Origin of the sequence: Enterococcus sp. C65, from assembly GCF_040887165.1 — a bacterium.
GTDB lineage: Bacteria > Bacillota > Bacilli > Lactobacillales > Enterococcaceae > Enterococcus_B > Enterococcus_B hirae.
Genome location: NZ_JBFOFG010000008.1, coordinates 1 through 115,343, shown reverse-complemented (window position 1 = coordinate 115,343; position 115,343 = coordinate 1). Strand labels below are relative to the sequence as shown.

90 protein-coding genes, 2 tRNA genes, 2 pseudogenes and 1 other annotated feature (1 of these 95 running past the window's edge) are annotated in these 115,343 nt (G+C 36.8%); of the genes and pseudogenes, 22 read left to right on the top strand and 72 right to left on the bottom strand.

Annotated features, from left to right (window positions below):
* From AB3I12_RS10260 to AB3I12_RS10250, 3 genes are all read right to left on the bottom strand, one after another.
* On the bottom strand, positions 1–208 hold the start of the coding sequence (locus AB3I12_RS10260; protein ID WP_010720624.1) for a RodZ domain-containing protein. It extends 683 nt beyond the left edge of the window; the window shows 208 of its 891 coding nt (coding positions 1–208); its start codon is at positions 206–208; the stop codon falls past the left edge of the window.
* 230 nt (positions 209–438) lie between these two features.
* Entirely contained in the window at positions 439–1,728 is a 1,290-nt protein-coding gene (locus tag AB3I12_RS10255; RefSeq protein WP_010720625.1) for a pitrilysin family protein, read from the bottom strand.
* Entirely contained in the window at positions 1,721–2,989 is a 1,269-nt protein-coding gene (locus AB3I12_RS10250; protein WP_010737266.1) for a pitrilysin family protein, read from the bottom strand. Before AB3I12_RS10250 ends, AB3I12_RS10255 begins: the two co-directional genes overlap by 8 nt.
* 235 nt (positions 2,990–3,224) lie before the next feature.
* On the opposite strand from AB3I12_RS10250, the gene mscL reads away from it, so the two are divergent.
* Positions 3,225–3,689 carry a large conductance mechanosensitive channel protein MscL gene (mscL, locus tag AB3I12_RS10245; RefSeq protein ID WP_010720627.1) on the top strand — a complete coding sequence of 155 codons (465 nt, stop codon included), beginning with the start codon at positions 3,225–3,227 and terminating at the stop codon, positions 3,687–3,689.
* A gap of 92 nt (positions 3,690–3,781) precedes the next feature.
* On the opposite strand, the gene AB3I12_RS10240 is transcribed toward mscL, so the two are convergent.
* The 12 genes from AB3I12_RS10240 to AB3I12_RS10185 all read right to left on the bottom strand — a co-directional run bounded on the left by AB3I12_RS10240 (position 3,782) and on the right by AB3I12_RS10185 (position 14,215).
* Complete coding sequence (locus tag AB3I12_RS10240; RefSeq protein ID WP_010720628.1) at positions 3,782–4,219, bottom strand: GNAT family N-acetyltransferase; 438 nt, start codon at positions 4,217–4,219, stop codon at positions 3,782–3,784.
* 92 nt (positions 4,220–4,311) lie between these two features.
* Positions 4,312–4,557, bottom strand: coding sequence for a Veg family protein (locus AB3I12_RS10235; RefSeq protein ID WP_005875105.1), 246 nt, complete (start codon positions 4,555–4,557; stop codon positions 4,312–4,314).
* 113 nt (positions 4,558–4,670) lie between these two features.
* Positions 4,671–5,249, bottom strand: a complete 579-nt coding sequence (locus AB3I12_RS10230; RefSeq protein ID WP_034700053.1) for a sigma-70 family RNA polymerase sigma factor — start codon at positions 5,247–5,249, stop codon at positions 4,671–4,673.
* Between the two features lie 77 nt (positions 5,250–5,326).
* The gene (locus tag AB3I12_RS10225) at positions 5,327–5,857 is read right to left on the bottom strand and encodes an NYN domain-containing protein (protein ID WP_034700055.1); all 531 of its coding nucleotides are present in this window, start codon (positions 5,855–5,857) and stop codon (positions 5,327–5,329) included.
* A gap of 4 nt (positions 5,858–5,861) precedes the next feature.
* Positions 5,862–6,749 carry a 23S rRNA (guanosine(2251)-2'-O)-methyltransferase RlmB gene (gene rlmB, locus AB3I12_RS10220; RefSeq protein ID WP_063627647.1) on the bottom strand — a complete coding sequence of 296 codons (888 nt, stop codon included), beginning with the start codon at positions 6,747–6,749 and terminating at the stop codon, positions 5,862–5,864.
* Positions 6,742–7,137 carry a Mini-ribonuclease 3 gene (locus AB3I12_RS10215; protein ID WP_010720633.1) on the bottom strand — a complete coding sequence of 132 codons (396 nt, stop codon included), beginning with the start codon at positions 7,135–7,137 and terminating at the stop codon, positions 6,742–6,744. The genes rlmB and AB3I12_RS10215 overlap by 8 nt, the downstream gene beginning before the upstream one ends.
* Positions 7,134–8,546 (bottom strand): cysteine--tRNA ligase, encoded by a 1,413-nt coding sequence (gene cysS, locus AB3I12_RS10210; RefSeq protein WP_053765951.1) that lies wholly within the window; start codon positions 8,544–8,546, stop codon positions 7,134–7,136. Before cysS ends, AB3I12_RS10215 begins: the two co-directional genes overlap by 4 nt.
* Positions 8,543–9,079, bottom strand: a complete 537-nt coding sequence (gene epsC / locus AB3I12_RS10205; protein WP_010720635.1) for a serine O-acetyltransferase EpsC — start codon at positions 9,077–9,079, stop codon at positions 8,543–8,545. Before epsC ends, cysS begins: the two co-directional genes overlap by 4 nt.
* Positions 9,080–9,154: 75 nt before the next feature.
* Positions 9,155–9,395 (bottom strand) — a binding site (T-box leader).
* Positions 9,392–10,852 carry a glutamate--tRNA ligase gene (gene gltX, locus AB3I12_RS10200; RefSeq protein ID WP_010720636.1) on the bottom strand — a complete coding sequence of 487 codons (1,461 nt, stop codon included), beginning with the start codon at positions 10,850–10,852 and terminating at the stop codon, positions 9,392–9,394. It overlaps the preceding feature by 4 nt.
* A gap of 216 nt (positions 10,853–11,068) precedes the next feature.
* A complete protein-coding gene (locus tag AB3I12_RS10195; RefSeq protein WP_010720637.1) occupies positions 11,069–12,229 on the bottom strand; it encodes a PIN/TRAM domain-containing protein in 1,161 nt (386 codons plus the stop codon).
* Between the two features lie 33 nt (positions 12,230–12,262).
* Positions 12,263–13,633 (bottom strand): DNA repair protein RadA, encoded by a 1,371-nt coding sequence (gene radA / locus AB3I12_RS10190; protein ID WP_010720638.1) that lies wholly within the window; start codon positions 13,631–13,633, stop codon positions 12,263–12,265.
* 51 nt (positions 13,634–13,684) lie between these two features.
* A complete protein-coding gene (locus tag AB3I12_RS10185) occupies positions 13,685–14,215 on the bottom strand; it encodes a dUTP diphosphatase (RefSeq protein ID WP_063627648.1) in 531 nt (176 codons plus the stop codon).
* A 201-nt stretch (positions 14,216–14,416) separates the two neighbouring features.
* Here AB3I12_RS10185 and proB point away from each other — a divergent pair, with 201 nt between their 5' ends.
* The 3 genes from proB to AB3I12_RS10170 all read left to right on the top strand — a co-directional run bounded on the left by proB (position 14,417) and on the right by AB3I12_RS10170 (position 16,912).
* Positions 14,417–15,223 (top strand): glutamate 5-kinase, encoded by an 807-nt coding sequence (gene proB / locus AB3I12_RS10180; protein ID WP_010720640.1) that lies wholly within the window; start codon positions 14,417–14,419, stop codon positions 15,221–15,223.
* A complete protein-coding gene (locus AB3I12_RS10175) occupies positions 15,220–16,464 on the top strand; it encodes a glutamate-5-semialdehyde dehydrogenase (RefSeq protein WP_034700060.1) in 1,245 nt (414 codons plus the stop codon). Before proB ends, AB3I12_RS10175 begins: the two co-directional genes overlap by 4 nt.
* 103 nt (positions 16,465–16,567) lie before the next feature.
* Positions 16,568–16,912 (top strand): hypothetical protein, encoded by a 345-nt coding sequence (locus AB3I12_RS10170; protein WP_010720642.1) that lies wholly within the window; start codon positions 16,568–16,570, stop codon positions 16,910–16,912.
* Between the two features lie 88 nt (positions 16,913–17,000).
* On the opposite strand, the gene AB3I12_RS10165 is transcribed toward AB3I12_RS10170, so the two are convergent.
* Positions 17,001–17,318, bottom strand: a complete 318-nt coding sequence (locus AB3I12_RS10165) for a hypothetical protein (protein WP_010737260.1) — start codon at positions 17,316–17,318, stop codon at positions 17,001–17,003.
* A gap of 261 nt (positions 17,319–17,579) precedes the next feature.
* Positions 17,580–18,794 carry an MFS transporter gene (locus AB3I12_RS10160; protein ID WP_368015655.1) on the bottom strand — a complete coding sequence of 405 codons (1,215 nt, stop codon included), beginning with the start codon at positions 18,792–18,794 and terminating at the stop codon, positions 17,580–17,582.
* Between the two features lie 112 nt (positions 18,795–18,906).
* Here AB3I12_RS10160 and AB3I12_RS10155 point away from each other — a divergent pair, with 112 nt between their 5' ends.
* A complete protein-coding gene (locus AB3I12_RS10155) occupies positions 18,907–19,422 on the top strand; it encodes a PadR family transcriptional regulator (RefSeq protein WP_063627649.1) in 516 nt (171 codons plus the stop codon).
* Between the two features lie 153 nt (positions 19,423–19,575).
* Here the strand turns inward: AB3I12_RS10155 and AB3I12_RS10150 are convergent, their stop codons facing one another.
* Both AB3I12_RS10150 and AB3I12_RS10145 read right to left on the bottom strand, forming a co-directional pair.
* On the bottom strand, positions 19,576–20,016 hold the full coding sequence (locus tag AB3I12_RS10150) for a DUF2798 domain-containing protein (protein WP_063627650.1): 441 nt from the start codon (positions 20,014–20,016) through the stop codon (positions 19,576–19,578).
* Positions 20,017–20,460: 444 nt separating this feature from the next.
* On the bottom strand, positions 20,461–21,309 hold the full coding sequence (locus AB3I12_RS10145) for an SDR family oxidoreductase (protein WP_063627651.1): 849 nt from the start codon (positions 21,307–21,309) through the stop codon (positions 20,461–20,463).
* Between the two features lie 127 nt (positions 21,310–21,436).
* Between AB3I12_RS10145 and AB3I12_RS10140 the strand changes: the two genes are divergently transcribed.
* Together AB3I12_RS10140 and AB3I12_RS10135 are read left to right on the top strand one after the other, a co-directional pair.
* On the top strand, positions 21,437–21,904 hold the full coding sequence (locus AB3I12_RS10140; RefSeq protein ID WP_010737255.1) for an Rrf2 family transcriptional regulator: 468 nt from the start codon (positions 21,437–21,439) through the stop codon (positions 21,902–21,904).
* A gap of 156 nt (positions 21,905–22,060) precedes the next feature.
* Positions 22,061–23,293 carry an SWIM zinc finger domain-containing protein gene (locus tag AB3I12_RS10135; RefSeq protein WP_034700067.1) on the top strand — a complete coding sequence of 411 codons (1,233 nt, stop codon included), beginning with the start codon at positions 22,061–22,063 and terminating at the stop codon, positions 23,291–23,293.
* A 347-nt stretch (positions 23,294–23,640) separates the two neighbouring features.
* Here the strand turns inward: AB3I12_RS10135 and essC are convergent, their stop codons facing one another.
* The 11 genes from essC to AB3I12_RS10080 all read right to left on the bottom strand — a co-directional run bounded on the left by essC (position 23,641) and on the right by AB3I12_RS10080 (position 38,892).
* The gene (gene essC / locus AB3I12_RS10130; RefSeq protein WP_331245438.1) at positions 23,641–27,810 is read right to left on the bottom strand and encodes a type VII secretion protein EssC; all 4,170 of its coding nucleotides are present in this window, start codon (positions 27,808–27,810) and stop codon (positions 23,641–23,643) included.
* 214 nt (positions 27,811–28,024) lie between these two features.
* The gene (gene essB, locus AB3I12_RS10125) at positions 28,025–29,197 is read right to left on the bottom strand and encodes a type VII secretion protein EssB (protein ID WP_063627653.1); all 1,173 of its coding nucleotides are present in this window, start codon (positions 29,195–29,197) and stop codon (positions 28,025–28,027) included.
* A complete protein-coding gene (locus tag AB3I12_RS10120) occupies positions 29,198–29,473 on the bottom strand; it encodes an EsaB/YukD family protein (protein WP_010720653.1) in 276 nt (91 codons plus the stop codon). It lies immediately after the preceding gene.
* Between the two features lie 151 nt (positions 29,474–29,624).
* Positions 29,625–29,918 (bottom strand): WXG100 family type VII secretion target, encoded by a 294-nt coding sequence (locus AB3I12_RS10115; RefSeq protein ID WP_010720654.1) that lies wholly within the window; start codon positions 29,916–29,918, stop codon positions 29,625–29,627.
* A gap of 260 nt (positions 29,919–30,178) precedes the next feature.
* Positions 30,179–31,048: a phytoene/squalene synthase family protein gene (locus AB3I12_RS10110; RefSeq protein ID WP_053765960.1), complete on the bottom strand. Its 870-nt coding sequence runs from the start codon at positions 31,046–31,048 to the stop codon at positions 30,179–30,181.
* A complete protein-coding gene (locus tag AB3I12_RS10105) occupies positions 31,035–32,525 on the bottom strand; it encodes an NAD(P)/FAD-dependent oxidoreductase (RefSeq protein WP_063627654.1) in 1,491 nt (496 codons plus the stop codon). Before AB3I12_RS10105 ends, AB3I12_RS10110 begins: the two co-directional genes overlap by 14 nt.
* Positions 32,526–33,385: 860 nt before the next feature.
* Positions 33,386–34,348 (bottom strand): tRNA-dihydrouridine synthase, encoded by a 963-nt coding sequence (locus tag AB3I12_RS10100; protein WP_010720657.1) that lies wholly within the window; start codon positions 34,346–34,348, stop codon positions 33,386–33,388.
* A 116-nt stretch (positions 34,349–34,464) separates the two neighbouring features.
* Complete coding sequence (locus AB3I12_RS10095) at positions 34,465–34,983, bottom strand: GNAT family N-acetyltransferase (protein ID WP_053765962.1); 519 nt, start codon at positions 34,981–34,983, stop codon at positions 34,465–34,467.
* Positions 34,984–35,243: 260 nt separating this feature from the next.
* Complete coding sequence (locus tag AB3I12_RS10090; protein ID WP_010720659.1) at positions 35,244–36,014, bottom strand: ABC transporter permease; 771 nt, start codon at positions 36,012–36,014, stop codon at positions 35,244–35,246.
* Positions 36,007–36,942 (bottom strand): ABC transporter ATP-binding protein, encoded by a 936-nt coding sequence (locus AB3I12_RS10085; RefSeq protein WP_010720660.1) that lies wholly within the window; start codon positions 36,940–36,942, stop codon positions 36,007–36,009. Before AB3I12_RS10085 ends, AB3I12_RS10090 begins: the two co-directional genes overlap by 8 nt.
* A gap of 300 nt (positions 36,943–37,242) precedes the next feature.
* Positions 37,243–38,892: a DNA mismatch repair protein MutS gene (locus AB3I12_RS10080; RefSeq protein ID WP_063627655.1), complete on the bottom strand. Its 1,650-nt coding sequence runs from the start codon at positions 38,890–38,892 to the stop codon at positions 37,243–37,245.
* Positions 38,893–39,134: 242 nt separating this feature from the next.
* On the opposite strand from AB3I12_RS10080, the gene AB3I12_RS10075 reads away from it, so the two are divergent.
* Positions 39,135–39,503 (top strand): hypothetical protein, encoded by a 369-nt coding sequence (locus tag AB3I12_RS10075; protein ID WP_063627656.1) that lies wholly within the window; start codon positions 39,135–39,137, stop codon positions 39,501–39,503.
* Positions 39,504–39,625: 122 nt separating this feature from the next.
* Here AB3I12_RS10075 and AB3I12_RS10070 read toward each other — a convergent pair whose 3' ends face one another.
* Positions 39,626–41,059: a 6-phospho-beta-glucosidase gene (locus AB3I12_RS10070; protein WP_063627657.1), complete on the bottom strand. Its 1,434-nt coding sequence runs from the start codon at positions 41,057–41,059 to the stop codon at positions 39,626–39,628.
* Between the two features lie 585 nt (positions 41,060–41,644).
* Here AB3I12_RS10070 and AB3I12_RS10065 point away from each other — a divergent pair.
* The 4 genes and pseudogenes from AB3I12_RS10065 to AB3I12_RS10050 all read left to right on the top strand — a co-directional run bounded on the left by AB3I12_RS10065 (position 41,645) and on the right by AB3I12_RS10050 (position 44,902).
* Positions 41,645–42,529 (top strand): ABC transporter ATP-binding protein, encoded by an 885-nt coding sequence (locus tag AB3I12_RS10065; protein WP_063627658.1) that lies wholly within the window; start codon positions 41,645–41,647, stop codon positions 42,527–42,529.
* Complete coding sequence (locus tag AB3I12_RS10060; RefSeq protein WP_063627659.1) at positions 42,526–43,278, top strand: ABC transporter permease; 753 nt, start codon at positions 42,526–42,528, stop codon at positions 43,276–43,278. Before AB3I12_RS10065 ends, AB3I12_RS10060 begins: the two co-directional genes overlap by 4 nt.
* Complete coding sequence (locus AB3I12_RS10055) at positions 43,275–44,390, top strand: sensor histidine kinase (protein WP_063627660.1); 1,116 nt, start codon at positions 43,275–43,277, stop codon at positions 44,388–44,390. The genes AB3I12_RS10060 and AB3I12_RS10055 overlap by 4 nt, the downstream gene beginning before the upstream one ends.
* Positions 44,383–44,902, top strand: a pseudogene (locus AB3I12_RS10050) (response regulator). Before AB3I12_RS10055 ends, AB3I12_RS10050 begins: the two are co-directional and overlap by 8 nt.
* Before the next feature lie 250 nt (positions 44,903–45,152).
* Here AB3I12_RS10050 and AB3I12_RS10045 read toward each other — a convergent pair.
* From AB3I12_RS10045 to AB3I12_RS10000, 10 genes are all read right to left on the bottom strand, one after another.
* Positions 45,153–45,668, bottom strand: a complete 516-nt coding sequence (locus tag AB3I12_RS10045; RefSeq protein ID WP_034700170.1) for a YjbQ family protein — start codon at positions 45,666–45,668, stop codon at positions 45,153–45,155.
* Positions 45,665–46,360: a triose-phosphate isomerase gene (locus AB3I12_RS10040; protein ID WP_034700111.1), complete on the bottom strand. Its 696-nt coding sequence runs from the start codon at positions 46,358–46,360 to the stop codon at positions 45,665–45,667. Before AB3I12_RS10040 ends, AB3I12_RS10045 begins: the two co-directional genes overlap by 4 nt.
* A 12-nt stretch (positions 46,361–46,372) precedes the next feature.
* A complete protein-coding gene (locus AB3I12_RS10035) occupies positions 46,373–47,200 on the bottom strand; it encodes a class II fructose-bisphosphate aldolase (RefSeq protein WP_063627661.1) in 828 nt (275 codons plus the stop codon).
* 26 nt (positions 47,201–47,226) lie between these two features.
* The gene (locus tag AB3I12_RS10030; protein WP_010720673.1) at positions 47,227–47,511 is read right to left on the bottom strand and encodes a PTS sugar transporter subunit IIB; all 285 of its coding nucleotides are present in this window, start codon (positions 47,509–47,511) and stop codon (positions 47,227–47,229) included.
* A gap of 34 nt (positions 47,512–47,545) precedes the next feature.
* A complete protein-coding gene (locus tag AB3I12_RS10025; RefSeq protein ID WP_063627662.1) occupies positions 47,546–48,880 on the bottom strand; it encodes a PTS galactitol transporter subunit IIC in 1,335 nt (444 codons plus the stop codon).
* Positions 48,881–48,903: 23 nt separating this feature from the next.
* Positions 48,904–49,365 carry a PTS sugar transporter subunit IIA gene (locus AB3I12_RS10020; protein ID WP_063627663.1) on the bottom strand — a complete coding sequence of 154 codons (462 nt, stop codon included), beginning with the start codon at positions 49,363–49,365 and terminating at the stop codon, positions 48,904–48,906.
* A gap of 1 nt (position 49,366) precedes the next feature.
* Entirely contained in the window at positions 49,367–51,310 is a 1,944-nt protein-coding gene (locus AB3I12_RS10015; protein ID WP_063627664.1) for a transcription antiterminator, read from the bottom strand.
* 629 nt (positions 51,311–51,939) lie between these two features.
* The gene (locus AB3I12_RS10010; protein ID WP_063627665.1) at positions 51,940–55,428 is read right to left on the bottom strand and encodes a helicase-related protein; all 3,489 of its coding nucleotides are present in this window, start codon (positions 55,426–55,428) and stop codon (positions 51,940–51,942) included.
* On the bottom strand, positions 55,428–58,904 hold the full coding sequence (locus AB3I12_RS10005) for a hypothetical protein (protein WP_063627666.1): 3,477 nt from the start codon (positions 58,902–58,904) through the stop codon (positions 55,428–55,430). The genes AB3I12_RS10010 and AB3I12_RS10005 overlap by 1 nt, the downstream gene beginning before the upstream one ends.
* A gap of 234 nt (positions 58,905–59,138) precedes the next feature.
* Positions 59,139–59,570, bottom strand: coding sequence for a hypothetical protein (locus AB3I12_RS10000; RefSeq protein WP_063627667.1), 432 nt, complete (start codon positions 59,568–59,570; stop codon positions 59,139–59,141).
* 1,353 nt (positions 59,571–60,923) lie between these two features.
* Between AB3I12_RS10000 and AB3I12_RS09995 the strand changes: the two are divergent.
* Positions 60,924–61,157: pseudogene (locus tag AB3I12_RS09995) on the top strand (site-specific integrase); the annotation flags it as partial.
* A gap of 30 nt (positions 61,158–61,187) precedes the next feature.
* On the opposite strand, the gene rpsI reads toward AB3I12_RS09995, so the two are convergent.
* From rpsI to AB3I12_RS09975, 4 genes are all read right to left on the bottom strand, one after another.
* The gene (rpsI, locus tag AB3I12_RS09990; protein ID WP_002287505.1) at positions 61,188–61,580 is read right to left on the bottom strand and encodes a 30S ribosomal protein S9; all 393 of its coding nucleotides are present in this window, start codon (positions 61,578–61,580) and stop codon (positions 61,188–61,190) included.
* Positions 61,581–61,595: 15 nt separating this feature from the next.
* Positions 61,596–62,024 carry a 50S ribosomal protein L13 gene (gene rplM / locus AB3I12_RS09985; protein WP_034686358.1) on the bottom strand — a complete coding sequence of 143 codons (429 nt, stop codon included), beginning with the start codon at positions 62,022–62,024 and terminating at the stop codon, positions 61,596–61,598.
* 304 nt (positions 62,025–62,328) lie between these two features.
* Complete coding sequence (locus AB3I12_RS09980; RefSeq protein ID WP_010720679.1) at positions 62,329–62,796, bottom strand: DNA starvation/stationary phase protection protein; 468 nt, start codon at positions 62,794–62,796, stop codon at positions 62,329–62,331.
* 172 nt (positions 62,797–62,968) lie between these two features.
* Positions 62,969–64,528: a gluconokinase gene (locus tag AB3I12_RS09975; RefSeq protein WP_063627669.1), complete on the bottom strand. Its 1,560-nt coding sequence runs from the start codon at positions 64,526–64,528 to the stop codon at positions 62,969–62,971.
* A gap of 72 nt (positions 64,529–64,600) precedes the next feature.
* Between AB3I12_RS09975 and AB3I12_RS09970 the strand changes: the two genes are divergently transcribed.
* Positions 64,601–65,278, top strand: coding sequence for an A24 family peptidase (locus AB3I12_RS09970; RefSeq protein WP_063627670.1), 678 nt, complete (start codon positions 64,601–64,603; stop codon positions 65,276–65,278).
* Between the two features lie 311 nt (positions 65,279–65,589).
* Here AB3I12_RS09970 and msrA read toward each other — a convergent pair whose 3' ends face one another.
* The 4 genes from msrA to AB3I12_RS09950 form a co-directional block, all read right to left on the bottom strand.
* Entirely contained in the window at positions 65,590–66,114 is a 525-nt protein-coding gene (gene msrA / locus AB3I12_RS09965) for a peptide-methionine (S)-S-oxide reductase MsrA (protein WP_080704615.1), read from the bottom strand.
* A 988-nt stretch (positions 66,115–67,102) separates the two neighbouring features.
* On the bottom strand, positions 67,103–70,756 hold the full coding sequence (gene rpoC / locus AB3I12_RS09960; protein ID WP_010720683.1) for a DNA-directed RNA polymerase subunit beta': 3,654 nt from the start codon (positions 70,754–70,756) through the stop codon (positions 67,103–67,105).
* Positions 70,757–70,835: 79 nt separating this feature from the next.
* Complete coding sequence (gene rpoB / locus AB3I12_RS09955) at positions 70,836–74,453, bottom strand: DNA-directed RNA polymerase subunit beta (protein ID WP_010720684.1); 3,618 nt, start codon at positions 74,451–74,453, stop codon at positions 70,836–70,838.
* Positions 74,454–74,458: 5 nt separating this feature from the next.
* Positions 74,459–74,701, bottom strand: coding sequence for a hypothetical protein (locus tag AB3I12_RS09950; protein WP_010720685.1), 243 nt, complete (start codon positions 74,699–74,701; stop codon positions 74,459–74,461).
* Positions 74,702–75,198: 497 nt separating this feature from the next.
* Between AB3I12_RS09950 and AB3I12_RS09945 the strand changes: the two genes are divergently transcribed.
* The 4 genes from AB3I12_RS09945 to birA all read left to right on the top strand — a co-directional run bounded on the left by AB3I12_RS09945 (position 75,199) and on the right by birA (position 78,955).
* Positions 75,199–76,167 (top strand): ABC transporter substrate-binding protein, encoded by a 969-nt coding sequence (locus AB3I12_RS09945; RefSeq protein ID WP_010737230.1) that lies wholly within the window; start codon positions 75,199–75,201, stop codon positions 76,165–76,167.
* Between the two features lie 18 nt (positions 76,168–76,185).
* Positions 76,186–77,100 carry an ABC transporter permease gene (locus AB3I12_RS09940; RefSeq protein ID WP_063627672.1) on the top strand — a complete coding sequence of 305 codons (915 nt, stop codon included), beginning with the start codon at positions 76,186–76,188 and terminating at the stop codon, positions 77,098–77,100.
* Positions 77,093–77,896, top strand: coding sequence for an ABC transporter ATP-binding protein (locus AB3I12_RS09935; protein WP_010720688.1), 804 nt, complete (start codon positions 77,093–77,095; stop codon positions 77,894–77,896). Before AB3I12_RS09940 ends, AB3I12_RS09935 begins: the two co-directional genes overlap by 8 nt.
* Positions 77,897–77,992: 96 nt before the next feature.
* Positions 77,993–78,955 carry a bifunctional biotin--[acetyl-CoA-carboxylase] ligase/biotin operon repressor BirA gene (birA, locus tag AB3I12_RS09930; protein WP_010720689.1) on the top strand — a complete coding sequence of 321 codons (963 nt, stop codon included), beginning with the start codon at positions 77,993–77,995 and terminating at the stop codon, positions 78,953–78,955.
* 537 nt (positions 78,956–79,492) lie between these two features.
* Here the strand turns inward: birA and AB3I12_RS09925 are convergent.
* The 5 genes from AB3I12_RS09925 to AB3I12_RS09905 all read right to left on the bottom strand — a co-directional run bounded on the left by AB3I12_RS09925 (position 79,493) and on the right by AB3I12_RS09905 (position 84,591).
* Positions 79,493–79,735, bottom strand: coding sequence for a hypothetical protein (locus AB3I12_RS09925; protein ID WP_010737226.1), 243 nt, complete (start codon positions 79,733–79,735; stop codon positions 79,493–79,495).
* 781 nt (positions 79,736–80,516) lie between these two features.
* A complete protein-coding gene (locus AB3I12_RS09920) occupies positions 80,517–81,506 on the bottom strand; it encodes a polyprenyl synthetase family protein (RefSeq protein WP_010737225.1) in 990 nt (329 codons plus the stop codon).
* Between the two features lie 22 nt (positions 81,507–81,528).
* On the bottom strand, positions 81,529–82,095 hold the full coding sequence (locus AB3I12_RS09915) for a Gx transporter family protein (RefSeq protein WP_010720692.1): 567 nt from the start codon (positions 82,093–82,095) through the stop codon (positions 81,529–81,531).
* A gap of 12 nt (positions 82,096–82,107) precedes the next feature.
* The gene (locus AB3I12_RS09910) at positions 82,108–82,518 is read right to left on the bottom strand and encodes a NusG domain II-containing protein (protein ID WP_010737224.1); all 411 of its coding nucleotides are present in this window, start codon (positions 82,516–82,518) and stop codon (positions 82,108–82,110) included.
* A 135-nt stretch (positions 82,519–82,653) separates the two neighbouring features.
* Positions 82,654–84,591, bottom strand: coding sequence for an NAD(P)/FAD-dependent oxidoreductase (locus tag AB3I12_RS09905; protein ID WP_053765979.1), 1,938 nt, complete (start codon positions 84,589–84,591; stop codon positions 82,654–82,656).
* 300 nt (positions 84,592–84,891) lie between these two features.
* Here AB3I12_RS09905 and pplA point away from each other — a divergent pair, with 300 nt between their 5' ends.
* The 3 genes from pplA to menA all read left to right on the top strand — a co-directional run bounded on the left by pplA (position 84,892) and on the right by menA (position 88,063).
* Positions 84,892–85,821 (top strand): extracellular electron transfer flavoprotein PplA, encoded by a 930-nt coding sequence (gene pplA / locus AB3I12_RS09900; protein ID WP_010720695.1) that lies wholly within the window; start codon positions 84,892–84,894, stop codon positions 85,819–85,821.
* A 175-nt stretch (positions 85,822–85,996) separates the two neighbouring features.
* Complete coding sequence (locus AB3I12_RS09895) at positions 85,997–87,097, top strand: FAD:protein FMN transferase (protein ID WP_010720696.1); 1,101 nt, start codon at positions 85,997–85,999, stop codon at positions 87,095–87,097.
* Positions 87,098–87,109: 12 nt separating this feature from the next.
* A complete protein-coding gene (menA, locus tag AB3I12_RS09890; RefSeq protein WP_010737221.1) occupies positions 87,110–88,063 on the top strand; it encodes a 1,4-dihydroxy-2-naphthoate polyprenyltransferase in 954 nt (317 codons plus the stop codon).
* Between the two features lie 98 nt (positions 88,064–88,161).
* On the opposite strand, the gene AB3I12_RS09885 is transcribed toward menA, so the two are convergent.
* The 11 genes from AB3I12_RS09885 to AB3I12_RS09835 all read right to left on the bottom strand — a co-directional run bounded on the left by AB3I12_RS09885 (position 88,162) and on the right by AB3I12_RS09835 (position 106,224).
* Positions 88,162–89,211, bottom strand: a complete 1,050-nt coding sequence (locus AB3I12_RS09885; RefSeq protein ID WP_231105521.1) for a hypothetical protein — start codon at positions 89,209–89,211, stop codon at positions 88,162–88,164.
* 33 nt (positions 89,212–89,244) lie between these two features.
* Positions 89,245–90,129 carry a hypothetical protein gene (locus AB3I12_RS09880; protein WP_063627673.1) on the bottom strand — a complete coding sequence of 295 codons (885 nt, stop codon included), beginning with the start codon at positions 90,127–90,129 and terminating at the stop codon, positions 89,245–89,247.
* Between the two features lie 102 nt (positions 90,130–90,231).
* A complete protein-coding gene (locus tag AB3I12_RS09875) occupies positions 90,232–93,291 on the bottom strand; it encodes a lysozyme family protein (protein WP_231105522.1) in 3,060 nt (1,019 codons plus the stop codon).
* Between the two features lie 32 nt (positions 93,292–93,323).
* On the bottom strand, positions 93,324–95,660 hold the full coding sequence (locus AB3I12_RS09870; protein ID WP_063627674.1) for a VirB4-like conjugal transfer ATPase, CD1110 family: 2,337 nt from the start codon (positions 95,658–95,660) through the stop codon (positions 93,324–93,326).
* Positions 95,657–96,019: a PrgI family protein gene (locus AB3I12_RS09865; protein WP_010737216.1), complete on the bottom strand. Its 363-nt coding sequence runs from the start codon at positions 96,017–96,019 to the stop codon at positions 95,657–95,659. Before AB3I12_RS09865 ends, AB3I12_RS09870 begins: the two co-directional genes overlap by 4 nt.
* 11 nt (positions 96,020–96,030) lie before the next feature.
* Positions 96,031–96,855, bottom strand: a complete 825-nt coding sequence (locus AB3I12_RS09860) for a hypothetical protein (protein ID WP_010737215.1) — start codon at positions 96,853–96,855, stop codon at positions 96,031–96,033.
* A 24-nt stretch (positions 96,856–96,879) separates the two neighbouring features.
* Positions 96,880–97,110, bottom strand: a complete 231-nt coding sequence (locus tag AB3I12_RS09855) for a hypothetical protein (protein ID WP_010720705.1) — start codon at positions 97,108–97,110, stop codon at positions 96,880–96,882.
* Between the two features lie 473 nt (positions 97,111–97,583).
* Positions 97,584–99,317, bottom strand: coding sequence for a VirD4-like conjugal transfer protein, CD1115 family (locus AB3I12_RS09850; RefSeq protein WP_053765983.1), 1,734 nt, complete (start codon positions 99,315–99,317; stop codon positions 97,584–97,586).
* A gap of 54 nt (positions 99,318–99,371) precedes the next feature.
* On the bottom strand, positions 99,372–104,081 hold the full coding sequence (locus AB3I12_RS09845; protein WP_155727583.1) for a hypothetical protein: 4,710 nt from the start codon (positions 104,079–104,081) through the stop codon (positions 99,372–99,374).
* A 65-nt stretch (positions 104,082–104,146) separates the two neighbouring features.
* A complete protein-coding gene (locus tag AB3I12_RS09840) occupies positions 104,147–104,680 on the bottom strand; it encodes a hypothetical protein (RefSeq protein ID WP_063627676.1) in 534 nt (177 codons plus the stop codon).
* A gap of 122 nt (positions 104,681–104,802) precedes the next feature.
* On the bottom strand, positions 104,803–106,224 hold the full coding sequence (locus AB3I12_RS09835) for a helix-turn-helix domain-containing protein (protein ID WP_063627677.1): 1,422 nt from the start codon (positions 106,222–106,224) through the stop codon (positions 104,803–104,805).
* 356 nt (positions 106,225–106,580) lie between these two features.
* Here AB3I12_RS09835 and AB3I12_RS09830 point away from each other — a divergent pair, with 356 nt between their 5' ends.
* On the top strand, positions 106,581–108,029 hold the full coding sequence (locus tag AB3I12_RS09830) for a helix-turn-helix domain-containing protein (protein WP_228011925.1): 1,449 nt from the start codon (positions 106,581–106,583) through the stop codon (positions 108,027–108,029).
* A 108-nt stretch (positions 108,030–108,137) separates the two neighbouring features.
* Here the strand turns inward: AB3I12_RS09830 and gor are convergent, their stop codons facing one another.
* From gor to AB3I12_RS09795, 7 genes are all read right to left on the bottom strand, one after another.
* Entirely contained in the window at positions 108,138–109,484 is a 1,347-nt protein-coding gene (gene gor, locus AB3I12_RS09825) for a glutathione-disulfide reductase (RefSeq protein WP_063627678.1), read from the bottom strand.
* A gap of 171 nt (positions 109,485–109,655) precedes the next feature.
* Positions 109,656–110,897 carry a U32 family peptidase gene (locus tag AB3I12_RS09820; protein WP_010720714.1) on the bottom strand — a complete coding sequence of 414 codons (1,242 nt, stop codon included), beginning with the start codon at positions 110,895–110,897 and terminating at the stop codon, positions 109,656–109,658.
* Positions 110,898–110,915: 18 nt separating this feature from the next.
* On the bottom strand, positions 110,916–111,839 hold the full coding sequence (locus tag AB3I12_RS09815) for a peptidase U32 family protein (RefSeq protein WP_014834383.1): 924 nt from the start codon (positions 111,837–111,839) through the stop codon (positions 110,916–110,918).
* A gap of 192 nt (positions 111,840–112,031) precedes the next feature.
* A complete protein-coding gene (locus tag AB3I12_RS09810; RefSeq protein ID WP_010720716.1) occupies positions 112,032–114,512 on the bottom strand; it encodes an ATP-dependent Clp protease ATP-binding subunit in 2,481 nt (826 codons plus the stop codon).
* Between the two features lie 6 nt (positions 114,513–114,518).
* The gene (locus AB3I12_RS09805) at positions 114,519–114,989 is read right to left on the bottom strand and encodes a CtsR family transcriptional regulator (protein ID WP_034700167.1); all 471 of its coding nucleotides are present in this window, start codon (positions 114,987–114,989) and stop codon (positions 114,519–114,521) included.
* Between the two features lie 130 nt (positions 114,990–115,119).
* Positions 115,120–115,193 (bottom strand) — tRNA-Arg (locus tag AB3I12_RS09800).
* A 59-nt stretch (positions 115,194–115,252) separates the two neighbouring features.
* Positions 115,253–115,326, bottom strand: a tRNA-Pro gene (locus AB3I12_RS09795).
* Between the last annotated feature and the right edge of the window lie 17 nt (positions 115,327–115,343).

Genomic DNA, 115,343 nt, shown 5'->3' with positions numbered 1-115,343 from the left:
AATGATCGCCATCTTCACCGACAGCTTCTGCATATTGACGAATAAATGCCCGAACATAAAATTTTCCAGGTAGTTGATCAAAATCATCATTATCGATTGCTTCTAGATAACGTTTTTGAATTTTCGTAATCTGCTGTAATTCATCTAAAGATATTTTCTTATTTAGGCGAGCTTGCCTTAATGTTTCTCCGATGGTTTCAAAAGCCACTCGTTCATCTTCTCCAGTCTTTTTATTCTAACCAGCAATTGTATAAACGCTAGTCGTCTAATTGTTCCTTTTCGTTAAGAATGTAACACGCCATACACCAACGCCCATTTTTTATTCTTTATCTTCTTAAGAATACCATAAACGAAGTTATCTTAGGGTAACATTGAATGCACTCTATAACGAAATTTAAGAGTTTAACTACTTTCCCATTCGTCATCTCTACTTCTATATCAGACATTTGGCTGCATATAAAACTCACTGAACGCTTCTTCTTTGATAAAAGAACGACCTACTTTTAATACATCTGCTAATTGAATGGATTCAATAATTTCTGGTAAATCAAATAATGTTTGATCCCCAAATAGGCTTTGCGTGAATTGGTTTGCAATGTATTCCAGTGAATTTAATGTTTGGAAATATTGTCCTAACATCTTTTTCTTCAACAATGTTAGATTTTCTTCAGACAGTTCTTGATCCTCTTCAAAATGCAGAAGAATTTCTTTCACTTTTTCAGCTGCTTTTTCTGGCTGATCCGTGTCTCCGCTAAAGTCAGCAAAATGAAATTCTCGATCTAAACTAAATTCAAAACCGAAGCTGTCATCAATTAAACCATCATTGTACATTTTCAAATAATTTTGAGAAGTATTCCCTAATAACAATTGGAATAAAAGATTGAGAGCGGTCTTGTATCTCAATAATTCCTTCCCTTCTGCTGGTAAAACATCTAGCCCTTTGATCCCCAAGACAAACTTATCTCTAGTGATTGCTGAGCGCATTGAGCTTTTCGCAATAATATCACCATTATTGTCAGGGAAATAACGTTTGATTTTTTGAGCTGGTGGAAAATCCTTAGCATTTTGATTGGTTCGAATCAATTCCATCAACTTTTCCGGCTCTAATTTTCCTACTACGAACAAGACCATATTACTTGGCTGATAAAATGTCCGATAGCAGGTGTATAAATCATCAGCAGTGATTGCTTCAATACTTTCAACTGTGCCAGCTATATCGATATGCAAAGGATGTTCAGGGTATAAATTATTCAAAATGCCAAAAAACATCCGCCAATTTGGATCATCTTCATACATTTGTATTTCTTGTCCAATGATCCCTTTTTCTTTATTAACAGTTTCTTCCGTAAAATAAGGTGCTTGGACAAAATCAAGTAAAGTCGTCAAATTTTTTTCAACTTGATCTGTCGTTGAAAATAAATAACTTGTTTTGGTAAAACTGGTAAACGCGTTAGCTGAGGCCCCTTGTTGTCCAAATAATTGAAAGACATCGCCATCCTCTTTTTCAAACAATTTATGTTCCAAGAAATGGGCAATACCATCTGGAACTTTTATCTTTTTATCTGAACCATATGGAATAAATTCATTATCGATCGAACCGTAATTTGTACTAAATAAACCATATGTCTTATGGTAATCATTTTTAGGTAATAAATAAACAGTCAAACCATTTGGTAATACTTCATGGTACAGTGTTTCGTTGATTTGATCATATTCTGTTTTATTCATTTGTTGTACCTCCGTCTAAAAAGAAAATTGCCTGCAACTCGATTTGTCGAGCTATTTTTTGGATGTCTTCGACCGTTACTTTTTCCATCCGTTTTAACCATTCGTCAGCTGTTAATTTCGTTTCTGGCAACCAATTCTCTAAATAGGCAGTCTCGACAGCTACTTGTGGGGCATCTAATGATAATAGATATTGGTTTCGTAACATGGCCTTAGTTTGTGTCAATTCAAGTTCTGTGACTTCCCCATTTCGTAGACTTTCTAATTGTTCATGGATCAGATGCAATACTTGGTTACGTTTACGTCCATCAATTCCTGTTTGTACACTTAGGAACCCACGAAAAGTATCAATGCTGCTGGAAGCATAGTAAGCTAGGCTCTCTTTTTCACGAACATTCATAAATAATTTAGAGTGTGGGAAACCGCCAAATAATCCATTGAAGACCATCAATGAAAAACGATCCGGTTGGTCATAATAGACATTGGTTTGATAAGCCAAATTTAATTTCGCCTGAGTCACTGGTTCTTCGATCTGTCGTTCTTTGATGATATTTTCTTGCGGTTGGCTATAAAAAATTTCCGGGTGTAATCTTTCTCGCTCTGGAAATGCCCATTCACTAAAAGCTGCTTGGACTTCTGCAGGAGAGACATCTCCCACTACGAAGATATCGATCTGATCTTCTGTGATCATCTGATGATAATAGTCAGCTAACACTTCAGCTGTGAGTTCATCTAGATCTTCGATTGTTCCAAAACTTGGTATTTTCTGCGCCTCCGACTGATCAAAATACAACTCTTGAAGCGCCAGTGAAGCCATCGTTTGCTTGTCTTCATTTAAGCTCTCTAAATAAAGTTTCAAATTGTTTTTTTCTAAAGCAAAAGTGGCTGGATCAAATTTTTCCCCCGTAATGTTTGGATAAAAGAGAACTTCTTTCAAAAAAGCAACAGCTTGGTTTAAAATGCTGGTATCGTTGATATACTTGCCATTGACAAAGTTGATGCTAGCATCCAACCAGTGAAGATTGCCTTTTTTTCTCACGGACGTTCCAAAACTAGCACCATAAAGATCCGCCAATTTTGCACTTAACTGAGTCTGGTCAGGATAATTTAAACTGTTCGTTTCTAACAAGCTACTTAAAAGGGAACGTTTCGTGATGACTTCTTTTTTTAAACGCGTAGTAAAGCGAACAAAGATACGAACCGTTTTATATTGTTTTGTTTGCAAGACGTGGAGGTTTACACCCTCTGCCAGTTGATATGTCATAGTACATGCTCCTTTATTAGCAGTTCGTTCTCCGACATGGTTGATTTTATCTTGGAGGATAAAAGAATATGTGGCTACTATTTTTTACTGCTTTAATTCTCTCTTGCATCACTTAAGAGTCACCTTCTAGTATAGCATATAAGTACTTGAACGACAGACCTTAGCCATAAATGCATGTCGTTTTTATATTTTTTTATTCTTCGTTATACTAAGGATAAGTGAGAGGAGGAGAAAAATGATTAAAGAATTTAAAGAGTTTATTATGCGTGGCGACGTATTAGATTTAGCCGTTGGGGTTGTTATCGGGAGTGCATTTACTAGTATTGTCAATCAGATCGTTCAAGGTTTGATCACACCTCTTGTAGGCTGGGTTGTAGCGATGATTACTGGCACGTCTGATTTGGAAGGCGCCCTTTCTATCTTGGACTGGTCACCTACTAAAGGAGTTACGTTTGCTTTCGGCAATGTTATTAGTGCAATCATAACATTTATTATTACAGGGTTTGTCTTATTCTTAGTGGTGAAAGCAGCCAACCACGCTAAAAGATTACGTCCTGAAAAAGAAACAGAAGAAGCACCTGCCAAACCAACTGCTGAAGATTATTTGAGCGACATTCGTGATCTACTTGCACAACAAACAGCAGAAAACAACGGACGACCAACTACACAAGCAACCGTTGATCAGACAACTGAAAAATAAAGAAAACTAAATGATACAAAAAAGAACAGCTATCAGTTTTCACTGTAACTGTTCTTTTTTTGTATTGAGCTACCTGATCATCATAGATCACTTTAGCTCGATTTTTTCATATCGATATGGGGAATGTCATCTTCTAAATAAACATCTGAAATGGCCTCGAATCCAAATGACTCATAAAAAGATTGAAGATAGACTTGCGCCCCAATGACGATCGGTCGTTGCGGGTAATTGGCTTCAATTACTTCCATCGTACGTTGCACGATCTTACGTCCCAACCCTTCTTTACGATGCTCACTATTGACCAACACTCGACCAAAATGAATGGTTCCATCTTCTTCAAAAATACGTGTATAAGCAGAAATTTTCCCTGCTTCATCTTTGAAATACGTATGCCAAGCTTGGCTATCAATTTCATCCACTTCTTGGTAGGGACAATTTTGTTCTACGACAAAAACAGCAATGCGTTCTTTGACAATCTCATAAAATTCTTGAGTGGTCAAATCTGCAAATTTTTTTACATAATGTTCCATTTGAAAGTGCCTCCAATTCTCTTTTTTTCAGCATACCTATTTCCAAACAAAAAAGCAAACGAACCTTATAAAAAACTAGGCTCGCTTGCTTTTTAAACTGCTTCAGTTAAAAATTCAATCTCGACTGTTCGAGTAAGTACATCTGAATAGCTATACGATACTCGTTCAAAAGAATTTTCTTCAGGATCCAAATCAACAACGAATACTGAAGGATAGGTTTCTGTTAAAACGCCTCGGCGTTCTGTTTGACGCTTTCTTCCTGTCTGAGCAACCAGCATGATTGGGCTGCCGATACGACCTTCTAAATCTTTTTTGATTGTAGCTAAAGTTGTTGGCATACAGTTCACCTCATTACCCAATATACCACACTTTCTAAAAATTTTCAAGTTTACCATATAAAAAAAAGAAATGCAATAAAAACAAATAAGAAAAACATTAATAATTTTATAAATTATTCCTCATGATAATTTTTGAGATGTTGTTTTATTTTAAATTTCACACGGCTATACGCACTCTTGACTTGTTTGACATCCATTGAAAGTTCCTCTGCCATCCTCTTGAAATCGGTTCCTTGCATATAATAATAAAATATTTTTGCTTCCTTTTTTGAAAATTTGATTTCACAATCTTCAATGGCTTCATTTAACAGTAATCGTTGCATCGCAAGTGGTTCTTGAGTAGTGATTTCTGCTAAAAAGTCCGGACCTTCTGTTTCAACCTTCTGATCAATCGATAATTCATCTTTTTGGTCTCTACGTTTCAAGGCATTTTGTTTTCTTAATAATGAATAAATTTGATTACTGATAATGCTTTTATAATAGCTGCCAAAGCTAACGCCTTTGTTATTTTCATAAGTCTTTAAAGCTTGGTATAAGGCGATCCTTGCTTCTTGTTCCCAATCTTCATACACATAATTTCTTAGGTAGTACATATTTTTTAAACGTAACAAAAGTGGAAAATATTTTTGATATAGGATAGCGAATGCTTCTTCATCACCGTCACGTGCGGCGCGCAATAACTCCTCAGACATAAAATAATTCCTCCATCTCTTTCGATTATGGAGGAATCTTACCATCAATCATCCGATTGACTAATCATATAACTATGTTATCTATCTTTTCGCATTAAATCGTCTAACTTTTGGGACAATTTTTCTAATTGTTCTTTACTCCAAGGCGAATTACGACGAAAATTATCAAATTGCATATTTATATTATCTTGTGCAATGTTTTTCTCTGTTTTCTGGATCGTTTTATATAATTCATAGGCAGAAGTCCGCAAAGCCCCTTGTGAAAAGATCATCCATTGCTCGGCTAAGTCACTCGTGGCAACAGTTACTTGCGTTAAACGATCATTCAATTGGCCAGCAATACGTTCAATATAACTATCTGCCGTTTCATCTTCTTTTGTAAAGACGACTTCTAATTGGTATTTCTTGTAGTTTTGCTGAATACCTGGAACCAATTGTGCATCAAAAACGACAATAACTTCGATTCCTTCGTATTTGGCATAATTTGACAAACGATGCAACAAAGCTTCTCTAGCATCCGCCATCTTTTCTTGTTTTTTCAACAAAACGAGTTCTGGCCAAGAACCGATCATGTTATAACCATCAACAATTAGGAGCTGCTTTTTCATCTGATCACTCTCCTTGACGTTGAGAAAAAGCTTGATACATCAACAATCCAGCAGCAACACTCGCATTCAAACTTTGAACGTGACCGACCATTGGAATGGTCAAAAGTTCGTCCATTTCTTTTTTCAATCCAGGACTCATTCCTCGTCCTTCGTTTCCAATCACTAAAGCAATAGCGCCTTTTGCATTCCATTTTTGGAAATTTGTACCATCCATATCTGTCCCAAAAACCCAAAAACCGGCCTCTTTTAGTTGTTGGACCGCTTGAACAAGATTAGTCACTCGTGCTACAGGTACATGTTCGACTGCTCCAGTAGAGGTTTTTGTGACGATTGGCGTAATGCCTACTGCCCGATGCTTAGGAATGATTACGCCGTCTACCCCACTTGCATCCGCTGTTCGTAGGATCGAACCAAAATTGTGAGGATCTTCAATACTATCTAAAATGACAAAGAAAGGTGTTTCTGTTTTTTCTTTGGTTTGCTGAAGAAGCTGGTCTAAGGATAAATATTCATACGGGGTAATCGCTAAGACTACTCCTTGGTGTACACCATGATCACTTAAGGTATCTAATTTTTGTTTTGGTACCCATTTAACTGGTACAGCTTGATCTCTAGCAATGTTCTTTAACTCTTCGGTTTTTTCTCCCCGTGAGTCCTCTTGTAAAAATAATTTATTCCCTCTGCCTTGTTGCAAGGCTTCTACTGCTGCATGATGACCAAAGACAAAATTATCTTCGATTGCTTCCCCTTTTTTCTCCCCAACTACAGGTTCATAGGAAGTGTCATAATGGTTTCGCTTTTTTTGCGATTTTTTCTGTGATGAAGCGTTCATTGGCTGTTTCGTTGCTTTTTTACGTTTGTTATAATGACGTTCTTTTTGTTCTCTACCCATTTTTTTCACCGACTTTCTGGATACACCATTCAATTAATTCTTCTAACCGTTCTGTTTGTTTCGTCAAATGCAGATACCCCATCAAAGCTTCAAAACCTGTGGCAATTCGATAAGTTGTGACATCTGCATTTTTTGCACTTGTATGACTTTTGGCATTTCTACCACGACGATAAAAAGTTTCTTCTTCTGGTGTCATCAATTTTTCTTCTAGCATCTCTTTAATCAGATAAGCTTGTGCTTTTGCTGAAACATAATTCGTGGCTGCTTTATGAAGTTTATTCGGTTTAGTCGCCCCTTGTTCGATCAAATAGTCACGAATATAGATCTCATAGATGGCATCCCCTACATAAGCTAAAGCTAGTCCGTTTAATTGTGTATAGTCTTTCATGCTTCTCTTCTCCAACGAGTTCCTTGCGGTGTGTCATCAAGCAAGATCCCTTTTTCTTTTAATTGGTCACGGATTTCGTCACTACGGGCAAAATCACGATTTTTTCTTGCTTGCGTACGTTCTTCGATCAACTGCTCGATCTCTTCATCAAGTAATTCCTCAGATGTAAATAAAATACCAAAAATAGCCAACCATTGGGTAAATAATGCTTCCCCTTTTGCTAGAACATCCGCTGAAACAGTTGTTTTCTCCAAATACGTGTTTAACCATTTTGCCAATTCATAAACGACGGTAATTCCATTCGCAGCATTAAAATCGTCGTCCATTTCTTCAATAAACCGTTGTTCAATTTGTTCAAGCTCAGCTAAATACTTTGTGTCATCCGCCAGAGATTTTTCTGCTGTTGCTAGGCGGAATTTAAGATTATCAAATGTATTTCTTAAGCGTTGCAAGTTTGTCGCTGCTTCCTTCATCGTTGCCTCACTATAACGAATCGGTCGGCGATATTGAGTTGTTGCCATGAAGAAGCGTAACACTTGTGGATCTACCGTTTGGATCATTTCATGGACAGTAATAAAGTTACCTAATGATTTACTCATTTTCTGATCATCATCGCCAATCGTGACGTAACCATTGTGCATCCAATAATTGGCAAATTTCTTTCCCGTTTTTGCTTCGCTTTGGGCAATCTCATTTTCATGGTGTGGAAACTCTAAATCTTGCCCGCCACCATGGATATCAATTGTTTCCCCTAAATGTTTCGTTGCCATAACGGAACATTCGATGTGCCATCCTGGACGTCCGGGTCCCCATGGAGAATCCCAAGAGATCTCATTAGGTTTTGCTTTTTTCCATAGTGCAAAATCAAGCGGATCTTCTTTCTGACTTTGTTCTGCTCCCGTCCGTTGACTCGCGCCCACTTCTAACTCATCAATCGATTGATCACTAAGTTGTCCATAGGTTGGAAATTTTCTTGTACGGTAGTAGACATCGCCATTTGATTCATATCCATAACCTTTTTCGATCAATACTTGGATGAAAGAAATAATATCTGACATATGTTCCATCACACGAGGATGCGCAGTAGCTGGCTCCACATTCAACGCCTTGGTATCTTCTTCAAATGCTTGGATAAAACGGTTGGCTACTTCTGGCGCCGTGATCCCTAATTCATTAGCAGCACGAATGATTTTATCATCTACATCAGTGAAATTGGAAACATAATCGACTTGATATCCCCGATATTCAAAGTAGCGTCGAATCGTGTCAAAAGCAATCGTGCTGCGGGCATTTCCAATATGAATATAGTTATAAACAGTCGGACCACACACGTACATACCGACTTTTCCTGCTTGAATCGGTACAAATTCCTCTTTTTGTCTAGTCAATGTATTGTAAATTTTTATCATTCTGATCTCCTCACTTTTTCTCCATTAATCCGTACTACTTTTGCAGGAACCCCCACGGCTGTAGCATAATCTGGAATGTCTTTTAAAACGACTGCACCGGCACCAATCTTCGTATGTTTCCCAATCGTGACCGGTCCTAATATTTGAGCATTGGCAGAAAGCATTGCCCCTTGTTTCACTGTGGGATGCCTTTTGCCCGTTTCTTTACCTGTACCACCTAACGTAACTCCATGAAAAAGAACTACATCATCAGCGACCTCTGCGGTTTCTCCAATCACGATCCCCATCCCATGATCGATAAAAACACCTTGTCCGATCTGGGCGCCAGGATGTATCTCGATTCCTGTTATAAATCGCCAAAATTGTGCATTGATTTTTGCCAGCAAGTAAAGTTTATGCTGATATAAGTAATGTGACACCCGATGCCAAAATAAGGCATGAAACCCTGGATATGTCAAAACGATTTCTAATGTTGAACGAGCAGCCGGGTCATTTTTTTTAGCTGCCTCTACCGCTCGGGCAAACCACCCCATCGTCATCGCTCCTTCCTCTCAATAATTTATGTAGTTCTCTGACAAATAAAGAAGCGCCTTTAACAAGTTTCCTTATTAAAAGACGCTAATTGGCGTGGTTCCACTTTTATTTATAATCAGATATGATTACCTCTAGCTGTTAACGTAAGCTTATACGTTCTCGACTACCTGAAATTCGTCACAAAGAGATGTGTCTATTTCACTCGCCGAAACCACTCCCAGAGGCATTTCAGTAAACATCGATCAGTGACTTCCACCGCCCGTCACCTCTCTTGAGATCAATGATTACTTACTTCTTTCTGTTCATCGTGTTTAGTTGATGACTTGATTTAAATGTGCTAATGATTTTTCACGACCAAGCAATTCGATCGTATCTGGTAATTCTGGTCCGTGCATTTGTCCTGAAACAGCTACTCGGATTGGCATGAAAAGATTTTTACCTTTAACACCAGTTTCTTTTTGGACAGCTTTGATTGCTGCTTTTACGGTTGGGGCATCCACGACTTCCATTTGTTCTAGTTGTGCTTTAAACGCATTAAGAACAAGTGGAACAGTTTCGCCTGCTAATACTTCTTTAGCCGCATCGTTCAATACAGGATGTTCATTGAAGAATAAGGAAGAAGCTTCTACGATTTCAGCTGCGTAACTCATTTGTGGTTGATACAGACTAACGATTCTTTTGACCCATTCGATCGTTTTTTCATCAGGATTTTCTTGTACTCGACCGTCAGCGATCAAGTAAGGCAAGCACATGTCTGTTAACTTATCTAAATCCATTTCTTTCATGTAATGGTTATTCACCCATTGTAATTTCTTCGCATCGAAGGCTGCAGGTGATTTACTCAAACGATTTGGATCAAACATGTTGATCAATTCTTCTTGGTTGAAAATTTCGTCTTCGCCTACTGGTGACCAACCTAATAATGCAATAAAGTTGAACATTGCTTCTGGTAAGTAACCTAATTCACGATACTGTTCGATAAATTGTAAAATCGATTCATCACGTTTACTTAGTTTTTTCCCAGTTTCTGTATTGATGATCAATGTCATGTGACCGAATGTTGGTGGTGTCCAACCAAAAGCTTCATAGATCATCAATTGTTTAGGTGTATTTGCAATATGGTCATCCCCACGTAAGACATGAGTAATCTTCATCATATGATCATCTACAGCTACAGCAAAGTTATATGTTGGCATACCATCACGTTTTTGAATGACATAGTCGCCACCGATATTATCTGATTCAAAGGTGATATCCCCTTTGACCATATCTTTGAACGCATATTCCGTATTACGTGGTACACGGAATCGGATCACTGGTTCAATCCCTTGCGCTTCTTTTTCTGCTTGTTCTTCTGGTGTTAGATTTGCACAAGTACCCGCATAATGAGGCATTTCTCCACGTGCACGTTGTTCTTCACGAGTTGCTTCTAACTCTTCTTCTGTACAGTAACATTTGTATGCCCGATTACTTGCAAGAAGTTGATCAATCAAAGGCTGATAAATTTCTTTTCTTTCAGATTGACGATAAGGACCATATTCTCCAGGATTTTCAGGAGATTCATCCCAATCGATACCTAACCAAGCCAAATTTTCCAATTGGCTCTTTTCACCATCTTCAATGTTTCGTTTTTGGTCTGTGTCCTCAATACGAATAATAAAGTCTCCATCGTTGTGGCGAGCAAATAGATAATTGAACAATGCTGTTCGAGCATTCCCAATATGTAAGTGCCCAGTTGGACTTGGTGCATAGCGTACGCGTACTTTCGTCATTTTCTTCCTCTTCTTTCAAACTAGACTTTAAAATATGAGACAAAACACGAAAAACATGTTCTGTTTTACATCCTCATATTTCTTAAAGGCTTTTTCATTAAAATGAAAGCCACTCAGCACAAATTTTACCTTTAATATGGGAAATAGTAAAGCCAACTGGTTGAATTTCCTTACCAGTTGGCTACTTTTTATACTCATATTCCGATTTTTCTTTCGTTAAGCATGTTTACTTTTTTCAGTTTCTTTTTTATTGTCTTTATTATCGATCCCACGACCTGCATGGGCTGGTTTTGCAAAAATCATCCGCCCGGCAGCTGTTTGTAAGGCACTTGTAACAACCACTTCGATATGTTCGTTCATATAATGCTGTCCATCTTCCACGACCACCATGGTGCCATCATCGAGATAAGCAACCCCTTGTTGACGTTCTGTTCCTGCTTTTACGACTAAAACATTCATGTTTTCACCTGGAATAACTACCGGTTTTACTGCATTCGCTAAAGCATTGATATTCAACACTGGTACATTTTGAAACTCTGAGACTTTATTTAAGTTATAATCATTTGTCACGATGACACCATCTAAAAGTTTCGCTAATTTGATCAATTTGCTGTCCACTTCAGTGATATCTTCAAAATCACCGTCATACATTTCAACAGAGATTCCTTCTTCTTTTTGCAAAGCATTGAGGATATCCAGCCCGCGGCGTCCGCGAACACGTTTTAGGCTATCGCCAGAATCAGCAATATACTGTAATTCATAAAGCACAAAATTCGGAATCATCAGTGTGCCTTCTAAAAAACCAGTTTTGGTGATGTCATAGATTCGTCCATCAATGATCACGCTAGTATCTAAGATCTTGTATTTATGAAAGTTCTCGCCTAATTTCCGTTCCAGTATTTGGCTCTCCACTTGACTAGGTGTTTCTTGTTCCACTTTCTTGTTTCTTGAACCAAAGATTTTTTTCCATTCATCGATTCGAGTGGTTCCCATCCTGAATCCTAAATAGCCTAAAATAACCATTAATAAGATGGGAAGAACACTATTTACAAACGGAATTTTCAAATTATATAGTGGTGTTGAAATAATTACACCTAAAGTTAGCCCGATAATCCCACCAATTGCACCAAACAATAGGTAAGTTAAACTAACCTCACTTAATTTTTCCTCAATTTGCTTGATAACAGCTGAGATATGTTTTGCCAATAGCAAAGACAATAAAAAGAAAATAAGTGCACCTAACAGGCTATTGGTAAATGTATTATTCAGCCATCCATTTGTTTGCTGACCAATTGTCTGCCAAGCCATTGGTAAAAAAGAAATACCTAAGCTGGCACCGACAATAATCATCAGCAAGGTGATGACACGTTTTTGCATACTCTTTCCTCCATTTCTTTAATTTTACTATTTTTAACGAAAGACACGTTTTAACGTTTCCGCCAAGGTAGCGACACCTACGACTTCAATGCCAGTCGGAGGATTCCACCCTCCTAGATTGTTCTTTGGCAAATAAACTTTTGTGAAACCCAGCTTTTGTACTTCTTTGACACGCTGTTCAATATGACTGACACGGCGAATTTCGCCCGTCAACCCGATTTCGCCAATAAAACATTCTGTCGGTTGTGTCCCTTTTTCTTTGTAACTGGAAGCAATACTCACAGCAATCGCTAAATCAATGGCTGGTTCATTTAATTTTACCCCACCTGCTGCTTTTAAGTAAGCATCTTGATTCTGCAACAGTAAGCCTGCTCGTTTTTCGAGAACTGCCATGATCAATGATACTCGGTTAAAATCTAAGCCAGTAGTGGTTCGTTTAGCATTTCCATACATTGTTGGTGTTACCAGTGCTTGGATTTCCACTAAAATTGGGCGGGTACCTTCCATCGCCACAACAATCGCTGAGCCTGTTGCTCCTTCTAATCGTTCTTCCAAAAAGATTTGGGAAGGATTCGCAACTTCTTCTAATCCATGTTCATGCATTTCAAATATACCAATTTCATTTGTTGAACCAAATCGATTCTTTACTGCTCTCAAAATTCGAAAACTATGATGCTGTTCACCTTCAAAATACAAAACAGTATCAACCATATGTTCAAGCATACGTGGACCCGCAATCGATCCTTCTTTCGTTACATGTCCTACGATAAAAATCGCAATCCCATTTGTTTTCGCTATTTTCAACAACTCAGCAGTCGTTTCTCTCACTTGACTGACACTCCCTGCTACACTCGTAATATCAGGTTGTGTCATCGTTTGAATCGAATCAATGATCACATAATCTGGTGAAATCTGTTCGATGGCACGGCTAATTTCATTCATATCAGTTTCAGCATATAAGTAAAATTCTGTATTGATTGAGCCCAAACGCTCGGCACGTAATTTAATTTGTTCTGCACTTTCTTCTCCAGAAACATATAATACTTTCCCGCCGATATCAGCTAATTGTTGGGATACTTGTAAAAGTAATGTGGATTTACCGATGCCTGGATCGCCACCAATCAAAATCATTGACCCCGGAACGACGCCCCCGCCCAAAACTCGATTCAATTCATCTAATTTTGTTTTGACTCGTGGTTCCTTTTTAGGAATCACTTCTGCAATTTTCGTTGGTTTGGCTTTTTCTCCAGTCAAACTTGTTCGTGTTCTACGGTCAGTCGTATCTTGCTCGATTTCCTCGACCATCGTGTTCCATTTCCCGCAATTTGGGCAACGCCCTAAGAATTTAGGCGAAACATAACCACAATTTTGGCAAACAAACTGGACTTTCGCTTTTTTTGCCATTGTCCCGCCTCCTTTAAATAATTATTTTTGAATTAAATAAACCTTGAATGGTTATACATCTGATGAACCAAAACCACCATTACGGACCTGTTCTGTTTGGTCTTGATCTGCTTTTAAGAATGGCAAGAAAATTCCTTGTCCAATTCGCTCACCTTTTTTGATGACAACATCCTTCAAACCAAAATTAGTAAATTGGAACATGATATGCCCTTCATTTGCATCATTATTATAGTAATCACTATCAATGACACCTACTCCATTACTTAAAACTAAAAAACGCTTCAACGGATTACTTGAACGATTGGCTAATTGTAAAAATTCATCTTCTCCCATATAGGCTTTGATCCCAGTAGGAACAAGAACTGGTTTTAATGTTTTCTCGTCGACTGTTGTTTCTTCATTTTTCAATACCTCTGAAAGAGCTGTTATCCCTTGTTTTAATCCAGCTTTCCAAATACTTGGAATAACAATATCTTCTGCCGCTTCAAAATCATATCCAGCAGCATGATGAGTTGCTCGTTGAGGTAATTGTATCTTTTGTTGTGCATATGTTGAAATAACTTCAAATCCTCTTTTTCTCACCGAATTTCCTCCCAAAATAGACTATATTTATTTTACCATATTCATGATACCAAAAGGACGACTTAAAAAATTCTTCATTAATTTATGTTAAGATGAATAAAATACTGCTGTCATAAAAAAATAAATTTTATACATGACTTTATGGTGTAAAACAAGTAGAATAGAACGAAATCAAAACGTGTATTTAGTTAGAGGTGTCACATGCGAAAAGAAGTTACAAAAGCCAAACGAATTGTTATTAAAGTGGGAACGAGTACTTTAATCTATCCCAATGGAAACATCAACCTCGCTGCGATTGATCAGCTTGCCTTTGTCTTGTCTGATCTTCGGAATCAAGGGAAAGAAGTCGTATTAGTTTCATCCGGCGCTGTTGGTGTCGGGATGCACAAAATGAATCAAGCTACACGCCCCACAACGATCCCGGAACAACAAGCAATTGCTGCGATCGGACAGGCAGAATTGATGAACATTTATAATCAACGTTTCAGTGTTTACAATCAGCAAACAGCTCAAATCCTCGTTACTCGGGATGTGATCGATTTTCCTCAAAGTCGAGTCAATGTGATCAACACACTTGAACAGTTATTAGCAATGGGAACCATCCCGATCGTTAATGAAAATGATACTGTAGCAGTCGATGAACTTGAACATACAACGAAATTTGGTGATAATGATCAACTATCTGCGATCGTTACAAAATTGATCACAGCAGATTTATTAATTGTTTTATCTGATATTGACGGATTTTATTCCGCCGATCCTTCAAAAAATCCAGATGCAAAGATGTATCAAACTGTTTCGGTCATTGACGAGTGTTTAATGGCACAAGCGGGTGGTGCTGGCAGCACCTTTGGAACAGGAGGAATGTCTAGTAAGTTACAAGCAGCATTACGTATTTTTGAAGCCAACAGTACAATGATCCTGGCAAACGGAAAAAATCCTACCATTATCTTCGATCTTTTAGCCGGTAAAGAACTTGGAACCTTATTTAAGGAGGAACACGTATGACTGATTTAAATCAACTTGGAAAAAATGCAAAACAAAGCGCCCAAACTCTTGCTTTGATGAGTACAGAACAGAAAAATGACCTTCTCAAACAGATGGCATTGATGCTCAAAAAAAATCAAGGAGCGATACTTGAAGCAAATCAGAAAGATTTAGAGCAAGCAACCGAAAATCAGATGAGCGAAACGATGCTTGACCGCTTACGCTTAACGCCTGAGCGTATCCATGATATGGCTGAAGAAATCAGTAAAATCGCTTCATTAGAGGATCCAATTGGAAAAGTAGAACAAATGTGGAAGAATGCTGATGGGTTACTGATTGGAAAAAAACGTGTCCCACTTGGTGTCATCGGAATCATTTATGAATCTAGACCGAATGTGACGACTGATGCAGCCAGTTTGGCTTTTAAATCAGGAAATGCCGTTATTCTTAGAGGCGGAAAGGAAGCTTTCTTTTCCAATCAATTATTAGTGAAGCTTCTGCAACAAACGTTAACTGATGCTGGCTTGTCTCCTTATGCTGTTCAATTTGTGGACGATACATCTCATGAAACGGCTGCTGAATTAATGAAATTAACAGAGTACTTAGATGTGTTGATTCCTCGAGGCGGCGCAAATTTGATCAGAAGAGTGAAGGAACAAGCCACAGTCCCAATCATTGAGACTGGCACTGGTAACAATCATATTTATATCGATAAAGATGCTCAGTTGACCATGGCAACGAATATCATCGTCAATGCAAAAGCTTCTCGTCCATCTGTTTGTAATGCTGCAGAAACATTGTTGATCCATTCAGAGATCGCCCCTTTCTTTTTACCTGTTATTGAAAAAGCATTAGTAGAACATGGGGTTTCTCTACGTGCAGATACGCGTGCCATGGAATATTTAGAAACTGCAACCCTTGCAGAAAAAGCTGATTGGGATACGGAATATCTAGACTATATTCTGGCTGTGAAAGTCGTTGATTCTTTAGATGAAGCGATCGACCATATCAATCGCCATAATACAAAACATTCTGAAGCCATCGTTACGGATAGTTACCAAGCAAGCCAACGTTTCTTGAACGAAGTGGACGCCGCTGCGGTTTATGTGAATGCCTCAACTCGTTTTACTGACGGAGCTGTTTTTGGTTTTGGTGCTGAAATCGGTATTTCTACTCAGAAATTACATGCTCGAGGTCCGATGGGATTGAATGAACTGACCTCTACGAAATATATCATTTACGGCGAAGGTCAAATCCGCTAAAATGTTTCACACGAAACATTTTAGTCTTCACAATAAAAATATGACAAAATTTTTCTTTATTTTTTGATTCTTGAAAAGTTTTTTAGTTAGAAAGGTTACTTTTATGTTCGAAATTTTCACGATATTTTTAGTATACTTGATTTCTTTAAACATCGCTGCCTTTATAGGAGTGATGATTTTAGCCACTTTTTTCCAAATAAAAAAAAGAAATTTTAATCCCACTCAGGAAAAATGGCAAGTTTATCTTCAAAAAATTGGTCCTAAAGGCATTGTTCAAAGGCTACATGTTAGTTATATGCTCGCTTTAGGCATTTTAGCTGTAATCAATTACAATCTAGCGTTCCACCATTCGATTGCTTATACGATCACTTTATTGATTGCCGGGATTTTCCATTTGTCTTTCAAATATCAATTAAACAAAAATAACTTACCCAAGCGCTTTAACTAGAATGCCTCATAACTACAATGATTGAAATAAGCTATTATCGACTAAAAGAAACGCATTTAGCGTAACTTTAAGTCGATAATAGCTTATTTTAGCCAAGATGATCTTCATTATCGTTAGAAAAAATAGCAAACCCATCGAATGTCTCACCATCATAATATCTTAACAATTCTTCTGTCGACAGATTCATTGTTTTTTCTTTTTCTATTTCCATATCTGTAAGTAGTTGTTCACGATAGGCTTGATACATACTCGCTAGTTTCTGGTGCATGATTTTTCGAGATTCTCCTGTCGCATTGATTACAGGCAGCTCTTTTAGATAACCACCATAAACGGGTCGATCATCCACCAACTCGATGGGAAGTTCAACCAACGTGATACCTACTTCTTTGAAATATTCTTCAATCATCGCTTTTCCTCACTTTTTACTGGCTGTGTCTTATTCTCATCATAACATGATTTATGACAAAAACAGTGTATTCATTGACCTTTTTCGTTGAAACACATGTTAAAAATAAACCCTCTCACGATACCAGTTACCAGAACTGTAGATCGAACGTCACAAATAACAGAAAAAAACCTTGAAACACAGTATGTGAAATTCAAGGTTTTTTTGATTCATCATTAACTATTTTTTTCGGTTTTTATTCTTTCTTTCAAAACCTCATTTTTATTGATCTTCATCTGTTACAAAATAATTTTGATGATGAATAATACAAAAGACACTAATTACGACAATGATCGCAGCAAAATAAAAAGCATAACTTTCACCTAGTTTTTCGCCAATGATCCCTGCAATAAATGGCGCTAATGCCCCACCAAAGAAACGAACAAAGCTATAACTTGAAGAAGCCACATTTCTTGGTAAACCTGGTATCTCCATAGCAATCGTTGTCAATAATGTATTGATGATCCCTTGGAAAAAACCTGAAAGTACAATGCTGATTGGCACTAAAATTTGGATAGTGGAACCGGCACCTAGTAACGCCAAACAAATAATAAAGAAAACAAACGCTGCTAAAATCGTTCGGTAAGTAGTGAATTTTTGTTCTAGTACTGGTGCGACAAAAATCGAAGCAATTGCTAATAAAACGCCCCAACCAAAGAAAACAAAACCGACCTCTAACTCACTATACCCCACTAATAAGAATGGTGCATAGGCAAGTAACGTAAAGAAACCAAAATTATATAATAAGGCAATCAGACCAACGGAACGCAATTTGTGATTACTTAACGCCTTGACCCCTTCCCAAAAACCAACCTTTCTTTGTGGTTTTCCTGCCTCTGGAAGAAGAATCGCCAATGCTAAAAAGCCAATAAACATCAACGTAGCTACCCCATAAAAAGGATAACGCCACGAGCCACTTCCTAGTATGCCGCCAACTAATGGTCCAACAGCCATCCCACAGCCTAGTGCTGCTTCATACATCATAATAGCTTTTTCAGTGTTCCCCACTAAAATACTTACAATAGTCGCAAGTGCTGTTGAAACAAATAAAGCATTCCCTACACCCCAACCAGCACGCAATCCGATCAATGTACCAATATCATTGGATAATCCACCTAAGCCAGCAAATACAACAATAATGACCAAACCTGCCATCAATGTTTTTTTCAAACCAATTCGACTCGATAAAAAACCTGTAAACAACATCACTACTCCCGTTACCAACATGTAGCTCGTAAATAATAATGTCGTTTGGGCAGGTGTTGCATCTAATTGAGCAGCAATCGTTTTTAAAATGGGATCTACTAAGCCGACTCCCATAAATGCAAACATACAAGTCGCAGCGACTACTAACGCTGAATTCTTTCCTTTACTTTGTTCCTGTCCATTCTCTGTTAGTTCTTCTTTGATTTCTATTTGATTCTCCAAATTCCCCATTCCTTTCTCTATCTAGCATCATACATGATTTATTTTACATGTCAATATGCACATGTAAAAACAAAAATAAAAAATATGCTATAATAAGAGAAAATCAGCCAGGAGGTATCGTATGAATACTTTAGCCTATATCTTATTATGCGTTCTTTTGTCTAAACCTCGTTCCGGTTATGAACTAAAACAATTAATCACCATTTTCTGGGAAGCTCACCACAGTCAGATTTACACGACACTGGCTAAATTAGACCAGAAAGGTTATATTTCTGTCCTGGAAATCGAAGAACATTCGCAGAAAAAAATTTATACCCTCACCAATGAAGGAAAAGCGATCGTAGAAGAATGGATCAAAGAAGAGACCCCTTCTCCTACTCAAAAAGATGAATTTTTAGCCAAACTGTACGCTTTTTCTACCTTAGATAAAACAACAGCGACGGGTCTTTTATTTACAAGAGAACAACAATTAAACAAAATCATGCAAAAAAACCAAGCAAAACTAGCAGATCTTTCAGTAAATAAAAAAGAAGAATTTGGACGTTATGTCGTTATTCAACGAAGAATTTTACTTTGTCAGCAAGAACTACAATGGTGTACACAGGTTCGTGAAATGATGCAAACATTTTTTGATTAATTGTTCTTAAAAAAAAGAGCATGTGACTGAAGTAGCTCATTCAAAAAATAAACGAAACTTCCTAATAAGCGTATACGCAATTTTAGGCAAGTTCTTTTATCTCTTGATGCTATACAAGTCGCATCCTCTTTTTTTATAATCTAAAAGATCTTTTTAGTTTTGGATCGTGCTTAATACCAATCGAGAGATGGGACCTACGATTAGTAATTGCAAAGGCAATGCAACAATCACATTCATTTTCCATGCAGTAAGGTACGCTGAAAGTAATTGGTCAGGTATTCCCTGCTCAATCACAACACCAAACAACGACATGCAGGTAACCATTCCTAAGACCATCAGACAAGAAATCGTTACGATCATTTGAAATTTACTTTCTGTATTTACTGGCAACTTGAAAGCTATTTTTTTCGCAATCACACCAACAATAAAGACATCTAGAATAAAAGCCACGATGAATCCTGGAACTAAACCAATCAATAGATTTGAAAAATATAAATCCCCATGAAGCCAGAGATTATACACACTCATTCCTAAGACCATGAGAAAACACATTAGTGATGTAAAAATAATTCCTTCTTTTTTGTTTGTAGGCAACTATACCACTCCTTTAAATTTGTCACGAAAAGTATCGTAGCATATTTCTTATTTTCTCGTAAGTGTTTTTTTTATTACATTCAAAAAAGTCAATCTTCTACTTATCACTTAAATGCAAAAAAAGAGCCTGATTCCAGACTCTTTAAATAGGTGTGAAAACGAATAAACAGTGTTCAACCAGCTACTCTTTGAAATAAGTCCGAATTTTTCAAAACCAAAAAACTGGTTCCAAAAAATCTTTCTTAAGGTTATCAGAGCTAAACGATGCTTCACGACCTTTTGTTCACGGTTTTCACTGACTAAACTTTCAGCAATAAACTCAATAAGAAACAGTAAGCAGGTAAGTGTCAACCGTAAAAACCTTATTTTTATGCTTCTTGTCACTTGTGAGAATTTACCCTTGTTTTATAAAATTAAAAACGTTGTCTCAACCGCTTTTTACAACTATTGGTTCAACAATTCTTCTAGTCCATCTTTTAAAGAGACAAGTGGATGTCCCAAAGCTTGTTCAAAATCTTTTGAGGAAACATCGAGTTGATTATTCTTGATATCTTTTTGAATAGCTGCAAACATTTGTGCAGCAGATTCAGGATAACCAGCCTCCTCTAAATTTTTGATGAACTCATGGTCATTGGTAGCTACAATATCAATAGGTTTGCCTGTCACTTCTTTTAATTCTTTAGCTAGTTCTTCATACGTAATCGGTTTACCCGATAATTCAAGAACTTCTGGAAAGTTCAAGTTCGCTAGTGCCTTTGCTGCAACTTCGGCATATTCTCGTTTTAATGCCCAGCCAGTTTTACCTTCACCTGCTGAATAAATAAAGCGCCCATTCTTTAAGGCAAGTTCAATGAGTGGCCATTCATTTTCTAAGTACCAATTATTACGTAAAAAAGTATGTGCGATTCCAGAATCAGCAATTACTTTCTCTGTAAACTGATGATCTGGCGCTAGAATACTGGTCGAGTGATCGGCATCAGCAAAACTAGTATAAGCAATGTAAGAAACACCAGTTGCTTTTGCGGCCTTCACAACATTTTCATGCTCAGCTTGCCGATTACCAGGTGCACCAGACACAAACAACAAGCGATCAATTCCCTGTAAGGCATTTTTCATAGAAGAATAATCAGCATAATCTCCGAAACGGACATTCCAACCCTTTTCTTCAAGTGTTTTCCCCTTTTCTTCATTCCGCGCCAACACATAGATATTTTCCTGAGGAACGAGCTGTTTTAAGTACTCCATAGCATAGTTACCAAAACCACCAGTTGCTCCAGTAATGAGATAATTCATTCTAACCACTCCTTTTTTCACATTGATAAATTTTTTAAATAAAACCTGTACATTTTTAAGTTACACCATTATCTTAAAGAGTATGTTAAAATAAGTCAAGAATAAACGTCGAAAGGAATGGGATAGTATGAAATATTCTTTACAATTGAGCGATGCGATCCACATCTTAGCCTACATAGCAATTTTTCAAGATAGCGATATGTTATCTAGTGAGATGATTGCGAAAAGTATTGAAACCAGTGCAGCTAATGTCCGTAAAATCATGAGCCGACTAAAAAAAGCGAATTTGATTATTACGCAAGTCGGAAAAGCTGCACCTTCTTTAGCTCGTTCTCCTGAAAAAATTTCACTTTTAGATATTTATAAAAGTATTGAAGGAAATACTAATCTCATTCAAGTGGATCCGAAAACAAACCCAAATTGTATCGTTGGTGCGAATATTCAAGAAACATTGACGGCAAGCTATACCCAACTCCAAGCAAAAGTAGAGGAAGAAATGTCACATATCACGTTAGACTCTTTGCTACACAAAATTGCTGTATTAGAAATTGAAAAACGCCCTCACAATCACGAAAGAATAAAAAAATTTCTTTAAACAACAATTGGTAATTATTTTACTATAAAAAATATACCTAAAAATAGCCATTTATATTAAAATTAAATAACTTACGTATCAACAAAAAAATACTGTTTTTCATCCATTTATCCGTTAAACTTATTAAGTAAGAATTAATATAAAGGAGGAGATTAGGTGAACAACTGGAAAGAATATTTTTTAGAAACTACAATAGATTTAGGATACTCCTATTTTATTGGGGAACAGGTAAAAAACTTTAAGGTTAAGCAAAAACAGATTACTGCCAACATTACTAGTAATGAAAACTATCATGCAATCATTGACCTCGTTGACCACTTTTATTTAGAAAAAATGGTTTGTAGCTGCCCCTGCTTATCGAACGATCATTGTCCCCATTTAGTAGCCGTTTTATTCGAATACAATAAATACTTACAAAAGAAAGATGCAAATAACAGCGCATATTTGGTTTCCTACGCGGAAGATTCACAAATCCGTCCTTTTTTAAAGATGATTTTAAAGGAAAATGACCACTTAGCAAAACGTTTTCAACAATATATTTATTCAGATGCTTCTTTTGATATCAATAAATATCAAGCATACTATGAGAAACAATCTGCTTCCTCGTTGAAGAAAGAACCCGCAGACAAAAAAAGAGGATTGAAAAAAAAGAAACAAATTTTATCTGTTAAACAAATGGAGTACTTAAACTATTCCAAGCAAAAAATTCAACATACTATCCAAGAAAACTGGCACTCCCCTACTATCAGGACACAATATGTTAATTACTTACTTAAAAACAGAATATACAAAGAAGCAGAAAAAGTATTACAGGAGAGTCTGCTTTTGGATCGTCAATCTCCTGATCTCGTTCAACTTCATCGTTATTCTCTAAAAAAACTCTATTATAAATTAGGAAAAAAAGAAGCATACATAAATCAAGTTTTTAAGTTATTGATTGAGAATGATGCATTAGATATGAATCTAGTTCACCAATTGAAAAAAACTTGTTCAAAAGACGAATGGATATCGTTGCGAAACCGTTTGTTCCAAGAATTACATAATCATCAAGACATTGGCTTACTTTATTCACAGGAAAAATGCTATGATCTATTATTGAATCGTGTGTTAGAGACCTCTGGAATCAAAGAAGCTAATCGTTATTTCAATATTTTAAAAAAACAGACTCCCGAAGCACTATTACAGAAATATGAATATGAATTGCGGAAAATAGCCCACACTATGACTACTCGGAATCATTATCATAAACTGGTGAGATATATTGAAGAAATGGCTACTTTACCAAACAGCATGATCTCGGTTCAATTGTTGATCAAAGAATTAAAAGAAAAATACCCGCGAAAAAAAGCAATGATCCAAGAATTAAAATTACTCGAAAAAAAAATGTAACTATTTATTATGCCAACGTTATTTACGAGTGATCCTGAGTTTTTTGCCAAAGACAGAAAAAAATGCTTTAAACTTCAATAATAAGAAGAAGTTTTCAAAAAAATTACCGTTAAGAGTCTGGGACAAAAAAGGACTTCCCAGACTCTTTTAGGTGTAAAAATGAATAAATGGTGAGCATACCTTCTTGCCAAATAGACATTCCAGAATTAATTCCTCGAAATCGCATGAATTTTCGAACACTTGAGAAGCTATTACAAAAAATTCTTCCTTCTGTTGTTGGAGCTAACCCATGCACCCGTGCCCTCTTGTTCGGGTACATTATTTTTAGTGCGGTATCATTTTTACCCTCACTCTTCTTCGACAGGAACTACTATGATTTCCAACTTTCCATCCTTTAAACTGTAAAAACTATTTTTATTATTTGGGTTATTTTCTCTTGTAAATGTAAAATCATCAACAAATCCTTGAGTTTGGAGACTCCCACCAAAAAGGATCTGAGAAACATTTTCTTTTACTATTTGAGTCATTCCACCATAAAAGTTGCCAGTTTTCGCTAACAGATCAATAAAAATGAATTGAAAACACGAATTTCCTCTATTTAATAACTTGCTTACTTCTCCCGAGAGTAACCCCATTTCTTCCACGAAATCAGCCAGTCCATTAAGAACTACGATTTTTCTCGTTTTTGGCGTGAACCACAGTTCATCCCAGAAATGAGTAAATTTCTCACTTCGTTTTGCGACATCATGCAAGCTAAAATACGAAGTCACTTCATTTTTTATTTGCTCCAATGTTCCAGAAACATCGATTAAAATAACATTTTCTTCCACATCCTTCATTTGTGATAGCCACCATGAAAACATCCTCTGCAATTGTACATTGGAAGTAAAAAATAAACCTAGCTGCTTTCCAAGAAAAAATGCAAATGATTCCACCTCAACTGTTTGCTTATTCAAACCTAGATACACCAAGTCTTTTTCTTTATTGCGCACAAACTGACTGAAAATTTTTGGCGTTAACCGTTCGGGCACCATCAGGATTTTTTCAGGACGTTTTCCTACCCAGTCTTGATCTATATTTGTTATTTCTTCTTCCATTTTTTCGAATATTTCTGATTCATTTTGACCATTAGTGGGTAAATAAAATTGTAATATCGTTGGTCGGTCAAGCATCACTTGCCCTCTTCCTTTAATAGGCAACGCAACAATCGCTTCTCTTCCCAGCACTTGTTTGATTTCACTTTCATCATGTAAATACATAAACAGCTTTGTTGCAAATTGACTCATCATATTTAGGCGAATACTCCCCACACGATTTGCAGATAGAATAAGATAAATCCCTAAACTTGCACCATCTCTTAGTAAATGCACGATTGTTTCATCGATGGAATCTTTTCGTTTATCCTCTATCCCCAAACTCTCGTAGCTATCTAATATAATAAAAATGATCGGTAATTGGATGCTCGTTTTTTCTTGGTATTGGTAGAGATTTGTGGCACCCTTTTCTTTAAACAGTTGTTTTCTCTCCGCCAATGATCGATTGATTCTCACAAACATTTTTTGTCTTTTTTCTTCTTCTTCTAAAGTGACGATGTCAACGACATGTGGCAACTTCTTCAACGGTAAAAGGCCATTAGTACCAAAATCAACTAGATGAAACCATACTTGATTTGGAGTATTTTGTCTTGCAAGACTTAAAACAATTGTTTGTAGTAACGTAGATTTTCCATATCCAGAACTAGCGAATACAACGGTATGACTACTTTTCTCGCAATCATAGTAATAATGACTTTGCTTTTGCTCGTGAGGTACATCTAACAAGCCTATGGGAACCTTTAATGTATTCCGTTCATTTCCTTTAAAGACAAGTATTACTAACCACGTTGGTAATTCTGGTAACCAAGGTTGTGATGGTTGGCTGAATGTTGATTGTTGAAAAGTTTGTACAATCAACCTTCTGACTGCCTCATATTGCGTAACTATACTGCCCGCTGCTTTCCTCGAATCTTTTTCTGTAGGAGCAAAGAGGACCTCCTTTTGACCAAATTCATTCACAACAACGATCCGTTCATCTTCAAGAGATTGGTTTGGTGCGTAGGGTGCTTTTGTATAACCACTTTGGAACAATTCATAGACGTCATTTTCTCCTACCTTAAGATAACCCCTCCCTGGTCTTGACACATAAGCTGCATCTGTTGTTTGTAAAAGTTCCTTTGAGTCTTGAACACTTGCCATTTTCAATGCCACTTTACTTTTACTATTCGCCTCGATTTGGTCGTTGACTACTCCGGCTGGTTTTTGAGTAGCTAAAATTAAATGGACGCCAAGTGAACGACCAATCCGCGCTACTGAAGTCAGCTCCTCCAAAAATTCTGGCACATTGACTTTTAATTCGGCAAACTCATCGGATACTAGAAAAAGATGAGGCAGCGGCTGATCAGGGTATTCAGAAACGTTCCTTTGTTTTCGTTGTTTGTATAACTGCATATACTCATTGATGTTGTTTACTTCATAGGTCGCAAGTAACCTTTGTCGCTTTTCCAGCTCCGCTTTGATACTGATCAATGCACGGGACGTACCAACTCGGTCTAAATTAGTGATCGCACCCATAAAATGTGGCAACTTACTTACTGTTTGTGCGAGGCCGCCACCTTTCCAATCAATCACTAGAATCCCTACATCTTCAGGAGAAAAATTGATGGCTAATCCCACTAAATAAGTAATCAGAAATTCTGACTTCCCTGAACCAGTCGTGCCACCAATTAAAGCATGAGGTCCATGTGCCTGTTCATGGAGATCCCAGTAGATCCCCTGATTTTTTCTCTGCCAGCCGATCAATGAACGCAATGTCTTACTTGGCTCTGCGTTCAACCAGCGCTTAGAAATCATTAACTCCTCAACAGTCTGAACTTGATATTGCTCTAATAAATTGATTTTTTCTGGCAGATTTTGATTTTCAATTTCTTCATGGAATAAGTTAGCTAAGCGAAAAATTGCTTGTTCAAGTGGATAACTAGTTGGTAAACGATTAGGTATAAATGGTTGATTAATGTGTTGTTCTTTATGATTGATCAGCATAGCAATATCTTGACTTTGATACGCTATTAACGTCGTTACAGTTTCAGGCAACTGATCGATAGATTCCTTCGCCCAAATAACTACGACACCATACCGATTTAATTCTTCCGTTAAAAACTCACTGATTTCATGCTCCCGCAAGCCTTCTTCTGTGATAATTGAAAAAACATAAGTTGGTTTAAAAGCTATCTTCTGATAATCAGCATGTTGTAGTTGCTGCTTCCTTTTAGAAAGGATCTTATAAAATGCACTCAAAACCAACTCTCGATTTTTTAAATTGAAGAGGAGCCCTCTTTGTTTAAGTGGAAAGGATCGCAACGTATGATGTGGTAACCAACGCCAATTTTTCCATGTTTTTTCATATTCTTTTTCTTGAAGAAGAGTGATAAACTCAACCTCTTGGTAAGAGTGCAAGACAGAAATTTGAAATAGTAAAGATTGAAGAGCTTCCTGCAAAACATTCGATGGACCGACAAGCCCCACTGACTGAGTTGCTAACGAAATCGCAATAGGTGCGTTCTTTAATTTTTGATAAGGACGAATAAAATCGGATAGAATTTCATCGTTCCATTGATCCTCATCCAAATAAGAACTAACAATTTTAAAACTGGATGGACGTTCGCCTATTCCTAAGCAAACAGTTAAAAAATCTTTATCCTTTGGTCGACGTTCATAGATTCTTGGATGACATTCCTTTGTCATTCGTGCTAATTGATCATTAGAAGGATACATGTACTGTAAAACTTCTTTTTGTCTTTGCTGTAACCTGTTTAATTCAAAAGCTTTTTTGATTCTATATTGTTGGATAGTTATTTTTTGTTCACTTTTTTTTCGTTTTATTTTCTTTTTATTTAATAAATAATTGATAGTAGAGATACTGGACGTCAATAAATTAAGTCCATACATACCTAGTATCAGAAGAAGGTTTCGATTGCTAAAAAACAGAAACATTCCGCTTAAGATAAATATGCCTAAAGACGGGAGAACCAATTTAAAAAAGGATTGTTTCTCCTGAGCTGCTTCGTGTCTCGGTAATCGAACCTCCACTTGTACTTTTGGCTCTTCCAGATAGATTCTAGGGCTTCTTCTAAAAAAGGGGAAGTGCTTAGGATATTCAGGTATATAAGGGACTTCAGAAAGTACCCATGGATTTAATTGGATCGCTTGACCTAAACCGATGATCTGCCACTGCTTTTCCCGCCTTTCGATAATCCACTGATCCACTACGATCTGATCACCTACTTGGAAAGTAAATACACCTTTTGTTACAAGTTGCTGGTTATAATAAACGGGTGCTTTACTAGGATATATACTCAATTGATAGTTATTATCCTGATAATCTATCGCAATTATTGCATCTGATTCAATCATCAAGGCAGAGGTTGTTGCACATGAAATATCAATCAATTGCTTCGGTGGATCGATCCACTTTCTCTGCAATGTTTCATGCTTTAATATCAGAAACCTCGGATCATCTTTGATCGAAGAGTCTGAAAAATTTATATGCTGTTTGATATAACATATTTTTTTGCCGGCGATCACCAGCTCTTTATCATTTTGAGTAAATACTTCATGAATAAACATCTCCCCAAAATAAAAGAGATCAAAAAGGATGGAAAGACTGATATTCATCTGATTCTCGGTACATAGTGTCTTATTTTGTGGGATTTTCAGATTTATTCTCTCCTGGCTTTTTGCTATATTGACTAATTTTTTCTTGATAGTTTTTTAGTAATTTTTGCTTTTTTTCACCACTCATTTGATCGTTCATTTTTACTGTCAGATATAACTTAGTATAGACATGCAAAAGATACTGCTCATCTCCAATGTTTTGAGCGATATCCAATGCCTGTTGGAGATTATTTCTGTCAATGTAAATCCAATAAAGCAAACGATTCTCACTTGACTCTTGAGATAATTGATTTAAAATAGCTGTTTTTTCTAATGAAGTTAAATGATCTAATTGAATGACACTAACAGCCACTATATATTTGATACTTTGAGAAAACAAACTGGGGGATACATCTGCTAAAGCCGTTAAAACACCTGCATAATCCTTGGCTATATATTTTGCTTGTGCATCCACGCTCCGTTCTATTTGTGGTAATTGATAAAACGCATAATTTCCTGTTAATAAAGCAAAAAGGATGGTTGACAAGCTGAATAAAAGGCTACCCCATTTAAAAATAAAGTAATTTTTCCTACTGACCACACGTAATTCTGTCGTTCGAATCTCCTTTTGTGTTTCGATTTGGTCGCTAATAATCTGATTGATTTCTGTTACATTTTTTGCTCCATGGAGCAATTTCGACAAGTCATCTGTTAATCCTTCACTTCCTCCATTTAAACTCTCATAACTCAAATTAGGATATAAGATAGCCAACACCAGTGCCCGATATTGCTTCAGAAAATCATTTTCAGTGACCGTATATGGAGCGATAACTTGCATAAACCCTCGATGTGCAAGAAAAATCTCTTCTCCAAACAGAAACAAATTATCGGGATGAAACAATGGTTGGATCGGTCCATTCATAAAATCACACAATTGATTGACTTTTTGGGCAAGCAATAATCGTTGGTAAAAATCTAATTTAATCAAAACCTGTGAGAAACACTTCATTTGATTTGTTTTTTTGTATTGAATGATTAATTTTTCTGTAGATAAATGGCTAACGTCACCTGCCAGTAAATTTCTTTTAGGTTTTAAAAAAAATGTATATTGTTCGATCTGATCCAGCGCATATTGATTCGCTTGTAGCTGAATTTCCACTTGTTCATCGGTTATTTTAATACCTTCTTTTTTAAATACATCCTTTTCGCTCTTCAATTACTTGTTGTCACCACCATTAAGGATACGTGGCTTGATTAACAGTTGGTCACCATGACTAATTGGATAATCTGATAAAAGAAATTCTTCATTCAATCGTATTGATTTATTTGTCACTTCTAAATCGAACGCAGCCGGTAGCACGATCGAAGAAACCTGAAGTGCGTTCACAAATAATTCCTTTAAGCGCCTAATGGTTATTTCCCTAGGTATTTGCAAGTCGATCGTTTGCTGTTCGATTTGTAAACAAATATCAATGACTATTCCCTGTTTCATTGAGTTACCCCTTTTTTCATGTATGGCTTATTTTTTACATTCAAAGTCAAGGAATCAAAACAAAAACCAAATGAAAATAGCTAAAAAACAACTGACATTTGCTGCTTTAATGAGTACAAGTCAAACGAAGATTGGTTTTTACTGATAAACGCTATAGCAACCCAAAATTCCGAGCATCTTGACGATCCCGTTCTGAGACGGTATTCGCATAGTTGTTGAGTTGCTCATAAATACTTTCAAATAATTGTGTCATTTGTTTAACGCTACCTTCTAACTGGTGATACTGATCAAGATATGCTTGAAAAGCTTGTCCTTTCCAATTATGTGCAATTTGCTGGTTCATCGTATTTACTTTTCGGATAGCCTCTTGTATTTGGAGCGCTGATTGCTGATAGATCTTCGCTTGTGATTTTAATTGATCAGGCGTAACTGCAATTGGTCCCATTCTTCCATCCTCCTAGCATTTAGTTGGTAAAACTATTACCTTGGTCATGAATAATATACGACAAGTTCTAAAATATTCCGCTAAATCTTTATTTTTATCTGAAAATTTTTCTCGCATAGAAAGACCTATGTAACAAAACAGTGATAAAAAGCCCGACAACCTTTTTGGTCTCGGGCTCATTGCTTTCAATTTTTTCAACTAATGATCGTTTGAAAACAACAATATTGAATTTATATTCGGTTCTTTAATAATCAGACGGTTCAATAGCTTTTGAGATAACTTTTGACCTCTTTTAAAAGCTGTACTTTTCGATAATGACTAACTTTATTCTTATTATCAAATAAAGAATAATGCTGTTTTCTCACGATATTTAATTGCTCACGATAAATAAACGCAGCACTGGCAAGTGCTTGACGACAATCTTCTGTAATAAGAGGAAACATTTCAAATGATTCTTCATATAAGTTTTCAGCCTGCTGAGCCAGTGATTCCCATAAAGCGACTAATTGTGTTTGGGCTTGCTTTTCTTTTAACATGGTAGTTGCCACCCCAAATCTAGTCATGTCTTCTTTTGTCAGGTAGATTCGCCCCATTTGATAATCTTCTCCAACATCTCGTAAAATATTCGTTAACTGCATCGCTTCACCTAATTTTTTAGCTGGTACAACGATGTCAGCTGGGCGCTCAGTTAAAAGCGGAAGCAACATCAAACCTACACTACCTGCAACGTAATAACAATATTCTTCAAGATCTTTTCTTGTTTCTGGTTGCTTAAAATCAGCATCTTTTCGTTGACCAGTCAGCATATCAAAAAAAGGAGCGGTTACCATGGGAAAATTGTCAAAGACCACTGATAGCGCACGCCAGACTGGATCGTTGGGAACCTTTCCCTCATTAAAATCTAGCAATTGCCGTTCTAACTGTCTCAATCCCGCTTGATTGTTGTCGCGATCAATCAAATCATCTGCACGTCGGCAAAACGCATACACGGCATAGACACTTTGAGCTTTTCGTTTAGGCAACTGTGAGAAAGCCAGGTAAAACGATTTTGAATTTTTCTTGATGATTGATTCACAATAGGCAAAATCTTTTTGGTATTCTTGAAAAGGATCATTGTTAATGGTTATCATCTCTCAACAGCTCCTCTACCGCTAATTTTGCGCTTTGCATAACAATTGGTACCCCTGCGCCAGGATGGGTACTACTCCCACAAAAATATAAATTTTCTGCTGCAGAAAATTTGTTATGCGGGCGGTAATAATTACTTTGTTTCAGTGTCGGTTTTAAGCCAAAAGTCGCTCCATTATAAGCATTGAAACGTTCAGAAAAATCTTTGGGCGTGATCAATGTTTCGGATACGATATGCTCATCGATATCCTTAAAAATCGTCTTTTCTTTGAGCAATCGGATGATTTTTTGGCGATAGGCTTGCATCGTTTGTTCCGTCCACTTCTCATATTTTGACAATTCTGGCACTGGTACTAAGACATATAAGCCTTCCTGACCCTCAGGTGCAAGCGAATCATCCATCAATGACGGTCGGTACAAATAAAAAGATGGATCATCTGGTAACTTTCCTCGTTCAAATAGATCATCAACATTTTGTTTAAAGTCTTCTGCAAAATAAATACTATGCAAGTGTTCCTCTGGGTATTTCTTGTCTAAGCCAAGATACATCAAAAAGCAAGAACATGAATATTCAAATTTAGCGATTTTTTTATTTGTATACTTTCCCCGTTTTCTTTCATCAGGAATTAATTCCTTCATCGCATAAGGAAAATCAGCGCCACATACAATAGCATCAGCCATCACTTGTTCTTTCCCGATTCGGATCCCTTTAGCAATCTTATTGTCAATTAGGATTTCATCTACTGATGTTTCGTAAACGATCTTTCCACCTAATTCTTCAAACAATCGAGCCAATGAAGTCGCTAACGTATACATTCCACCTTCAATAAAATAAACACCATAAAATAATTCGATCATTGGAATAATCGTATATAAAGAGGGTCCTTGATAAGGCGATACCCCGATATAAAGTGTTTGAAAAGCCAACGATTTACGCAAACGGTCATCCTTCACAAATTTAGAAATAGACGTATACGCATCGCTGAATGTCCGCAAGCGGATCCCTGCCCATAATGATTTAGGATTATAAAAATCCCAAAAACCACGAAATGATTTCGTGATAAAGGCTTCTTTTGCGATCGTATATCGCTGATAGATATCTGCTAAAAATGCGAAATAACCTTGTGTATCTTCTGGCGAAATGTTTTCCAACGTCTTTGTCAATTCAATTAAATCATTGGAAAACTCGATTGGTTCCTCTTTGTTGAAATACAGTTTTAACATTGGATCAACTTTTTTCATTGGAATGTAGTCATCGGGGTCTTTCCCACAAAATTCAAATACTTCCCGATAAATTTCTGGCATCATCACAATCGTTGGTCCTAAATCAAAGGTAAATCCTGCCGTTTTGATTTGATTCATTTTCCCGCCAACTTGACGATCTTTTTCGTACAGTGTGACTTCATATCCTAGCTTTTGCAACCGAACTGCGGCACTTAATCCAGCTACTCCCGCCCCAATGACAATAATTTTTTTCATGGGATCACCTACTTACCTTTTTTATCACTTGATAAATTTAATGATAACGCAAAATTTATCAAGTGATAAACTAATATGCTCAAAGAGGTTGAGACAAAAGTGTTTAGCATCAAGAAATAAGAAGGAATTTCCGAAAATTGACAAGAAACACAAAAACTAGTTTTTGATGTTGATTGTTACCTACTTGGTGCTTCTCAAATTTTTGGTAAATTTCAGCTTATTTCCGAAGATGCTACTTTTGTCTCACCGTGAACAAGAGGTCGTGAAAAGAGTGTTTTGACCTGAGCGCTCACCAAGTAAAAACTGCGACGAGTAATCGCAGGGGCATTAAGGATGGAAATCTCGAAACAGCTCCCCATGTTTTGAGATTTTTTGACTTATCGCCGAAGGTCAGCTCTTTGAACACCGTGAATCAGAGGTCGTGAAAACATCGGGTAGCTCTGATGACAATAAGAAAGAATTTTTTGAAACAGCTCCTCATGTTTTGAAAAATTCAGGCTTATTTCAAGGAGCTGATGTTTGAACACCGTTTAGCAAGAGGCTGTGAAAGAAGCGTTTAGCCCCGAGCGAATAAGAGAGGATTTTTTTAAATAGCTCCTCATATTTTAGAAAATCATCGCTTATTCTTGAGGAGTTGCTTCTTGAACGCCGTTTATTCGTTTTTAGAGATACTAGAAGAGACTGTGACAAGTTTTGTCTCATTTGCCATTCAATTTTCTCATTAAATAACTACTTTTACAAAAAAAAGCCCAATGATCACGAAAATTCATTCGGATCATTCGGCGTTTTATCTACCTCTGATTTCTTTTATAAGATTCAAAAATACAAACAGAATACAGTATTCTTGAAATTTTCATCGGTTACTCTTGATTAGAAAAAGCATTTAAAAGCGCTCTGACTTCGTCGGTCGATTTAGTATTCATTAATTGAACACGTAAGTCACTTGCGCCCGGAAATCCTTTGACATAGATTTTAAAGAAACGATGTAGCCCAGTCATTGAACGGGGGATTTCTTTGGCATATTGGTCTTGGAGATCTAATTGCAGACGTAAAAGATCAATCAATTCAGTTGCTGAATGTTCCCTTGGTTCTTTTTCAAAAGCAAAAGGATTTTTAAAGATCCCACGACCGATCATAATCCCGTCTACACCATATTTTTCAACTAATTCCAAGCCCGTTTGCCGATCAGGAATGTCGCCATTGATCGTAAGCAACGTTTGTGGCGCAAGTTGATCTCTTAATGCTACGATTTGAGGGATCAACTCCCAATGAGCATCTACTTTACTCATTTCTTTTCTCGTACGTAAATGAACAGAAAGATTGGCGATATCTTGTTTCAATAAATGACTCAACCAACCTTCCAACTCTTCTTGTTCTGTATAGCCGATTCTTGTCTTGACGCTTACAGGTAATCCTCCTGCTTTCGCTGCTTCGATCAGTTCCGCTGCAACTTCCGGACGAAGAATCAAGCCACTCCCTTTCCCACGTTCAGCAACGTTAGGAACCGGACATCCCATATTCAAATCGATCCCTTTAAAACCCATTTCTGCTAGTTCGATACTCATTTGTCTAAAAAATTCTGGTTTATCACCCCAGATATGAGCAACCATCGGCTGTTCATCTTCGGTAAATGTCAAGCGACCTCTGACACTTTCTTTACCATCAGGATGGCAGAAACTATCGGAATTTGTAAATTCTGTAAAAAACACATCGGGCGCTCCTGCCGCCTGCACAACATGTCGAAACACCACATCTGTGACATCCTCCATTGGTGCTAATATAAAAAAGGGCTTCGGTAATTCTGCCCAAAAATTTTCTTTCACTGATAACTCTCCATTTCATTGTAGTTTCGCCATGTAATACTCTTCGTTCACTATTCTAAAAAACAGAGTCATTATACTAGGAATCAACAAAAGAAGCAAAACCACTGCTTCCTTTACTAAAGCAATTTTTGATACGCCAATCGTTCATTGTCTATCTCATCGTCGACATAGACGATACCACGTAACTCAAACCCACAATGAGCCATGATACGTTGCATACTAGTATTCTTTTTGTGCGTATCAACTCTTACTTGTGCCATTCCTAAGGCCTTTGTTTCTGCTTCTGCATACTCAACGAGTCGGTAAGCCAGCTTTTGTCCGCGAAATGCATCAGCTAGTGCAATGCGATGGATTGTTGTATAGGGCGCATCAGCTTTTTCCCAACTTCCTTCAAAGATTTCTTGATAATTTTTATCAGGTGTTTTTTGTAAGGCTAATGTTCCAGCAATGATTCCATCGACTACCAAAACATAAGACCATGTTTTTTCGATATCTTGCCTGATCGTTTCTTCATTTGGATAACCATTTTGCCATTGCGGACTATCAGCGGAAGCTAATAACCGTTTTGCTTCATTAATGATTTTCATGACGGCTGGCACATCAGTTAACGTCGTTTCGCGAAATTCAATTGTCATTCCATATCCCCTTTTTATTTTTCTATACTAGATAAAACACTAAAAACTAAAGTTTAGTTATCATTTTAACATATTATATTTAGTTAATTTAAGAGTAGATCGTCTAAATTTGTATGAGGAAGTCCTTTAATCGAACAAAAAAAGTCTAGGATAAGCATCTATCCTAGACTCAACTATTTCTTGTCTATTACCAAAAATTTGATCAAATCAATCCGTTTCTGTAGAAAATAGAATAAGTTTTTTTGATCATTCCACAAACTCTAGCTTCTTAACCCTCTACCTTTATTGATTAAATACCAGCATAGTGAATAAAGCACTAAACTAAATAACACAAGAATCGTGATCGAAACCATGATGGGTACATCTGTCGTTCCAAGGAACCCATAACGAAATCCTGAAATCATGTAAACGATCGGATTAACTTTAGAAATTGCCTGCCAGATTGGTGGCAACATAGAGATCGAATAAAAGACACCACCGAGGTATGTCAATGGCTGAAGGACAAAGGTCGGCACGATCGACACATCATCATACGACTGTGCGAAAATCCCATTGATCAAACCCGCTAGTGAAAATAAAATCGATGTCATCAGCAAAGTAACAATCACGATGCCCCAAGAGAAGACATTTAGCGGAACGAAGAAGAGCGAAATCATCGTTACCAACGCCCCGACCAAGATACTACGTCCCAGTCCACCAATCACAAATCCCCAAATAATCACATGTGTGGGAACGGGCGCAACTAAAATTTCTTCAATATTTTTCTGGAATTTTTGAGAAAAAAATGAGGACGAAACATTGGAATAAGAACTAGTGATAACGGACATCATGATCAACCCTGGAACAATAAATTCCATGTAGGAAAATCCACCCATATCACCAATACGTCCGCCAATCATTTTCCCAAAGATCACAAAATAAAGTGAGGTGGTAATCACTGGTGGAACCAGTGTTTGGACCCAAATCCGCAAGTAGCGATTGGTTTCCTTGATGGCTAAACTTTTTAAAGCTGTAAAATAAAGACTAAACATTTTTTTCCTCCACATGACCATTTTCTTCCGTGATTTTCAAGAATAATTCTTCTAAGCGATTCGATTTATTTCTCATCGAAAGCACTTTTATCCCTTGTTCACTTAATTGATCAAAGATTCCGTTGACCCCTTGATCCCGTTCTACTTCAACAGCAAGGGTCCGCTCATCTTCAAACGTACTAGTGTACCCTTGTAGAACTGGCGCTTGTTCATACGGTGCTAAGTCAAAAATAAACGTTTCAAATTGTAATTTAGAAAGTAATGATTTCATACTTGTATTTTCAATCAATTCACCTGATTGGATAATCCCGATATTCCGACACAACATTTCGGCTTCTTCCAAATAATGAGTCGTTAGAATAATCGTGGTACCTTGTTCATTTAATTCTCGCAAGAACTCCCACATTTCACGTCTTAGTTCAATATCTACACCTGCAGTAGGTTCATCTAAAATCAATAGTTTCGGTTCATGCATCAATGCTCTAGCAATCATCAGTCGCCGTTTCATCCCACCAGAAAGCATGCGTGCACGAACATTTCTTTTTTCCCATAGATTGGATTGCTTAAGGTATTTTTCACTACGCTTGATTGCTTCTTGTCGTGAAACACCATAATATCCTGCTTGATTCACTACGATTTGTTGAACTGTTTCAAAAGGATTAAAATTGAATTCTTGCGGTACTAATCCGATTTGTTGTTTGGCACGAACCAAATCAGTATCCAAGTCATAACCAAACACTTTTACTTCGCCAGAAGTTTTATTCACAAGTGAAGTGATGATCCCAATTGTCGTAGATTTCCCCGCACCATTAGGACCAAGCAAGGCATAAAAATCGCCCTCTTCCACCGTTAAATCAATCCCTCGCAACGCTTCAACTCCCGTTGCGTATACTTTTTTTAAATTCTTTATTTCAAGAGCCTGTGTCATTTTTTTAACGATCTCCTTTTTTCCATCTGATTCTCTATTGTAACATGGAATGATTGAAAGAAAATGAATAAAGTTTTCAAAATAAAATAGAATTTTATGTATTCGAGCATCCAATATAAAATCAATCATTCATCTTCTTTCGATCAGTTGTTCTACTAAAATAAATCGAATCCTTTTATCCATGTCCAAAAAGGAAGAAAGCATGATTTCTCCATCAGGAAAAGGCACGCTTTCTTCCTTTTTTGATATAAATGAGTTTGCGACAAACCATTCAAGCCTGACATATTAAGTCCGTACGTTTTAGTCAAAAATCTCCCATTTTCGATGTTGATCAAAAAATGTTGCTGCTTCTTTTGCATCCGCAACTAGTTTTTCCGGATAATTTAAGACTTTCAATAATGCAATCGCATTTCTGGTTTTTGCTGGACCTTGCTTTAATTTAAAATCAAAACTGATTCCTTTTTCTGCTGTGACCTGTTCCTCAAAATGGACATTCTCACATTCATTTTTCAAGATCTCAGTCAATTCAATATCGTGAGTTGCCACAAAAGCTAGTGAAGGGTAATCTGCCAACCATCTTACTACTGCTGCAGAAGAAGCAATCCGTTCGATCGTATTGGTTCCCTTTAAAATCTCATCCACAAAACAATAACATCTTTCCCCTTTTTCCACTTGATCTAGTAGACGTTTAATCGATTTGATTTCTGAAACAAAATAACTATCTCCTGCAAACAAGTCATCTTCGATCGCCATAGAAGTCAGTACGTGACCGTGCTGCAAGGTAAATTTTTCTGCGAGGGCTGTTTGGATCGTCTGTGCTAAGATACAATTGATCGCAATACTTTTCACATAAGTAGATTTACCTGAAGCATTCGAGCCCGTCACTAAAATGTTCTGGTTCCAATCTACTGGGTTCACTACCGCTTCCTTCAAGAGAGGATGATAGAGATCTTCTGCCTCTACGCCATTGTCCGTAAATTCTGGCTGACAGGTAATGGGCATGTAAGTACGATAGTTGAGAACCGCAGCCGCTACTTCCATTTCTCCCAATAATTCCCAAACCTTCATTGCTTCTTTCGTTTTTTTCTCTAACCTGCTAATAACAAAGTGATAAGAAATAAACGGCAACATGAACATCATATTGACATAATCAAATAAAATTTCTGCTTCCGACCCACTCTTAACTCGAAAAGAAAAACCAAATTTAGGAATATCTTTTAACGGTTTAACATTTTGCCGTAATTCATCTTGAACCGGTGTAGCAATCTTTGCTACTTGATTCGCTGTTGAGATCGTTGAGACTAGGTAACCCATACTATTAATCTCAGTTTCTAATGTCTGTTTCTTGACTTGATAATAAAGTGTGTTAAAAATCAAACTACCAATCGCTAGATAGATACCTAAGACTTGTCCAAATAATAATAAAATTAAACCAATGATCGGTAAGAGACCTAAAAAAGTATAAAAGCCGACATGTCCGATCTGTTTACTTTGGCCATCCGCTAAATATTGCTTCGTAAAATTACCATCTTTTTTCCCTAGTCGTGCAAATTGATATTGGATTTTTTCTCTTGTTTGAGGGTTTTCTTGGTAAAAAGCAATTAACTTTTCTAATCGTTGATCTTCCCCAAAGTTAAAGCTCCTCAGCCGTTGATATAAAGCTTCCGAACCAATACTAGAGTATGTCAGGTTGATGCCTTCAAAAACTTCAAACATATCCAAATCGTACCACGTCAAGTCATCCACTTCACTTGACCATGAACGAAATTCTTTTTCTGTGAGCCACGCTTCCTTTAAACTTTTTTCTTTATCAAATCGAGGTTGATAAGGCACTCTTCCCCATTTCTGATGGACACTTTCTTTTAATTTTCGACGCGCATTGAAATCTAGAGCAATGAGCAAAACGATCACGCCACAAATCAATAGCACAATAAATGTTTTTTGATCCATACATTTTTCTCCTATTCTGTTTTCCATTGGATAAAGTATAGCATTGTTTGACCCCTTTTATGAGCTGAATAATGAAAGTTCAACATAAAATAGCTGTTTATTCATATTTATTCACTATGTAGCTATGTGAAATGAAATTAAAAGAAAAAGCACACTTATTTCCACCAACTTAAAATAGCGCTTACAAAACAATTGTCGTATACTAGAGATAACAAATAGGTGAAACGAAAGGAAGAAAACAAATGGCTACTACTTCGATGAACAATCCTCAAAAACATGCGGAACAAAAAATGAAAACTATTGTCATTTTTGATCTGTCTTTTAATTTTATTTCTACCAATGGTAGTTTGCAAACCCAGTTCTTAGAAATGAAATTAGCGAAGTTTTTAAGAGAAAAAAATCAACCTTGGGCTCTTAAAATATATGAAGCAAGTCAGATAGACGAACACGCCTCGGAAGCAGATATTATTTTACTAACCCCAACGTTTGCCTATGCCAAAGAAGAAATTGAAAAGAAATTCCCTCAGATACCAGTGATAGCTATTTCTAAAGCAGAGTACGGAACAATGGATCTGGATCACTTATGGGAAAAAATAAAAACGGTTCTATAAATAAGGTTGGTCAACTTGCATAAACTTTTTACTCTCTTTCAATTTAATACAAATAAATAGTAAATCAGCTGATTTGAAAACAACCAGCTGATTTTTTGTGGTCTATTTAAATGTTTGCTCGTCTAAAGCTCTGTTCCATTAGAGGTTGTTACCCGCTTATACCAATCATAGGAGTCTTTTTTATACCTTTCTAGCGTACCAGAACCATCATTGTTCCGATCAACATAGATAAAACCGTAACGCTTTTTCATCTCCCCTGTTGTAAATGACACGCAATCAATACAACCCCACGGCGTGTAACCCAAAAGCACGACACCATCTTCATTGATCGCCTTTTCCATCTCTTGGATATGACTACGTAAATATTCGATACGGTAAGGATCATGAATCGTGTGATCCGCCTCCAGAACATCAATGGCACCAAACCCATTTTCAACAATAAATAATGGGAGTTCATAACGCTCATAAAAAGCATTCAATGAATAACGGAGACCTTCTGGATCGATCGCCCACCCCCAGTCAGATTCCTTAATAAATGGATTCGTTACGGAGTTCGTACTTCCACCACTAACATTCGTTGAAACATCTTGATGGACTTGCGAATCGACCGTATTACTCATGTAGTATGAAAAACCGATATAATCCACTGTACCTTCAGCGAGTGCTTGTCGATCTGCTTCTGTTATATCGATCTGGTACCCTTTACGCTCAAACATTTTAAGGGCATAATTTGGATAGTGTCCACGAACTTGTACATCACAGAAAAACCAACGATCATGCATCATCTGTTGCGCTAAGATTTGATCCGCTGGTCGAGAAGAAAATGGATAAATAGGCACCATCGCAATCATATTCCCAATCTCGAAATCTGGATTGATTGATTTTCCTAGTTTAACCGCCTTAGCAGAAGCAACTAACGTATGATGGCCACAAATGTACATCGCCTCCTCTGGATTTTCATAATCGCCAAAATGAACACCTGAGTTGGTCCAACCAAAAATATCATTTGAATAGTTCATTTGGTTGTTGATCTCGTTGAATGTCATCCAGTATTTCACCTTATTTTGATAGCGCTTAAATACCACTTCTGCAAACTTAAGAAAGAAATCGATCGTTTGACGATTCATAAATCCACCATATTCTTTGGCAATATGATAGGGCATTTCAAAATGGGACAATGTAATAACCGGTTCAATCCCATATTTCAACAGCTCGTCAAAGACATCGTCATAAAATTGAAGACCTTCTTCATTAGGTTCCAGCTCATCTCCATTTGGAAAAATACGTGACCAAGCAATCGATGTACGAAAACATTTGAACCCAAGATCAGCAAACAGTGCAATATCTTCTTTATAGCGATGGTAAAAATCAATCCCTACATGATTGGGATAATAATTACCTTCCACAACTCCATCCGTGATCACTCGAGGTACACCATGTGAGCCAGCTGTCATCACGTCAGCCACCGAAAGCCCTTTTGACGTTCCAATTACACCACCTTCAAATTGATGGGCTGCTAATGCACCGCCCCATAAAAAATTCTCTGGAAAAGCCATCCTATCCGCTCCTTTTTCATCTCAAATTTATTTCAATTGCTTTAGTAAACGAAGTTAGAACACCACCAAATGCACACTTGTCAGGAAAAACTTTAGTGACAAGCGCATCAGGTATCGTTTTCCAATCAATGATATCAACGAAAGTATACTCCAAGCATCTAAGTATCTTTCTTGAATCAAAAATACAAACGCTTTCAATTGGTTGTAAGAGGAAAATGAATGAAACATGTTCGTCATTTATTATACCGTAGAACGTCTGATAAAAGTAATTTACGTGCCCCATGAATCACAAACTTCCAAAAAAAATCAGTTGGTTGCCAAGTAACAAAAGTCCTCCCCCACATCAAAATTAGCGAAATTTAATAGTAGATATAAGTGAAAAGAGTTTCCATAATGAACAATCAACAAGGTAGTTTAGCTTTTCTCCACTTCTTTAATTAATAATAACAACTTTTTGACTATTCAGTCAGCAGTCTACATTTCTGTGTTCTTTAGACATGACAATTGTCATGTCCAACTGATGACATCTATGACTGTTTTACAACTCAAAAAATAGCTAAGATAACATCAGCAGGAGGAAAGAATATGAATCCAACAATCGATGTACAAAACTTATCGAAGGTGTATAACAGGACAACCGTTTTAGATAATATCTCATTTCAGATTGCACCCGGAGAGACTGTCGCACTATTAGGAGAAAATGGTGCAGGGAAATCCACTCTGATCAATCTACTTAACCAATTGATTCAACCAAATTCAGGGACTACCTATGTGATGGGAACCCAAGATATCAGGAAAGTCCGTGACAAAGTCGGTGTAATGTTGCAACAAAACTTATCACTCGAACGAGTCACCGTCAAAGAGTGTTTAAATCTTGCTCGTAGTTACTATCACAACCCATTATCTTATGAAGCCTTGATTCGCTTAGCCAACTTAAAAGAAAAAGAGAAGTGTTACTTAGATCAATTGTCTGGCGGACAAAAACGTCGGTTGACTTTTGCAACCACCATGGCAGGAAACCCTCAACTAATTTTTTTAGATGAGCCGACTGCTGGAATGGATAGTAATAGTCGACAATCATTCTGGGAAAGTATTGACCGTTTGAAGCAAAATGGAAAGACTTTTTTTATCACTAACCATTATCTGGAGGAACTGGATCAGATTGCAGATCGAATCCTTATTTTAAAAGATACTAGGTTAGTATACGATGGTACCTTGAAATCATTGCGGAAAAAAAGTGGTCATATAACCATCCAATTTACCACTCCATTACCAAAAGAAACATTCACATCCATTTCAGCTGTTAAAGAATGTTTAAAAACTAATCAGCATATTCAATTAATAACTGATGAGCCAAACGTAGTGATGGAAGCTTTAATTCCTTATCTTAATCAATTAGACGAATTAGCCATTCAGCAAAATTCGTTGGCTTCTTTATTTCAAAAAGTAATTGGAGGTAGCGGTAAATGAAAAAATTCTTGTTTCAAGTTCAAATCAACTATAAACGCATCGTATTCCGTAACTTGCGCTTCCTCTTATTCAGTATCGCCATGCCAACAGGCTTTTACCTTATATTTACTCAGGTAATAACACAACCAGTAGCTTCGAAAACATGGAATATCGCTTATATGATTAGTATGATTGTGTATAGCTCATTGATTAGTTCTGTTATGACAGTCGCACATACTCTGTTAGAAGATCATACTAGAAAGTTCGATTTATTTGTAGCACTACGTCCAGGTTCAAAATCACAATATTATCTATCGATGTTAATCGTCTTTCTATCGTTAAATATACTTTCGGTTTTGGCACTAATAATGACTGGAATTTTAGTAAATCAGCTAACAATTAATTGGTTTCATTTAATAGGTCTTTTATTCCTCGTTCCATTGTTATCATTCCCACTTATATTGATTGGAATGATCATCTCTCTATTAGGTTCAGATAACGTAGTAAATTTGCTTAGCAATCTCATCGTTTTTCCCATGGCAATTTTAAGCGGACTATGGTGGCCACTTAGCATAATGCCCCCATGGGTACAAAAGGTTGGACACTGGCTACCAACTTATCAAACAGCTGTAATTTTAAGAAGATTTATCAATTATCAACGTTTTAATTTTGTTAGTTTTGGGGTACTCTTAGTTTGGACGATCATTTTATTCGTACTGTTCAAAGTAGTCGTCTTTTTTCAAAGTAAAAGTGAGGTTTCTACCATATGAGTTTTTTCGAAAAGCACATATTTTTCCCAAAACGATTCGGCATTGCACCTTATTTCTGGTTAGTATTTTTAATACCGACGATCTATTCATTGTTCCCCCTTACTTCTTGGTTTGACTGGTTATTTATATTACTTTTAGTTATTTTTTTAAAAGCTTACCGAGATGGCTATGAAGTTCATAAATTTTTAACATGGGACGTTTTCCTTCAATTATTGATTGCCTGCTTATTTGGTATCTTTCAAAAAAATGGATATCTCTTTATTTTCGTTGCCTGGGAGATTGGCTCCCTGCCAGTAACCAAACGTTTATTCTATCATTATTTGTCTGGTTATTATGTAAGCGTCATGATTAGTCTTGGCGCTATGTTGTGGACCACTCGTTTCACCCATTCATCCAGTTACATTAATGTAGGTATCACTATCATAGCTGCTATTATTACACCACTAGCAGCTAAGTCGGTAGGGGAATCTTATCGGCGGATCTATCGCCTCAACCAACAAAATAAACGTTTAGAAGCAGTTGTGCGCCAAAATGAACGAGATCGTATTGCTCGTGATCTCCATGATCATTTAGGCCAAGCGTTTTCCATCATTTCATTAAAGGCTGAATTAGCGGAGAAATTAATAGCAATTGATTCACGCCAAGCAACCAATGAATTACATGATATTGCTAAGACTTCCCGAAAAAACTTATCATTAGTTCGCGGGATCGTTTCAGATTTACAAGAACGAACAATTGCCCAAACGATGCTAGAAGAAGAAAAAAATTTAGTCGTTACCAATATTCAGCTTCATTCTGGAGGAGAGGAACTAGCCGAAAAATGGCCGACGAACATTCAACATACAGTATCAGCCGTTATTAAAGAAGCCGTCACAAATATGATTCGTCACAGCAAAGCTAGTATTGCGATGATTGATTTTACCGAGAATATAGACACCTATTTTATTACCATTCAAGATAATGGACAAGGATTCACTCAACTAAAATCAACCGGCTATGGAATCAGCGGAATGAAAGAACGGATTCAAACTGAAAAAGGACAGTTGACGATCACTGGAACACAAGGAGTAAAGATTGTCATTTCGTTGCCTAAGGAGAATGAGCATGATTAAATTGTATTTGGCAGAGGATCAACAATTATTGAACACTGCATTAACGATGATTTTGAATCTTGAAACAGATTTTGAAGTTATTGGTTCTGCAACAGATGGTGATACGGCATTATCTGACATCATCAAATTGAAACCAAATATCGTTTTATTAGACATTGAAATGCCTAAGTTGACTGGCTTGGAAATTGCTAAGCAGCTTCGTTTATTAAAACAGGATGTGAGAATTATGGTTCTGACTACCTTTGCGCAAGAACACTATTTTCAGCAAGCTTTACAGAACAATGTCAACGGTTATATGCTAAAAGATAGTCCCAGTGAAGAACTTATTCGTTCGATTCGCTCAATCATGGCGGGTGATACGATTTTTTCACCTGAATTGGTTATTCAATCATTCATTACTCAAAAAAAACCTTTAACCCCAAGAGAGCTTGAAATTTTAACGTTGTTAAAAACCGGCATCACGTTCACGAATTGAAGCGATAAATTTTGCAATAAAGCAAGGATGGATTTAAATAACAATAAATTAAGATCACTGAGAAGAACGCCTTAAGCAAGGTCTTCCCAATGATCTTATTTACCGATCAGATAACTGACTATACTTTTTCTAAACTAAATAGTTTTTGTTTCCCTATAGTATTCTCTATGATGAATTTTAGTAGTTTAACCAAAAAAACGGAATGAACTAACTATTATCTTTCGTATTAATTTTTATAGGTGTGATCATTCAATTAGTTTCCCAAATGTTTGTTTCTTATTACTTTTCTATTCACCCATCACTAAAATATGGCATTTTCGATTTCTAACACGGTTTTGATCAAAATCAATGAAATAAATCGAGCCGACAGCTCCTGTCATTAATGTTTCCTCTTTGACAATGAAATTTTCACTTGCTCCGAAGAATGATGCTCGGATATGTGCATCTCCATTTAAAATCGTTCCAGCATCACCAGCATAATCTGGATCATCTAAGGAAAGCAAGAAATCAAGATGCTTCGGACCAGGATAACGATAATCGGTATTTTCCGTTAATTCTCGAGGAATGATCCGATCAAGAATCCGATTTAAATCAACCTGCAAAAATTCGTCCCCATTAAAATCCAAATCGTGCATGAATTCTTCAAAAATAACTGAACAAGTAGTATGTGGCGACTGAACAAGACAAATACCATTTTTTATCCCACTTTTTGCCACAATTTCTTTTACTTGTTCGGTAATATTATGATACGTCACTCGTTGACCATTTGAAGTCAAAACAAGTTGCTCAGTATAAGTTATCATTTTGTCGATTGCTCCTTTTTCCATTTACTTACTTCTTCAATCATCGCTTTCAATGTGTCCACAGGATCTTTGGCACAAACAATCCCGCTGGTTCCACCCGTTGCATCAGCCCCCGAATCAAGTGCTTTGCGAACATCTGCTACCGTTGAAATCCCTGCTGCCTGCAGAACAAAAATTTCAGGATCCATCTTGCGTACAGCTTCATTGGTTTGAATCATATAAGAAATGTCACTTGCTTGACCTGTACCTATTAATTCCGTAGGCTCACAAACCATCACATCTGGTTTCAAGGAAGCTACGAGCTTCGCCTCTTCTAAAGAATTTGCACAAACAATAGTCAATAGACCAAGTTCCTTTGCTCGCTTGACGGCATCGCACAGCTCACTAACCGATAAAGGACGTTCTGCGTGATTAAGGAAGGTCGCTTCTGCTCCAGCCGCTACAACGCCTTCAGGTAAAACGTGTCCCATCCCTCTACCAGGGACTATCCCATCGATATGTTGAACACTCACAATCAACTGCGTTGTCTGTTCTTTAATTAGCCGAACATCAACATGTTGACAAGTAAAAATGATATCGATGTCGTATGCTGCAGCTAATTGATCCGCTGTTTTTGCTAGTTCCAATGCCTGTTCACCATACAAATAAGATTTAGGATTAACCACAAAAAATGGTTTTCTTACTGTTCTCATGAGAACCCTCCTCTATTTTGTTGCAAATACTTTGTAATAATGCGCTAACGTATCCGCAATCGCTTGGTTCGCTAATCGTTTAAGTGTAAAATAATCCTCTGGTTTTTCTTCGTTAATTACATCCATTGCTGTTGTGATAAAATCAGTAAAGATATTAATTTTATTGATCCCTGAAACAGCACATTTGTGGAGATTTTCATCACCAGATGATGAACCACCATGCAACACTAATGGAATTGAAACTTCATTTTTAATTTCTTCCAACCGCTCAAAGCTGATTTTCGGTGTTCCTTTGTATTGCCCATGAGCCGTACCTATCGAAACTGCCAATGAATCGACGCCGGTTTCTTTCGCAAAACGTGCTGCTTCCTCCACTTCGGTATAAATGGTGTCCGTGGTTTCCTTAAATTCATAACTATTTCCCGTTCCCACGTGTCCAATCTCAGCCTCTACCACAACGCCTCTTTCATGAGCATATTCCGTAATTGCTTTTGAACGACGAATATTTGTTTCAATCTCATCCTGCGAAGCATCTATCATCACAGAAGTGAACCCAAGCTCGATTGCTTGCTTGATGATTTCCTCATCTTGTCCATGATCCAAATGAAGTGCTACTGGAACACTTGCTTTTTTGGCTAAATATGTTGCAATTAACGCTGCCTCTTCAAGAGGACATTCTTCAATATGCGCTTGTGCAAAGGCTAAAATTAATGGCTTTTGCATTTTTTCTGCAACCTCTACAAAGGTTCTTGCAGAATCTAAATCAAAAAAGTTCGCTGCCGGAATCGCATAGTTTTCTTTTTGCGCTTTTTCAAACATCTCTTTCGTTGTAACTAACATTTGATTACCTTCTTTTCAAGTATTTTTTAGGCTTTAATCTTCGCTTCAATTTCGTCAAACAACCCATCAATGCCAATTCCGGTTAATAAAGGAAGCCCCATAATTACTTTATCTTTAATGTTGTCAGGAACCACGGTCGTACTGACCACAATATCGTAGTCATCAATTTTGCCAATCTCATCAGCAACTTTTGATTGATATAGTTTCACTTCATTTTCGAGTCCTTTTGATTTCAACCATTCTTTTACTTTTCCTGTTACCACTGTTGAAGTAGCCACACCTGTTCCACACATAATTAATAATTTTTTCATCTGTCATCTCTCCTATTTTGTATTAAGCTTCAGTTTATTTAGCTGCTCTTTTAGGTAAAATGCGATTCACGTAGAATAGTAAACCTGTAATAATCAGACCAATTCCGACTAGGGCAAAGTAACCAAATAGTTTTGCACCACCCACGTATAGAAGTGTTGTCCACAGTCCACCTTCTGCCATCGCAGTTACTGATGAATGTCCTTGTAAATCAAAGTTTGCCGCTTGTGCTGCTTTTGTTAAAAATGGTGCCACCCATGAAGTGATGTATAAAATGGTGACCATGTAGATCGTCCCACCTAAGATTGTTCGAATAATGTTTCCACCAAAGACAGCTGCCATCAAACAAACTAAGAATGGAATAGTTGCCAAATCACCGAAAGGCAAGGTTGTGTTACCTGGTAAAATCACTGCTAATAAAATCGTGATTGGGACTAAGATTAACGAAGAAGACAATACAGCTGGGTGTCCTACTGACAATGCGGCATCCATTCCGATATATAATTCTCTTCCTGGGAAACGTTTTTGAACAAATGAATTTGCTGATTCTGAAATAGGCGTTAAGCCTTCCATTAAAAGTGCCACCATTTTAGGCATTAAGACCATTACAGCACCAGTTTTCACCGCTAATTGTCCAATTCCCGCAACATCATAGCCAGCTAAAATCCCCATAACCAAACCAATTAAAAAGCCCATGACTGTTGAATCACCAAAGATGCCAAACCGTTTTTGAATCGTTTCTGGATCTGCATGCCAATCTTTCAATCCTGGAATCCTATCGAATAACCAATTTAAAGGTAAGGCAAAAACAAACCCGGGTGCTGCTGTTCCGTGTGGGAAGGTAATATTTGGAAATCCATAGAATTTATTGATGATTGGTCCTAAAATATCGCCAAACAATAAAATCATCATTGTATAAATAACCGTTGCCAACATGCCCATTGCAAAGTCATTCGTTACTGCGTAGACAAGTGAAGCAACAAATGCTGCATGCCAGATATTCCAAATATCAACATTCAGTGTTTTTGTTAAGCCAACAATAATTAATAACACATTGACTACGATAGCTACTGGAATCGCCAAACTACCTAAAACGGTTCCATAAGAAATCGCAGCTGCTGCCGGCCAACCAACGTCAATGGTTGTTAAGTTTAGTCCAAAACGTTCAACCATCGCTTGTGCTGCTGGTCCTAAGCTATTGGTCAATAAATCGATAACTAAATTCAACCCGACAAATCCAACACCAACCGTTAATGCTGAAATAAAAGCCTTACTCGGTTTCGTTCCTAAAATCAAACCAAAAACAAAAATTAAGATTGGCAATACAACGATTGATCCGAGATCAACAAATTTTTGTAATAAATCTAACATAATGCTCCCCCTCAAAATGGTTATTAAACGAATCCTTCTTTTTCAATAATGTGATAATACTCCTCAGTATTATTTACAGCTCGAAGCTTTTGAACCACCTCTTTTTTTTGAAACATCGTAATTAACTTCTGTAACATTTCTAACTGTGCATGTGGTTCTTTCAACGCTAACATGAAGATCAAGCTGACTGAAATTTCCTTATCTGCAGTTCCCATTTCATAAAAAGTTACTGGTGTTTTCAATGACATAAATGCAATTTGAGAATCATTCACGTGTTCTGCATCCGTATGTGGTATAGCAATCCCAACATCATTGATTAATAAGCCAGTAGGAAACACTTCTTCTCTTTTCAGTACATTCTCTGCAAACGAATCCTTCACTAAACCTGTTTGATATAGACAAGTTGCAATAATTGATAAAGCTTCCTTCTGACTCTTTACCTCAGATTGAAATAATGCAATTTTCTTTCCAAAATAACTCGTCATCTTACTTCCTCTTTCCTATAATTTCGTTAATAATCTCATTCCTTGTTTCTTTACTTGCAATACTTTTTATTCTCTCAGGTGAGACAAAGACATCATAAAGTAATGCAATCATATTTTTCACTTGAATCATGTCTTCTTCTGCAATCGCTAAGAATAAAACAACCCTTACATCCACATCTCCCCAAGTAATTTTGTTTTTTAGAGTGATAATAGAAATTTTTGTTTTGACTACATATTTAGGATTTGCATGTGGGATGGCTACGCCTGATGAAAGTCCGGTAGCTCCTAGTTTTTCTCTTTGAAGTACAACCTCAAGAAAATTATCCTTTACTAATTGTTCTTCTTTATATTTCTCAGTGATGAAAGAAAGTACAGATTCTCTACTATCAAAATCTTGATTCAAGAACATCCAACCATCCTTCAAATATTTCTTTAAAATCGTTTTATCCGGCGCAATAGATGGTAAAAATGTATTGTCTTGTTGATTCAAGGTAAGAAGATGACGATTAATCAATGCAATTTCTTCTTTCGTTGGTAATGGTCGAACATAAATAATCGGCGTTTGATACTCATTTTCCAATTTGACTGTTGAAATAATCAAATCGACACTATCTAAGTTGTAATCCTGCAACTTTTGAACATCAATCACTTCATAGACTACGGTGCTAGGAGAACTATGACGAATACGCTGAAATAATAATTGCGAAGTTCCCAACCCAGTTGGACAAATAAGAAAAACATGCTTCGTATTCACAATTTTTTCAAAAGCTAACTGAAAATGAATAGTCAAAAAAGTAATTTCATCATCCGTTACTCTGATCCCCATTGCTTTTTCCAATTTTGGAATACAGTAAGTTGTTAGCGTATACATTGTGCTGTATTGCCGAATGATATCCTCTTTTAAAGGATTTTTAATGGTAATCCCCATTTGCAACCGATAAACCATTGGCTCAATATGGGCAAATAGAGATTGAAGCAGCTGACTATCTTGCTCCAAATCCTTCTCAACCAGTGTCGACATATCTTGAATAAATTGTTTGGTGGTCTCCATGATTTGTTGACTATGGGTTGCCAGATTCACAAACGGTCTCACTCCATGTCCCATAAACAACGAACAAATAAAGTAAAGATCATTTATCGTAAAGGAACAATTCAATTCATCTTTGACCCCATTTGAAAAATCTAGTGCCACCATATATAATTCCATTTTCTTTATTTCGACAAACAAAGGATTTTTATTTGTTTGTGAATGGTAGCCATGCTTTACTCGACCAATCAAAGTTAACAACGAAAGTTTGAGTGAATGGACAATATAATTTGTTGGCTGCTGCTTAGACTGTTGGTAAAAATTCTTTACAAAATCATCCACAAACTTAACCATCGCTTGATCAAAAACAAAGTGATATTGACATTTTTCATTCCCTACACCGATGTTTTTTTCAAAATAATTGACAAATGTCCGCTGGATCAACTCTTCAGGTGTTTTTTGTGTGTCTATTACATGATTTGAAGTAATCGTAATCCCAGCTAACCGACAATATTTGATGATTTCCTCATAGTCCTTACGCAAAGTTGCAATACTGACAAAAAACTTTTTTTCAAAATACTCATATCTTTTTTTATCCGTTTTAAAAATTAGATTGGCGAATAAGTACACTCTACGATAATTTGAACTATACTTTACCTCTGTTGACATAGCTTCTTTACTAGTGATAAATATTTTGGCATCATTTTTTTTAGTTGACGTTCCAATTAAGTAAATCCCAATGCGCGGTTTTTTTTCAATTTTTAACTCAAAACGATTCAAGAACTGTCCAAGCTTCTGAATATCTTGATAAATTGTTTTATTCGAAACATTGAGTTTTTCACTAAAGAAACTTGCTGGTTGAAAATTCTCCTCCTCTAAAAGTAATTCAATTAACTGACTCTCGCGCTTTGATAACATCCATCATCACCTCAGAAAACGTTTTCCTTGTCTATATCATAGAGTTTTTCTCACTAAAGATAAATACGTAATCTGTTCCACATTAAAGTGGAACAGATTATTATGACCCTATGCTTTTTGATGTCAGTAAAACTCACGACAATTTTTTTAAGATTTAAAATGAAAAAAGACACTCTCCAAAATTTGGAAAGTGCCTAAAACATTGATATAATAGTATTCTTAACATTTTGAGAACTGTGAAGCTTTACGAGCTTTCTTAAGAGTTGGTTAGCCCAACCATTTTTTCAAGCAACTTTAGGATGCTTTAATAGCAATGTTTTAAAGAGAATGAAACATGAAAAATTTTATTGACTTCCAAATTACTTGAAAGTAATGGTGTCAATCTTCTGCGAGCCGATTCGATACTATCAAATACATATACCTATATTATGGACAATAAATAAAGGTCTCACATATATGACTGATGAGTCTCTGTAAATCGAGGTTTCCCAATAGATAAAAGTACTTGATACTCATAAAAATGCCCCCTCTATTAGATTAACGGCTGATAAGTCTTTTCTTTTATTGATTTTTTCTTAATATCTAATTTGATTGCTCTTTTTCAGACAAAAAGCTCCTCGAAAAATTTACTAATTTCTAACAGTATTGCTTTTGTTACCGATTGAATAATTAGCCATCACCAATGTGACTTCAGATTTTTCAACAGTAGCAATCCGTTTTGTTGGTTCATTTTTGTTAATTCGTCCACTGTTCAATTCAATATTCTGCAAATCAAAAGCGTCGACGTATTCCTCAAAATTCATCCAAAATTCTTGAACATCGTTTGCGATATTTTGAACATAATCATATAGATCACTGTCTGGATCAATAAATTCAATGCGCTTTGCTAACTCCTGAACTTCTTTACCAGATAAACCAAAAGCTTCAATTTTTGATTTAATTGTCCCCCTTAGTTTGGGATTTTTAATACTATCTATAATATTCGATGCAGCTTTCTTAGAGGTTTTATCGGCTATGCTGTCAAAATTATCTTTTGTTTTTTGATTATCAGCATTGATTTTTTCAATACGCCGCTCTAAAATCTGTTGGAATTTTTGACGATAATCACGTGCTTTTACCTCGGCTTTAGCTTCACTATATTCCTGTGTTGAATAAACACTCACTGCTTTTGATTCATTCAATCGTCGCTCTGCATCAGAAATCGTGCATTCTTCAATTTTATCCATATCAACAATAATTGTTTCATTACTGATGTCCTCACCATTAACATCACGATAAATCATTTTTAAAACAACGATAGCATTACCAATATTTTTTGAAAAACTGATATTACCATAAATTGGATCAAGAACTCGATGAACTCCTTGTTGAACAGTGTCGTACATTCGTTTATTCGCCATATCATAATCAGCAGAATGAGAGTCAGCAGATACACCAACATTCATAATTTGTTTTGATTCGTTATCCAATACCATTTTTTCCGTGGCTTTGGAAGCTTTCGTAGCATTTTTCTCTTTCAATAGAGCTTCAGCATATTCTCGATACTCAGGTAGAACAAAATCATCAAATTCAGTATCACTATAAATACCTTTCATCTTTTCTCCTAAGCGCTGTGTCATTTTCAAAATTGATTCAATCGCTGAATAAGTTGGGAAAGTGTAGATATCAATCTGTTCTACTTGACCATACTCACGGGGACGATCGATTCGACCGATTCGCTGTTCTAGTTGCATTGGATTGTATGGCACATCCAAATTCATTAAAACAGTCGCATCTTGTAGATTTTGTCCTGTAGAAATCGTGTCTGTTCCAAGCAAAATATTGATTTCGTTTTCTGAATTAAATAATTCTGTCTGCAATTTTGATTTTGGTGAAAAACGATTTAAAATAGCATTCTTAGAGTAGTGGTCCATGCCAATTTTATTATCATCTGGATTACCCGTTACTACACCGATGCTATTTAAGTCAAATTTTTTCGACTCTTTGATCTTTTCAGCATAATACAAAATCGTATCGCGGAATTGGCTCACTAAAATGACTTTATGACCTTTTTCTCGCTCAATAATTAAACTTTGCAAAACCGTTTCAAATTTTTCATCTTTACGTAAAAAATTTTTTTCAACTTCATCAATCATGCTTTGCAAAACAGCCAAATCTTTAACTGCATAAGCTTTTAGCGTATTAAAAACTCTCTTAGAAGATTTAACTGTCAGGCTTTCAATTTGACCAGTAATTCGCTCGATATATTTTTGACGATTTCGATTTGATTTTACTTGGAATTCACGAAATTGATTTGGCAGTTGATCTTCGTCTTCTTCATTCTTAATGTTCAACAACAATCCCAAATTATTTGAAAAATATTCATCTACCTTATAAGCATGGGATAGATAATTTTTCAATCGATCTAAGTACTTGCCGGATGTTTCAATTGCATCAAAATCCTTAACAAATTGCTGAGTCTTAGTTTGAATCGCCTTCAAAGAATTTACAAAAGACAGCCAACTAGAATCAGCACGTTTTAATAGCATTAATTTCAATCTGCCTGGCGTCAGTTCATTATTACTATCTTGAACAAAGAAACGTAGCATATCCATATACGGGAAATGTAGATTATCGATTCTTTCAAAGTTATTGCTGAAAATTTGTTCTTTCACTGGCTCGAAGGGAACTTCAATTGTTGGAAAAAACCGTTCAGCAAAGGTCACAGATTCGCCACCGTATGTTTTCCTTGTCCGCTGCAAGAATAAATCTTCCCAAAATTCAGCAAAGGCTTTATTATCATTTGCCAACGCTTTAACAGCTTTTCCACGTGCTCCGAAAGCAAAATAAGTACGATAGGCACGATCAAGTGGCACATGATCTACTTCTAGAAATAATGAACCGATATTAATCACATCTTCACGCTTGTTATTCCAAGGTGTCGCCGTCAACATGATCCCTTTCATATTATGAGCCGAATGTGAAAAGACATATTCCGCATGACGATATGCTGTAGTAGTTCTATTTTTAAATCCTTGATGTCCCTCATCAATTACAATCATTTGATAAGTTGCAGCAATCAGATCCAACTCAGCTGGTTTCATTAGAGCAAATGTTTCCCGATTTATGAATTTAAAATTACTGTAATCAACATCTACAGCATCTAAATCCGCTTGCCATTGTTCATGTAATTTTTTATCTGCAATAATGATCACTTTTAAATGTGGATTAATTTTTTTCTCTAAGCGGATTACGCCAGCTGTTGTTCGTGTCTTACCTAACCCTACACCATCGGCTAATGTTGCAGTACCAAATTGCATCAGCTTATTCTGAATTTTTACAATGCCTTCACGTTGATGCGGATATAAAGTTTCCCAAATTTTATCGTCATCTAATTGAGCATATGGACGAGCAAACATATTCGCAAAATCATAGTAAGTTTCAGAAACTGATTTATAGCGTTTAGATTGCTGTATATCTGGATAGACTTGTTTGATTGTCTTGATTAGTTCATCTGTAAAAATATCGACTTCATCTGAGAGCCAAATCGATTTGAACCACTCATGCAAAGCATTAAAACTATCAGCGGAATAAACGTTTAATTCGGTATTGCCTTGCAACCCATTTCTCGAAAAGTTTGATGAACCAACTAAAGATTCACCAGAGTAGTCATTTTCTTTACCATAGAACATATAACTCTTCGCATGGAAATAGTTTGCTTCACCAGTATAAACTTTGACTTCAATCCGCTTTTGTTCTATCCAATCGATAAACTTCATCAAAAATAGTTGATCATCTTCTTTCAAATATCGAAGTTCTCTTTGAAACTTATTCTTATATACATTTATTAACTCTTCGTCATCTATTTCACTAATATAAAAACCAGCTTGCACAGTGTTTCTTGTCAGCTCATTTGTTTCATTGCCCATCAGAATTCTCATGCGACCATCACGTACTTCCATAAACTCGGTAAAAGTATCTTTGATTAGTAGCAAGCCAGATATATAAAAATATCCGACTGCTAAATCAAACCGATCAACTTTATTTTGGCTAAGCAAATGTTTGATCGTAAATTCCATAGAAACATTGCGATTATCAACTACTCGGCTTTTATAAAGAGCTTCGTATTCTTTTGTCACTATTCTTCACCTGCTTTCAGACGGTCATATACTTCGATTATGCGCTGGGCTTCTTCTTGAACAGCCTGTTTATGATTAGTCGATTCAAAAGTTCTAAGCAAATTAATTAATTCCTCTCGCTCTAATCCATAAATAATAGCTACACGCGCATTTATTTCTGCAATAAGCTCTTCATATGAAAAATCAGAAAAAATAGTTCCAGGTAGTAAGGTATCAATTTCTTTATACTTTTCTCCATTCAACATTAACAATCTCTTTACAAGCTGTATCAAATCTACTGCAAAGGGAGTATTCGTCATTGGTGGAATTGGTAATTGTTTCAAATATGTTTGATTTACATTAATTGTAATCAATTTTCTTAATACGAAGTCTAATGTATAAGAGTTAAGAATCCCTAAGATGAAAAGTGATTCCTCCAAGCTAGATTCAGCCATGTTTTTTTGCATCAAAAGACTATTTGCAGCAACAGAATTTTTTGGTAGTAAAGTTGCAATTAAAGCTCGTCTATCAGTTTCCCTAGCAACAGCTCTTATTCCAATACGATAAAACTTATAGTCTTGATTGGTTTTTCTTACTGCGTCATTTATTCGTACACCTTCGCTTGGATCCCCTACCAAGCGAAATTGATTAATTAGTTTCCCTTCATACAACGGTATAAGTTGGCGGTTCTCATCATTCAAGTTTTGAAACAACGTAGTATCATTTGTTCTATCAAAATCTCGTCTTAATTCGAATAATTTCGAGTCTCTAAGAGGAGGATATGAAAGTTTTATTTTTTGGTAGAGATTAAACTCAGTTTTGTTTCTTGGTTCAAATAGCGAGTATTTCTCAGGTTCTGATTCTTTTACTAACCAAAGAGGATATTCTATCTTCATTGAATCGTTATTTAAATCTGATAATGATGTTTTATAAAAAAACGAATGAAAATAGCTGTTTTGAATCATTCTCTTATTGATTGTAAGTACTGCAAACTTATAACTTCTATGAACTAGAGGGAATATTCCTTTTGTGTTTTCAAAAGATAAAAATTCAATGATTTGCATACGATCAAAGATTAAGTGTCTCAATCCTGTAGAGCCCAAATCTGTCATTAAATTATCAGGAACAAGTATAGATAGCAACCCTGAATCAGTCGTTAACTGTGAAAATCTTTCCGTAGAAATTTTATATAGATTAATATCTGAACCTGTTTTCCGTCCCTCAACTTTCCAACTTTGAAACCTAAAATTTTTATCATTTCTAAAAAAAACTGATCCCAACTGAATTCTTGTCTCTAATTCATTCCATTTTTCTTTAACAGTAGGTAGTTGAGCAAAAATATTATTTTGTATGATCATTTTCCCTTTTTTATTTTTAGCAGATAAGTACTCAGAACTATATTGTGAGAAAAACTCATCCGAATTTGGTTTCCAAATTTCCCAAGGTGGGTTACCAATTATACAATCAAAACCAGCATTCTTCTTCAACTTCCCATCTTCATCAAAAAATACTTCTGGCAAATTAACTTCCAAAGCTTCCACGTGCAAAAATTGTGTCTCGCCATTCAGAATCGACTGTACGTATTGTAACAAAGTCCACTGCAGTTCTTGTCGTTTGCTTTCATATTTTGGCGATTGCTCACGTTTCAGCTTCAAAAGCGCCTTGATTTCTTTTTGATAGTTCGCATAGATTGTTTCGCGCTCATAAAAAGGTACAGAGTTCATCAAAGAGTTTTGATGGATCAAAGTATTACCGATTAATTCAGGTAGTTTTTGGTCAATAGGACGATGTTGCAACGATGAAAGCATTAGAGTCAGTGAAGAAATTAAAATTGCTTTATAGTCGATATCAACGCCATAGACCATATTGTGCAGAATATATTTTTCCCAAGCAAAAGTGCCCTCGTCACCAGCTTGCATCATCGGATATTTTCCTCTAATCGTATCAGTTACTTTTAATCCAACAAGTGCATCATGCTTATCAGCTAGCTGTCTAAAAGCACCACGTAAGAATGAACCCCCACCAGCCGTCAGATCTGCCGTTTTCATGTCAAACATATGATCCAAGGTTTTGATAACTTCAGATTCATTATCTTCTTTGATAGCTTCTTTGACAGCTGCGATGCGGTTTTGAAACTCAACTTCAACGGTCTGCTGTACCATGTACTGGACGAATTTTTCGTCAGTATAGTAAGCTCCTTTATTCTTCTGTTCTTGCAAATCTTCACCATAGAACACAATTGGCTTACCATCTTCAATTTTTATTTGGACATTTTGCGACATGGAATTTTCGTATTGTTTTTCCAACGCTTCCGGTGGCACATCTTCAAAGCGGAAAGAATAATTTTCACTCGATGTATCGATCCAAAACTTCGCCCACATTTCAGCATCATGTTCAACAATTAAGTTTTCAATCCTTGTTGTTACTTTACCAATTGACGAAGCAAACAAATCGCCACCATAAACTGTTTGAAATTGTCGGGTTGCTTTATCATGTAGTTCAATCAGACGTTTTTTGCTGTCATCTTTCATTTTGATTTTACTAGTAACATTATATTCATCTTCATCAAATAAGCTAATTTCAACATAATCATCGTATTTCTCAATTACGCTTTTCTTTTTGTTCAGCTTATTGATTGCCGATTCAGTCGAGTTAGTCAAATTGGAATAAATCTCAACCGTTTCTTTGATTGCTTCATCTAACGTACCTCGCCCAACACCTAAGGCAATACCACTTAATTCAAAAGGATGTACTTCATCTTTACCATAATAAGCTTCGATAAAACGTCTCATCAACTGCCGCAAAATTATCGTATCAACCACATTTGACAAGACTGCTGTATAGGACTCATCTTCTACCAACTGTGTTAAAGCATTTTTAATAATATATGCTCGAGCATTATCAGAAACCAATGGAGATAGTTCGTTTTTATAAGGTTTAGATGTGATTAACTCTGATAATTTTTTTCGATACAAAGCTACCATCATCAAGAAGTGATTCGTTAGTTCACGTTTGAATACATCTTTCAACCCGTGAATAACATACTCACCCCAAAAAGCATCTTGTTCAACTGTGATAGAACTATTTTTCAGCATATTGAAATTGTCTAGATATAAGACTTTCTCGATTGTTTCTTCATTAAGATCCAACCGTTCATCACGATTGCCGTTTCTCAGCCGAAATAATACAATTCTTTTTTGTCCGACAAATCCGGCAATTTCCGCATCAAACGATCCACCAAAACTCACTGCAAGTTCCTCTACTCGTTTATGCAACTTCCGAATATCCATTGTTTTTGTCTCTAGAGTCAAGTCAGATACAGTTTTTAAAGCCAATACCGCGCTTGTTTTATCTGGTATTTTATCAGTAAATAACATACGCCATTCACTTTCTGGTTCGTTTGGATTACGTCCTACCGAGTAACCCAAGTAATCGGCAACTATCTGTATTGATTGCTCATCTGCGGTCAAACTTTTTAACATATCCTCGATTTCCATTTTTAGTTTGCTCCTCTGCTCCTATTCGTTCAAATAACTTTCAAATTTTATTTTCTGGATTACCTATCTTTATAGCTGGCTATTCCCAGGTCAGATTTCTTACCACATCCTATGGTCAACCTTGAAGAACTTAATATTGAGTCGAATTGTAACTTCCTCCTGAGGCAGCCCTATCCGTTGTCGGTTTAGCCTCGATTGATTTCCTAGCGACATATCATCAATCCCTAATTTAAATTAATTATACTTTTCAAACCAATCCTCAAGCTGATCAGCACTAATTTTATTGGACAGATTAATTAACGCTGGTCTTAACGTCTGAATCGTTTCTACCAACTCTTCCCCACCAAACAATCCTGTAAATGACCTATCTGTCAACTCTTCAGATAAATGATTGATTAATTCGCTGGTTTTTTGTTGATCTCCCAAGATATTAATTAGTTTCCCCACTAAATACCGATCTTCAAAATTACTATCCGCAAAAAAATCGTACTTATCGATTTCTCGCTTAACCATTTTAATCATATCATCTTTCTTTTCATAATTGAACTCGCCGGCTACATTCAGGTATTCGATGATACGACTCGTAATAACGGTGACTGCCTCCTCTTTCTTCTGTTTAGATAATTCATCAGTAATCGATAATTTTTTTATCTGATCACGTACCATTTTTTGAATTTCTTTTTTAATGACTTCTTGTTGCAGTTCATAAAAATAATCGTCAATATATTTCTCACATGGATAACCAACTTCATTTTCTCATGCAGTATTTTTAAACTCTCCAGTATAAAGCTCTTTTTTGATTGTTTGAACAACTTCAGGATGCTCTTCCACGATTATCGCCTGTCCTTTTAGGCATAAGTAGTCCGCAATATATTCTTCAATATCACCAAAGTAAAACCAGCCTACCGGTTTCCCGCTGATACTAGATAATTAATTAATCACATTTTCAGGGGCCAGCGCATAGTAGCGTATAAATTATTGTATATCGAAAGAGAAGGGCTATTATGCCAAGTATAATCAATAATCTCACTTTACCAAAAGAAAAGAATATCAAGTCGTTAATGTCACTTACTGGCAAAAGGATATCGAGATTCTAAGTTGTAGTTATAAATGTATCCTACCAAAATTTCGCTACGAAAAAATCAGCGTCAAAGTCAAATCCGAATATCTTGTAATTACTCCCGAAGAGCTTAGCCAACGAGGTTTACCCCTGGTTAATTTTAACAATTTATCGATTGCACCTTGGGGACGATCAAACGGACCATTCGTCAGTCATGGTTTATCGACCACAGCAGATCCGACAACTTTGATTTCGAAAAATAAGGCCCCACTACACAAAACTAATTTTCCTATAGGTTTGTTGGACTGTTAGGACGAAACAGTGAGGCAGCGCCATAGAGCCGTTTTTGTTCGTTAAAACCGGTCCAGCTGGAAAGACTGTCTGCGTGAATGACTTCCCTTTTATCTCCGTCAATCGCGTTACTACAATCTGGGGACACGGATTTATCAAAATCAATAAGATTGATGTAGATATTATCTAAAATTGTGGGCGCTATATCAGCAAATGTTTCGATAAGGACTTGGATATGAAAGAACACAAGAAAAAAACGGTCTTCAAGTTGCGCAACCTCAAAGTACCTAGCGTCACAAAGCCACTCTTGGATCAACCCTTGATACCACAAATCAAAACGTGCTTTATACCAATGAGTATCTCGTAAGACGTCCGATTTTTTATAGTGATGTAAATGAAGGTGAACATTCTGAACAAGTGATGGATTTTCAAGAAATCATTATTCGCTATACCAAGATAAAAAAATAATTCATTATTCCATACATAAAATTCAAAGTAAGTGAGAACATGACCAGAATGAAAATCTTACTCAGTAATGATCAAATGTCCACCATTTCTAATTAACTTTGACCGTCTCGCATTAATCAATGGCTCTCCAGCCTAGCAAAATAATTTCGACATCATTATACTCCATATATAGTATTTGATTTCAGCTCGCAAATTCGAAGAGAAATACTGGGGTAACTTTAGTCAAACAATCTGGTGTAGCTCTGGAACAGATTTCTGAGGCATTGACTCACAGCGATACCAACATCACACGAACTTATGTAAATACACCAAACGTCATTCAAATGCCTATTGGTGAAATTGCCTATCGCAAATTGTCTCAAAAAGAGTCGAACCGGAATGGTGTCAACAATGGTGTCAACTCAAAAAAAGACGCTTCACAAACTGAATTGTGAAACGTCTTGAACGTTGGTATATAAGATATATTAACGTTTTGAGAACTGTGAAGCTTTACGAGCTTTCTTAAGACCTGGTTTTTTACGTTCAACCATACGTGCGTCACGAGTAAGTAAGCCAGCACGTTTAAGAGCTAGACGGAAGTCAGGATCAACTTCTAGCAATGCACGAGCGATACCATGACGGATAGCTCCTGATTGTCCAGCGTAGCCTCCGCCGTTTACGTTAACAAATACGTCATAAGCGCCTTTTGTTTCAGTAACAGCGAAAGGTTGATTGATTACTTCACGCAAGTCAGCATGTGGAATGTATTCTTCAACATCTTTTTTGTTTACAGTAATTTTACCAGTTCCTGGTACTAAACGTACACGAGCAACTGCATTTTTACGACGGCCTGTGCCGATATATTGAACTTGTGCCAATGAAATTCCCTCCTATTAGATTAAGTTTGTAATGTCTAAAACTTCTGGTTGTTGTGCTGCATGTGGATGCTCAGCTCCAGCGTATACATTCAATTTTGTAAATTGTTTGCGGCCTAAAGTATTTTTAGGAAGCATTCCTTTTACAGAAGTTTCGATCAAACGACGAGAATTTTTAGCACGCAATTCGCCAGCAGTGATTGATTTCAATCCTCCTGGGTAGTTGCTGTGACGGTAATAAATTTTATCAGTCGCTTTTTTACCTGTTAATTTCACTTTATCTGCATTGATTACGATGACGAAATCGCCAGTGTCCAAATGAGGTGTGAAAGTTGGTTTATTTTTACCACGTAGTACAGATGCAACAACTGTTGAAAGACGTCCCAATGGAACATCAGTTGCGTCTACTACATACCATTTACGTTCTACTTCGCCTGGTTTGGCCATATATGTTGTACGCACGTTAGTTTCCTCCAATTTAAGTTCTGATGTTTGACATACACTTCGAGTTTCCGGGGCTCTTTGTGGGGCAAACAATACCATTTAACATATTACCTGCTAATCCCCTTAATGTCAACGTTTTTTCTTAGCAATCCAAAACTTTCGTTTTTATTGCCCGTATCCTTGTGATGCACTCATTCTTTTTTAGAACGAAGAACGTTTCTTTCTCTTCTAAAATAAAAACTGCAAGGAAAATAACTTCCCTCGCAGTTTTTCTACTATTATATAATATCATCAGCTGATGATTATTTTACGCATCGATTTCTGGTGCTTTTCCTAAATGAGCTTGGATCATCCAGATTCGTTTTTCAGTCGCTGTTTTGAATTCGATAAAGATATCTTGTGTTGGGTCGTCGCCTTCCTCACCAGCTACTTCAATTCCTTTTTGGTAAAGGTCTGCCAAATAGCGGTAGCCTTTCACAAGAATTTCCAAGCGTTCTGGAATAGTCCGATCCCAATTGCCTACTTCGTCAGGAATATTGGTGTTGTCTGCAAATTCACGTAATGTTGAATAAGGAGAACCATCTAGTGTGATCAAACGCTCTGAGATTTCATCTAATTGTTCATTCAAGTCATCCATAAATTCATCCATCATTGGGTGCAATGTCAAGAAACCTGGTCCACGCATATACCAATGTGTTTGGTGAACAACAACAGACATTTGACTCAAGTCTGCAACTAATTGATTTAATACTTCTTTTGTTTGTGGAAATTTCATTTTCTTTTCTCCTCCTAACTTTTGTCTACAATAAAAGCATAGTAAACTTTGAGACAAAAGTACAATAAAACCAATTAGTTGAGAACGATTTTCATCCTATCATTTCTTAGAAAAGACTTTCTATTGCTTTAGTCGTTTTTTCTAGTTCTTGCACTATTCCTCTCTTATTCCGTCATTCTACTTTTTCATCCTTTTTTTCATTCATAGTACTTAAAGTTTGACGTAAATGTGCTAAAGGCTGATAAGTTGCCGCTACTTGTTTTTGTGTTTCAACAAAAATCGGAAAGATTTTTTGATATGTCTCTTTGACCGTTTGTTGAACTGGTACTTGTGAAGCAAGCTGTACTTTTTCTATAGCTTCGCTTAAGTCAGTGATCTTCCCGATACTTTGCCACCCTAAGAAAACGGCTCCTAAAGCGGAGGCTTCAGACACCGCCGGGAAAATGAGCGGATACCCCAAAACGTCAGCCATTAATTGGCGAAAGACAGGCGATTGTGAGAATCCGCCTGTAGCTCTGATTTCTGTTAATTGATCTTCTGAACAAACTCCTGTCAAAATCCTTTTTAAATTGAAACAAATTCCTTCTAGAATAGCTCGCATCATTTCTTTTTCCGTGTGGTCTCTTTGCAAACCTAAAAAACTCCCAGAAGCTTCTGCCTCCCATAGAGGGGCTCGTTCTCCTAATAAATAGGGCTGAAAGAGTAATCCGTTCGCTCCTGGTGGGACAAACGTAATTGCTGAGAAAAGAGCATCGTAAGGATTTTCACCTTGGTCAATAGCCGCTTGAGTTACTTCTTGCATCAAAGTTTGACTTGCCCAATCAAAAATTCCCGCACCATTACTTGTTGCGCCACCGACTACCCAATGTGTACGATCCAGTACATAACAGAAGGTTTCCATCTCGGGATGTAGTTGTGGTTTATCTGTAATAAATCTTAATGCCCCACTGGTACCGACTGTTAACGCAGCTATCTTTTCGCCAAAAGCTCCCAGTCCTAAATTAGATAAAGGTCCATCAGCGCCACCCAAAACAAATGATATATCATTTTCTAATCCTAGAATTTTTTGCATTTCTTTTGATAATCCATTAAGTATGGTGGTTGACGGCATCACTGCAGGTAGTTGTTCTTGAGTGATTGATAAGTAATTTAACACTTCTTCTGCCCATTTGAATTGATGGATATCAAAATAACCTGTGCCTGAGGCTGTACTGTAGTCACAGACTAATTGTCCAAACAAACGGAAAAAGATATATTCTTTTATACTCACATAATACGCCACTTGCTTCGTTAGTTCTGGTTGGGTTTCGTTCAACCAATGGATTTTAACTAGTGGCGTCATTGGATGGATTGGGGTGCCTGTTTGTTGATAAAAGTGAAACCCTAGTTGGCTGTTTTTTAGTTTTTCAGCTTGTGTTTTCGCACGATTATCTGCCCAAGTGATCATACGGGTCAAAGGGTGTTTATTATCATCTAACAGAATCAAACTGTGCATCGCTGTTGAAAAGGCAATCACTTCTATAGTTGTCGACTTCGGTAACTGTTTGACGACTTCTTTGATTACTGTACATACACCGTGGAAAATCAATTCTGGGTCTTGTTCTGCCATTCCTGGTGCTTCTTGGATCATCGGATTAAGGAAATAAGCTGAAGCGATGACTTCAGCTTGTTCGTTGAATGCCACTGCTTTTGTTTGTGTCGTACCGATATCGACTCCGATCGAAATCTTCATTTTGTCACCTCTACTAAAAATAAATAAAATGGTTGTTATTGGCGTATCTTTCTTTAAAAGGAGGCCCTCGCTATGTTTCTCTATTTTATCATTGGTTGTTGTATTGGTTCGTTCTTATGCTTAGTGGCACAACGCCTGCCACAAGGACACTCTATTATTTACCCACGGTCTCATTGTGTCAACTGTCAGCATGTATTGGCTTGGTATGAACTGATCCCATTGCTTTCCATCTGTTACCAACGTTTTCGTTGTCGAAACTGTCGCAGCAAGCTTTCGCCGATTTATTTTATAGCAGAATGTATCGGTGGTTGTTTATCTGTTTGGCTATTTTATTTTTCACAGCACCCAGACGGATTACTTGTTTTTTGGTTTTTGTCAGCCTTTTTACTCTCGTTAATGGATAGTTTGTATTTGATGATCGAGGGAAGAACACTTTATTTTATCTGGTTTATCTTATGGATGACTTGGTTGATCAAAGGAGAATTTCAATGGCTTAGTTTTGCTGTTTTATTCTTGATCAGTTTTTTCCTTACTCGTTACGGGAGTGAATTTTTAGGTTTAGGTGATGTTTTATTACTTTTAAGCTGGAGTGGCGGTCTAACTCTCAATCAACTGATGCAACTCCTCTTTCTTGCTAGTTTATTGGGATTACTTTTTTTCTTTATTTTTCTCTCTCACGATAAAAAATCTAAAAGAGTACCTTTTGTGCCTTTTTTGAGTGTCGCACTTTTTCTCCTTCACGTGTGGTAAATTAGTTGTCTACTTATTGGTTAACAACAGTCTTGATGCGAGCCTTTTAACTGATGATGATTAATGATTTGACGGACTTCGCTTATTTACCTCATTACGTACGCTTTTGATAGCTTAGTATCTTTTCTGCTTGCTGTCATTCAACAAACGATAATGAACCTTGATTTATAAAAAAATGGATCAACCAGATGGCCGATCCATTGACACTTAGATAACTTTACCTAAAAATTATAAAAATCACTAAATTCACAGTAAGCCAAAGCATAGCCAGCTTTTATCCCTAACTGAAATTCTTCAAAATGCAATGTGTCTTATTTTCCAGACCAATGTTTGCGTAAAAAACTCCCTCGTCCAGAGCCTTCTCGGTAAAGATTATAGTGGACTTTGTTCTTCTTATAATAGTCTTGATGATACTCCTCAGCGGGATAAAACTCACTTCGGGGTTCGATTTTTGTGACAATCGGACGATCGAATCGACCACTTTCTTGTAGTTGTTTCTTTGATGCTTCAGCGATTTCACGTTCTTCTTCATTGCTATAATAAATGACCGGTCGATAAGAGTCTCCGCGATCAGCAAATTGACCGAAAGCATCCGTTGGGTCTGTTTGTTGCCAGTAGATTTCGACTAACTGTTCATAAGAAACCAGAGACGGATCATACTCGATTTCTACCGCTTCCGTATGACCTGTCGTACCCGTGGTTACTTGTTCATAGGTAGGATTTGGGACATGTCCCCCCGTATAGCCAGAGGTTACCGCTATGATTCCTGGCTGTGTTTCAAAAGGTTTGACCATGCACCAAAAACAACCACCTGCAAAAACTGCTTTTTTCGTCATATAAAATCCCCCTTTGTCTTTCATCATACCTTGATTTATAAAAGGGTGATACTGTTTTGCTTACCTTCGAAACGAATAAACAAAGAATCGATACTCCTATACTTACCTGCTTGCTTTATTAAGATAGAGTATTGCAGCATTTTCTTTTTTACTAATCTTTTCATTGATTTGATTTTTTTATCCATCTATTTAAAAGTATATACAATACTCCTAGGACTTAAACCTAAACGCCATTTATTGTTCTCACATTTTTTACATTTATTGAAAGAAATACTCATTTTACCCCCTCCCGGTATTTTTATCAATTTTTCCTATTTTCATTCTCTTTTGTGGATAACTTTCTTTTTCCCCTCAACTGTTTTTTCCACAAGAGAGAATAAACGGTTTTTCTTTTTCCTTGTGGATAGTTCTTTTATGTTATACTTTTCCACAACTTTTGAATTAACAACCGCTAAAATTTTTAACTTCAGAAGGACACGTTATGCCAAAAAAACTAATTTCACTGATAAAATTCAACAAATTTTACAAAGTAAGTCAGTAAAGAATTCAGATACGCTAGTAGATCAAGACAACCCAAAAAATCTACTTGAAAAATTGATTCTCAATACCACACATCCTTCGTCCTCACATTCCCAACTACAAGAAGAAGTTTTTATACTTCAAGCTCAACAAGCACTCGCATCACTTACTGAAACGTTTGGTTCAAACTCGATCATGTATCGTTTATTATCTGAAAAAATCTCAACCCATCCGCTCCTACATAGCAGTTTCACCTGAACGATGAACAAACCTGATCTAGCATAGCAACCTTTAGCAAGTTTTGCTAAGCAATTCAATGATTCATGGACCTATTTTTCTAGAAGTACAAAAATAAGAAAAAATGCTCGTCTGTAATGAACAAATTCTCAATTTCGTTTGTTTCTATCAACTTTAGCACGACAAAAAAAACAGAGCTAAGATGTTCATCTTAGCTCTGTTTGGTGTCACATTATTTTGTTTGTTCATTCATTGCATCTTCTGCAGCCATTTGTGCTTCGATGTCTGAAATACTATAAACATTTTCACTTGCAACACCGACTTCTTTTGGTTCCATGTTACGGTAACGAGCCATACCAGTACCAGCTGGGATGATTTTACCGATGATAACATTTTCTTTCAAACCAAGAAGTGGATCTTTTTTACCTCGGATCGCAGCATCAGTCAAGACACGAGTTGTTTCTTGGAAGGATGCAGCAGATAAGAAGCTGTTTGTTTCTAATGATGCTTTGGTAATACCTAGTAGGACTGGGCGAGATGTTGCAGGTACGCCTCCAGCTACCAATGTATTGTAGTTTTGGTCTTTGAAGTCAGCAATATCCATCAATGTACCTGGTAAGATATCTGTATCACCTGGATCCATTACACGGACTTTACGTAACATTTGTCGAACCATTACTTCGATATGTTTATCGCCGATTTCTACCCCTTGCATACGGTATACACGTTGTACTTCACGCAGCAAGTAGTTTTCAACTGATAATACATCACGAACTTGTAACAATTGTTTAGGATCGATTGAACCTTCCGTTAATGGCGCACCACGGTGGATCATATCGCCTTCAGCGACTTTCATACGTGCTGTATAAGGAACAGTATACGTACGTGTGTCGGTTTTCCCTTTGATTGTTACTTCTTTTGTACGAGTTGAAGCATCTTCTGAGATATCGATAACGTCACCAGTTACTTCAGTGATCACTGCTTGCCCTTTAGGATTACGTGCTTCAAAAATTTCTTGGACACGAGGAAGACCTTGAGTGATATCGTCTCCGGCTACCCCACCGGTATGGAAGGTACGCATTGTCAACTGAGTACCTGGTTCTCCGATTGATTGAGCGGCGATCGTACCAACTGCTTCACCAACTTCAACGTCAGATCCAGTTGCCAAGTTACGTCCATAACAGTGTTTGCAGACACCATGTTTCGTGTTACATGTGAAGACAGAACGGATCGTTACAGTTTCCACACCTGCATCCACGATTTGTTTTGCAATATCTTCTGAAATCAATTGGTTACCAGCGATGATCAATTCGTTCGTTTCTGGATCACGTACTTCTTTACGTGTGTAACGACCAATCAAACGATCTTCTAATGATTCAATGATTTCGTTTCCTTCACGAATCGCTTGGATTTCAAGACCGCGGTCTGTTCCACAATCTTCTTCACGAATAATAACGTCTTGGGCAACGTCAACCAAACGACGAGTCAAGTAACCTGAATCGGCTGTCTTCAAGGCAGTATCGGTCATCCCTTTACGAGCCCCGTGAGTAGAGATAAACATTTCTAAGACAGAAAGTCCTTCACGGAAGTTTGAGATGATCGGTAATTCCATGATTCGACCATTCGGAGCAGCCATCAGTCCACGCATACCAGCAAGCTGAGTAAAGTTGGAGATGTTACCACGGGCTCCAGAGTCAGACATCATGAAGATTGGGTTTTTCGCTTCTAACCCTTCCATCAGTTTTTGTTGGATGCTATCTTTAGCAGCATTCCAAACAGCGATTACTCGTTCATAACGTTCGTCATCAGTAATCAATCCACGACGGAATTGTTTTGTAATTGTTTCAACTTGTTTATGGGCATTTTCAATGATTCCTTGTTTTTCATTCAGTACACTGATATCTGCGATACCTACTGTGATACCAGCATGTGTAGAATGTTTATACCCTAAGTCTTTCATTCGGTCAAGCATCTTAGAAGTTTCAGTTACTTTGAAACGTTTGAAGACTTCCGCAATGATATTTCCTAGATTTTTCTTCTTGAATGGTAAGACTAATTCTTGCTCTTTGATATGCGCAGGAATATCTGTACCTGCTTCAACAAAATATTTATCCGGTGTTTGTACCGTTAAGTTGAAGTCTGTTGGTTCATTCAAGTAAGGGAACTCTGGAGGCATGATCTCATTAAAGATGATCTTACCAACAGTTGTAATCATCGTACGTTCTTTTTGCCAGTCAGTAAATGGTTTTTCACCTAATGAATTAGGGTTCACACCGATACGTGAGTGTAAATGAACGTAGCCGTTACGCCATGCGATCACAGCTTCGTTTTGGTCACGGAAGACCATTCCTTCACCTTCACGACCTTCTTCTTCCATTGTTAGGTAGTAGTTACCTAAAACCATATCTTGGGAAGGTGTTACAACTGGTTTACCGTCTTTTGGATTCAAAATGTTTTGAGCAGCTAGCATCAACATACGAGCTTCCGCTTGTGCTTCTTCGTTCAATGGTACGTGAACGGCCATTTGGTCTCCATCAAAGTCGGCATTATAAGCTTCACATACAAGTGGGTGCAAACGAATCGCACGACCTTGTACTAAAACAGGTTCAAACGCTTGGATACCAAGTCTGTGTAGCGTAGGTGCTCGGTTAAGTAGTACTGGGTGTTCTTTGATTACGTCTTCCAAGACATCCCAAACTTCGTCTTCTTGACGTTCGATTTTACGTTTCGCATTTTTGATGTTAGAAGCTAGTTCACGTTGAACCAATTCACGCATCACAAATGGTTTAAATAGTTCGATCGCCATTTCTTTTGGCAACCCACATTGATACATTTTCAAGAAAGGTCCTACAACGATAACGGAACGTCCTGAATAGTCAACACGTTTACCAAGTAAGTTTTGACGGAAACGACCTTGTTTCCCTTTCAACATGTGAGAAAGAGATTTCAATGGACGGTTACCTGGTCCAGTAACTGGACGGCCACGACGACCATTATCGATCAACGCATCAACAGCTTCTTGTAACATCCGTTTTTCATTTTGGACGATGATTCCTGGAGCATTCAAATCTAACAAGCGTTTCAAACGATTATTACGGTTGATTACTCGACGATAAAGATCATTCAAATCACTTGTTGCAAAACGTCCACCTTCTAATTGCACCATTGGTCGTAAATCTGGTGGAATAACTGGAATAACGTCCATAACCATCCAACTTGGTTCATTTCCTGAAGCACGGAAAGCTTCTAAAATGTCCAAACGGCGGATCGCACGAGTCCGTTTTTGCCCTTGGGCAGATTTCAATTCTTCTTTCAATTCAGCTGCTTCAGCATCTAAATCAACACTGTCTAGTAATTGTTTGATTGCTTCTGCACCCATTGCTGCTTGGAATTCTTGTCCATATTGTTCACGTTTTTCGCGGTATTCACGTTCTGTCAACAATTGTTTTTTCTCTAGGTTGGTGTTTCCTGGTTCAATAACCACATATGAAGCAAAATAAATGATTTCTTCTAAGGCACGAGGACTCATGTCTAAAACAAGTCCCATACGAGAAGGAATTCCTTTAAAGTACCAGATATGTGAAACAGGTGCTGCTAATTCAATGTGACCCATACGTTCGCGACGAACTTTTGAACGTGTCACTTCAACACCGCATCGGTCACAAACGATTCCTTTATAACGGATACGTTTGTATTTTCCGCAGGCACATTCCCAGTCTTTCGTAGGACCAAAAATCCGCTCACAGAACAACCCTTCGCGTTCAGGTTTTAAGGTACGATAGTTAATCGTCTCAGGTTTTTTTACTTCACCATAAGACCAGCTTCTGATTTTTTCGGGAGAAGCCAAACCTATTTGCATACTTTCGAATTTATTTACATCGATCAAAAGGGGTTCCCTCCATTTCGTTTAATGGCAAAACCGCAAGGCGGCTGATCATCGACCGCCTTACAGCTCATAGACCGGATTAGTCTAAGTTATCTTCTGCGGTTTCAAAGTTTTGGATGATATCTTGTCTTTCATCTTCCACTTGTTCAGCAGCTTTCTTTTCTAATTCTTTGGCTGTTTGCTGTTCAGCAAATTTTGTCAAAGCATCTACAGTGATCAAATCATCATCTTCGTCATCCATATCACGGAGTTCGATTTCAGAATCTTTGATATCCAAGACACGCATGTCTAATCCTAGTGATTGTAATTCTTTTACTAATACTCGGAATGATTCTGGTACACCTGGTTTTGGAATTGGTTCGCCTTTGACGATCGCTTCATAAGTTTTCACACGACCAACTACATCATCTGATTTGTATGTCAAGATTTCTTGTAAGGTATAAGCGGCACCGTAAGCTTCCAAAGCCCAAACTTCCATTTCCCCAAAACGTTGTCCACCAAATTGTGCTTTACCACCCAATGGTTGTTGTGTAACCAATGAGTAAGGTCCGATTGAACGAGCATGCAATTTATCATCGACCATGTGAGCAAGTTTGATCATGTACATGACACCGACAGACACACGGCCGTCAAATGGTTCACCTGTACGTCCGTCATAAAGGATGGTTTTCGCATCGCTGGCCATACCAGCTTCACGAACCGTTTCCCAAACGTCCTCATCACTTGCACCATCAAATACTGGTGTTGCAACATGGATACCTAACTGACGAGCAGCCATCCCTAAATGCAATTCCAATACTTGTCCGATATTCATCCGTGATGGCACCCCTAAAGGATTCAACATGATATCGATTGGTGTTCCATCTGGTAAGAATGGCATATCTTCTTCCGGCATGATACGGGATACAACCCCTTTATTACCATGACGTCCGGCCATCTTATCTCCTTCATGGATTTTACGTTTTTGAACGATATACACACGTACAAGCATGTTTACGCCTGGTGATAATTCATCGCCGGCTTCACGAGTAAAGATTTTTACGTCGTGGACGATCCCGCCACCACCGTGTGGTACACGTAATGAAGTATCACGGACTTCACGAGCTTTTTCACCAAAGATCGCATGTAAAAGACGTTCTTCAGCTGATAATTCGGTTACCCCTTTTGGTGTTACTTTACCAACTAGTAAGTCACCATCTTGGACTTCCGCACCGATACGGATAATACCCATCTCGTCTAGATCTTTCAAAGCATCTTCCCCAACGTTAGGGATTTCACGAGTGATTTCTTCAGGTCCTAATTTTGTATCACGAGCTTCTGATTCATATTCTTCGATGTGGATCGAAGTATAGACATCGTCTTTCACAAGACGGCGGCTCATGATGATCGCATCTTCATAGTTGTAACCTTCCCAAGTCATGAAACCTACTAAAACGTTTTGTCCTAGCGCCATTTCACCTTGTTCCATTGAAGGTCCATCTGCTAAAGTATCGCCTTTTTCAACTTTTTCGCCTAAATGAACGATTGGGCGTTGGTTGTAGCTTGTTCCTGAGTTTGAACGACGGAATTTTGTTACAGCGTATTTATCTAATGCACCGTTGTCACGACGAACACGAATCTCAGAGGCATCCACAAATTCAACGACACCATCATGTTTACATAGCAAAGCAGCTCCTGAGTCATGAGCTGATTTATATTCCATACCAGTACCAACCCATGGTGCTTGTGGATTGATCAATGGCACTGCTTGACGCTGCATGTTGGCACCCATCAAGGCACGGTTGGAGTCATCGTTTTCCAAGAAAGGAATACATGCTGTCGCTACCGCAACTACTTGTTTAGGTGATACGTCCATATAATCGACTTTATCGATTGAAACTTCTAAGTTTTCACTTTGTGCACGAGCCATAACAACGTCTTGTGCAAAAGTACCATCTTCATTTAATGGGCTATTTGCTTGGGCAACGATGTAGTGGTCTTCGATGTCAGCTGTTAGATAGTCGATTTGATCCGTTACACGACCAGTTTCACGATCAACACGACGGTAAGGAGTTTCGATAAATCCAAATTTATTAACTTTCGCATAGCTAGATAAACTATTGATCAACCCAATATTTGGTCCTTCAGGCGTTTCAATCGGACACATACGGCCATAGTGAGAATAGTGAACGTCACGAACTTCATAACCAGCTCGGTCACGAGTCAAACCACCAGGTCCTAAGGCTGAAAGACGACGTTTGTGTGTCAATTCCCCAAGTGGGTTCGTTTGATCCATGAACTGAGACAACTGAGAAGAACCGAAGAATTCTTTGATACTTGCAACCACTGGACGGATGTTGATCAATTGTTGTGGTGTCAAAGTTTCTGTATCTTGGATCGACATTCTTTCACGTACGACACGTTCCATCCGAGCTAAACCGATACGGAATTGGTTTTGCAGTAATTCACCGACTGAACGGATACGACGATTTCCTAAGTGGTCGATATCGTCCACGTTGCCGATCCCTTCCATCAAGTTTAAGAAATAACTCATTGATGCGATGATGTCTGCCGGACGAACAGTTTTCACAGCTGATTCTGGATAACCGTTACCGATCACATTCACTTCACGTTCTGGATCTTTTGGTGAAAAGACTTTGATCACTTGAACAGTCATTGGATCAGTCACAACACCATCTTCTGATGGATAGTAAGTCACTGAATTCAATCCATTATCAATGAAAGGTGCTAATGTTTCCATCACTTGGTGAGTCAACACAGTTCCTTTTTCAACGATGATTTCACCAGTTTCTGGATCAACCAATGTTTCTGCTAATGTTAAGTTCAATAGACGTGTTTTCAAGTCTAATTTTTTATTTACTTTATAACGACCAACGTTGGCTAAGTCGTAGCGTTTTGGATCGAAGAAACGAGCATTCAATAAGTTCCGAGAACTATCGGCTGTCTTAGGCTCGCCTGGACGTAGACGTTCGTAAACGTCTTTTAATCCTTCTTCTGTTCTTGAATCACTTGCATTTTTGTGCAAGTCTTTTTCAACTGTATTGCGTAACGTTTCACTGTCACCAAAGATTTCAAAGATGGTATCATCTGATCCAAATCCTAGGGCACGAACTAACACAGTCAAAGGAATCTTACGGGTACGATCAATACGTACGTAAGAAATATCTTTTGCATCAGTTTCCATTTCTAACCATGCACCACGGTTCGGGATCACAGTTGAACCGAAACCTTCTTTTCCGTTTTTGTCTACTTTTCCATGGAAGTACACACCAGGTGAACGCACTAACTGAGAAACGATTACTCGTTCTGCTCCGTTGATAATGAATGTTCCTTGTTCAGTCATTAATGGGAAATCACCGAAGAAGACTTCTTGCGCTTTGATTTCACCTGTCTCACGGTTTGTTAGACGTAACGTTACATGTAATGGTGCAGAGTAATTTGCATCATGTGCGCGTGCTTCTGCTACCGTATACTTAGGTTCTTTCAATTCATAATCCACAAATTCCAAAGATAGATTGCCATTGAAGTCATCAATTGGCAAAATGTCTTCAAACATTTCTCTTAGTCCTTCATCTAGGAACCATTGGTAAGAGTCTGTTTGAATTTCGATCAAATTTGGTAATTCCAACACTTCACTGATTCGTGCGAAACTTCTACGTTCGCGATGTTTTCCGTACTTTACTACGTGTCCAGCCAAGCTCTTCACCCCTCTAAAATGTCATTCAAAAAGACTACCCGATCAATTGTTACAATAATATTAAAAATATTATATTTAGATAACAATAGACATTTTTTGCGGCTTTTAGGCAAAAAAAAACCAAAAATAGAGCATTCTTTTGAAACCATTTCTTCATGCGCTTCTATTTTTGTTTCCTTATTATAAAGCCGAAACGGACAATATTTCGTTTCTGCCTTTACTTCATCAGATAGTTTTTGCAACTTCATATATTACACTCTTTTTTCATAAAAGTCAACACTTCCTGGCGTTTCCCTCCTCTTTTCATCATTTTTTCTTAAACTTTTCTTACTATAATATATCGAATAAACATTCACGGATTTTGAGAATTTTCTGAATGTTCGTCTTGACAATCCCCTTACATCTCCGCTATACTTAGGAAAATTTATTATTTGTGGAGGATTTATTTATGCAAAAACCGAATATACAACTTATCCCGACACAATTGAATAACTTTTACTTTAGCTACTTTAGATAGGTTTGTATTCATGAATTATGGATACAAACACCAAACAACTGGTTTGTATCTATGATGGCTAAAGAACTTTGTATTACGCAAAAGCCACGTAGACATTACGTTAAGTGGCTAAGCGAAAAGTACAAAGTAATCACGATTTCTTACTTACATACTCTTTCGATACTCAATCCATTTAGACGTTTTGTCTAAATGGATTTTTTGTTTTCAAAATTGAAGGAGGACAAAGAAATGAAAAAAAATTTATTGATCGGATTAGGCGCAACATTATTACTAGCACTTGGTGGATGTGGAACTGCAAATAGTTCCTCAGCAAAATCGGATGACTCGAAAACAATCGGTGTTTTACAACTGGTTCAACACAATTCATTAGATGCTACATATAAAGGGTTCAAAGAAGGGCTAGCAGAAAATGGCTATAAAGAAGGCGACAATTTAACAATCAACTATCAAAATGCGCAAAACAATCAAGACAATCTAAAAAGCATGAGTGAAAAATTAGTGAAAGACCAACCCGACTTATTATTAGGGATTGCAACTCCAGCTGCGCAATCGCTCCTTAATGAAACAACCACGATTCCTATTACAGTGACAGCAGTTACCGACTTAGAAAAAGCACACTTGGTTTCTTCTAATGACAAACCTGGAGGAAATGTGACTGGTACAACGGATATGGTACCGATCGAAAAACAAATCGAACTATTATTACAGATCGTGCCAAAAGCAAAAACGATCGGGATCATGTACAACAACGGGGAAGCAAATTCCAAAATCCAAGGAGACTTAGCCGAGAAAACATTGAAAAAAGCCGGAGTGAAAGTCAAAGTATTGACGGCAAACTCCACCAATGATGTTCAACAAGTGACAAAAAGTTTAGCCAAAGATGTCGACGGTATCTACATCCCAACGGATAATACATTCGCCAGTGCTGCTAGCGTTATCGGTGAAGTAGCCAAAGAAACAAAAACGCCGATCGTTGCTGGTTCCGTGGATCAAGTCAAAGAAGGTGGCTTAGCAACTGTTGGGATTGATTATGAAGAGTTAGGGCGACAAACAGGCGAAATGGCTGCTAAGATCTTAGCTGGCAAAAAACCGAGTGAATTACCGGTTGAATCAGCAGATGATCTTTCCTTATATGTCAATAAAGACATGGCAAAAGCCCTTGGGATCGATCCAACAACAATCAAAGAGACTGAATAATTTTACAGGAGGACAATCATGACTAATTTAATAAGTATCTTTTTATCTTCTGCTTCACAAGGCGTGCTTTGGGCACTGCTGGCAATCGGCGTCTTCCTTACTTTTCGTATTCTAGATATCGCTGATTTAACAGCTGAAGGCAGTTTCCCTTTAGGTGCTGGGATTGCTGCTATCAGTATCACTAATGGACTTTCTCCCATCGTTGCTTGCCTCTTAGGATTCTTGGGAGGCGCAGCAGCTGGCTTAGTTTCAGGACTGCTCCATACCAAACTTAAAATTCCGGCACTTCTAGCTGGAATCATCACGATGACTGGCTTATATTCCGTTACCTCACGGATCATGGGCGCACCTAATCTTTCTTTGTTAGGACAAAAAAACGTCTTTACATGGGCAGAATCACTCGGTGTTTCAAAAGAAAATGCTGTATTGATTGCTGGCTTACTTGTCGCATTGATCGTTGTCACGTTGCTTGTTTTATTTTTACGGACAGAAACGGGGTTGGCGATTCGAGCGACTGGCGATAATTTAGCAATGAGTGAAGCAAACGGCATCAACACCGATACGATGAAAATCATTGGGTATATGATTTCAAATGGCTGTATTGCTTTATCTGGTTCGTTGCTTGCACAAAACAATGGCTTTGCTGATCTAAACTCGGGGATCGGTACGATCGTGATTGGCTTGGCTTCAATCATCATCGCTGAAGTTCTCTTTCGAAACCAACCATTGCTTCTTCGATTATTGACAATTATTTTAGGCGCCGTGATCTATCGTTTTATCTTAGCGTTAGTTTTTGAGTTGAACGTTCAACTAAGCGATTCAAAATTAGCTTCTGCACTTGTTCTGGTTATCTGTTTATCTTTTCCACAAATCCAACAAAAATTAAAGTTACCTAAGCGTACGAAAGCAAAAGGAGGATCTATCAATGACTGATGTTTTAACACTTCAATCTATCCACCATACGTTTGAAAAAGGAACCATCAATGAAAACCATGTGCTAAAAGGAGTTAATCTCTCGTTGAAACAAGGTGATTTCGTAACAATTATTGGCGGAAATGGTGCAGGTAAATCGACACTATTGAACAGTATTGCTGGTTCTTTTCCAGTGGATCAAGGGAAGATTTTATTGAATGGCAAAGATATCACCAAAAAGTCAGTGGTTGCTCGCTCCAAAGAAATCAGTCGTGTCTTTCAAGACCCTAAATTAGGCACTGCTGTCCGATTGACGGTGGAAGAAAATTTAGCACTAGCAATGAAACGTGGTAAAAAACGTGGCTTTTTCCGTGGCGTCAAGCCGCAAGATCGTTCGTTCTTCAAGGAACATCTCGCACGCTTGAATCTTGGGCTAGAAAATCGTTTGACCACTGAAATCGGCTTGCTTTCTGGAGGACAGCGTCAAGCGATCACGTTATTAATGGCTACTTTACAACGTCCTGAATTGATTTTATTAGACGAACATACTGCAGCCCTCGACCCGGCAACTTCAAAAACAGTGATGGAACTAACGGACAAGTTAATTAGCGAACAGCACTTGACGGCTTTCATGGTCACCCATGATATGGAAGATGCCATCCGCTACGGAAATCGATTGATCATGCTACACCAAGGGCAAATCGTCGTGGATATCCAACAGGCAGAAAAACAACATTTGACTGTCCCTCAGCTACTAGAAATGTTCAAACAAAATAGTGGCGCTGCATTGAAAGACGACCAAGTACTTTTAAGTTAGCAATCATCTGTTGTCACTTCCATAACAACTGACAAATTTCTCATTTGTTTTCTGCTTTCTTATTGATACAATACTACATGAAAGGAGTTGCAATGGATGACGACAAAAGACAAAGTACTCCAACTATTAAAAGAATCTCCTGATTTTTTATCAGGTGAAAAAATGGCCCAGCAATTACAAGTGTCACGTACCAGTATTTGGAAAGCAATCAAAGAATTAGAAAAAACAGGTTATCATTTTGAGCATCAAGCTAAGGGATACCGTTATCTTCCTTCTGATGTGTTAGATGCCCAAGAAATTCGCCAAGCATTAGAACCTTGGATACCAGATTTGACGGTGTCGGTACAAGAACGATCAGAATCTACGATGAAAGATGCTAAGCTTGCGGCAACCAAAGAAATCGGACCCGCTCTTTTTATCGCCGATACCCAAGAACAGGCACACGGCCGATTTGGACGTCCTTTTTTTGCAGCCCCTGGACAAGGCATCTATATGAGCTTATTGATCCATCCCAATCAACGATTTGATGAATTGCCCCAATATACAGTTATTGCAGCAAGTGCATGCGTGAAAGCCATTCAAGAATTGACTAAAAAAGACCCTTCGATCAAATGGGTCAATGATCTTTATTTAAATGGAAAAAAAATTAGCGGGATTTTATCTGAAGCAATCAGTGACATGGAAACTGGCGGGATCAGTTCGATCATTATTGGCATTGGTCTAAATTTTTCCATCCCGCAAAAACAGTTTCCTGAAGCCATTCAAAAGAAAGCAACGTCTCTTTTCCCTGATGGTCAGAAATCCATCACACGGAATCAATTGATTAGTCAAATTTGGAAAAATTTCTTTCACTATCTTTCAGAACCCACAGACGAATACTTAACACTTTATCGTGAAAAGTCTTTCGTTCTTGGAAAAAAAGTACAATTTACCCAAAAAGGGCAGCATTATACTGGGATTGCTAAAGAAATCGGAGAACATGGAGAGTTGATCGTACAAGTAGAAGACCAATTTCTCACTCTTTTTTCTGGCGAAATTAGTTTAACCTCCATTGAGTAAGTCAAAAAGAAAGGGATGGGCAAAAATGCCCATCCCTTTCTTCATCAATGGTGGTTCCTTTTTTATGTGATCTCGCAGAATACTTCATAGCCCCTTCATTTAGCGAGTTGTAAAATGAAGTTGTTATTCTATGTGCTATTGCTGTTCATAACAAAAATGCTACACAATTTTTAAACCTCTATGTGCTTTTTTATACAACTGCAATATCATTGATCTGATGTATCGAATGTTTCAATCAAAAACCACAGACAAACTTCCATCTATAAAAGGTCTGTTTTTCTGATGCTATTCTGTCATATAAGTATGACTTCTACTTACTATTTGTCGCTTCCCCAATATATAATGTTTCATTAAACGGATTTCCCCAAAATCTTGTTCAATCAAACATGCTGCTTCTTGATCCATACACAACAACACTTTTTCTTTCCCAGCTCTCCTCCTTTTCTCTTTCTGGTTCTATCTTACCTTATTCTTTAAGGTCTGTGTTATTTTGTATGGTATTGCAACATTTTTGATTTTATTATGTACAAAAAGGACTTACAAACACGCTTCTTTGTTTACACGATAAAATTTTAACTGATTAGATGAAAGATATTCTACATTCAGCTTAAATTTTTTGACAACAAGTGTCCTAATTAGAAATTTATCCGCCGTGGTTAACGGTTTTTGACATTCTTTTTCAATATCTTCAAATGAGAAATGATTTTTTTTACTGATCATTCGGGTTAAAATCTTATTTACATCTACTCTGGTTAAATCCGTTGTTAATCGTTTTTTCACTCAACATCTTCCTTTCTAATTGTATTTCTTCACTAGTGAATATAACATATTTTTAGTCTTGGTCCAGAACAATTATTTTCAAAATTAGGAAAGATTGTTTCGCAAAATAGTTGTTTTAATGAATAATACACGTTAAAATTTCTTTTTTTCACTCTTACCTTTTGGATTTGTCATCCAGTTATAAAAAAACCGATTTCCTAAATAGAAAACCGGCTGAATGTTATTTAAAATCTATTCGTCGTTTCCCCCAAAACTACGAATAGTCAGTTAAAGATTGTAACCTATAGTCTGATCCCTCCTTTTATACAGATAACGACTTTCTGTGTATACAAAGTCTCACTTATAAGTACATGCCTAAAGTTAAGTAAATTTCAGACTGCAACAGCAAAGTCCTCTGATTTCACTGGCATCTATTATTAGCATACTTTCTTCTCAATACTCTTTGACAACTATTTTTTCTAAAAATAAAAAAAATTGGTAAAATTAAAGAATAAACTTTAGACCGATCTTCCAAATAAAGAAGTAATACAAATTATTGGAAAAAAGCCAAAAGAAGTAAAGTGATTGAAATAGATCCAATATTTTTCTAAAATAAAAAAGAGACTGAGCCAAAACTTTCCTCAATCTCTTCTGGTATATCTAAAAACGAATAAACGGCGTTCAAGAAGCAACTCCTCAACAATAAGGTTCTCAAGTTCAACCATCACATGCCTACTCTTTTTACTTCTTGATTCTTGAAATAGAATATGCCATTGTAGCGGCTGATTTCCGATATTTTTCTTTAATTTTCCCTATCTAAAATCAACTCAGTAACTGACAAAAGAATCTCACGTGTATCAAAGGCTGTATCAGGGAGCTTACTAATTTCCTTTAAGGCTTTTTTTGTGTAATCTTCCGCTAATTTTTTGGCTTTTGTCACACCATTGACTTCTCTGACAATCTGACGAACACTTTCTGCTTCCTCTTGTGTCAACTCAGTTTTTTTATCCAAGTATGCAATCAATTCTGCTTTTTTATCTGTTTGTAATGCGTAAATCAATGGTAGAGAATACACGCCTTGACGCATATCTTCTAATACTGGTTTACCGATATCGACCGCATCTTTCGTGTAATCCAGGATATCGTCAATGATCTGAAACGCCATCCCGACAGCTAAACCGATTGAACCTGCTTTTCGAGCAAACCGTTCATTCATTCCACTTTCATAAGCTCCGACTGAACAACTTAATTGAAAGAGTTCGGCCGTTTTCCCTGAGATGTTTTCTAAATACTCCGGCACAGTTAAATGATAATTGTAACGGTCGTCCATTTGTCCAAGCTCACCATCTAATACTTTTTCCATACTCCGAGAATTAGATTGTAAGCTCTTTAGCGAATTAGAATAATTTGAAAGTAATTTGAAACAGCAAACAAATAAATAGTCTCCTGCATAAACAGCTACCGTATTCCCAAATCGACCACGTAAATTAGGCTGACCACGTCGAACATCTGCCTCATCAACGATATCATCATGGATCAATGTAGCGGTATGAAGCATTTCGATCGAAGCAGCTAGCGCAATCGCCTTTTCACGATCTTGTTCTGGACCAAATTGAGAAAAGAGCAATTGATAGGCAGGTCTTAGCAGTTTACCTCCCGCATGAATCGTCTCTTTGATTGCTTGTTCGACTGGCTTGTTCTTTAAGCGGACAACATCTTCCATCTTTTTCAACGTCTCGTTTAATTCGTTTTTCAAAGTTGGATACTCACTCCACATTGGATGTAGCTTCATAAAAAAACTCCTTGTATAACCATTATTTTTTCAAAAAAAGCGGTTGCCATTTCTCTTTTTGTTCTTTCTCATAGTCTCTTTGAAAAAGTTGTAATGTACGTACATGTTGCAACAAATAATTGGCTGCAATCCCGATCGCAATTCCAGACAGAATACCTAAGAAAGATAGAATCGGCAGATATAACATGACTGTCCATGATTGAGCAATGAACGAAGCCATCACTAGTTGTCCGACATTATGCATAAAGCCACCTGTTGCACTGATTCCAATAATACTGACTCGCTTAGGACCTAACTGTTTCACTAACAGCATTCCTACATAGCTGAGTAACGCGCCGCTCATACTATAAAGAAAGGTAGAGATCGTCCCACCTAACAAAGTTGTTAAAAATAGGCGAAGCCATAACAATAAAAAACTATCCCGTTTTTTCATCGTAAAAATCGCTACAATGGTAATCAAATTAGCAAGTCCTAACTTTGCTCCAGGAGCAAATGAAAAAGGATATGGGATCATGTTCTCAATTAATCCAATGATGACTCCTTGCGCCACTAGTAAAGATATATAAATCATTTTTTGTAATTTTGTCATGGTGTGGATAGCCTAATAGATCAGACCATCTTTGTCACTCCCATCTGTTGACCGAACCTCGATCACTAATTTATGAGGCAAGCAAACAATCGTTTCGCCATTCTTAGAAGCCCACCCTCGTCTCACACAAATCTGATCGCCACAATCTGCTTCTTTTATGCGTATCTTGTCGCCATCAACTTCGATTAAATTATAATCACCATGTGGATCTTCATAAGTATACGTATATTTTTTACTCCCAGCTACTAATGGGAAGGTTTTGATTTCATCACCATCAACGCGGAGTACAGCTTCTTTATCAGGAGCTACATTGTCTTGTTGATAACTAAATACGATGATGGGTAAAAAAGAAAGAGCAATCAAAAGAACGATAATGAAAATATCCCAAGGTTTAAGCAAACTTTTCTTGATAAATTCTTTCATCTTTCCGCACGCCTCCTCTTGCTGAACTGTTCTCCAATTTTAGCATGAAACAAAAGAAAGTCCTAGGTTTCCCTAGAACTTTCTTCAATCAGCCATTATTCTCAAATTGTTCAGTTTAAGCTCTAGGCTAATTTTTTATTTTGATCCATATCGGGATTTAGGTCTCCCATACCACCAATTGCCTAGTGTTTTTTGTAACCATGGAATCACCCAGCGATCAAGACCAATTGCACGACCTGAACCGTTCATCAATGCAAAAGCAACAAAGATAAACCAGATGTTTACCCAGTAGAACATTCCAGATAGACAGAAAGTAATCACTAAAACAATGGTCGTTGCACTACATAACCAGGTAAATAAACCAGCAATCAAAGCGAGTGCTAAAGCAATTTCAAAGAATACCATGAATTTTTGGAAAAACATTGCTACATCATTATTTGGCATGATCACTTGCATCATTTTCGTGAACCAGTCTGGTGATTTTTCAATCACGGCCATAGGCTGTTCACCATAAGCATAACTTAGACCAAAGTGAGTAGCTTGTGTCGCAGCTTCTCCTGCACCACTGGTTGCTGCACCAGTAGCTGCTGTTGTTGCATCGCCAGCAGCGGAAGCCCCACTTGCTACATCGGTCACATTGTATTCCCAAGTCCAAGGGAACACGCTGTTACCTGTAAACCATGAACCTTCACCAAACCAAGTACCTGGTTTCAACACTTGCCCATCACCAACAATTTTTTTGAAGGCTTCGATAAACCAAACCAGACCATAGAACACTCGTAAAGGCACACTCCATAAGACATTTCCATAACGGGAAGAATGGCCACGTGTCACATTACGATCGTCTTTGATATGGAAGAATTCGTGCATCATGTATTGGAACATATAATAGCCAGAACGAATATCAAAGAAATATTTCAAATTGACGATGTGTTTCATCACAATTGCTAAGAAACCACTTAAATGGATCTTATCAAATAAATTGGCAACGCCCCATTTGGCACCGATCGATACCATGAAACCTTGATAGTTTCCTTTAAACTTATGCTTTTCGCCGCCTTTGATGGCAGCTACGATATTGGCTGCTGCTGTATGACCTGTTTGTTCAGCCGCTTGAACGATTTGTGGCGTTGGTGTTCCAGGAAATTCTTCATAGAAAACCAAGTCTCCGATAATATAGATGTTTTTATCTTCATATCCTTTTGCCTGCATATATTCATTCGCTACCAAACGTTGACCACGAGCGGACTCTAAGCCGAAATCAGCAGCATCAGAAGTTCCTTTGACACCAGCTGTCCAGATCAATGTGTGGGTAGGAATCTGACGACCATCTTTTAACTTGATATGGTCTTTCGCTACTTCCACGATTGGTGCATTCAATAGTAGTTCTACTTTATGTTTCTTTAAATAGCGCTCTGCTTTGGCTGCATCATTACGATCCAGCATATTTAAAATCGTCGGCATTGCTTCTACAACCATCAGTGTAATTTCACTTGGGTCTAATTTGTAGTCTTTTGCCAAACGGTTTTTCCAATCAATCAATTCACCAATCATTTCGATTCCGGTGAATCCTGAACCACACACCACAAACGTCAGCATTGCTTTACGTAACGCATCGTTAGGTTCTAAAGCTGCTTTTGCCACGGTACGTTCAATGTGTTCACGTATTTTAACTGAATCTTCAAATGACCATAAGGTAAAGCCGTTTTCTTTTACTCCAGGAGTCCCAAAATCATTTGGTTCTCCCCCCATTCCCAAGATCAACTGATCGAATGGGTAAGTGCCTAATTTTGTTTTCACAACTTTTTGTTCTTTATCGATACCAGTGACCGTATCTGTCACTAATTGAACATTTTTTTGTCGAGCAAACAAGTGCTGTAGATCATATTGGATTGCTTCTGGTTCAACCCGTCCACCTGCAACTTCGTGTAATTCTGTCATCATCGTGTGGTACGAATGACGATCAATCAAAGTGATTGTCACATCTTCTTTTTTAAGTTTTTTTGCCAAGTATTTTGTTGCTGATACCCCGGCATAACCTGCACCCACAACGACAATATTTTGCTTTGTCATTGTTCATCCGCTCCTTATTGGTAATCCTTTATTTGAAATGATTAACATTTGTATTAGTTTGCTACCTATTACACAATCTTTATACATTATATAGATGTTATTCCCTTTTGTCTAACTCATTTTCATTATTTTTAAAAATTTGTGGTTAAGCTCTTTTTCACGAAATTTACAGAAAGAAAACGGTTTAAAGATTACACTAGTTATTTGACGAAAACGGTTGACTTATGGCTGATTTTCATTAGAATGTATAATGAATCACAAAGAATATTGTGTACTAAAAAAGGAAACGGTGGGAGTAAAATGAAGAAAAAACGTTTTATTACTGGATTTGCTGTATTAGCTTTTTCAGCTTTAATGTTAGGTGCTTGTGGTGCGGATGATAACGGAAGCTCTAACAGCTCAACAGAAGCTTCAACTGCTAAGACATCAGAAACAAAAACAACTGAAAGCTCAGCACAAATCGTTGCTGGCGGCGAGTTACAAGATGGTACTTATAAATTAGAAGAAAAAAATTACTCTAACGGTTATCGTGCAGTCTTCGAAATGGTTGTCAAAGATGGCAAAATCACTGAATCTAAATATGACAACATCAACGAAAATGGCGAGTCTAAAACCAAAGATACAGAATACAACAAAAACATGGAAGCAAAAGCTGGTACTAGCCCAGAAAAATTCATTCCACAATTGAATGAACAATTAGTCGAAGCACAAAGCGCAAGTGGAGTTGAAGTTGTTACTGGTGCAACTCATTCTTCAGAAAGCTTCCAAAACTATGCACAACAATTGATCCAAGCTGCTCAAGCTGGTAATACTGATACAATTGAAATCAATAACGGTGCAGATCTTCAAGATGGCACATACAAATTAGAAGAGAAAAACTATTCTAATGGTTACCGTGTCCAATTTGAAATGACAGTCGCTGATGGTAAAGTATCTGAATCTAAATTTGACTATGTCGACAAAGACGGCAACTCAAAACAAGACGATGCAGACTACAACAAAAATATGAAAGCAAAAAGTGGTACTTCTCCAGAGACATACATTCCTGAATTGAATGATGAACTTGTCAAAGCGATGGGCGAAGAAGATGGTTCACCTGCAGATGTTGAAGTTGTCACTGGTGCGACTCACAGCTCACATTCATTTGTAATGTATGCACAACAATTAGTGAATGCTGCTGAAAAAGGCGACACTCAAACAATTCAAGTTGACAATATCGTAACAAAATAAATTTTCTATAATTATCCGTGGAAGAGACGATTGCACAAGTTGTTTCTTTGAGATCCAAGCCGAGATATCCAAAATTTTTCTTTGAAAAATTTTTGTGATGTTTCGGCTTATTTCTCAAAGTACACTTTTTGATTTCTCAGCAACCGTCCCTTCCACTAATGAAATGAGGAAACACATGTTAAAGAAACGATTACTCTCTTTCGTAGCCTTTTTAAGTTTGTTCACGTTAGCAGCTTGCAGCACAGCGACGAAACAAACGACCTCTGAGAGCAAAACGACCACCAAAATTTTACAAGAACCTTATTCTGATGAACAGTTCTTATTAGGGACTTATGTTCGGATTCGAATCTATGATGAAGGCAAAGAAGCAGCATTAAAACCTGCCTTTGCTCGGGTCAAAGAACTAGGTGATAAAATCACGATCAATCAGGAGGGTTCCGAAATCGACGCAGTGAACCAACAAGCGGGTATCAAGCCAGTAAAGGTTTCTGATGATATCTACACGTTACTAAAACGTGCTTATGAATATAGTCAAGATTCACAAGGTGGTTTTGACATGGCAATCGGTGCTATTACTCAATTATGGCGTATTGGGTTTGACGATGCGAGAAAACCGGCCCAAGAAGAAATCGATCAAGCATTAAAGCTGGTTGATTACCATAAAATTGAGCTGAACGATAAAGACAAAACTGTTTATCTGAAAGAAAAAGGCATGATCATCGACCTTGGAGCCATTGCTAAAGGCTATATCACAGATGAAGTTGTCAAAGTGTTAAAACAGCAAGGTGTAACGACTGCTATCGTTGACTTAGGTGGAAATGTCTATGTTTTAGGTCATAGCCCACGTGGTGAAGATCAAGACTGGACAGTCGGTATCCAAGATCCGAATCTAGCACGTGGTTCTGTTTTAGGGACGATCAAAGAACGGAACAAAACATTAGTGACTTCTGGCATCTATGAGCGTTATTTAGAAGTAGATGGTAAAAAATATCATCATCTATTTGATCCAGATACTGGTTATCCTTTTGACAATGATATTGCTAGTGTAACAATCATCACAGATAAATCAATTGATGGTGATGGCTTGTCGACAGCTGTCTTCTCAATGGGTGTGAAAAAAGGATTGGAATACGTCGAAAGTGAACTGAATGATGGAACGGAAGCCATTTTTGTTACCAAAGAAAACAAAGTATACGTGACCGATCCGATCAAAGATACTTTCGTTTTGGACAAAGATTCTAAATATACGATGGGCGATCGTTCTGAATTGAAATAAGGAGTATGAACTATGACACTAAAGATCTTTTTAGAAGTAGTAGAACTACGAACAAAGGTGGCTAGTGTATTTCCTTTTGCGATAGGGGTTTTATTCTCTATCGCTTTTTTTCATGAAATACATTGGCTTAATACAGGGTTGTTTTTTATTGGTATGTTGGTTTTTGATTTAGCAACTACAGCAATCAACAACTATATGGACTACCAAAAAGCCCATTCGAAAACTTATAAATACCAGGAAAATGTGATTGGACGAACTGGCATCTCACCAAAACTGATCCAAAAAATGATCCTAGGAATGATTTTCTTTGTCTTACTGATTGGTGTAATCCTAACCGCCAGAACTGGGATTTTATTATTATTGATGGGCGCTACTTGTTGCTTCATTGGCATTTTTTATACCTTTGGGCCCATTCCCTTATCACGAATGCCTTTAGGGGAAATTTTCAGCGGTGTAACAATGGGGTTGGGAATTTTTGCCATGGTCATTTACATCAATACTTACAGTACGAAAGTATTTGATCTGATTCTTTCTTTTCAGACAGGAACCTTCCGTTTAGAAGGAAACATTTGGAGTATCCTGACGATCATCCTAGCTTCACTCCCCTTGGTTTTTACGATTGCCAATATCATGTTAGCTAATAACCTACGGGACTTAGAAAGAGATATCGAAAATCATCGCTATACTTTAGTATTTTATATTGGGCGTCCCATTGGACAATTGTTGTTCCAGTTATTGATGTATGCTTGTTATCTAGTTGTCTTGATTGGACTATTGAGCCATGTCTACCAGTGGCCAATCTTGTTGACTTTTCTCACATTACCAACGATCTATCGTAACTTGCAACAATTCAAACAATCCTTGCCTCACCCCATCAGTTTTAGCTATGCCATCAAAAATATGATCTTGTTCAACAGTAGTTATGCATTGGGCTTACTTTGCAGTATTCTGTTGTCTTATGTTTAGAGATCCATTGATTTTTCAAATAAAAATAAGACCCATGAAGTCAATGAAAAGCTGTGACTTCATGGGTTAATTTTAAGTTATCTTAGAATGCTAATCTTTTACCTTACAGGCGCTTGCAAAAGCTGTCCCTGTAAACCTTTCGTTAGTGTATTGCCGCCGATTGTTCGTTGGTTTTCTGCAGTTAGTCTTGCAGCCTTTGGTATTGCATGTTTCGTAAGATCAGTAAGCTTACTTAGTTCTCCTTTACGAGACATGGTATTACCGACGTCAAGTGCGTTCACTCTCTTTTTAGCATTTTGAGCCTGTATCTTTGCATCTATTAAATTAGTTTTATACTCTACTCTTGAAACTGGATCAATCGAACTCTTGAATTTGATATGACTATTGACTCGATCTTCAATTACCTTAGTAGTATCTCTAGTTATGAGGTCTTCTAATGCTAACTTATTAAATGTTTTTAGTGGTCGTTGGAGCAATTCTCTTTGCCTAGCTTCTGGCGTAATACCTCTCACTTTATCAATCATTCGCCCAAGCCAGCCTCTTTTTTTCGGACCGTTTAATTTAAGTAATGGAGAGTTTTGTTTTTCTAGTGCCTTTACTACCTCTGGATTCCCTTCACATAGTTGCGTAACGAAAGCTCTCTGATCGGGCGTATCTTTTATAGTAGCTTTATAAATTTTTCTTGCAGTTGGATCAATCGAACCCAAGAATTTGTTCTCACTTAGGACTTTATCGTAAATGACCTTATTTTCCATGAGTTGATTTAATATTTTTTTATCAAATTTATGAAGTGGTTGTTGAAGTAGTTTATCTTTCCATTTATTTTGCCTAGCTTCTGGCGTAATACCTCTCACTTTATCAATTATTCGCCCAATCAACCCTCTCTTTTTCGGTTCGATTAATTTAGCTAGTTTAGGATCTGCTTTTATTATTTTTTCTATTTCACTACCGTTTTTTCCTTCACATAGTTGAGTAAGAAAAGCTCGTTGTTGATTCTCTTTCCGTTTATTCCATAATTTTTTCCCAGCTCGACCTACGCGTATTAGCGTTCTTCCAATAAAAAGTGTCGCAGTAACAGCCCATCCTGGCATCTTTTTAAAGAGTCTTTCGGTATAATCTAACTCTCTTTCCGTTCCCGGTTCCATCATATTTTCTCACCTCCTTCTTATTTTTCATCTGAATCAGACATTCTTTTTCGTTGCTTCTTCACGTGTGGTCCCATCTTGAGTGGGAGATACCGCTTCGTATTCTTTCTCGTATATCGTAATCCAATTAAATGAACCAGGGTCACCTCTTAGGGCATATTTTGAGCCTTTTTCTCCAATAGAGAAAGAAACTTCTTCTTTTCTACCGTTATCGTCGATTTTCGTGATGACAAATACTGCGCCGTCTTGATCTGGGTTGACGGTGACCACACGATAATCATAAGTGAGCTCATTGACCGTTTTGTCTTCTTCGATTTTTTTCTGGATTAACTTACCGTCTTTAAATTCTAATGTAAATGTTCGATCGGTATTCGTATTTTCCCATGCGCCTTGTTGTAAGACGTCTAACCAAGCTTGTGAAATCACTTGTTGTGCTGCTTCTGCTTGTTCGGTGATTTCTTCTTCCATTTTGACTTTAACTTCTTCATTTGGATAGAAGTAGATTTCTTCTTTATCTTCTTTTAAATAAAAGATTGTACTTCCCATACGTGATTGTAATTTGAGTTTTTTCATGGTTCCTTCTTTGTCTTCTAGCACTAAATACCCGTTATCGACTAAGTAATATTTACCAGCTGCTAGCCAAGAAGAAGCACGATAGGTCCCGTCGGTTTTTAATTCTAGTACCATTTCGTCACTTCGATTGGAGTACCATTTACCACTATAAGTAGTGGCACTGTATTCTCCTAGTCGTTCCTTACTTTCCGCTGTTTCTTCTGTCTGACCTTTTTTGTTCGTCTCTTCCTGATTGGCTGTGTTTGAGAACAATGAATAGCTTGTCAAACCCAAGACCACAACGAAAAAAACTGTTACCCCTATTAAAAAATTTCTGCCTGTTTTGGTTTCTAAAAAATTTTTGATCATATTTTTTCCTAAAAATAAAGATTTTCGTTATTTTTAGGAATTACTCACCACCTTTACTTTTCACGAATTGACTGATGAATCATTAACTAGCTAGTCGAAAGATTAAGGCACCCCATATCCAGAGATTGCTGAATGATCGAGTGTATAGGTTCTTCTTCGAACCATATTTTCTGAATTACCTTCAATTACTTGAATCGTATTTCCACCTGTAAATTCGACGATCCCCACTTGGTCTTTCCCCGTTTTATTACCTTTCCAATCAAAGAAAATCAAATCCCCTGGTTGCGGGATATAGCCTATATCAGTGGCTTTGAATTTATTATTCTTTTTGTACCAATTGAACATATCTAACGGTCTTACAGTATTCGGTACACGACCTTGACTGAGATATCCTGCTTGTTCTGCTACCCAAGTAACAAAGATCGCAGACCATTCCATTCGGCTCTCATAGCCAGCCCACTCCCAATATTTATTGCCATTTAACGTACCGATTTCTTTAGTTGCCACCTCTACCAACTTGCCAGTAGAGTTTGAGAGGTTGTAAGAAATTAAGCGTGCATAGAACATATCACCAAATGCGTAACGCCAGTTATAGCCAAGATCTAAAGCCACGCCCTTATTATAAGAAACAACTTCCCCATTACTTCTTTCTTGCGCATAAGCTTTGCTATGCTCAAATGTATATTTACTATCTGTACGGATCAACTCGTCCAAATAGTCTTCCCCATAATTGTAAGCTTGGATCGCTGCTAAGTTACCTAATTGATACATTTGTGCTTTTCTTATTAAATTTGCAAAATAAGCTACACCTAATTCAATTGACTTTTCTGGGTTGATCGTTTGATTCAAATTTTGTGCTTTAGCAATTCCCATAATATCCGGAACGGTTTCACCATCCCCACCACTTTCTACCCAGATTATGGATAGTATGACATTGGTAAATGATTCAATGTTCTGTTTTTTTGCTTCTGTTACTACTTTTTCTCGCCATTGAACCACTTTTTCAGGTGGATAAATAAGCTCACCTTGCGATTGTTCTCGATCATACTGACTTAATTTCGTACGATTTCCATAAACCAAATTTTCAATAAAAATTGTCGGATTGATTTCTGGATTGCGGTAGAGGAAAATTCGTTTTTCTTTCATGATCATCAATAAATTACCGTCAAATTTGTCACTTGTGTAACCAATCAAATCTCCGCTTTCTAAAGAAGCTCCTTCACGTATGATCGGCGTCACATTAATATAATAAGCTTGGTATTTTCCTGTTTCCGTTTTGATACTTGTTGTCGTTTGCTTTTTCCCATTGAGATCTCGAGCCGTACGTGTACTGATCTCTGTTACCTTCTCGTTTGTTGTAGCATAGACAGGTGTTTGTGGTTTCGCATCAATGATTATTTCATCATTCATATTGGCATCGTCCCGACCGCGATAACCATAATTACCGATAACAGAAGCATACGAAACTTTCCCTAAAGGATTATCCATAAAAATCTTATCCTGAAAACGATCGATTTCTAACACAGGATAATATTTATCGATTTCATCTTGTGAGAATGCTGAGATCGTTCCTATCACTTTATTGTTTGAATAGAGTTCGATTTGAGGATCTAAATCAAGAAATTCAGCAATCGTTTGTACTTTGACATTCAGCGTGACGCTGTCTTTGTCTTTTTCTTCTTTGTCTTCTTCTTCTTTGTCTTTGTCTTTAACTTTTTCTTCTGTATCTTTATCTTCTTCAAATTCGACTTTGTATGTAAAAGTGCCATCATGGATTGCGCGAAGTTCATCTTCTACTTTTGCAATCTTAACTGGCTCTTCCTCCATTGGTGAATACTTATCTTTAAACTGGGCATAAAAAGACATATATAATGGAGGACTCATGGATGTTTGGTCTTTTAGTCGTTTCAGATAATTAGGAAGCGCACTATTTTTAATATTATAATTTTCATATTTGGCATTTAAGTAATAGATATAGTTATCCCCATTTGAAGCAAACGAAAATTGTTCCGGATCGGCAACCATTCCATTCACTTCAAAATAAACTTCATCATGTTCTTCAACTAATTGATTGTAACGATTATAAACATCTCTATTTTTAGAGGCATCCAAATAGGAAATATACTCAAATGCTTCAGCGATCGCCATATCTTCTGTTTTCAATGTGAACAAGGCGACAATAAAAGTCCAAATCGCTAAAACGACCGAGATTACCACGAGAATGATCGCCAGTATAACGATAACTATCGCGATGATCAATAGCGCCTTGATTGTAATCACTAAAAAAATCAGCGTAATGAGGATCCCGATAATCGTTAAATCTCCCTTTTCATCTCGCCCACCAAGCATTTTCATAGCCGCTTCTTTTGCTTGCCCTTTTGGTGACAGCTTTTGAGCCATATCTAAAAATTTTGACGCTGATTTTTTTTTACCTAGAAATTTCTTGAAGAACCCACCCTTTTTGCCGACGCCTTTTGTAGGATTTACATAGACAACTTTCGTCTTTTTACCCTTACCAAAAATATTGTACCATTTTTTTTTGGTGGATTTCACTGAATCTTGAGGTGCAAATCCTTTTTGATCTTTGTAAGCAGTGTAGCTGTAAGGGGTACTATACTTAGAAGAACGAGCAACCAAATTGCCTTTTTTTGTTTCTTCTGCTACTTTTTTTAACTGTTCTTTTTTTAGCCGTTTCTTTTGCACATTCACTTTTGGTTGATCTGTCGACTGTTTTGTTCCCTGGATGTTATTCTGACTTTTTGAATCAGATCGTAATTCCTGTCGCACTTTTTTTTGATCATTTTTGCGTTTTAGGCCTAAAACTTTACGGAACCTATTTTTAGCTAATACGACGGTTTTATTACCAAATTCTTCAACGTCTCGTTTTATTTTTGAAATTTGTTTCTTAGTCAGTTTAATCTTTTGTTTCCCTTGTTTAATGACTCTTTTTAAACGAGATTTTTTTTTAATGATTGGTAATTTATCATTTCTATGGACAATTATCGTTACTTTAATTGTCTGATTGTTTTTAAGGATCGCTTTTGTTAGTTCTGAACTTTTTTTTTGGTCTTTAATGAGACCTTTGGTTTTTTCTAATCCTGTGCTGATAATACTATTTTGTGATTCCTGCTGTTCGTTATTGGGTTCATTCAAATCGGGCACTGTGACGTATCCTTTCTGATTCCATTTTCGTTTTAGTCTTCACCAGGTTTGGTTGACATCATCTTATACAACTGCGTATCTTTCGGAAAATGATCATAAAAAGGTAAAGTTGTATCGCCAAATACCATCAGTCCATAACCTTCTGGTGAATTCACAACAAATTTTTCTTGTTCTTCTGAGATATCAAATAACCGGACTAATTGTGAACGGTCAGATTTTGCTTGATTGAGCATCATGACGAAATCACTATTTGAAAGCATCCGCCGTGCAAGGTCCGAAAGTAAAAGTGTCTCCACATTCTGTGTAATCCCAGTTGGAATTGCCCCCCACTTTCTGGCACGACTCCATAATTCAAAGAAATAATTTTCAGAATACTCATTTGTAAACAGTAATTGCATTTCGTCGATATACAACCAGGTCCGAACGCCTCTTTCCCGGTTGGTGGTGATCCGATTCCAGACTTGGTCCAACACGATCAACATCCCCATTGTTTTAAGCTGTTTCCCTAAATCTTTGATATCATAGACAACGAGCCGTTTGGTAATATCGACATTTGTTTCAGAGGAGAATACTGACAAACTTCCTTCGATATAAATTTCCAAGTCCGTCCTCAATTGGTGCGCTTCTTCTTCCTCTTGCTCTTGTAAGATGTGGTAGAAATCTACAAAAGTTGGCATCCGATCGCTAACTGTTTCATACGTTCGACGACATACACGGTCGATCAACGTTTTCTGGGTAGAGGTTAGCCCCAATGCACCGCCAATAATCAAGTCGAACAATGAAATCAAAAACTCCGACTTTAAAACAACCGGGTCACTGTCATCTCCATAGTTTTCGTTGATATCCATTGGATTGATCGTGGTAGCGGAATCACTAGCGATCTTGATAATCTCACCATTGAAATTTTTACCGATAACGGAATACTCACGTTCAGGATCAATGATGATGACTTCATCTTCGGCATCACGCAATAGTACATTTACGATCTCACGCTTCACCGAGAAACTTTTACCAGAACCAGGAGTTCCTAGAACAAATCCATTGGGTGCTTTTAATAATTTCCGGTCAAGAGATAAAATATTCTTTGAAATAGCATTTACGCCATAATATTTCCCATTTTCTTGAATTAGATCTGAAATAGTAAACGGCACAAATATCGCAGTGCTGGCAGTCGTTAGTGTTCGATCCAATGGCAATATATTATTTCCTAAAGGTAAGGTTGCGTTCAGCCCAGCCTCTTGCATAAATTCTAACTCGATGATCTTAAATCCAAATTGTCGACCAATAGAAGATACCTCGTCATGTACTTCTGTTAATTTTTCAACTGTTGGGGCATGGAAATGGATACTTCCAGTCATCGAATAAAGCTTTTGACCCTTGTTCTGTAAATCATCAACTAAATTTTTCGCTTCTGTTAACGAATAAGTCAAATCATAGGAAAGCATTTCAAAATCGTAGCCATTTTGTAGGGCTTTTTTCTGTTCATCCACTTTTTGTTGTTCCATAAAAGCTAATTTGGTCTTCACTAAGTCAAATGCTTCATCTTGTTCAAGTGGCTTAATATGTAATGTAATCACCAACTCTTGAGGGATTTCTAACAGTTCAAAAATAAAGGTATCTGCTAGTTCCGATGGATATTCTTGCAAATAAACGGTTTTGGCATAATGATCATCCATTTTCAAGTAGTTTTTGTTTTGTTTCAGTTCAATCACTTCTGGTAGGATATCCTCAATCTCGGGTTCTTCCTTATCGCTTTTTGTTAATAAAATATCAGACAAAATTGTCAACATCTGTTTTTTCTCAAGACGGTTGATCCCACTACCTAATCGACTCGCAAACATTGCAAAGCGATCTACAACCATTTCCAGCTCTTTATGAGCAAGTTTTTCTGTTTGATGTTGCTGGATGAAGGTAAACAAAATCCGTTTCTTATAGCCATTTTTTTCTTCATCCAGTTTTCTGGAAATAACATCATTCATTTCTACGCGATAAGGATCTAAAAAATCATTCTTTTCTTGGTAGTAGAGAATTGATTGCAATTCACTCAACGGTCGTTTCTTTTTGTAGACAGTTAACTGTAGCTGGGTTTTACTACTTAAAGAATTAAGGAAATCACAATATTGCGAGAAAATCTCAATCTGATTCTCTTCTGATGAAAGCTGATAGTTGATATCTTCTAATTCGACTGTGATGGAGTACGTATTATCATCCAGTTGACAAACACCGCTGGGAAAAATTGATTTAAAGTAAAAAGTATCGCGCAAAAAATCCACATCTTGTGGATTTTTTTTCTGTTGTTTCTTTATATTTTTAGAAGTCTTCTTTAAATTTTTATGATTATTCTTTATTTTTGACTTTAATTTCATCATCGTTCTTGTCCGCCTAATTCTTTACTTTCTGACATGTCTTGCTGACCATCATTCTTTTTTCGTTTCTTTTTTCTAGTTCCTGTCGAAATATGGTATTTAAAAAATTGCTTAACATAAACTTCAAATGATAAGCCATTTCGTTTGAACCATCCAAAAGACACGATTGGAATAGAGGCAATGATCATCAACCAACTGATGATTTCGATTGGCATTTTTAACCATGCAATGAATATCAGTGCGATCGCGACATTTACCCCGCCAGCAATACAAAGACACAATAATTGTTTTAGATTCATTCCTGCTATTACTTTTTCTTTGTATTCTTTGATATCTTTTGGAACTTTTACTTCTATTGCCATATCTCCCCTCCTTATGATGCAGATATTAGTGTTTTGGCCCATCCTTTAGTTTTATTGATAGCTAGTAAGATTCCAATCATATAGATCGTTAATCCTAAAATAATCCCAAACATATGGGTGCCAACGTCTTCCATTATTCTCATGAATAGCATTGGATATGTAACTAAAACCAGGGCGATAAAGGTTGACTGCAACCCCGTGGCGGCAAAATTTTTAAAGAAGCCTTTGGTCATAGCAGAAAATTCTTGGCTTGGCAGAGCCCCCATCGGAATTGGTGCCATCGCGCTAAAAATATAAAGCTCCATAAATCGTAAATAAATCGTTACCTGAATCAACGTCCGTACAACAAGTGACACTAAAAATAGAATGAACATAATTAATAGCACAGCGATTTGTGACCAGAAATCTAGATCATTTACCGCCTGTTCTACTCTTGCTGCTACATTCGCTACAGTTTTTTCGTCACCTACTTGTAAAATTTTATACGTTAAATTAGAAGTAATCACTATGATTCCGTCTAACAAAACTTGGATTTTTAAAATAACCACATAACAAATCGCAAATTTAATAAATGATTTGATGATCATTTCAAACCCAAGCATTGGTGCTCCTCCAGCTCCCTCAACCTTAAGTGAAATTTTTTGAAATTCCAAAAGAATAAAGATGGCTAAAATAGACAATGAAAGCGGAATAACAACTAGTTCCTGTAAATCTACTACTAATTTATATGCATCATACATGTATCCTGATAGATTCTTACTCAGAGTGTATTTTAAATCATCTCCATTCAAATAAAACATGATTTGATTAAAGAGCCACATTATCGCTGATGTCATAAATTAAATCCTGCTTTCAGTGTATTATTGTAAAAGTGAAGAGAAATCAAATTGAGTTGCGAACCAGCCTGCAGCAACTAAAATCAATCCACCACCGACAATTTGCCAAATTCCTTGCTGTAATTGCGGACCATTTTTATCTTTTAATGCACCAGCTAAAATGACCGTTCCCCAAATTAGCCAAAGACCTCCACCTACTAAAGTGAAGTTTGATACTAAACTAAAAACTTTTTCTAATAAAGCTGCATCTTTCATTTAAACATTTCCCCTTTTTTGAGTTATTTATTATTTGTTACTACTTTTAGTATATGGTAATTTTTCAACCGATGTTTGCCAGTTATTTCTAAGTTGAGAAATTTTAGAAACTCCCTCTCTCAAATTTTATAATTGACTAATTTAGTCAATATATGTAAGAGGTCTTTATCAAAAAGCAGACTAGCTGAGAAGAATAGTTACTCTAAAAAATTTTAAAATTCGTTATTTTGGACACAATAAATTGATTCATCTATAAAACTTGGAACATCTATCCATTTTTTTCAAACAAATGCACAGCGCTTAAGAATTGATTCCTGAAAATAAGTCAAAAAATCAAAAATGCTCAAAATAAAAAGAAGCCACTTTTGGATTCACCATGATTTCCGAGTGCCAGACAGTCCTTATATCATCTTCTACTAGTTTCACTCAGCATCATTGACAAGGATTAAATTCCTAATAATTACATATGTATGTTACGTAGTGGACGGTGTAGAGAGATTACGTTCATACATATATGAGTCTGTCACATCCCCTAATTTTTTATAGTTTTTATGTTTGACAATGTCATATTTTTCAGACAGGAAAGGATTTGCTCCACGTATTTTTAAAATACATTGTTGCCCTTTCAAACTGGCTACTTCATCGGGGTCCATCAAATTACGCCCCAACTTTTGGAAACTTTCATTGAATGATCCATTTGAGCCTTTAGTGACACTGATATTTCTTTGTTCGATCGTTTCTTTACCTAAAAGTTTAGAAATATATTCATGCGTACTTTGTTCCATCCCACCTAAATATAAAAAGACGTCACTCGTACCAATAATGGTTTCCCAAGTATCTTTATACAACGTTTTTAACTGACTAATATTTTGTAAGATCACATTTGTTGAGATTTCTCGACTTCGAATAACCGAAATAACTTTCTCAAAATCCGGAATTTGACCAATATTGGCAAATTCATCTAGAATACAGCGAACATGACATGGTAAGCGTCCTTTATAAATATTATCTGCTTTGTAGACCAGCATATCAAAGAGCTGTTGGTACATCATACTGGCTAAGAAGTTAAAACTGGTATCTGTATCTGGCAGTAAGATGTACAAAATCGTTTTCCGATCCCCAATGGTGTCCAATTCTAATGTATCTTTAGAGACCAAGTCTTTGATACTAGGAATATCAAACGGAGACAACCTTACCCCTAAACTAACTAAAATACTCTTGGTCGTCTTATCCCCTGATAGTTTGAAAATTTTATATTGCGCAACCGCGAAGTTTGTTGGATCTTTCTCTTCTAACTCATTGAACAGCACGTCTAAAGGACTGACGAATCCAGGAACATTTTCGTCAATATCTGCTAGACGTACCAATTCAATCACATTTCCTAATGTGCGATCTTCTTCAACGACTTCTTGGATCAAATAGCTAAAAATCGCCATTAATAAAGCAGTCTCTGCCTTTTCCCAGAAATCATCGCCACCTTTTTTATCAGGATTTGAAGTGTTTTTAATCAAATTATTTACGATTTTTAGAATATCGTCTTCCGTTCTTATGTATTTAAATGGATTGTAGTGATGGGTGTCACGCCGATTGATCAAATCAAAGACTTTGATATTGTAACCCGCTTCCTCAAACATTTTTCCTGTTTCCATCAATAACAATCCTTTGGAATCACTGACGACATAGGAAGAATGCATTTGCATCAGATTTGGTTTTACATAAAATCGCGTCTTACCACTACCGGCTCCTCCAACCACAACGACATTTTTGTTACGGTTAAAATTATCTTTACCAGTAATTTTCATTCGTCCTGACAGGGATAAACTCTCTGTTTTAGTCAATATGATATTAAAACTCTTTTTCTTCGCCAAAAATGGTTTGATATCTCGAAATTTCCCCCATTTTGCACTTCCATATTCTTCATTTGGGCGTACTTTTTTTTCATCAAACGTTTTGTATAATACTAGTAATCCATAAGAAAGAACAAAAGCGAGCCCTCCCAGTAATGACTTTACGTTAAATGAGAATTGGAAGGAAAAACTAGCTATTTCATCAACTGCGTGAAGAAAAGATCTAGCTATTTTTTCCACAAATGTTACGGTTGTATTTTGATCAATCGTAAATAAAAAAAATGTACGATTCCCTATATACATTAATGTACTCACCACAACTACGTGGACTACCCATAAAACATATTGAGACTTTTTCAAGTGGTTGTTCATCCCTTTCGTTACTTAATTTGTAGCGTTTATATAATATTATCCCTAACGTCCGTAGCCCTCCGATCGCTGGTGATCATTTTTACTGCTCACTGATGCTCGTCCACTAGATTGTTTTTCATTAGTTGGATTATTCAGCACTCTACTAACAGAATCCCTTAATCTTACTTTGTCAGTTTCTGTCTGTTTATTCAAAGTAGAAATGGAAGATATACTCGTCCGAGCTGATTCTTGTTCTTGCGTTTTTTGGCTCGTCTGCGTTTTCTGTTTTTCAGCTGTTTGCTTTTCATTGTCTATCTGAGCCACTCGTGCTACTCGCGTATTAAAATCAGGGGTAAGAGAGTGGTGCTGTCCTAGTTCTTGCACTTTAGCTGAGCGTTCGGTAAATAACTGTTCACGCTTCGCATTTTCTCGATTAGCTAATCGATTTTGCAGAGGTTTCAATAAGTATTTATCAGCAACCCACACACCTAGCAACGTAAAAAGGGCAGGAACTGCTATAGCTGCTACTGAAGCAATAAGTGTACCAGAAATCGCAGGAAGTACTGCGGTTAACAGTAAAGGTAAGCCGAAAGTAGCTAACCCAACAAATAGGGCGACTCCAATTAACGTTTTCACTTTATTTCTCCATAAACGTTTGGCGAAATTGGTTGTCGTCATCAACGCCGCATTTTTTACTCGAGTAGCAAACGGCAACCGCTGTCCGTTAGCATCCAACCCTTTTTTCAGATTTTGGTTTTCTTCTGATGAACGTTTTTCAGAATGGGCAATATCGAATGTTTCTTTTATTTTCTTTCCGATTGGAACAAAGGTTTTAGCGTTAAGGTTACTTAATTTTTCCTTACCAAATTTATATGGTCTAGCCACTACTTTACCGACTGGTTTTAAAGGTCGACCAATTGTTCTAGCTGTCGAGCGCACAGATTTTCCGATGGATTTAAATGGTCTAGCAATTGTTTTTGAACCTTTTTCTAGCGCTGCCACTGTCTTAGGAAATCTTTCCTTAGCAAATCGCTGGACTCTCTTGGAAGTACGTGGAATGATTTTAGGTACGGCATTTACTAAACGTTGACCGACATAACTACCAATAATCACGCCTCTTAACCAGTTGACTACAGCGGATCCGTGTAATATTTGTGTGCCAGTAGGCATTAGCGGAAGAGCGCCAGCCATCGCACTAAAAAACGCCATCGGTGCAACCCACAGTACTTGTCTTGCTAAAAACAAATAAAATGAAGGGCGGGTCAGCACCTGATACCATTTCTTTTTAAGATCTTTATAAGTAATTTCTTTTAACTCTTCGGCTTTTCCTATCAATTCTGCCGTATCTTGCTTAACATTTTCAAGTTCCTTAGCTAGCACCTGAGGATCCTTTGGCTGTATCTCTTCTAAAAATTCAGCTAATTTTTTTTCATCGCCAAGAATTGTCTTTAAACCTTCACATAGTGTTTTATTTTTAGTAAGATCGATTTCTATCTTAGATCTTGCTGCTTTAGACTTCTTCGATTGATCAAGGAAAAAATTATTGTACGGTCCATATTTTTTTAATTCTTCATCGTGCTTTATCTTTTGTTCGACAAACGCGACCTGAGATCGTAATCTTTCTACGTATGCTAACTTTAGATCCTCAACCGAAACTGATTTTTTCACACTATCTGTTTCATCTAATGTACTGTTGACGTTTTCCGGCATAGAAGTTTGGTTCATGTCACCTTCTGATACTGAACGTAAATCTGAAGAATCCTTTGGTAGTGGAACTTGATTTGTAAAATTATTTATTTCTGAATCGCTATTGGGTGTAGACGGTTGGTCTAAGGAATCTCCTGGTGTTAAAACTTGGTTTGTAAAACTGCTTAATTCTGGAAATTTATTGAGTTCAGCAGTTTGATTTGTAATTTCCTTTGATAAACTAACTTTACCATTAACATAACGCAATTTAACTCTTGGTATAAGAATTCGGTCAAATTGGTCAAAACTGTGACTTGGTATAGACTGTTCCGTCATTACTCCGGGAGCCGAATTTCTATGAACTAACTTGTCATGATTCTTTAAATCTTGAGTTGTAGATAATGATGATAGTACACGTTCTGAATTGGTTAAATTCCGTAACTTTCCAATGTAACGCAATGGAATATCATTTTCAAACCTTTGAAATTTGTCAAATTGTGTATCATCAAATGGTTTTTTCTCTGGATCTAACTCAAAATCTGATAATTTTAAATGCCGTTCATGAAGACTGTCATCATACATGGGTGAAGATGTTTCTCGATCTTCTGAACGTAATGGAGATTCAGATGGCATAGTGAGTTCTGGTGCACTGTTTCGGCGACCTTTATCTGTTTGTTCTCTATGTACTTCATGTAATGTGTGACTAACTGATCTAGATCTTGCTATTCTATTTGGTCTACGCTCCTCTTGTTGGCTAAGTCCATGAATAAAATTTGCTTTAGGACCTTTCCGGAGCACGAGGGAGTCTTTTTCTTCTATATTATTAAATTTATGGATTAGATTTTTCACATGGCCAGGGACAGGGACAGGGACAGGGACAGGTCTATCATTTGCCGAATCCTTTTCTGATACACTATTTGCGAGACTATTAGTAGCTTGAATTTCAGGCTTAGCTTGCTTTCGCAAATCGTCTTCTGATCGATTGAAAGAATTATTCGTTTGCTGCTTGTTTCCTTGTGGTAGATTACTTCCATTTTTATTAGGTGTTTTTACTGATACTGTTTGGTCGGGTTTTGACTCTCCATTCTTTTCAAACGTCGAAACTATTTCTGATACATTACTTAGGCGATTGATAGATTTAGTTTCAGGTTTTGCTTGATCTCGCAAAACGACTTCTGATTCATCGAGAGAATGATTCGTTTGTTGCTCGTTCTCTTTTGATAGATTACTATTACTTAGGCGATTGATAGGTTCAGGTTTTACTTGATCTCGCAAATCGTCTTCTGATCGATTGAAAGAATGATTCGTTTGCTGCTTATTTCCGTTTGGGTTAGACACTTCTTGTTGGTCTTGTTGGCTAAGTCCTTGATTGAATTTTATTCTAGGACCTTTCTGAAGCTCGTGAGAGTCTTTTTTTTCGCTATTAAATTTATCGATTAGCCCTCGCACATCGCCACTGTAAGGTCTAGCATTTGCCGAATCCTTTTCTGATACACCATTTGGGAGACTATTAGTAGCTTGAATTTCAGGCTTAGCTTGCTTTCGCAAACCAACTTCTGATTCATCGAGAGAATGATTCGTTTGCTGCTTATTTCCGTTTGGGTTAGACACTTCTTGTTGGTCTTGTTGGCTATGTCCTTGATTGAATTTTATTCTAGGACCTTTCTGAAGCTCGTGAGAGTCTTTTTTTTCGCTATTAAATTTATCGATTAGCCCTCGCACATCGCCACTGTAAGGTCTAGCATTTGCCGAATCCTTTTCTGATGCACCATTTGGGAGACTATTAGTAGCTTGAATTTCAGGCTTAGCTTGTTTTCGCAAAACGACTTCTGATTCATCGAGAGAATGATTCGTTTGCTGCTCGTTCTCTTTTGATAGATTACTATTACTTAGGCGATTGATAGATTTAGGTTCAGGTTCAGGTTTTACTTGATCTCGCAAATCGTCTTCTGATCGATTGAAAGAATTATTCGTTTGCTGCTTGTTTCCTTTTGATAGATTACTTCCATTTTTATTAGGTGTTTTTACTGATACTGTTTGGTCGGGTTTTGACTCTCCATTCTTTTCAAACGCTGCAACCCTTTCTGATACATTCATTTGGTCTTGATTTTGTTCTAATACACTCCCCCTATCCTGTCTTTTTTTCCTCCTTATAGTGGCTGTCTCTACGAGAACTTTTTTCGCCTTGTCTTTTCTGTTCTCTACTTCCTCCCTCGTAATATCAACTGCAGTAGCTTTTGCATACCTCTCTTCCAAAGTATCCGTTTTTATTATTTCAAAATTCTCAGTTCTCATGAATTCTTTAACAAGCTTCTTAATTTTATCAACAATCTTAGCGTCTGTTATTGTTTGATCTGTTATTGTTTGGTCTCTTACCTTATCTGACGCATTTGGCGGATCTAGCGTATTTGACGTATTTGACATCTCTTGCATCATTTTTTTATTTTTCTGACTAACATTATTTAATTCATTTAATTTTTTGTTACAATCTGCTACTTCGTTTCGTTTGTGCTGCTTAAGCCCAGTAAGTTTTTGTTTCGATTGACTGATCTCACTAGCTAATATTTCGGCCAGATCTTTATTCTCAAAGTACTTCGTTTTTTCATCTTTTGCGATGGCTCCAAGATAATCATTACTTTCATGACTATTATTAGATAAAAAAACGTCCTTTGTTTCTAATTCTTCTATTGTGGCCTTATCCCTTTCATGCTTTACGATCTTCGTTTCTTGTTCCTTTTCTAATACATTAATTTTTTGTTGAAGTTGCTCCCCGCTGATTTTTCCCTCGGCGTGTTCGATTCTTGCTTCATACTCAGTTTTTTCACTTTGTAATTCAAACACTTTACGATCCCCAGCCATCCGTCGAAGTACTTCAAATTTAAAGTCATCTAACATATCTTGCACTTTTAAAAGTGCAGTCTTTTCTCCATGATTCTCTTGGATTGACTTTTCACAAAGAGTAAAGACATTTTCTTTTTTGACAGAAAACGACGATGCTTCTTTGATAAACTCGGACTTTAAATTAGATTTATTTTGCCATTCACCGGTTTCATTCTCCAATATATTCTTTCTTACCAAGTAGTTCATTCCTCCTTCATCCTTCTTGGATCATTCTACTAGATCTATACTAATTGCGTAATAGCGCAATTTGATTAAAGCTGATGTGCAATTGCACTATGACCGTTGTTTATTTGGAAACCACTTGTTAGACTATTTTTAGTATTTATACTGGTTCTTACTGCTCCCGTAGTGACATCTTTCATACTCTTTTTGTCATCTACTTGTTTAATTGGTACTGGTACTCTCTCAGGATTTTGTTGTTGCGCTACTACCCAAATTGGTTGTAATTTTGGAACTTGTTTATCAATTGGTTGTAATTCTGGAACTTGTTCATCTTTAAGTAATGGGACCTTATCTGTTTCTTGGCTTAGGTCTTGTTTTTCTTTGGCCAATGCCTTTCTTGCTTGCCGTTCATCCCATTTGTTCTTAAGAACTTTATATCCTTCTCGAAGTTTAACCCCAGTCCATTTTGCTCCGTTCCAAAGCTTAGCTCCAGTCCACTTCGCTACTTCCCAAATAACCTTTGAGATTTCCCAAGTCCATTTTAATAATTTCACAGTCAAAAATCCCAAGCCCCCAAATAGACAACATAAAAGAAACAACATACTACGATCTTCAGAATCCATCACTTTTTCCTCCTTTAAATTTTTTTATTTTTTTGTTTATTTTAATCATACCTGACTTTCTTGCTAGCTCTATCCTATTTTTTCCAAAAAATAAAAAAAGATGGCACTCGTAAAAGTTGTCCTTAGGAAGAATATAAACACGCCTCAAAATTCGACCAAAAAATTGGCGTTGGCACTTTTGAAATTTTTAAAATATCCGCATTGATTCGTTCAAAATTCAGGGAGAGATCTGTTAGTATCAAGTCATATTGATTCAACACCTGGTAATCAATTGAAAAGACATCTTGTTCATAAATATCAATCTGCTTAAAAAAAGGATACTTGTTTAAAATAATATTTTTATAAAGTAAAGCGACACCAATTTCCTGTGTACTTAAAACCAAAATTGACTTTTCTTTCACTTGTGGTTCGATCATATGTACTAATTGATTGGAAGAAATAAGTAATTCCAAAAATAAGTCTTTATGTAATAATTCACTTTTTTCAATAAAGCTCAGTTCTGCAACTTCTAGCGAATGATGATACGCTTGCCAAATCTTAGGATTGTTTTGCATCACTTTTTGATAAAATATATCCGCATAACTGACTTTAAAGATCATTAATTCTTTATAAAAATTGATAAAGTCAGATAAGTAGTCGATTGTCCTTTTACTGATCGATCCTTCAATATTAAGTAAATAATAAAAATGAGTAAGAAAAGTTTCAATTTTCTTAGGCATGATTGTCTGGCGATTAGTATCTGTTGTAAAGAGCAAACCGAAATAGGAACTTAAGACATTTGCTACATTATTTCTAGTTACATTAAACTTATATTTTTGACTCATCAACGTTGTAAAGACCGTATCTTTTTGAATTACTGTTAAAAGCTCAGTGACAACCATTTCTTTATTCTCCAACTCATCTTCCGGTACAAAGTGTTTGTGACCTATACGAATGATCGAAAGAAAAATGTAATACACCGAATAAATAATTTTAGGAGCACTAGCCGTTTTATTTTGTGCTTTGAGACACCTACGTATTAATTGATAGATAGAATCAAAATAAGCAAACTCTTGTATTCGATACATCTCTTTAAACATACATGCAAATAAACGTCTAATTTCCGTTTCATTGCCAACTACCATTAATTTTGCTTGTAAATCGATCTGAATATTTATGGTCTCTGTATAAAAATAATTGTTTATTTTTGACACAATCCTGCGAATACTTGTTTTACTCAAAAATAAAGATTGAGAAATTTCAGTTAGTGTTGGTTCGTATATGACTATGTATTTTAGTATTTTGACATTAATTGAATTATTCAGTATTTTAACAAAAATATCATCTAAATTGACATTGTTCGGTATCGTCAAACTCACTTCTTTGTGATTATTTACCTCAATATGAACAGGAAAATAGGAATCATTGAAGTGTTCAATATCAGCAATTAGTGTTTTATCGGTAATTGTCAGCTTCCTTGCTAGTTTGTTAAGATTGGAAGACCTAGTATTTAACAAATAAAGTAAGGTAACTTGCCTTTCTAATTGCTTTTCAAGTAACCCCATAAGTACAAAACTCCCTTCTATTAAACATCATGTAAGAGTATCGTACAGTCAATTCCTTTAATTTCCCGTATGTTTTTTTCTAGTTTTAGAAATTTAAGTTCTCAAAAATATTTGAATTGTGTTAAAATATAAAATTTAAAAATCCAATCATATAGAATATATCTATTCCATTTTTTAAATAACAATAACTAAATACAATAATAACCAATGTAACAAATAACCATGAACGATTTACTATAAAGTTAATAAAAAACAAGTATAGAAATTTATAAAAAAAACACTAACATAACAAAAATATATGATAAAATAATTTATATACCATAAGAGAAAGGTGGGAGGAAGCGATTTCTAAGATTTTGAAATCCAAAATGATGATGAAAGAACTTAATATACTGGAAAAAACTTCAGAAAGACAAGTCAAGTTAGCATTACTTCTGGGTATGTCATCAATTGAGTGCAACACGCTAACAAAGCAATTAAATGTGACAAAAAAAACATTATTAAGTGACATTGTTTTTTTTAACCACACCTATTCACCTGTTGTCGTTAAAATTGATCAGTATCAAATCATAACATTAAAAATGCCTAATGATATGAATCTGGAAGACTTAATCAAAAAAATACTAAATCATTCTACGAACGTTCAAATCTTAAAAACTATTTTTATCAATGAACCTGTTTTGTCAAAACTCGCTGAAACATTATTTTTAAGTGAAACCAGTATTCGGCGAATTATTTTTAAAATCAATGAATATTTTTCTGAAAGAAACTGGCCAATCATGATTAAAGTTGCTTCTCAGTTACAAATTACAGGTGACGAAAGTTTTATACGGCATTTTTTTTGTAGCATGTTTCGTGAAATTTATACCCCGCAGCAACTACCACATTTTGACTATATATTTGACTTGTTACAACGTTATCATAATAAAAACCATACGTTTTCTTCAGTAAGTACATATAAGTTAATTTTAAATAGTTACTATTTTTATACGTCCATTATTCGTATCGGACAACGACACATAATTGATTACCCTTTAAAAAAAGAAACCGAAAGTGAACGATTATTTTTTGACTTATTGACAAAAAGTACCGTTCTTTGTTCGATCATTGAAAAGAAATATAATTTTAGTATTACAAAGTCAAATGTCCATAACCTATTAAGTTCATATAGTCATTTATATTTTTTTAATTCAAAAAATGATGAATTAATGGAGCAAAAGAAATTACAAAATTTAGTTCATAGTTTTTATCATTATATGGGCATAGATATTACCTTATCTCCTAATGACATACAAAGACTAAATGACTTTATCCATTTTAATGAACGATTGCAATCCTTTAAGACGACATACATAGATCTTTTGTCACAAACATTTATCAAAGAATCAGAAAAACTATTATCAGCTTATGAAAAGTCAATCGAACAAGCCGGTTTGACTGAAATCAAAGAAAACCAATTGCTTTATGAAGAATTATTTTTAGAACTGATTACATTATCTCCACAATTATTATCAACACTCCTTCCTTATAAAAAACATTTATCCATCGTCATTGTTTCTTATCAGGAAGAACGGATTTTGTCTTTCTATAAACAACTGCTGTTAAAAAAATTTCCGTCGTTATATAAAATTGATATGTATCAAGAAAATATTTTCTCTGTTGATTATGTGAAAATCAATCAATATGACCTAATTTTAACTGATATCGAGCTAAATCAAACGAAGATCTCGACTAATATGTTAAAAATATCAAAAATTCCCACTTCTGCTTTTTGGAGCAACCTAAAAGAACTTCTTTATGCGTAAGGGAGTTACATCATTGCTCATTTAACATCGGTATCACAGCATAAAAATATAGTGCGACCTGAAGTTAGTCTAAAAACTAACTTTGGACTCGCACTATAGTTATACTTTCTATCGCATAGTAACAAACTCTTCTGCACCAGTTGGATGGATAGCGACCGTATCATCAAAATCTGCTTTTGTCGCGCCCATTTTAATTGCAACAGCAAAACCTTGTAACATTTCATCGACACCAATACCAATTGCATGTAAGCCAATGATTTTTTCTTCTTCTCCTACGCAAATCAATTTCATCTCACATTTTTGACGATAGTCATTCAATGCAAAATACATAGGTGTAAATCGTGAACGATAAACTTTGATCTGATCACTTCCATAGGTAGCCAATGCTTCATCTTCTGTTACACCGATCGTTGCAATCGGTGGATGGGTAAATACAACAGTCGGTACTAAGTGATAGTCTAGATAAGAATTTTCTTTCCCATTGAATAGCCGTTCAGATAAACGGCGACCTGCAGCAATTGCCACTGGTGTCAAATCAATTTTACCGATCACATCTCCCACCGCAAAAATATGTGGATCTGTGGTATTTTGATATTTATCAACTTTTATAAAACCACGTTCATCTAATTTTACTTGGGTATTTTCTAATCCTAATTGATCGGTATTAGGCACTCGACCACCTGCAAACAATACACAATCACCAGAGAGTCGTTCACCATTTTCAAATACAACTGTATACTCATTGTCGTTTTTGATGATTTCTTTAGCTATATGTCCAGCGTAAGTTTTGATCCCAGCTTCTTGATACATCTCAACTAAGTTATCAGATAGCATTTTATCAAAAGTTCGTAATGGACGTTCTTTTCGATACGCCCACATTACCTCACTACCTAGCCCGTGTAAAACACCAGAAAGTTCTGCGGCAATATAACCTGCTCCTAAAACAATTGTCCGTTTTGGCAATTCTGTCATCTCAAAGAAGCCATTTGAATCAATTGCATATTCGCCACCAGGGATCGTCATTTTGCTAGGCTTACCACCAGTTGCAATCAGAATTTTTGTTGCTTGATAGGTTTCCCCATTTACTTCCACGGTTTGACTGTCTATAAAGGTAGCATATCCTTTAATTGCATCCACTTGATTACTATCCAAGCCACGTTGATACGCACCATGTAAAAAGTCAATATATTTCTCACGCTTTTCAACTAACTCTTTAAAATCTACTTTTTTTACATCTGCTTGGATCCCATAACTTGAAGCATCTCGTTCCATTGTTTCTAGGATCGTGCTGGCTTGCCACATTACCTTTTTGGGTACACAACCAACATTCACACAAGTCCCACCAAGTTCATTTCCTTCAATTAATAAAACTTTTGCACCGTGCATTCCGGCACGATTCGCAGAGGCGATCCCTCCAGAACCACCACCGACAACTATATAATCATACGTTTTCATGCTATGCCTCCTAATTTAAGAAGATGCTTGCTTTTCTTCTTACTTTGGATAAATTTTCAAGAAAAATATCTTCTCTACTCTTTTTATCCTTACAAAAAATAAGTTTAACACGTTTAAACAGATAATATAACTTTGATGCTTTATTTTTATTCGATTGATTAGCGTATGCTTTTATTTTCTTTTCCGAATCATATCTCCTGGTTTTACAGGTTGTGTCACTGGCATAGTTAAAATCATCATCGGATTTGGTGCCCGATCAATGGATTCATCTTCTTCATTGTACATTACCTCAACCGTTTGGCTAAAATGAGTGAATCCTGGACCATAAAATTCGATCTCATCTCCCACAGAAAATAGATTTCGTTGACGGATCGTTGCAATTTTGGTTTTTTCATCATAAGACATTACTTCACCTACAAATTTATAAACAGGGATCTTACGACGTTCCCCAAATAATTGTTCATTTTCTGTTGGTGTATTGTAATAAAATCCTGTAGCAAGTTCCCGTTGTGCCACTTTCCATAACTCATCAATCCACTCTTGCTTGCAGACATAATTCTCAGGGTCTTCCATATAACTGTCGACCGCAGCTTTATAAACATTAGAAACTGTAGAGACATAGTGGATTGATTTCATTCTTCCTTCAATCTTAAAGCTATCTACCCCATTTTCAATCAATTCCGGGATATGCTCGATCATCGACATATCTACTGCACTCATTGAAAATTCTTCTTCTATTTCGCCGTTTTCTGTCAGATGATTTCTTTCTTGGCCAAAAGGCATATCAAATAATCCATATTTCCAACGACAAGATTGTGAACAGCCCCCACGATTAGCATCACGCATTGACATGTGATTAGATAAGGTACAACGGCCAGAATAAGAAATACACATCGCACCATGGATAAAGGCTTCAATTTCCACATCCGTATTTTTACGAATCTCAGCCACTTCTTCCATAGAAACTTCACGAGCTAAAACGACACGCTCTAATCCTTCTTCTTTCCAAAATTCAAGAGTTTCAAAGTTAGTGGCAGATGCTTGTGTCGATAAATGGATCGGTAAGCCCGGTGCTTCTGTCGCACATATTTCAATCAGCGCTGGATCTGAAACAATTACGGCAGAAATTCCGACATCACGTAATTGACGGAAAAATTCTCCAGCACCTTCTTCATTTCCTTCATGTGTCACCATATTTGCAGCAACATATACTTTTGCGTTATGTGCTTTTGCAAAAGCTACGCCTTCAGCCATCTCTTCATAGGTAAAGTTACCTGCGCGACTTCTTAGACCATAAGCATTTCCGCCAATATAGACTGCATCTGCGCCATAATGAATCGCTGTCTTTAATTTTTCAAGTGTCCCAGCTGGAGCTAAGACTTCGGGTCGTTTCAATTTTCTTTTTGTTGTCATTTTTTCTCGTCATACTCCTTACTTGATGGCTTCAGGATCAATATAGAAGAAGCCAGTATCTAATTCACGATTTTGAGGATGTAATTCACTTATCTTTTTGCTTAATATTTCAGCACTTTCTTCATTCCAAGTACCTGCAAGGATTTGTTCTTTCGCTTCCACAAATGCTTTGGTAATTTTTACAAAATTTTCTCCTGGGGTAAATAAACCATCAAGTTTCCATGTACGGAACTGATGTTGATACAATAACCCTAATTCTTTTGACAGGTTGATGTCATTGCTGGCAAAAATATGGGTCCCATGAGTGTCTTCATAGATGGAATAATGTGTGTCGTCTTTCTTAGGTTCTGAAATAAACAATCCCCGATCACGATCTACTCGCTCTTCTTGTTTGGTAAAATGATAATAATTTTGCAATAAAGGACGTTTTGATTGATGAATGCAAGTAGCACCATACACTAGAATTTCTACAGGAACATTTAGTTTTTCTTCCATCGCTTTCATTTCTTCAAAAGGAACTTCTCTAGCCAAAACGGCTCCAACAGCTCCTCTTTTCGCCCAAAAATTGATTTGTCTAGCACTAGTAACTAACGTTTCTGCATCAAAAATGTAGGGAATACGCCATTCTGGATGTTTCTTCATGGTGTATATGATACCTGTATCACCTACTGTCAGTTGATCTACCCCAATTTCTTTCAGGAATTGTAGATATTCAGGTACTTTTTTCATTTTTTCAGGATGAATAATCCCATTCATCGCAATATTTACTTTTTTACCATATGTGTGCGCCAATTCAACTAATTGACGTTGTTCTTCTCTTGTAAACGACGCAGGTAATCGCAAACCAAATAGTTCCTCGCCAAAATACAAAGTATCTGTTCCTGCTTCAAGTAATTCTTTTGCTTGTTCAAAAGTTTCTACCGTAGTTATGATTTCGATCATCATTTCCTCCTCCTACAACTCCATAATAGTAGCATAGCTTAAAAAAGTTGCCAACACTTCTTACATTTATTGGTGGATTTTTGAATTTAAATTCACAAGAAAAAAAGTAAAAAAAATAAAAAAGTGAGAGCCTTTTGCCCATAACCTTCAATCGTTATGTGGAACAAAATTCTCTCACTTCTTTTTTAACTCCTATGATTCAACTACATACTTTTTTGGAAGACGTACATTCAAAGTGATTTTTCCTTTGGAGGCTCCCACTGTCACTTGATCGCCTAAATGGATTTCTCCACCTAATAATGCTTCACTTAAGCGATCTTCTATTTCTTTTTGCAACGCTCTTCGTATTGGACGAGCGCCATATTCAGGATCAAAACCAGCTTTTCCGATCACATCTATTGCTGCCGGAGTAATCTTCACTTGGATATCCTGTTCTTTCAAACGTTTGACGATTGCTCGACTCATAATTTGAACAATGGAGTGGATTTCATCCTTGCTTAATGAATGGAAGACAACTGTTTCATCTATCCGGTTCAAGAACTCTGGACGGAATGTTTTCTTTAATTCTTCTAAAATACGCTTTTGCATGGCTTTATGATCTTTGGTAATGTCTTGGACATTGAAGCCAACGTTTTTTTCTTCTCGAATTTGGGTTGCACCAATATTGGAAGTCATAATCATGATCGTATTTCTAAAATCAACTTTCCGACCTTTAGAGTCTGTTAAATGGCCATCGTCTAGTACTTGTAATAACAGATTAAATACATCTGGATGGGCTTTTTCTACTTCATCTAATAAGATGACAGAGTAGGGCTTTTGTCGAATTTTTTCTGTTAATTGTCCACCTTCATCATACCCAACATAGCCCGGAGGTGACCCAATCAACCGACTCGTGCTGTATTTTTCCATAAATTCAGACATATCAACCCGAATCAAGGAATTCTCGTCCCCAAACATCACTTCCGATAAAGCTTTGGCAAGTTCCGTTTTACCAACTCCTGTAGGTCCTAAGAACATAAAGGAGCCAATTGGTCGATTTGGATCTTTTAACCCACTACGAGCCCGACGAATTGCTCTTGATACTGCTTTGACTGCTTCATCTTGTCCAACAACACGTTCATGTAAAAGTGCTTCTAATTCCAATAAACGCTGACTTTCTTTCTTTTCCAGTTGTTGTAATGGAACACCTGTCCATTCAGAAACGACTGTGGCTACATCTTCTTCAGTCACACGATCAGCATAACCATTTTCCTGCTTTTCTTCTAGTATCAATAGTTTTACTAATTTTTTGTGTAATGCTTTTTCTTGTCTTCGCAATTGTGCTGCTATTTCAAAGTCTTGTTTTTGGATTGCTCGTTCTTTTTCTTTGACTAATTGTTCGATTTCCAACTTAATTACTGTAGATTCCGAAAGATCATCTGTTTGATCTAAGCGTACCTTAGCAGCTGACTCATCAATCAAATCGATTGCTTTGTCAGGTAATTGACGAGAAGTGATATAGCGTACAGAAAGATGAACCGCAGCTCTTATCGCATCATCAGTGATTTCTACACCATGATGCTCTTCATATCTTGAACGAAGACCACGTAAAATCTCTTCTGCTTCTTCAGGTGTCGGTTCATCTACTTGAATTCGAGCAAAGCGTCGTTCAAGGGCAGAATCTTTTTCAATATACTTTTGATATTCATCTAACGTTGTAGCACCAATTGTCTGTAATTCTCCACGAGCTAAAGCAGGTTTCAAAATATTAGATGCATCAATTGCCCCTTCTGCACCACCGGCACCGATCAAGGTATGCAACTCATCAATAAATAAAATGACTTGACCGTCGTTATAGATTTCGTCAATCACCTTTTTCATACGGTCTTCAAATTCTCCACGGTATTTTGTTCCCGCTACTAAAGACCCCATGTCTAACATCATCAAGCGTTTTTCTTGCATCTCTTCAGGAACTTCACCCATCACGATTTTTTGGGCTAAACCTTCAGCAATCGCTGTCTTACCAACACCAGGTTCCCCTACTAATACAGGATTGTTTTTAGTTCGGCGACTAAGTATTTGAATCAAGCGTTTTACTTCTCTTGAACGCCCAACAACTGGGTCAAGTTTTCCGTCTCTCGCTAACTTCGTCAAATCTCTTGCTAAAGAATCTAACGTTGGAGTACCTTTTACCATTTGACGCTTTTCTTGTGGGTTTTTACGACGGATACTATTATTACGACTATCATTTTTTATGCCCATTTTTTGTTTCAAAGATTGTCGGACTTTCGTTAAACTGATTCCCAAATTGATCATCATCCGAGTAGCCATGATACTTTCATCTCTTAGCATACTCAACAAGATATGTTCCGTTCCCACTTTTTGAGCACCCATTTTTCTTACTTCACTATTTGCCAATGCAAAAATTTGTTTCATGCGTGGCGAATAAGGTAAAAAGGTTCCTTGAGGATATGAAGTCATTGTACCGTAGCCAATCAAATGCTCAATCTCTTCGTAGATGTCTGTTTCAGTTAATCCAACTTCACGTAGTACTTTCCCAGCAATTCCATTCGGTTCAATAACCAATGACAACAAAATATGCTCAGAACTAACAGACTGATGCTTAAACTTTTTTGCTTCATCTTGTGCAATTTCTAATACTAATTGTGCTCTTTGCGTAAAAAGTTCTTCCATTCATCTTCACTTCCCATCTTCATAGCTTAATCGTTCAAGAAATGCTCGAAGAATTCGAGCACGAACATAATCTTCTAGCCCACCATCTACATTCAGTGTATTTTTGGCAATTGCGCTCAGCATTAAATTGCCTTCTTTTTTAGTAACAATTTGATCCTCATATAATTTTTGGATGATTGCAAAAGCATTTTTTTCACTAATCGTTTCATTGAATAGCTGATTCACTTGTTCCAACATATGCCTTTTATCAGAAATTCTTACTTTGGCAATCCGTATGTAGCCACCACCGCCACGTTTACTCTCAACCAAATAACCTCGCTGAATCGTAAAACGAGTATTAATCACATAATTAATTTGAGAAGGTACACAATTAAAGAGGTCGGCCAGTTCAATCCTGCGAATCTCAATCATTTCATTCTTTTCTAAAAACTTTTTTATATATGATTCAATTAAATCCGAGGTATTCTGATGCGCCATCTTACTCATTCCTTTGACTAATATTGACCTTAATTATAGCGAATTTAATATCAGAAAGAAAGAAGAAAGACTTTTCCCTTAGAAATCATTAAAAATATAAAAAAATACGGAATGCAGGATTCCGTATTAACGCGCCCAAGAGGAGTCGAACCCCTAACCTTTTGATCCGTAGTCAAACACTCTATCCAGTTGAGCTATGGGCGCATATTCAGTTCATTTAAATTATAAAATACATTTCTAGAAAAATCAATAAAAATAAAAAATCGGGAAGACAGGATTCGAACCTGCGACCCCTTGGTCCCAAACCAAGTGCTCTACCAAGCTGAGCTACTTCCCGAAAATATAAAAAAGACT

Excerpts from the sequence above, each read along its gene's own strand:
- AB3I12_RS10140 (WP_010737255.1), top strand. The coding sequence starts at position 21,437 with ATGAAATATTCTTTACAATTGAGCGATGCGATCCACATCTTAGCCTAC.
- AB3I12_RS09905 (WP_053765979.1), bottom strand. The coding sequence starts at position 84,591 with ATGACAAAGCAAAATATTGTCGTTGTGGGTGCAGGTTATGCCGGGGTA.
- AB3I12_RS10025 (WP_063627662.1), bottom strand. The coding sequence starts at position 48,880 with ATGTTAGATTTATTACAAAAATTTGTTGATCTCGGATCAATCGTTGTA.
- AB3I12_RS09865 (WP_010737216.1), bottom strand. The coding sequence starts at position 96,019 with ATGGCAATAGAAGTAAAAGTTCCAAAAGATATCAAAGAATACAAAGAA.
- AB3I12_RS09860 (WP_010737215.1), bottom strand. The coding sequence starts at position 96,855 with ATGACATCAGCGATAATGTGGCTCTTTAATCAAATCATGTTTTATTTG.
- AB3I12_RS09845 (WP_155727583.1), bottom strand. The coding sequence starts at position 104,081 with ATGAACTACTTGGTAAGAAAGAATATATTGGAGAATGAAACCGGTGAA.
- AB3I12_RS10015 (WP_063627664.1), bottom strand. The coding sequence starts at position 51,310 with ATGTTATCAAAGCGCGAGAGTCAGTTAATTGAATTACTTTTAGAGGAG.
- AB3I12_RS09910 (WP_010737224.1), bottom strand. The coding sequence starts at position 82,518 with ATGAAAGAATTTATCAAGAAAAGTTTGCTTAAACCTTGGGATATTTTC.
- gltX (WP_010720636.1), bottom strand. The coding sequence starts at position 10,852 with ATGACGAAAGTACGCGTACGCTATGCACCAAGTCCAACTGGGCACTTA.
- AB3I12_RS09935 (WP_010720688.1), top strand. The coding sequence starts at position 77,093 with ATGACTGATGTTTTAACACTTCAATCTATCCACCATACGTTTGAAAAA.
- AB3I12_RS10000 (WP_063627667.1), bottom strand. The coding sequence starts at position 59,570 with ATGGTACGTGATCAGATAAAAAAATTATCGATTACTGATGAATTATCT.
- AB3I12_RS09940 (WP_063627672.1), top strand. The coding sequence starts at position 76,186 with ATGACTAATTTAATAAGTATCTTTTTATCTTCTGCTTCACAAGGCGTG.
- AB3I12_RS09980 (WP_010720679.1), bottom strand. The coding sequence starts at position 62,796 with ATGAAATTTCCACAAACAAAAGAAGTATTAAATCAATTAGTTGCAGAC.
- AB3I12_RS10255 (WP_010720625.1), bottom strand. The coding sequence starts at position 1,728 with ATGAATAAAACAGAATATGATCAAATCAACGAAACACTGTACCATGAA.
- proB (WP_010720640.1), top strand. The coding sequence starts at position 14,417 with ATGCGAAAAGAAGTTACAAAAGCCAAACGAATTGTTATTAAAGTGGGA.
- AB3I12_RS10215 (WP_010720633.1), bottom strand. The coding sequence starts at position 7,137 with ATGAAAGACTATACACAATTAAACGGACTAGCTTTAGCTTATGTAGGG.
- AB3I12_RS10040 (WP_034700111.1), bottom strand. The coding sequence starts at position 46,360 with ATGAGAACAGTAAGAAAACCATTTTTTGTGGTTAATCCTAAATCTTAT.
- gor (WP_063627678.1), bottom strand. The coding sequence starts at position 109,484 with ATGAAAACGTATGATTATATAGTTGTCGGTGGTGGTTCTGGAGGGATC.
- epsC (WP_010720635.1), bottom strand. The coding sequence starts at position 9,079 with ATGGGGTGGTTTGCCCGAGCGGTAGAGGCAGCTAAAAAAAATGACCCG.
- AB3I12_RS10165 (WP_010737260.1), bottom strand. The coding sequence starts at position 17,318 with ATGATTGAAGAATATTTCAAAGAAGTAGGTATCACGTTGGTTGAACTT.
- AB3I12_RS10195 (WP_010720637.1), bottom strand. The coding sequence starts at position 12,229 with ATGCAAAAACGTGTCATCACCTTGCTGATGATTATTGTCGGTGCCAGC.
- mscL (WP_010720627.1), top strand. The coding sequence starts at position 3,225 with ATGATTAAAGAATTTAAAGAGTTTATTATGCGTGGCGACGTATTAGAT.
- AB3I12_RS10225 (WP_034700055.1), bottom strand. The coding sequence starts at position 5,857 with ATGAAAAAGCAGCTCCTAATTGTTGATGGTTATAACATGATCGGTTCT.
- AB3I12_RS09855 (WP_010720705.1), bottom strand. The coding sequence starts at position 97,110 with ATGAAAGATGCAGCTTTATTAGAAAAAGTTTTTAGTTTAGTATCAAAC.
- AB3I12_RS10005 (WP_063627666.1), bottom strand. The coding sequence starts at position 58,904 with ATGGAAATCGAGGATATGTTAAAAAGTTTGACCGCAGATGAGCAATCA.
- AB3I12_RS10085 (WP_010720660.1), bottom strand. The coding sequence starts at position 36,942 with ATGACACAGGCTCTTGAAATAAAGAATTTAAAAAAAGTATACGCAACG.
- AB3I12_RS10170 (WP_010720642.1), top strand. The coding sequence starts at position 16,568 with ATGTTCGAAATTTTCACGATATTTTTAGTATACTTGATTTCTTTAAAC.
- AB3I12_RS10250 (WP_010737266.1), bottom strand. The coding sequence starts at position 2,989 with ATGACATATCAACTGGCAGAGGGTGTAAACCTCCACGTCTTGCAAACA.
- AB3I12_RS09880 (WP_063627673.1), bottom strand. The coding sequence starts at position 90,129 with ATGATCAAAAATTTTTTAGAAACCAAAACAGGCAGAAATTTTTTAATA.
- cysS (WP_053765951.1), bottom strand. The coding sequence starts at position 8,546 with ATGATAAAAATTTACAATACATTGACTAGACAAAAAGAGGAATTTGTA.
- pplA (WP_010720695.1), top strand. The coding sequence starts at position 84,892 with ATGAAGAAAAAACGTTTTATTACTGGATTTGCTGTATTAGCTTTTTCA.
- AB3I12_RS09945 (WP_010737230.1), top strand. The coding sequence starts at position 75,199 with ATGAAAAAAAATTTATTGATCGGATTAGGCGCAACATTATTACTAGCA.
- AB3I12_RS09840 (WP_063627676.1), bottom strand. The coding sequence starts at position 104,680 with ATGGATTCTGAAGATCGTAGTATGTTGTTTCTTTTATGTTGTCTATTT.
- AB3I12_RS09895 (WP_010720696.1), top strand. The coding sequence starts at position 85,997 with ATGTTAAAGAAACGATTACTCTCTTTCGTAGCCTTTTTAAGTTTGTTC.
- radA (WP_010720638.1), bottom strand. The coding sequence starts at position 13,633 with ATGGCAAAAAAAGCGAAAGTCCAGTTTGTTTGCCAAAATTGTGGTTAT.
- msrA (WP_080704615.1), bottom strand. The coding sequence starts at position 66,114 with ATGACGAAAAAAGCAGTTTTTGCAGGTGGTTGTTTTTGGTGCATGGTC.
- AB3I12_RS10105 (WP_063627654.1), bottom strand. The coding sequence starts at position 32,525 with ATGAAAAAAATTATTGTCATTGGGGCGGGAGTAGCTGGATTAAGTGCC.
- AB3I12_RS10030 (WP_010720673.1), bottom strand. The coding sequence starts at position 47,511 with ATGAAAAAATTATTAATTATGTGTGGAACAGGTGTGGCTACTTCAACA.
- AB3I12_RS10235 (WP_005875105.1), bottom strand. The coding sequence starts at position 4,557 with ATGCCAACAACTTTAGCTACAATCAAAAAAGATTTAGAAGGTCGTATC.
- AB3I12_RS10175 (WP_034700060.1), top strand. The coding sequence starts at position 15,220 with ATGACTGATTTAAATCAACTTGGAAAAAATGCAAAACAAAGCGCCCAA.
- AB3I12_RS09915 (WP_010720692.1), bottom strand. The coding sequence starts at position 82,095 with ATGACAAAATTACAAAAAATGATTTATATATCTTTACTAGTGGCGCAA.
- AB3I12_RS09805 (WP_034700167.1), bottom strand. The coding sequence starts at position 114,989 with ATGGCGCATCAGAATACCTCGGATTTAATTGAATCATATATAAAAAAG.
- AB3I12_RS09885 (WP_231105521.1), bottom strand. The coding sequence starts at position 89,211 with ATGATGGAACCGGGAACGGAAAGAGAGTTAGATTATACCGAAAGACTC.
- AB3I12_RS10045 (WP_034700170.1), bottom strand. The coding sequence starts at position 45,668 with ATGATAACTTATACTGAGCAACTTGTTTTGACTTCAAATGGTCAACGA.
- AB3I12_RS09870 (WP_063627674.1), bottom strand. The coding sequence starts at position 95,660 with ATGATGAAATTAAAGTCAAAAATAAAGAATAATCATAAAAATTTAAAG.
- AB3I12_RS10080 (WP_063627655.1), bottom strand. The coding sequence starts at position 38,892 with ATGGATCAAAAAACATTTATTGTGCTATTGATTTGTGGCGTGATCGTT.
- AB3I12_RS10155 (WP_063627649.1), top strand. The coding sequence starts at position 18,907 with ATGAATACTTTAGCCTATATCTTATTATGCGTTCTTTTGTCTAAACCT.
- rlmB (WP_063627647.1), bottom strand. The coding sequence starts at position 6,749 with ATGGGTAGAGAACAAAAAGAACGTCATTATAACAAACGTAAAAAAGCA.
- AB3I12_RS09835 (WP_063627677.1), bottom strand. The coding sequence starts at position 106,224 with ATGGGGTTACTTGAAAAGCAATTAGAAAGGCAAGTTACCTTACTTTAT.
- AB3I12_RS09920 (WP_010737225.1), bottom strand. The coding sequence starts at position 81,506 with ATGAAGCTACATCCAATGTGGAGTGAGTATCCAACTTTGAAAAACGAA.
- AB3I12_RS10115 (WP_010720654.1), bottom strand. The coding sequence starts at position 29,918 with ATGGGACCAATTGCAGTTACGCCTGATCAATTAAAATCACAAGCGAAG.
- AB3I12_RS10090 (WP_010720659.1), bottom strand. The coding sequence starts at position 36,014 with ATGTTTAGTCTTTATTTTACAGCTTTAAAAAGTTTAGCCATCAAGGAA.
- AB3I12_RS10060 (WP_063627659.1), top strand. The coding sequence starts at position 42,526 with ATGAAAAAATTCTTGTTTCAAGTTCAAATCAACTATAAACGCATCGTA.
- AB3I12_RS10160 (WP_368015655.1), bottom strand. The coding sequence starts at position 18,794 with ATGGGGAATTTGGAGAATCAAATAGAAATCAAAGAAGAACTAACAGAG.
- AB3I12_RS10035 (WP_063627661.1), bottom strand. The coding sequence starts at position 47,200 with ATGTTAGTTACAACGAAAGAGATGTTTGAAAAAGCGCAAAAAGAAAAC.
- AB3I12_RS10065 (WP_063627658.1), top strand. The coding sequence starts at position 41,645 with ATGAATCCAACAATCGATGTACAAAACTTATCGAAGGTGTATAACAGG.
- AB3I12_RS10095 (WP_053765962.1), bottom strand. The coding sequence starts at position 34,983 with ATGACAATTGAATTTCGCGAAACGACGTTAACTGATGTGCCAGCCGTC.
- AB3I12_RS10145 (WP_063627651.1), bottom strand. The coding sequence starts at position 21,309 with ATGAATTATCTCATTACTGGAGCAACTGGTGGTTTTGGTAACTATGCT.
- AB3I12_RS09970 (WP_063627670.1), top strand. The coding sequence starts at position 64,601 with ATGTTTCTCTATTTTATCATTGGTTGTTGTATTGGTTCGTTCTTATGC.
- AB3I12_RS09950 (WP_010720685.1), bottom strand. The coding sequence starts at position 74,701 with ATGAAGTTGCAAAAACTATCTGATGAAGTAAAGGCAGAAACGAAATAT.
- AB3I12_RS10075 (WP_063627656.1), top strand. The coding sequence starts at position 39,135 with ATGGCTACTACTTCGATGAACAATCCTCAAAAACATGCGGAACAAAAA.
- birA (WP_010720689.1), top strand. The coding sequence starts at position 77,993 with ATGACGACAAAAGACAAAGTACTCCAACTATTAAAAGAATCTCCTGAT.
- menA (WP_010737221.1), top strand. The coding sequence starts at position 87,110 with ATGACACTAAAGATCTTTTTAGAAGTAGTAGAACTACGAACAAAGGTG.
- AB3I12_RS10020 (WP_063627663.1), bottom strand. The coding sequence starts at position 49,365 with ATGACGAGTTATTTTGGAAAGAAAATTGCATTATTTCAATCTGAGGTA.
- AB3I12_RS10055 (WP_063627660.1), top strand. The coding sequence starts at position 43,275 with ATGAGTTTTTTCGAAAAGCACATATTTTTCCCAAAACGATTCGGCATT.
- AB3I12_RS09975 (WP_063627669.1), bottom strand. The coding sequence starts at position 64,528 with ATGAAGATTTCGATCGGAGTCGATATCGGTACGACACAAACAAAAGCA.
- AB3I12_RS10110 (WP_053765960.1), bottom strand. The coding sequence starts at position 31,048 with ATGATAACCATTAACAATGATCCTTTTCAAGAATACCAAAAAGATTTT.
- AB3I12_RS09820 (WP_010720714.1), bottom strand. The coding sequence starts at position 110,897 with ATGACAACAAAAAGAAAATTGAAACGACCCGAAGTCTTAGCTCCAGCT.
- AB3I12_RS10240 (WP_010720628.1), bottom strand. The coding sequence starts at position 4,219 with ATGGAACATTATGTAAAAAAATTTGCAGATTTGACCACTCAAGAATTT.
- rplM (WP_034686358.1), bottom strand. The coding sequence starts at position 62,024 with ATGGCCAAACCAGGCGAAGTAGAACGTAAATGGTATGTAGTAGACGCA.
- AB3I12_RS10070 (WP_063627657.1), bottom strand. The coding sequence starts at position 41,059 with ATGGCTTTTCCAGAGAATTTTTTATGGGGCGGTGCATTAGCAGCCCAT.
- AB3I12_RS09810 (WP_010720716.1), bottom strand. The coding sequence starts at position 114,512 with ATGGAAGAACTTTTTACGCAAAGAGCACAATTAGTATTAGAAATTGCA.
- AB3I12_RS10230 (WP_034700053.1), bottom strand. The coding sequence starts at position 5,249 with ATGTCTGAGGAGTTATTGCGCGCCGCACGTGACGGTGATGAAGAAGCA.
- AB3I12_RS09815 (WP_014834383.1), bottom strand. The coding sequence starts at position 111,839 with ATGATCGAAATCATAACTACGGTAGAAACTTTTGAACAAGCAAAAGAA.
- AB3I12_RS10120 (WP_010720653.1), bottom strand. The coding sequence starts at position 29,473 with ATGAAACAGGGAATAGTCATTGATATTTGTTTACAAATCGAACAGCAA.